The organism is Mycobacterium toneyamaense, from assembly GCF_055384815.1.
The window spans coordinates 2,937,457-3,049,395 of sequence record NZ_AP040333.1; the positions used below are offsets into that span (position 1 = coordinate 2,937,457).

Annotated in this window: 110 protein-coding genes (2 of these 110 cut by a window edge); 68 read left to right on the forward strand and 42 right to left on the reverse strand. The window is 68.5% G+C overall.

Annotated elements, in window-relative coordinates:
* Positions 1 to 1,018: the 3' portion of a fumarate reductase/succinate dehydrogenase flavoprotein subunit gene (locus ACZ5IQ_RS14255; RefSeq protein WP_212811562.1), read on the forward strand. It extends 1,694 nt beyond the left edge of the window; the window shows 1,018 of its 2,712 coding nt (coding positions 1,695-2,712); its start codon lies beyond the left edge, outside the window; the stop codon is at positions 1,016 to 1,018.
* Here ACZ5IQ_RS14255 and ACZ5IQ_RS14260 read toward each other — a convergent pair.
* Genes ACZ5IQ_RS14260 through ACZ5IQ_RS14270 form a run of 3 tightly spaced genes read right to left on the reverse strand, consistent with a single transcriptional unit; the run spans position 964 to position 4,960 of the window.
* Positions 964 to 2,400, reverse strand: coding sequence for an amidase (locus ACZ5IQ_RS14260; protein WP_212811561.1), 1,437 nt, complete (start codon positions 2,398 to 2,400; stop codon positions 964 to 966). The two genes, ACZ5IQ_RS14255 and ACZ5IQ_RS14260, sit on opposite strands and share 55 nt — an antisense overlap.
* Positions 2,401 to 2,408: 8 nt before the next feature.
* The gene (locus ACZ5IQ_RS14265) at positions 2,409 to 3,707 is read right to left on the reverse strand and encodes a D-arabinono-1,4-lactone oxidase (protein WP_212811560.1); all 1,299 of its coding nucleotides are present in this window, start codon (positions 3,705 to 3,707) and stop codon (positions 2,409 to 2,411) included.
* Complete coding sequence (locus ACZ5IQ_RS14270) at positions 3,704 to 4,960, reverse strand: alanine racemase (protein ID WP_212811559.1); 1,257 nt, start codon at positions 4,958 to 4,960, stop codon at positions 3,704 to 3,706. Before ACZ5IQ_RS14270 ends, ACZ5IQ_RS14265 begins: the two co-directional genes overlap by 4 nt.
* A 101-nt stretch (positions 4,961 to 5,061) precedes the next feature.
* Between ACZ5IQ_RS14270 and ACZ5IQ_RS14275 the strand changes: the two genes are divergently transcribed.
* Entirely contained in the window at positions 5,062 to 6,066 is a 1,005-nt protein-coding gene (locus ACZ5IQ_RS14275) for an AraC family transcriptional regulator (RefSeq protein ID WP_244872563.1), read from the forward strand.
* On the opposite strand, the gene ACZ5IQ_RS14280 is transcribed toward ACZ5IQ_RS14275, so the two are convergent.
* Positions 6,054 to 7,262, reverse strand: a complete 1,209-nt coding sequence (locus ACZ5IQ_RS14280) for an FAD-dependent monooxygenase (RefSeq protein ID WP_212811558.1) — start codon at positions 7,260 to 7,262, stop codon at positions 6,054 to 6,056. The two genes, ACZ5IQ_RS14275 and ACZ5IQ_RS14280, sit on opposite strands and share 13 nt — an antisense overlap.
* A 47-nt stretch (positions 7,263 to 7,309) precedes the next feature.
* Between ACZ5IQ_RS14280 and ACZ5IQ_RS14285 the strand changes: the two genes are divergently transcribed.
* A complete protein-coding gene (locus ACZ5IQ_RS14285; protein ID WP_212811557.1) occupies positions 7,310 to 8,980 on the forward strand; it encodes a sulfatase-like hydrolase/transferase in 1,671 nt (556 codons plus the stop codon).
* Here ACZ5IQ_RS14285 and ACZ5IQ_RS14290 read toward each other — a convergent pair whose 3' ends face one another.
* Positions 8,981 to 10,195 (reverse strand): serine hydrolase domain-containing protein, encoded by a 1,215-nt coding sequence (locus ACZ5IQ_RS14290; protein ID WP_212811556.1) that lies wholly within the window; start codon positions 10,193 to 10,195, stop codon positions 8,981 to 8,983. It abuts the gene before it with no gap.
* Positions 10,196 to 10,306: 111 nt separating this feature from the next.
* On the opposite strand from ACZ5IQ_RS14290, the gene ACZ5IQ_RS14295 reads away from it, so the two are divergent.
* From ACZ5IQ_RS14295 to pyrF, 8 genes are all read left to right on the forward strand, one after another.
* Positions 10,307 to 11,611: an MFS transporter gene (locus tag ACZ5IQ_RS14295; RefSeq protein ID WP_212814826.1), complete on the forward strand. Its 1,305-nt coding sequence runs from the start codon at positions 10,307 to 10,309 to the stop codon at positions 11,609 to 11,611.
* 68 nt (positions 11,612 to 11,679) lie between these two features.
* Positions 11,680 to 12,252, forward strand: coding sequence for a bifunctional pyr operon transcriptional regulator/uracil phosphoribosyltransferase PyrR (gene pyrR, locus ACZ5IQ_RS14300; protein ID WP_020101634.1), 573 nt, complete (start codon positions 11,680 to 11,682; stop codon positions 12,250 to 12,252).
* Positions 12,249 to 13,202 carry an aspartate carbamoyltransferase catalytic subunit gene (locus ACZ5IQ_RS14305; protein ID WP_212811555.1) on the forward strand — a complete coding sequence of 318 codons (954 nt, stop codon included), beginning with the start codon at positions 12,249 to 12,251 and terminating at the stop codon, positions 13,200 to 13,202. The genes pyrR and ACZ5IQ_RS14305 overlap by 4 nt, the downstream gene beginning before the upstream one ends.
* On the forward strand, positions 13,199 to 14,482 hold the full coding sequence (locus ACZ5IQ_RS14310) for a dihydroorotase (protein ID WP_212811554.1): 1,284 nt from the start codon (positions 13,199 to 13,201) through the stop codon (positions 14,480 to 14,482). The genes ACZ5IQ_RS14305 and ACZ5IQ_RS14310 overlap by 4 nt, the downstream gene beginning before the upstream one ends.
* Positions 14,479 to 14,982 carry a PH-like domain-containing protein gene (locus ACZ5IQ_RS14315; RefSeq protein ID WP_212811553.1) on the forward strand — a complete coding sequence of 168 codons (504 nt, stop codon included), beginning with the start codon at positions 14,479 to 14,481 and terminating at the stop codon, positions 14,980 to 14,982. The genes ACZ5IQ_RS14310 and ACZ5IQ_RS14315 overlap by 4 nt, the downstream gene beginning before the upstream one ends.
* Positions 14,979 to 16,106, forward strand: coding sequence for a glutamine-hydrolyzing carbamoyl-phosphate synthase small subunit (gene carA / locus ACZ5IQ_RS14320; protein WP_212811552.1), 1,128 nt, complete (start codon positions 14,979 to 14,981; stop codon positions 16,104 to 16,106). Before ACZ5IQ_RS14315 ends, carA begins: the two co-directional genes overlap by 4 nt.
* Positions 16,106 to 19,447 (forward strand): carbamoyl-phosphate synthase large subunit, encoded by a 3,342-nt coding sequence (gene carB, locus ACZ5IQ_RS14325; protein WP_212811551.1) that lies wholly within the window; start codon positions 16,106 to 16,108, stop codon positions 19,445 to 19,447. Before carA ends, carB begins: the two co-directional genes overlap by 1 nt.
* The gene (gene pyrF, locus ACZ5IQ_RS14330; protein ID WP_212811550.1) at positions 19,444 to 20,250 is read left to right on the forward strand and encodes an orotidine-5'-phosphate decarboxylase; all 807 of its coding nucleotides are present in this window, start codon (positions 19,444 to 19,446) and stop codon (positions 20,248 to 20,250) included. Before carB ends, pyrF begins: the two co-directional genes overlap by 4 nt.
* On the opposite strand, the gene ACZ5IQ_RS14335 is transcribed toward pyrF, so the two are convergent.
* From ACZ5IQ_RS14335 to ACZ5IQ_RS14345, 3 genes are all read right to left on the reverse strand, one after another.
* Positions 20,238 to 21,275, reverse strand: coding sequence for a DUF2330 domain-containing protein (locus ACZ5IQ_RS14335; protein WP_244872562.1), 1,038 nt, complete (start codon positions 21,273 to 21,275; stop codon positions 20,238 to 20,240). The genes pyrF and ACZ5IQ_RS14335 overlap by 13 nt on opposite strands.
* Before the next feature lie 31 nt (positions 21,276 to 21,306).
* A complete protein-coding gene (locus tag ACZ5IQ_RS14340) occupies positions 21,307 to 21,666 on the reverse strand; it encodes a hypothetical protein (protein ID WP_212811548.1) in 360 nt (119 codons plus the stop codon).
* A gap of 164 nt (positions 21,667 to 21,830) precedes the next feature.
* Entirely contained in the window at positions 21,831 to 22,202 is a 372-nt protein-coding gene (locus ACZ5IQ_RS14345) for a hypothetical protein (protein WP_212811547.1), read from the reverse strand.
* Between the two features lie 757 nt (positions 22,203 to 22,959).
* Here ACZ5IQ_RS14345 and mihF point away from each other — a divergent pair.
* From mihF to metK, 5 genes are all read left to right on the forward strand, one after another.
* A complete protein-coding gene (gene mihF / locus ACZ5IQ_RS14350) occupies positions 22,960 to 23,277 on the forward strand; it encodes an integration host factor, actinobacterial type (RefSeq protein WP_011894593.1) in 318 nt (105 codons plus the stop codon).
* A 39-nt stretch (positions 23,278 to 23,316) separates the two neighbouring features.
* Positions 23,317 to 23,871, forward strand: coding sequence for a guanylate kinase (gmk, locus tag ACZ5IQ_RS14355; protein WP_212811546.1), 555 nt, complete (start codon positions 23,317 to 23,319; stop codon positions 23,869 to 23,871).
* A 75-nt stretch (positions 23,872 to 23,946) separates the two neighbouring features.
* Positions 23,947 to 24,240, forward strand: a complete 294-nt coding sequence (gene rpoZ, locus ACZ5IQ_RS14360; protein ID WP_020101623.1) for a DNA-directed RNA polymerase subunit omega — start codon at positions 23,947 to 23,949, stop codon at positions 24,238 to 24,240.
* 19 nt (positions 24,241 to 24,259) lie between these two features.
* Positions 24,260 to 25,519 carry a bifunctional phosphopantothenoylcysteine decarboxylase/phosphopantothenate--cysteine ligase CoaBC gene (coaBC, locus tag ACZ5IQ_RS14365; RefSeq protein ID WP_212811545.1) on the forward strand — a complete coding sequence of 420 codons (1,260 nt, stop codon included), beginning with the start codon at positions 24,260 to 24,262 and terminating at the stop codon, positions 25,517 to 25,519.
* Between the two features lie 110 nt (positions 25,520 to 25,629).
* On the forward strand, positions 25,630 to 26,838 hold the full coding sequence (metK, locus tag ACZ5IQ_RS14370) for a methionine adenosyltransferase (RefSeq protein WP_212811544.1): 1,209 nt from the start codon (positions 25,630 to 25,632) through the stop codon (positions 26,836 to 26,838).
* Between the two features lie 52 nt (positions 26,839 to 26,890).
* Here metK and ACZ5IQ_RS14375 read toward each other — a convergent pair whose 3' ends face one another.
* From ACZ5IQ_RS14375 to ACZ5IQ_RS14400, 6 genes are all read right to left on the reverse strand, one after another.
* Positions 26,891 to 28,123 carry an MFS transporter gene (locus ACZ5IQ_RS14375; protein WP_212811542.1) on the reverse strand — a complete coding sequence of 411 codons (1,233 nt, stop codon included), beginning with the start codon at positions 28,121 to 28,123 and terminating at the stop codon, positions 26,891 to 26,893.
* Positions 28,123 to 29,148: a PLP-dependent cysteine synthase family protein gene (locus ACZ5IQ_RS14380; protein ID WP_244872944.1), complete on the reverse strand. Its 1,026-nt coding sequence runs from the start codon at positions 29,146 to 29,148 to the stop codon at positions 28,123 to 28,125. The genes ACZ5IQ_RS14375 and ACZ5IQ_RS14380 overlap by 1 nt, the downstream gene beginning before the upstream one ends.
* Positions 29,149 to 29,337: 189 nt before the next feature.
* Positions 29,338 to 29,733 carry a putative copper homeostasis (lipo)protein LpqS gene (gene lpqS, locus ACZ5IQ_RS14385; RefSeq protein WP_212811541.1) on the reverse strand — a complete coding sequence of 132 codons (396 nt, stop codon included), beginning with the start codon at positions 29,731 to 29,733 and terminating at the stop codon, positions 29,338 to 29,340.
* Positions 29,734 to 29,839: 106 nt separating this feature from the next.
* On the reverse strand, positions 29,840 to 31,318 hold the full coding sequence (locus ACZ5IQ_RS14390; RefSeq protein ID WP_212811540.1) for a flavin-containing monooxygenase: 1,479 nt from the start codon (positions 31,316 to 31,318) through the stop codon (positions 29,840 to 29,842).
* Positions 31,319 to 31,338: 20 nt separating this feature from the next.
* On the reverse strand, positions 31,339 to 32,325 hold the full coding sequence (locus ACZ5IQ_RS14395) for an alpha/beta hydrolase (RefSeq protein WP_212811538.1): 987 nt from the start codon (positions 32,323 to 32,325) through the stop codon (positions 31,339 to 31,341).
* 3 nt (positions 32,326 to 32,328) lie between these two features.
* Complete coding sequence (locus ACZ5IQ_RS14400) at positions 32,329 to 33,252, reverse strand: alpha/beta hydrolase (RefSeq protein ID WP_212811537.1); 924 nt, start codon at positions 33,250 to 33,252, stop codon at positions 32,329 to 32,331.
* Between ACZ5IQ_RS14400 and ACZ5IQ_RS14405 the strand changes: the two genes are divergently transcribed.
* The 7 genes from ACZ5IQ_RS14405 to ACZ5IQ_RS14435 all read left to right on the forward strand — a co-directional run bounded on the left by ACZ5IQ_RS14405 (position 33,251) and on the right by ACZ5IQ_RS14435 (position 40,647).
* Positions 33,251 to 33,970 (forward strand): lysoplasmalogenase, encoded by a 720-nt coding sequence (locus ACZ5IQ_RS14405; protein WP_406802626.1) that lies wholly within the window; start codon positions 33,251 to 33,253, stop codon positions 33,968 to 33,970. The genes ACZ5IQ_RS14400 and ACZ5IQ_RS14405 overlap by 2 nt on opposite strands.
* Entirely contained in the window at positions 33,967 to 35,967 is a 2,001-nt protein-coding gene (locus tag ACZ5IQ_RS14410) for a primosomal protein N' (RefSeq protein WP_212811535.1), read from the forward strand. The genes ACZ5IQ_RS14405 and ACZ5IQ_RS14410 overlap by 4 nt, the downstream gene beginning before the upstream one ends.
* Before the next feature lie 36 nt (positions 35,968 to 36,003).
* The gene (fmt, locus tag ACZ5IQ_RS14415) at positions 36,004 to 36,930 is read left to right on the forward strand and encodes a methionyl-tRNA formyltransferase (protein WP_212811534.1); all 927 of its coding nucleotides are present in this window, start codon (positions 36,004 to 36,006) and stop codon (positions 36,928 to 36,930) included.
* Complete coding sequence (locus ACZ5IQ_RS14420; protein WP_212811533.1) at positions 36,927 to 38,384, forward strand: RsmB/NOP family class I SAM-dependent RNA methyltransferase; 1,458 nt, start codon at positions 36,927 to 36,929, stop codon at positions 38,382 to 38,384. Before fmt ends, ACZ5IQ_RS14420 begins: the two co-directional genes overlap by 4 nt.
* A gap of 5 nt (positions 38,385 to 38,389) precedes the next feature.
* A complete protein-coding gene (gene rpe / locus ACZ5IQ_RS14425; protein WP_212811532.1) occupies positions 38,390 to 39,067 on the forward strand; it encodes a ribulose-phosphate 3-epimerase in 678 nt (225 codons plus the stop codon).
* Complete coding sequence (gene ribD, locus ACZ5IQ_RS14430) at positions 39,064 to 40,074, forward strand: bifunctional diaminohydroxyphosphoribosylaminopyrimidine deaminase/5-amino-6-(5-phosphoribosylamino)uracil reductase RibD (protein ID WP_371824543.1); 1,011 nt, start codon at positions 39,064 to 39,066, stop codon at positions 40,072 to 40,074. Before rpe ends, ribD begins: the two co-directional genes overlap by 4 nt.
* Before the next feature lie 327 nt (positions 40,075 to 40,401).
* On the forward strand, positions 40,402 to 40,647 hold the full coding sequence (locus tag ACZ5IQ_RS14435; protein ID WP_212811531.1) for a hypothetical protein: 246 nt from the start codon (positions 40,402 to 40,404) through the stop codon (positions 40,645 to 40,647).
* A gap of 84 nt (positions 40,648 to 40,731) precedes the next feature.
* On the opposite strand, the gene ACZ5IQ_RS14440 is transcribed toward ACZ5IQ_RS14435, so the two are convergent.
* Both ACZ5IQ_RS14440 and ACZ5IQ_RS14445 read right to left on the reverse strand, forming a co-directional pair.
* Positions 40,732 to 42,309, reverse strand: a complete 1,578-nt coding sequence (locus ACZ5IQ_RS14440; RefSeq protein ID WP_212811530.1) for an MFS transporter — start codon at positions 42,307 to 42,309, stop codon at positions 40,732 to 40,734.
* On the reverse strand, positions 42,309 to 43,025 hold the full coding sequence (locus tag ACZ5IQ_RS14445) for an LppX_LprAFG lipoprotein (protein WP_212811529.1): 717 nt from the start codon (positions 43,023 to 43,025) through the stop codon (positions 42,309 to 42,311). The genes ACZ5IQ_RS14440 and ACZ5IQ_RS14445 overlap by 1 nt, the downstream gene beginning before the upstream one ends.
* 80 nt (positions 43,026 to 43,105) lie before the next feature.
* On the opposite strand from ACZ5IQ_RS14445, the gene ACZ5IQ_RS14450 reads away from it, so the two are divergent.
* From ACZ5IQ_RS14450 to ACZ5IQ_RS14465, 4 genes are all read left to right on the forward strand, one after another.
* Entirely contained in the window at positions 43,106 to 43,714 is a 609-nt protein-coding gene (locus tag ACZ5IQ_RS14450) for a riboflavin synthase (protein WP_464481389.1), read from the forward strand.
* A 118-nt stretch (positions 43,715 to 43,832) separates the two neighbouring features.
* Entirely contained in the window at positions 43,833 to 45,092 is a 1,260-nt protein-coding gene (locus tag ACZ5IQ_RS14455) for a bifunctional 3,4-dihydroxy-2-butanone-4-phosphate synthase/GTP cyclohydrolase II (RefSeq protein WP_212811527.1), read from the forward strand.
* A complete protein-coding gene (gene ribH / locus ACZ5IQ_RS14460) occupies positions 45,089 to 45,562 on the forward strand; it encodes a 6,7-dimethyl-8-ribityllumazine synthase (protein ID WP_029120839.1) in 474 nt (157 codons plus the stop codon). The genes ACZ5IQ_RS14455 and ribH overlap by 4 nt, the downstream gene beginning before the upstream one ends.
* Positions 45,559 to 46,035 (forward strand): PH domain-containing protein, encoded by a 477-nt coding sequence (locus ACZ5IQ_RS14465; RefSeq protein ID WP_029120840.1) that lies wholly within the window; start codon positions 45,559 to 45,561, stop codon positions 46,033 to 46,035. Before ribH ends, ACZ5IQ_RS14465 begins: the two co-directional genes overlap by 4 nt.
* On the opposite strand, the gene ACZ5IQ_RS14470 is transcribed toward ACZ5IQ_RS14465, so the two are convergent.
* The gene (locus tag ACZ5IQ_RS14470; RefSeq protein ID WP_244872561.1) at positions 46,010 to 46,504 is read right to left on the reverse strand and encodes a GNAT family N-acetyltransferase; all 495 of its coding nucleotides are present in this window, start codon (positions 46,502 to 46,504) and stop codon (positions 46,010 to 46,012) included. The two genes, ACZ5IQ_RS14465 and ACZ5IQ_RS14470, sit on opposite strands and share 26 nt — an antisense overlap.
* 34 nt (positions 46,505 to 46,538) lie before the next feature.
* On the opposite strand from ACZ5IQ_RS14470, the gene ACZ5IQ_RS14475 reads away from it, so the two are divergent.
* The 10 genes from ACZ5IQ_RS14475 (at position 46,539) to tpiA (ending at position 58,079) form a co-directional block, all read left to right on the forward strand.
* Entirely contained in the window at positions 46,539 to 47,270 is a 732-nt protein-coding gene (locus tag ACZ5IQ_RS14475) for a hypothetical protein (RefSeq protein ID WP_212811525.1), read from the forward strand.
* Positions 47,267 to 48,598 carry a MurL-like N-terminal domain-containing gene (locus tag ACZ5IQ_RS14480; RefSeq protein ID WP_212811524.1) on the forward strand — a complete coding sequence of 444 codons (1,332 nt, stop codon included), beginning with the start codon at positions 47,267 to 47,269 and terminating at the stop codon, positions 48,596 to 48,598. Before ACZ5IQ_RS14475 ends, ACZ5IQ_RS14480 begins: the two co-directional genes overlap by 4 nt.
* Positions 48,595 to 49,908, forward strand: a complete 1,314-nt coding sequence (gene murD / locus ACZ5IQ_RS14485; RefSeq protein ID WP_406802631.1) for a UDP-N-acetylmuramoyl-L-alanine--D-glutamate ligase — start codon at positions 48,595 to 48,597, stop codon at positions 49,906 to 49,908. The genes ACZ5IQ_RS14480 and murD overlap by 4 nt, the downstream gene beginning before the upstream one ends.
* A 9-nt stretch (positions 49,909 to 49,917) precedes the next feature.
* Positions 49,918 to 51,939 (forward strand): excinuclease ABC subunit UvrC, encoded by a 2,022-nt coding sequence (uvrC, locus tag ACZ5IQ_RS14490; protein WP_135356417.1) that lies wholly within the window; start codon positions 49,918 to 49,920, stop codon positions 51,937 to 51,939.
* Between the two features lie 58 nt (positions 51,940 to 51,997).
* Positions 51,998 to 52,876, forward strand: coding sequence for an RNase adapter RapZ (gene rapZ / locus ACZ5IQ_RS14495; protein WP_135356433.1), 879 nt, complete (start codon positions 51,998 to 52,000; stop codon positions 52,874 to 52,876).
* Complete coding sequence (locus tag ACZ5IQ_RS14500; protein WP_135356418.1) at positions 52,873 to 53,946, forward strand: gluconeogenesis factor YvcK family protein; 1,074 nt, start codon at positions 52,873 to 52,875, stop codon at positions 53,944 to 53,946. The genes rapZ and ACZ5IQ_RS14500 overlap by 4 nt, the downstream gene beginning before the upstream one ends.
* Positions 53,943 to 54,920 carry a DNA-binding protein WhiA gene (gene whiA, locus ACZ5IQ_RS14505; RefSeq protein ID WP_029105256.1) on the forward strand — a complete coding sequence of 326 codons (978 nt, stop codon included), beginning with the start codon at positions 53,943 to 53,945 and terminating at the stop codon, positions 54,918 to 54,920. Before ACZ5IQ_RS14500 ends, whiA begins: the two co-directional genes overlap by 4 nt.
* A gap of 100 nt (positions 54,921 to 55,020) precedes the next feature.
* A complete protein-coding gene (gap, locus tag ACZ5IQ_RS14510) occupies positions 55,021 to 56,040 on the forward strand; it encodes a type I glyceraldehyde-3-phosphate dehydrogenase (RefSeq protein WP_406803814.1) in 1,020 nt (339 codons plus the stop codon).
* Between the two features lie 23 nt (positions 56,041 to 56,063).
* The gene (locus ACZ5IQ_RS14515) at positions 56,064 to 57,290 is read left to right on the forward strand and encodes a phosphoglycerate kinase (protein ID WP_318984555.1); all 1,227 of its coding nucleotides are present in this window, start codon (positions 56,064 to 56,066) and stop codon (positions 57,288 to 57,290) included.
* Between the two features lie 3 nt (positions 57,291 to 57,293).
* Entirely contained in the window at positions 57,294 to 58,079 is a 786-nt protein-coding gene (gene tpiA, locus ACZ5IQ_RS14520) for a triose-phosphate isomerase (RefSeq protein ID WP_213020316.1), read from the forward strand.
* Positions 58,080 to 58,109: 30 nt separating this feature from the next.
* On the opposite strand, the gene ACZ5IQ_RS14525 is transcribed toward tpiA, so the two are convergent.
* Positions 58,110 to 58,427: a hypothetical protein gene (locus ACZ5IQ_RS14525; protein WP_406803815.1), complete on the reverse strand. Its 318-nt coding sequence runs from the start codon at positions 58,425 to 58,427 to the stop codon at positions 58,110 to 58,112.
* Between the two features lie 182 nt (positions 58,428 to 58,609).
* On the opposite strand from ACZ5IQ_RS14525, the gene secG reads away from it, so the two are divergent.
* From secG to ppc, 4 genes are all read left to right on the forward strand, one after another.
* Positions 58,610 to 58,846 carry a preprotein translocase subunit SecG gene (gene secG / locus ACZ5IQ_RS14530; RefSeq protein ID WP_029105032.1) on the forward strand — a complete coding sequence of 79 codons (237 nt, stop codon included), beginning with the start codon at positions 58,610 to 58,612 and terminating at the stop codon, positions 58,844 to 58,846.
* 179 nt (positions 58,847 to 59,025) lie between these two features.
* The gene (locus tag ACZ5IQ_RS14535) at positions 59,026 to 59,631 is read left to right on the forward strand and encodes an MspA family porin (RefSeq protein ID WP_406803834.1); all 606 of its coding nucleotides are present in this window, start codon (positions 59,026 to 59,028) and stop codon (positions 59,629 to 59,631) included.
* On the forward strand, positions 59,628 to 59,969 hold the full coding sequence (locus ACZ5IQ_RS14540) for a hypothetical protein (RefSeq protein ID WP_406803816.1): 342 nt from the start codon (positions 59,628 to 59,630) through the stop codon (positions 59,967 to 59,969). Before ACZ5IQ_RS14535 ends, ACZ5IQ_RS14540 begins: the two co-directional genes overlap by 4 nt.
* A gap of 54 nt (positions 59,970 to 60,023) precedes the next feature.
* Positions 60,024 to 62,831 carry a phosphoenolpyruvate carboxylase gene (gene ppc / locus ACZ5IQ_RS14545; protein WP_212811518.1) on the forward strand — a complete coding sequence of 936 codons (2,808 nt, stop codon included), beginning with the start codon at positions 60,024 to 60,026 and terminating at the stop codon, positions 62,829 to 62,831.
* A 5-nt stretch (positions 62,832 to 62,836) separates the two neighbouring features.
* On the opposite strand, the gene ACZ5IQ_RS14550 is transcribed toward ppc, so the two are convergent.
* The 3 genes from ACZ5IQ_RS14550 to ACZ5IQ_RS14560 form a co-directional block, all read right to left on the reverse strand.
* Complete coding sequence (locus ACZ5IQ_RS14550; RefSeq protein ID WP_212811517.1) at positions 62,837 to 63,889, reverse strand: AAA family ATPase; 1,053 nt, start codon at positions 63,887 to 63,889, stop codon at positions 62,837 to 62,839.
* 9 nt (positions 63,890 to 63,898) lie between these two features.
* Complete coding sequence (locus ACZ5IQ_RS14555) at positions 63,899 to 64,936, reverse strand: aliphatic amidase (RefSeq protein WP_212811516.1); 1,038 nt, start codon at positions 64,934 to 64,936, stop codon at positions 63,899 to 63,901.
* A gap of 185 nt (positions 64,937 to 65,121) precedes the next feature.
* Positions 65,122 to 66,195 (reverse strand): substrate-binding domain-containing protein, encoded by a 1,074-nt coding sequence (locus ACZ5IQ_RS14560; protein ID WP_244872559.1) that lies wholly within the window; start codon positions 66,193 to 66,195, stop codon positions 65,122 to 65,124.
* A gap of 103 nt (positions 66,196 to 66,298) precedes the next feature.
* On the opposite strand from ACZ5IQ_RS14560, the gene ACZ5IQ_RS14565 reads away from it, so the two are divergent.
* Entirely contained in the window at positions 66,299 to 66,712 is a 414-nt protein-coding gene (locus tag ACZ5IQ_RS14565) for a MarR family winged helix-turn-helix transcriptional regulator (protein ID WP_244872558.1), read from the forward strand.
* A gap of 2 nt (positions 66,713 to 66,714) precedes the next feature.
* Here ACZ5IQ_RS14565 and ACZ5IQ_RS14570 read toward each other — a convergent pair whose 3' ends face one another.
* From ACZ5IQ_RS14570 to tkt, 6 genes are read right to left on the reverse strand one after another with little or no spacing between them, the layout of a single operon-like run.
* Complete coding sequence (locus tag ACZ5IQ_RS14570; RefSeq protein ID WP_212811515.1) at positions 66,715 to 67,083, reverse strand: ATPase; 369 nt, start codon at positions 67,081 to 67,083, stop codon at positions 66,715 to 66,717.
* 2 nt (positions 67,084 to 67,085) lie between these two features.
* Positions 67,086 to 67,820, reverse strand: coding sequence for a 6-phosphogluconolactonase (gene pgl / locus ACZ5IQ_RS14575; protein ID WP_406774683.1), 735 nt, complete (start codon positions 67,818 to 67,820; stop codon positions 67,086 to 67,088).
* A complete protein-coding gene (gene opcA, locus ACZ5IQ_RS14580) occupies positions 67,813 to 68,724 on the reverse strand; it encodes a glucose-6-phosphate dehydrogenase assembly protein OpcA (RefSeq protein ID WP_406774682.1) in 912 nt (303 codons plus the stop codon). Before opcA ends, pgl begins: the two co-directional genes overlap by 8 nt.
* Positions 68,721 to 70,280, reverse strand: coding sequence for a glucose-6-phosphate dehydrogenase (gene zwf / locus ACZ5IQ_RS14585; RefSeq protein ID WP_406774681.1), 1,560 nt, complete (start codon positions 70,278 to 70,280; stop codon positions 68,721 to 68,723). The genes opcA and zwf overlap by 4 nt, the downstream gene beginning before the upstream one ends.
* Complete coding sequence (gene tal / locus ACZ5IQ_RS14590; protein ID WP_406774680.1) at positions 70,277 to 71,386, reverse strand: transaldolase; 1,110 nt, start codon at positions 71,384 to 71,386, stop codon at positions 70,277 to 70,279. The genes zwf and tal overlap by 4 nt, the downstream gene beginning before the upstream one ends.
* Before the next feature lie 26 nt (positions 71,387 to 71,412).
* A complete protein-coding gene (gene tkt / locus ACZ5IQ_RS14595; protein ID WP_406774679.1) occupies positions 71,413 to 73,506 on the reverse strand; it encodes a transketolase in 2,094 nt (697 codons plus the stop codon).
* Positions 73,507 to 73,734: 228 nt separating this feature from the next.
* Here tkt and ACZ5IQ_RS14600 point away from each other — a divergent pair, with 228 nt between their 5' ends.
* Both ACZ5IQ_RS14600 and ACZ5IQ_RS14605 read left to right on the forward strand, forming a co-directional pair.
* On the forward strand, positions 73,735 to 74,748 hold the full coding sequence (locus ACZ5IQ_RS14600) for a heme o synthase (RefSeq protein WP_346415678.1): 1,014 nt from the start codon (positions 73,735 to 73,737) through the stop codon (positions 74,746 to 74,748).
* Between the two features lie 29 nt (positions 74,749 to 74,777).
* The gene (locus tag ACZ5IQ_RS14605) at positions 74,778 to 75,707 is read left to right on the forward strand and encodes a DUF1214 domain-containing protein (RefSeq protein ID WP_464481471.1); all 930 of its coding nucleotides are present in this window, start codon (positions 74,778 to 74,780) and stop codon (positions 75,705 to 75,707) included.
* Here ACZ5IQ_RS14605 and ACZ5IQ_RS14610 read toward each other — a convergent pair.
* Entirely contained in the window at positions 75,704 to 76,678 is a 975-nt protein-coding gene (locus ACZ5IQ_RS14610; protein ID WP_133427668.1) for a quinone oxidoreductase family protein, read from the reverse strand. The genes ACZ5IQ_RS14605 and ACZ5IQ_RS14610 overlap by 4 nt on opposite strands.
* Positions 76,679 to 76,696: 18 nt before the next feature.
* Here ACZ5IQ_RS14610 and ACZ5IQ_RS14615 point away from each other — a divergent pair, with 18 nt between their 5' ends.
* The gene (locus ACZ5IQ_RS14615; protein WP_464481390.1) at positions 76,697 to 77,626 is read left to right on the forward strand and encodes an ATP-grasp domain-containing protein; all 930 of its coding nucleotides are present in this window, start codon (positions 76,697 to 76,699) and stop codon (positions 77,624 to 77,626) included.
* On the opposite strand, the gene ACZ5IQ_RS14620 is transcribed toward ACZ5IQ_RS14615, so the two are convergent.
* Both ACZ5IQ_RS14620 and ACZ5IQ_RS14625 read right to left on the reverse strand, forming a co-directional pair.
* Positions 77,627 to 78,019, reverse strand: a complete 393-nt coding sequence (locus tag ACZ5IQ_RS14620) for a type II toxin-antitoxin system VapC family toxin (RefSeq protein WP_064858093.1) — start codon at positions 78,017 to 78,019, stop codon at positions 77,627 to 77,629.
* Positions 78,016 to 78,267: a type II toxin-antitoxin system Phd/YefM family antitoxin gene (locus ACZ5IQ_RS14625; protein ID WP_064858092.1), complete on the reverse strand. Its 252-nt coding sequence runs from the start codon at positions 78,265 to 78,267 to the stop codon at positions 78,016 to 78,018. The genes ACZ5IQ_RS14620 and ACZ5IQ_RS14625 overlap by 4 nt, the downstream gene beginning before the upstream one ends.
* 88 nt (positions 78,268 to 78,355) lie before the next feature.
* Here ACZ5IQ_RS14625 and ACZ5IQ_RS14630 point away from each other — a divergent pair, with 88 nt between their 5' ends.
* The 4 genes from ACZ5IQ_RS14630 to ACZ5IQ_RS14645 all read left to right on the forward strand — a co-directional run bounded on the left by ACZ5IQ_RS14630 (position 78,356) and on the right by ACZ5IQ_RS14645 (position 81,030).
* Complete coding sequence (locus ACZ5IQ_RS14630) at positions 78,356 to 78,838, forward strand: hypothetical protein (protein WP_234789583.1); 483 nt, start codon at positions 78,356 to 78,358, stop codon at positions 78,836 to 78,838.
* Positions 78,835 to 79,548 carry a hypothetical protein gene (locus tag ACZ5IQ_RS14635; protein ID WP_064858090.1) on the forward strand — a complete coding sequence of 238 codons (714 nt, stop codon included), beginning with the start codon at positions 78,835 to 78,837 and terminating at the stop codon, positions 79,546 to 79,548. Before ACZ5IQ_RS14630 ends, ACZ5IQ_RS14635 begins: the two co-directional genes overlap by 4 nt.
* Positions 79,549 to 79,709: 161 nt before the next feature.
* Complete coding sequence (locus ACZ5IQ_RS14640) at positions 79,710 to 80,345, forward strand: hypothetical protein (RefSeq protein WP_234789582.1); 636 nt, start codon at positions 79,710 to 79,712, stop codon at positions 80,343 to 80,345.
* A 142-nt stretch (positions 80,346 to 80,487) separates the two neighbouring features.
* Complete coding sequence (locus ACZ5IQ_RS14645) at positions 80,488 to 81,030, forward strand: Uma2 family endonuclease (RefSeq protein ID WP_064858089.1); 543 nt, start codon at positions 80,488 to 80,490, stop codon at positions 81,028 to 81,030.
* Here ACZ5IQ_RS14645 and ACZ5IQ_RS14650 read toward each other — a convergent pair.
* Positions 81,020 to 81,949 (reverse strand): COX15/CtaA family protein, encoded by a 930-nt coding sequence (locus ACZ5IQ_RS14650; protein ID WP_209840990.1) that lies wholly within the window; start codon positions 81,947 to 81,949, stop codon positions 81,020 to 81,022. The two genes, ACZ5IQ_RS14645 and ACZ5IQ_RS14650, sit on opposite strands and share 11 nt — an antisense overlap.
* A 20-nt stretch (positions 81,950 to 81,969) precedes the next feature.
* Positions 81,970 to 82,551 carry a TetR/AcrR family transcriptional regulator gene (locus tag ACZ5IQ_RS14655; RefSeq protein ID WP_064858087.1) on the reverse strand — a complete coding sequence of 194 codons (582 nt, stop codon included), beginning with the start codon at positions 82,549 to 82,551 and terminating at the stop codon, positions 81,970 to 81,972.
* A gap of 83 nt (positions 82,552 to 82,634) precedes the next feature.
* On the opposite strand from ACZ5IQ_RS14655, the gene ACZ5IQ_RS14660 reads away from it, so the two are divergent.
* Positions 82,635 to 83,243 carry a hypothetical protein gene (locus ACZ5IQ_RS14660; RefSeq protein ID WP_064858086.1) on the forward strand — a complete coding sequence of 203 codons (609 nt, stop codon included), beginning with the start codon at positions 82,635 to 82,637 and terminating at the stop codon, positions 83,241 to 83,243.
* 7 nt (positions 83,244 to 83,250) lie between these two features.
* Here the strand turns inward: ACZ5IQ_RS14660 and ACZ5IQ_RS14665 are convergent, their stop codons facing one another.
* Genes ACZ5IQ_RS14665 through mptB form a run of 3 tightly spaced genes read right to left on the reverse strand, consistent with a single transcriptional unit; the run spans position 83,251 to position 86,670 of the window.
* Positions 83,251 to 84,033: an ABC transporter permease gene (locus ACZ5IQ_RS14665; protein WP_064858085.1), complete on the reverse strand. Its 783-nt coding sequence runs from the start codon at positions 84,031 to 84,033 to the stop codon at positions 83,251 to 83,253.
* Between the two features lie 31 nt (positions 84,034 to 84,064).
* Positions 84,065 to 84,994 (reverse strand): ABC transporter ATP-binding protein, encoded by a 930-nt coding sequence (locus ACZ5IQ_RS14670; protein ID WP_267325415.1) that lies wholly within the window; start codon positions 84,992 to 84,994, stop codon positions 84,065 to 84,067.
* Entirely contained in the window at positions 84,991 to 86,670 is a 1,680-nt protein-coding gene (gene mptB, locus ACZ5IQ_RS14675; protein WP_464481391.1) for a polyprenol phosphomannose-dependent alpha 1,6 mannosyltransferase MptB, read from the reverse strand. Before mptB ends, ACZ5IQ_RS14670 begins: the two co-directional genes overlap by 4 nt.
* Before the next feature lie 103 nt (positions 86,671 to 86,773).
* Here mptB and ACZ5IQ_RS14680 point away from each other — a divergent pair, with 103 nt between their 5' ends.
* Genes ACZ5IQ_RS14680 through ACZ5IQ_RS14710 form a run of 7 tightly spaced genes read left to right on the forward strand, consistent with a single transcriptional unit; the run spans position 86,774 to position 93,018 of the window.
* Positions 86,774 to 87,517 carry a helix-turn-helix transcriptional regulator gene (locus tag ACZ5IQ_RS14680; RefSeq protein ID WP_110767058.1) on the forward strand — a complete coding sequence of 248 codons (744 nt, stop codon included), beginning with the start codon at positions 86,774 to 86,776 and terminating at the stop codon, positions 87,515 to 87,517.
* Positions 87,514 to 88,941: a Fe-S cluster assembly protein SufB gene (sufB, locus tag ACZ5IQ_RS14685; RefSeq protein ID WP_061000900.1), complete on the forward strand. Its 1,428-nt coding sequence runs from the start codon at positions 87,514 to 87,516 to the stop codon at positions 88,939 to 88,941. The genes ACZ5IQ_RS14680 and sufB overlap by 4 nt, the downstream gene beginning before the upstream one ends.
* The gene (gene sufD / locus ACZ5IQ_RS14690) at positions 88,941 to 90,119 is read left to right on the forward strand and encodes a Fe-S cluster assembly protein SufD (protein WP_061000898.1); all 1,179 of its coding nucleotides are present in this window, start codon (positions 88,941 to 88,943) and stop codon (positions 90,117 to 90,119) included. Before sufB ends, sufD begins: the two co-directional genes overlap by 1 nt.
* A complete protein-coding gene (gene sufC, locus ACZ5IQ_RS14695) occupies positions 90,116 to 90,886 on the forward strand; it encodes a Fe-S cluster assembly ATPase SufC (RefSeq protein ID WP_061000896.1) in 771 nt (256 codons plus the stop codon). Before sufD ends, sufC begins: the two co-directional genes overlap by 4 nt.
* A gap of 1 nt (position 90,887) precedes the next feature.
* Positions 90,888 to 92,132 carry a cysteine desulfurase gene (locus ACZ5IQ_RS14700; protein ID WP_464481392.1) on the forward strand — a complete coding sequence of 415 codons (1,245 nt, stop codon included), beginning with the start codon at positions 90,888 to 90,890 and terminating at the stop codon, positions 92,130 to 92,132.
* Positions 92,129 to 92,647, forward strand: coding sequence for a Fe-S cluster assembly sulfur transfer protein SufU (gene sufU, locus ACZ5IQ_RS14705; RefSeq protein ID WP_464481393.1), 519 nt, complete (start codon positions 92,129 to 92,131; stop codon positions 92,645 to 92,647). Before ACZ5IQ_RS14700 ends, sufU begins: the two co-directional genes overlap by 4 nt.
* Positions 92,644 to 93,018 (forward strand): metal-sulfur cluster assembly factor, encoded by a 375-nt coding sequence (locus ACZ5IQ_RS14710; RefSeq protein ID WP_061000889.1) that lies wholly within the window; start codon positions 92,644 to 92,646, stop codon positions 93,016 to 93,018. Before sufU ends, ACZ5IQ_RS14710 begins: the two co-directional genes overlap by 4 nt.
* Positions 93,019 to 93,024: 6 nt before the next feature.
* Here the strand turns inward: ACZ5IQ_RS14710 and ACZ5IQ_RS14715 are convergent, their stop codons facing one another.
* Positions 93,025 to 93,480 (reverse strand): hypothetical protein, encoded by a 456-nt coding sequence (locus ACZ5IQ_RS14715; protein WP_064858081.1) that lies wholly within the window; start codon positions 93,478 to 93,480, stop codon positions 93,025 to 93,027.
* 206 nt (positions 93,481 to 93,686) lie between these two features.
* Here ACZ5IQ_RS14715 and ACZ5IQ_RS14720 point away from each other — a divergent pair, with 206 nt between their 5' ends.
* The 6 genes from ACZ5IQ_RS14720 (at position 93,687) to ACZ5IQ_RS14745 (ending at position 98,766) form a co-directional block, all read left to right on the forward strand.
* Positions 93,687 to 94,373: a heme peroxidase gene (locus tag ACZ5IQ_RS14720; protein ID WP_135355950.1), complete on the forward strand. Its 687-nt coding sequence runs from the start codon at positions 93,687 to 93,689 to the stop codon at positions 94,371 to 94,373.
* A gap of 69 nt (positions 94,374 to 94,442) precedes the next feature.
* On the forward strand, positions 94,443 to 95,543 hold the full coding sequence (locus tag ACZ5IQ_RS14725; protein WP_135355951.1) for an NADH:flavin oxidoreductase: 1,101 nt from the start codon (positions 94,443 to 94,445) through the stop codon (positions 95,541 to 95,543).
* Positions 95,544 to 95,588: 45 nt separating this feature from the next.
* Positions 95,589 to 95,954 carry a thioredoxin gene (trxA, locus tag ACZ5IQ_RS14730; protein ID WP_061000880.1) on the forward strand — a complete coding sequence of 122 codons (366 nt, stop codon included), beginning with the start codon at positions 95,589 to 95,591 and terminating at the stop codon, positions 95,952 to 95,954.
* A gap of 47 nt (positions 95,955 to 96,001) precedes the next feature.
* Positions 96,002 to 96,832 carry an enoyl-CoA hydratase gene (locus ACZ5IQ_RS14735; protein ID WP_061000878.1) on the forward strand — a complete coding sequence of 277 codons (831 nt, stop codon included), beginning with the start codon at positions 96,002 to 96,004 and terminating at the stop codon, positions 96,830 to 96,832.
* A 16-nt stretch (positions 96,833 to 96,848) separates the two neighbouring features.
* Positions 96,849 to 98,474 carry an ABC-F family ATP-binding cassette domain-containing protein gene (locus tag ACZ5IQ_RS14740; RefSeq protein ID WP_464481394.1) on the forward strand — a complete coding sequence of 542 codons (1,626 nt, stop codon included), beginning with the start codon at positions 96,849 to 96,851 and terminating at the stop codon, positions 98,472 to 98,474.
* A 97-nt stretch (positions 98,475 to 98,571) separates the two neighbouring features.
* Entirely contained in the window at positions 98,572 to 98,766 is a 195-nt protein-coding gene (locus ACZ5IQ_RS14745; protein WP_029105025.1) for a helix-turn-helix domain-containing protein, read from the forward strand.
* Between the two features lie 65 nt (positions 98,767 to 98,831).
* Here the strand turns inward: ACZ5IQ_RS14745 and ACZ5IQ_RS14750 are convergent, their stop codons facing one another.
* The 3 genes from ACZ5IQ_RS14750 to ACZ5IQ_RS14760 are packed head-to-tail and all read right to left on the reverse strand — an operon-like array spanning position 98,832 to position 102,742.
* Positions 98,832 to 100,553: a flavin monoamine oxidase family protein gene (locus tag ACZ5IQ_RS14750; protein ID WP_464481395.1), complete on the reverse strand. Its 1,722-nt coding sequence runs from the start codon at positions 100,551 to 100,553 to the stop codon at positions 98,832 to 98,834.
* Entirely contained in the window at positions 100,550 to 101,344 is a 795-nt protein-coding gene (locus tag ACZ5IQ_RS14755; RefSeq protein WP_464481396.1) for a carbon-nitrogen hydrolase family protein, read from the reverse strand. The genes ACZ5IQ_RS14750 and ACZ5IQ_RS14755 overlap by 4 nt, the downstream gene beginning before the upstream one ends.
* Positions 101,345 to 102,742 (reverse strand): amino acid permease, encoded by a 1,398-nt coding sequence (locus ACZ5IQ_RS14760; protein ID WP_371824571.1) that lies wholly within the window; start codon positions 102,740 to 102,742, stop codon positions 101,345 to 101,347.
* Positions 102,743 to 102,957: 215 nt separating this feature from the next.
* Here ACZ5IQ_RS14760 and ACZ5IQ_RS14765 point away from each other — a divergent pair, with 215 nt between their 5' ends.
* A complete protein-coding gene (locus tag ACZ5IQ_RS14765; protein ID WP_464481397.1) occupies positions 102,958 to 104,268 on the forward strand; it encodes a purine-cytosine permease family protein in 1,311 nt (436 codons plus the stop codon).
* On the opposite strand, the gene ACZ5IQ_RS14770 is transcribed toward ACZ5IQ_RS14765, so the two are convergent.
* The gene (locus ACZ5IQ_RS14770) at positions 104,269 to 104,868 is read right to left on the reverse strand and encodes a helix-turn-helix domain-containing protein (RefSeq protein ID WP_064858075.1); all 600 of its coding nucleotides are present in this window, start codon (positions 104,866 to 104,868) and stop codon (positions 104,269 to 104,271) included.
* Between the two features lie 88 nt (positions 104,869 to 104,956).
* Here ACZ5IQ_RS14770 and speB point away from each other — a divergent pair, with 88 nt between their 5' ends.
* On the forward strand, positions 104,957 to 105,946 hold the full coding sequence (gene speB, locus ACZ5IQ_RS14775; RefSeq protein WP_464481398.1) for an agmatinase: 990 nt from the start codon (positions 104,957 to 104,959) through the stop codon (positions 105,944 to 105,946).
* A gap of 4 nt (positions 105,947 to 105,950) precedes the next feature.
* Here the strand turns inward: speB and ACZ5IQ_RS14780 are convergent, their stop codons facing one another.
* Together ACZ5IQ_RS14780 and acnA are read right to left on the reverse strand one after the other, a co-directional pair.
* Positions 105,951 to 106,517 carry a TetR/AcrR family transcriptional regulator gene (locus ACZ5IQ_RS14780; RefSeq protein WP_061000866.1) on the reverse strand — a complete coding sequence of 189 codons (567 nt, stop codon included), beginning with the start codon at positions 106,515 to 106,517 and terminating at the stop codon, positions 105,951 to 105,953.
* A gap of 62 nt (positions 106,518 to 106,579) precedes the next feature.
* On the reverse strand, positions 106,580 to 109,402 hold the full coding sequence (gene acnA, locus ACZ5IQ_RS14785; RefSeq protein ID WP_061000864.1) for an aconitate hydratase AcnA: 2,823 nt from the start codon (positions 109,400 to 109,402) through the stop codon (positions 106,580 to 106,582).
* 161 nt (positions 109,403 to 109,563) lie between these two features.
* On the opposite strand from acnA, the gene ACZ5IQ_RS14790 reads away from it, so the two are divergent.
* The 3 genes from ACZ5IQ_RS14790 to ripB all read left to right on the forward strand — a co-directional run.
* Positions 109,564 to 110,193 carry an Rv1476 family membrane protein gene (locus ACZ5IQ_RS14790; protein WP_464481399.1) on the forward strand — a complete coding sequence of 210 codons (630 nt, stop codon included), beginning with the start codon at positions 109,564 to 109,566 and terminating at the stop codon, positions 110,191 to 110,193.
* Between the two features lie 237 nt (positions 110,194 to 110,430).
* Positions 110,431 to 111,864 carry an NlpC/P60 family peptidoglycan endopeptidase RipA gene (gene ripA / locus ACZ5IQ_RS14795; RefSeq protein ID WP_464481400.1) on the forward strand — a complete coding sequence of 478 codons (1,434 nt, stop codon included), beginning with the start codon at positions 110,431 to 110,433 and terminating at the stop codon, positions 111,862 to 111,864.
* A 16-nt stretch (positions 111,865 to 111,880) separates the two neighbouring features.
* Positions 111,881 to 111,939, forward strand: partial view of an NlpC/P60 family peptidoglycan endopeptidase RipB gene (gene ripB, locus ACZ5IQ_RS14800; protein WP_064981214.1) — the 5' portion only. It continues 664 nt past the right edge of the window; 59 of the gene's 723 nt are visible here — the first part of the coding sequence; it begins with the start codon at positions 111,881 to 111,883; its stop codon lies off the right edge, out of view.

Genomic DNA, 111,939 nt, shown 5'->3' on the forward strand with positions numbered 1-111,939 from the left:
GCCGGTGCCCGACCTGGACCACCTGCCGTCGGACCATGCAGTGCAGCATGTGCACCAGCCGGATCTGGTCGGCGGCAAGGCACCGGCGACCGCAGGCTCGCGGCTGCGCCCGGCCGACCCGGCGACGCCGCCGTCCCCGCGCATCGCTGCCGTGGTGGCGCTGGAAGAGCCGGTGCTCTCCGACCTCACCGAATACCTGCAGGACGCCGACGCGGGTGTCCGGCGAGCTGCCGTCGCCGTGCTGGTGGAGAACCTGCCGGACGGCTACCAGCCGGACCTGGTCGCCGCGCTCGGTGACGCCGACGGCGCGGTGCGCGCGGAGAGTGCCCACGCCTTGCGCGAACTCGTCGAGGTGCTGCCCGACCCCGCGGCGGTCGCGCCGTACCTGACCTCCGCCGACCCGGTGGTGCGGGCTGTGACGCTGTACGTGCTGAGCTCGCGCCGGGTCGGGGCGGCCCCGGATTACCGTGCCGCCGTGACAGATTCGGATCACCGCGTGCGGATCGAGGCCGTGCGTGCGCTGGTCTCCGTCGATGACGTCGACGGGGTGGCCGCGGCCGCCGCCGACGACAACCGCGAGGTGCGGATCGCCGCCGGGAACGGCCTGGCCACGCTCCGGTCGGGTGCCGACACCGTGCGGCAGCTGGTGGCCGACCGTGACCCGCTGGTGCGGGCGGCGGCGCTCGCCGCGCTGGCCGCCGTCGGCTGTGCCGAGCAGGACGTGCCGGAAGTGCAACGCGCCCTTCGGGAGCCAGCGTGGCAGATTCGTCAGGGTGCGGTGCGGGCACTGTCGGGCGCGGCACCGGAGGTTGCCGTCGAACCCTTGTCGCAGGCGCTGCACGACCCGCACCTGGACGTGCGCAAGGCCGCGGTGCTGAGCCTGACGCGGTGGGCCGACTCCGAGGAGGCCGCGCGGACCGCGCTCGGTATCGCGCTGGAAGACGGCGACGCCGACGTGCGGGCCTACGCCCGCCACGCGCTCGGTGACGCCGCGCGGCACGTGCTGGCGGGTTCCTGAATCCGCGCGAACGGCCGCTCGGCTTCCAGGAGGAAGGCCAGTTCGAGCAGCGTGCGCTCGTCGCCGTAGGCGCCGGACAGTTGCACGCCGACCGGTAGGCCGTCGGGAGACTGGTGCAACGGCAACGAGATCGCCGGTGTACCCGCGATGTTGTTGAGCGGCGTGTAGGCGACATACCGGCGCAGGCGGTCGATCAGCTCGGGGAAGTCGACGGTCGGTGCGATGTAGCCGAGCCGCGGCGTGGTGTGCGAAAGCACCGGCGACAGCACGACTTCGTGCCGAGCGAACATCTGCGCGTACTGGTGGGCGACGCGCCGTAGGCGCAGCAGCGCGCCTGGGGTGCGGTGCAGGTGGCGCCGGTGGTGCGCGCGCAGCCCCAGGCTCAGGCCGTCGGCCTTGGCCGCATCGAACGACCGGTCGAGGATCAAGCGGCCGGTACCGACCGCGAGATCGGCCAGCAGCGCCCAGTACTGGACGAAGTCGTCGGCGAACTGGGCGGTGACCGGCAGCGTGATCGGCTCGACGATATGACCGGCGGCCTCCAGCACCGCCGCGGTATCTTCGACGGCCGCGCGGGTGGCGTCGTCGACCGGCTCGCCGGTGACGCTGTCGAACAGCACACCGACGCGCAGGGTCCGTTGCGCCGGCCCGCTCACCCGGCCGATTGGTGCGAGTTTCGGATTACGCCAATGGTTCTCGCACGCGGCGACGAACGCGGCGGTGTCGCGGACGCTGCGGGTCAGGACGCCCTCGGAGATCATGTTGATCGGCAGATGCCGGGCCTGCTCGCCGTCGCGGTGCCGGCCCCGGCTCGGCTTGAGCCCGACCAGGCCCGCGCAGGCGGCGGGAATGCGGATGGAGCCGCCGCCGTCGTTGGCGTGGGCGATGGGCACGACGCCCGCGGCGACCAGGGCGGCCGATCCGCCCGACGAGGCGCCGACGGAGTATTCGGTGTTCCAGGGGTTCCGGACCGGCGGCTCCGTCATGTACTCCGTGGTGGCGTTGAAACCGAATTCGGGCATCCGCGTCTTGCCCAGCAGCGTCAGCCCGGTACTGAGCAACTGCGCCGCGTATGCGCCGTCCCGCTTCGCAGGCCGGGCCGTGAACGCCTCCGAACCGTGCGTGGTCGGCAGCCCGGCGACGTCGGTGTTGTCCTTGATGAAGGTTGGCACACCGAAGAACTCGGCACCCGGGTCGGTGCCGTGCCGCGGCGGCAGCTCGCATGCCACCGCCCGCAGCTCGGGGTCGGCCAGCTGCGCCCGGGCGTGCGCGGCGGCAGCCAGTTCGTCCGGGCTGACCTGCCGGTCCCGCACCAACCGGGCCAGGCCGACGGCGTCGTGGTCACCGAGCGCGTCATCGCCGAAGGCGTGGATCGTCGTCATGCGTGCCCTCATTCTCCGAGTACCCGGTGCAGGTAGTCATTTGTGAATGTTCTTCTGGGGTCGAGCTTTTCGCGCACCGCGAGGAAGTCGTCGAACCGCGGGTAGGTGTCGCGCAGGTCCGCCGCGGTGCGGCCATGCATCTTGCCCCAGTGCGGACGCCCGTCGTAGCGGCGCATGATCTGCTCGACCGCGCGGAAGTACTCGGTCGGGTCGTCGCGCACATAGCGGTGCACCGCGATGTACGCGCTGCGGCGGCCGTACGCGGTGGACAGCCAGTTCTCGTCGTCGGCGGCGGCACGGACCTCGATGGGAAAGCCGATGCGCCAACCCCGTTGGGCGATCAGGCTGCGCACCTCGTCGAATGCGGCGCCCACCGACTCGTAAGGGACGGCGTACTCCATCTCGCGGAACCGCACCCTTCGTGGTGAGGTGAACACGCGGTCGGAGCGCTGGGTGTGCTCACGGTCGGACAGGAACCGGGTGACGGTGCGGTTCAGTGTGGGCACGGTGGACGGCAGCGCGCTGCCGACGGCGCAGATCGCTCCCAGCACGCCGTTCTCGATCAGTTCCTCCTCGACCCATTGCGACACCCGGTTGGTGGACTCCAGCGGGGTGTAGGCGGGCAGCCGGATATTGGCCTTGGTGAACGCGGTATCGGTGTGCGGAAACCAGAAGAACTCGAAATGGTCTGTGTGCGTGCAGCGTTCATCGAATGTCGCGACGACGTCGTCGATCGGTTCGACGCGTTCGATGGCGTGGATCGCGAAGCTCGGGACGCACTGCAGCGTCACCTCGACGATGATGCCCAGTGCGCCCAGGCCGACGCGCGCCGCCGGCAGCAACTCGCTGCTCTGCTCCTCGTCGATGCGGACCAGTTCGCCGGTGCCCGACACCAGGGTCAGCCCGACGACCTGCGTCGCCAGGCCGCCGAAGGCCAGGCCGGTGCCATGCGTGCCGGTCGAGATGGCGCCGGAGATGGTCTGGCGGTCGATGTCGCCCATGTTCTCGAGCGCGAGCCCGTGCCGCGCCAGTAGCTGCGTCAGCTGCCACAGCGGAGTGCCGCCGCCGACGGTGACCTGCCTGCGCTCCCGGTCGACGCTGATCACGCCGGCCAGGGCGCCCAGGTCCACCTGGATGTCGGGAGCGACGGCGATGCCGGTGAAGCTGTGCCCGGACCCGACGACCTTGATCAGCCGGCCGGTCGCCGTCGCGCGGGTGACGGCGTCACACACCGCCTCGATCGTGCTGGGCCGCAGGACTTCCGTCGGGTTGGCGGTCTCGCAGCGTCCCCAGTTGGTCCAGCTCACAGGAACGTCTTCCCTTCGCCTCGATAGGTGAGTGCCGTGCCGACGGTCGTGCCGGCATCGACCATGGCGAACGCGTCGACGTGCTCGCTGAGCTCGCCGGCCTTGCAGTGCCGGAACCACACGCGGTCACCGACGTTCAGTGCGGCAGCGGATTTTCCGGCCACGGGCGTCTGCACTTCGCCGGCCATCTCGGCGGACAGCAGACTCAGCCCCGGTGGCCAGACCGGCAGCGGCACGCGGTCCCGGGCCGGTGGTCCGGAGGCGATCCAGCCGCCGCCCAGCACTGTCGCGATCTGCGGCGTGGGCTTGCGCACCACGGACAGCGCGAATGCCGCGGCCGGGGCCGGGGTGAAGCCCTGGTAGGTGTCGAACAGGTGCGGGCCGAAAAGCCCACTGCCCGCTGCGATCTCGGTGACCGCCGGATCCGAGGCGGTGAATTCGATGGACCCGGTCCCGCCGCCGTTGACGAATTCGAGCTCGGCCACCTGCCGGACTGCGGCCACCGCGAGGCCGCGGCGCTCGAGCAGTTCGTCCTTGGAGCGGCGCTGCATCCACCGGATGAGCTGGGACCGCGCGGCCTGGCCGCGGACATCGTCACCGACCCCGGCGATCTGGGCCTCGTAGGACATCAGGCCCACCAGCGTGAAGCCGGGGCGGCCGGTGATCGCAGCGGCCAGGGCGCGGGCCTGCGCCGCGGTGTGCACGGGGGAGCGGCGCACCCCGAGGTGGCCGAGTACCGGTGCCTGCCACGAGGCGTCGAGGTCCAGGCAGACGCGCAGTGCCGGACGCGTCGACGGCGCGGCGACGCTGTCCACCAGGTCGAGCTGGGCGAGGGAGTCCACCATGAGCGTCACGCGCGCCGCCAGCTCCGGTGCCGACGCCAGCCGGGCGATCGCGGTGCGGTCGGCCGTCGGGTAGCCGACGACGACGTCGTCGTGCGGTGGGTGCTCGGCGTCGCCTGCGGCCAGCCACAGGGCTTCGGGCAATGTGAACGCCAGTACCCCCGCGTAGCCATCGAGGGCCGTGACGGCGTCCAGGATCGTCCGTGACCGGACCGATTTGGACGCCACTCGGATCGGCGTTCCTGCCGCGCGGCGGCGCAGGTCGTGCGCGTTGTGGTGCAGCGCAGCGAGATCGACGGCGGCGAGCGGCGTCTCCAGGTGCGCGGTGGCGGCGGTCAATGCCGGCCAGTAGATCTCCGGACGTGCCCACGACCCCTCGACGGAAGGCGGCTTCGACAGATCGACCGGCATTGACCACACCATGGATCGGGAGCTAACCGCATGTCGATGGGTGCGCACGAGGGCATCGGTGACCACAATGGGGGGAAATCCGGACACGTGTTGGAGGTGGGGTGGACAGGCACAGCGCGGCGTTGATCCCGACGTCGGTGCTCGTCAACGTCGTCGACGTCGCCGATCGCGCGGGTCTGCCCACGGAGCGGTGGCTGGCCGCGGCCGGCCTGACGGCCGCGACGCTCAATTCGCCCGAAACGCGGGTGTCGTTCCGGCAGGCGGCGCTCGTGCTGCGGCATGCGGTACGCGCCATGCCGGACCGGGGCCTCGGCATCGACGTCGGGGCCCGCGACATGTTCGTGTCCTTCGGCGTGCTCGGGCTGGCCATCCGATCGGCCGAAAACCTCGGCGCGGCAATGCAAGTGGGCCTGGAACTGCACCAGAGCGCGGGTAGCTTGATGGACGTCGGCGCCGAGCTGATCGGCGACACCTTCGCCCTGCGCGCCTACGAGCGTTCCCCGGAACCCGAGCTGCTGCCGTTCCTGTGTGAAGAGCTGTTCTGCAGCGTGCTCGTCACCGTCCGGACCGTGCTCGAGCTGCCGCAGCAGACACCGGAGTACGTCCAGGTCAATTACCCGCCGCCGGTGTACGCGCAGCGGTACCGCGAGTTCTTCGGCTGCCCGGTCCTGTTCAATGCCGACGCCAACCGGCTGGCGTTCCCGGATCCGCTGTGGTCGCAGCGGCTACCGCGCGCCGATCCGACGACGCACGCCGTCGCCGTCGCCGCCTGCCGTGACATGGTGACCCAGGGCGACCAGCCGACCGACGTGGTGCAGACCGTCGAGACGATGCTGCGCGAGAGCGTGCGCGATCCACTGACCATGGCCCAGGTCGCCAAGCGGCTCAACATCACCGAACGCACCCTGCGGCGGCGCCTCAGCGCCGATGGGCAGCAGTTCATCGCGTTGCGCGACAAGGTGCGCAGTGAACGCGCGCGATACTTGGTCCGTGAGACCGCGATGCCCATCCACGCCATCGCCGCCGAGGTCGGGTTCACCGACCCGCGGGAGTTCCGTCGCGCCTACATCAAATGGACCGGGCACGCCCCGACTCACGACCGATAGTCCGGCAGGTCGATCGACTCGGCGGTAGAGAACCATTTGCGCGCGGCCCAGGGCCGCAGCGGCCACCGCTGCACCCACTTCATGACCGCCGCCCCGATGGCGATGTCACGTTCGGACTGCGGCGCGTAGCCGTCGAGGCCGGCCGGCAGGTCCTGACACCGGTCGACGTACGGCCGCATGACGGTCTCGTAGCGGCGCAGTGCCGCCGCGATCCCTGTGGCGTCGAATGCCGCGGCCGGCCCGAGCTCACCGGCCAGCACGTACGCCCCGACCAGCGCCAGGCTGGTGCCCATGCCGGACAGCGGCGACGCGCAGTACCCGGCATCCCCACACAGGGTGACGCGGCCGGCCGACCAGGTGTCCATGTGAACCTGCACAAAATCGTCGAAATAGAAATCGTCGGATTGTGCTGCGGCACTCAGCAATTCATCGCAGTACCAGCCGGCGTCGCGGAACCGCTCGGCCAGCAGCGTCAGCTGCGCATCCATGTCGCGGCGGTCGTAGTCGATCGGCCCGGAACGGAAGGCCAGCCCGGCCTTGGCGGTCGACTCATCGTGCGACGGCCGCAGCGAGGCGTTGAGCCCGCCGGCGGCCTGGAACATCAGGAACCAGCCGTCCAGGCCGATCATGTCCGGTGCGGTGAACCAGGCGTTGTATCCGCCGAGTCGGCGGATGAACCGCTCCTCCGGGCCGAAAGCCAACTGCCGGACCGCGGAATGCGGACCGTCGGCACCGACGACCAGGTCGACCTCGACCACGGAGCCGTCGGTCAGCGTGGCCCGCACCCCCGACTCGTCTTCCTCGAGCACGGAAACCCGCGTGCCGAAGCGGTATTCGGCCACGTCGCGGGTCGCCTGGTAGAGCACATCGGTCAGGTCACCGCGCAGAATCTCGAGCGCGGAGACAATCCCGTTGCCGCCGAACGCCTCGACCGGCATCTCGGCACGGCGGGTGCCGTCGGCGCGCACCCAGGCGATGCCGCGCTGAAACAGGCACCGCTCGGTCATCGCAGGCAGCAGGCCCATTCGCGTGACCACCTCGCGGCCCGCGCCACGCAGGTCGACCGTCTGCCCGCCCGGGCGGATGCTCGGCGCCGCCTCGACGATCACCACCCGGTAGCCGTTACGTGCCAGCCAATGCGTCAAGGCGGGTCCGGCGACCCCGGCGCCGCTGATCAACACGGTCGGTTGCACCATGGCGAAAGCCTATGCGCACTGACAGCATTCACTCCTAGGCTGGCCCCATGGCAGACATCGACCGGCGCACAGTTCTCAAAGGCACGGCGGCGGTAGCGGGGGCGGCCGCGGCGGGGGTCGGTGGCTACCAGCTACTGTCGCGGGGCGGCCGCGAGCACTCGGCAAGCAGGCCCAACATTCTGGTGATCATCGTCGACCAGATGCGGGCGCCCCAATGGTTTCCCGCTGCCAGACAACTCGGCGAACTGCTACCCAACCTGGATCGGCTGCGACAGCGCAGCGTGTCCTTCGAGTCCCACTACTCGGCATCCAACATGTGCACGCCGTCGCGCGGCGTCCTGACCACCGGGCTCTACTCGCATCAAACGGGTTGCCTGTACACCGGGGAAGGCCCCACCGAATCCACCCTGGCGCCGCGCTTCCCGACGTGGGGCACCATGCTCCGCGACCAGGGCTACCGGACCTGGTGGTGGGGGAAGTGGCACCTGGGCCACATCTCCGACACCACCCCCGACGGCCTTGACGCTCACGGTTTCTCCGGCGGCACGTACCCGTCGCCCAACGGTGGCCCGAACCAGGGGCTCCAGGTCGACCACACCATCGCCGACCAGTTCGACGGCTGGTTCGCCGACCACGCGGGCAGTGGCCCGTGGTGCACCACGGTGTCGCTGGTGAACCCGCACGACATCTGCTGGTGGCCGAGAAACCCACTGCCGGACGATGTTCCGCGGGTGTTCTCCGGCACACCCGTCAACTTCGAGAACGCCGACGACCTGCGGCGGCGGGGCAAGCCGCAGCTGCAGATCGACTACATGAACTTCATGTCGCCGCTGATGACCGGCCCGGTGCCGTACTCGGGTCCCGACATGGCAGCGCAGTGGGCCCGGTGCCTCGACAACTACCTGTGGCTGCATCAGCAGGTGGACGTCCAGATCGGCCGCGTCCTGAACACTCTCGCGTCCCGCCCCGACGTCGAGCGCGACACCGTCGTGGTGTTCACCTCCGACCACGGCGAGTACGCCGGCTCGCACGGCCTGCGCGGCAAGGGCGCGGCCATCTATGAGGAGTCGATCCGGGTGCCGCTGTACATCCACGACCCGGCCGGTCACCTGACCCCCAAACCCGGCGAGCGCCGGCGGCAGCTCACCTCCAGCGTCGACATCGCACCGCTGCTGCTCACCATCGCGGCCGGCGGCAACGGCTGGCGCTCCGACAGCCGTTACGCCTACCTGCAGGCGCGCGGCGACATCGCCGCCATCGCGGCCGACCCGGGTGCAGCGGGCCGTCGGTGGGTAGCCCACGCGACCGACGACATGTCGGTCGAGGAAATGGCGACGCTGATGAAATCGCCTGCGGTGCAGAAGATGTTCGGCGGCGGCGCGGTGCCCACCGAGATTCCGACGTCGGCGCCCAGCCACATCGTCGCCGTGCGGACGCCCGACGCGAAGCTCGGCCGCTACGCGTACTGGCAGCCCGGCGGCATGGAAGCCGACCACAGCCGCAAGATCGACTACGAGCTCTACGACTACGAATCGCCCTCGGGCGCACACGAACTCGACAACCAGGCGGGCCGCAGCAGCAAGCAGGCCACGCTGCAGGGGTTGCTCGAAAACGAGGTGGTGCCCGAGCTGCGGGCCCCGCTGCCGGCCTGGATGCACGACGCCCAGGAACAGGGCATGGCAGACATGCAGCGGCTCACCGCAGCGCGGGCCGGCTAGTTACAGCCCCAGCGCCTGGTACGTCCGCTTCACGAATTTCGGTCGCGCCGAACGGAGTTTGGCCTGCGAGGCATTGCCGGCGACAGCTGCCGCGGCATCCACGCTGAGCTCCGGCTGATTCTGGATCAGGTAGATCAGGATCAGGTTCGCGTTCGGGTCGGCCTGCCACCACGTGCCGAAGGCGCCCGGCCAACTGAACGTGCCGGGGCCGCCGGGACCGAAGAACGGCGTCGCCTTGGCCTCGTCGGTGACCAGCGACAGGTTCAGCCCGAAGCCGCGGCCGATCCAGAACGGCGCACCCAGGAAGTTCTGCGACTTCTGCTCGGCGGTCAACCGGTCGGTCCGCATGGACCGCACGGATTCCTCCGACAGCACCCTTACTCCGTCGACCTCGCCGCCGGCCAGCAGCATCCGCGCGAACGTCAGGTAGTCGTCGACGGTCGACCAGAGTCCGCCGCCACCGGCGCAGAACGTCGGCGGCATCACCTGCGGTGGCCCCATCTTCCCGGGCTGCAGGCGCAGGGCGTCCCCGTCGGCGGCCAGCTGGTACATGGTCGCCGCGCGCCGCCGGCCCGAATGCGTCACCGCAAAACCGGTGTCGACCATGTTCAGCGGTTTGAAGATGCGCTCCGCCAACACATCTGGCAGCGGCTTGCCCTCGACGCGCGACAGCAGGAAGCCCAGCACGTCGGTCGACTGGCTGTAGGTCAGCGCGTCGCCGGGCTGGTGCGCCAGCGGCAGCTGTCCCAGCTCGGCCAGCCAGCGGTCGGGATCCTGCAGCGACTGCAGCTTGTTGTAGGCCCGGCCGAGTGGCGGCGGCACGGTGAATCCGTAGGCCAGACCGCCACGGTGGGTCATCAGATCCTCGACGGTGATGGGCCGCCGGGCGGGCACGGACCGGTCCAAGGGTCCGTCGAGGCTCGTCATCACGCGCGGGTTGGCGAGTTCGGGAATCCAGTTCGCGATGGGATCGGTCAGGGCGAGCCGGCCCTCGTCGACCAGCGTCATGGCCGCCGCGACCGTGATCGGCTTGGACATCGACGCGATACGGAAGACGGTGTCGCGCTCCATCGGCAGCTTGGCTTCCACGTCGCGGTGGCCGAGCGTGTTGACCTGCCGCACCGCGCCGTCCTGCCACACCAGCGTGACCGCGCCGGCCAGCAGGCCGGTGTCGATCGCCGCGCTGACCGATTCGGTGTTCGCGTCGAGATTCACCCCGTCACGTTAACCGGTGGGGGTGGGATGGTCGCGGTACCGTCCGAACCATCGGGAAGGTAGGCGATACTGCCTGACGTGGCTGCAGACGTGTCGACCCCGAGCACACCGATGAACAAGGTGGCGTTCGCCAGTTTCATCGGCACCGCGATCGAGTTCTACGACTTCTACATCTACGGGACGGCCGCGGCGCTGATCTTCCCGCAGGTGTTCTTCCCGAACCTGCCGCCCGCCATGGCGACCATCTCGTCGCTGGCCACGTTCGCGGTCGCGTTCCTGGCCCGCCCGATCGGCGCGGCGGTCTTCGGCCATTTCGGAGATCGGCTGGGCCGCAAGAAGACTCTGGTCGCGACGTTGCTGATCATGGGATTGTCGACCGTCGGCGTCGGCCTGGTGCCCAGCTCGGCGTCGATCGGTCTGGCGGCGCCCATCATCCTGCTGACGCTGCGGGTGTTCCAGGGCTTCGCCGTCGGCGGGGAGTGGGCCGGTTCGGCACTGCTGAGCGCGGAGTACGCCCCGGTCGGAAAGCGCGGCATGTACGGCATGTTCACGCAGCTGGGCGCCGGCGCCGGGTTGGCCGTCAGCAATCTGGTGGTGCTGATCGCCAACGTGACGATCGGGGAGAAGAGCCCGGTGTTCCTGGACTGGGGCTGGCGGCTGCCGTTCCTGTTCAGCGCCGTGCTGCTGGCCGTGGCGCTGTACGTGCGGCTGACCATCGACGAGACGCCGGTGTTCGTCGCCGAGCAGAAGCGGGGCACCGTGCCCCGCGCCCCGTTCGGGGAGCTGGTGCGCCGGCAGAGCAAGCAGGTGCTGCTCGGTGCCGGCTGCATGGTCGGCATCTTCACCATGAGCTTCCTCGGCGGCACCTACCTGATGAGTTACGCCAGCACCCGCATCCACCATCCGCGGACGCTGATCCTGTCGGTCGGGGTCCTGGCCGGGGTGTCGCTCATGGTGTTCTCGGCGATCTCGGCGGTGCTGTGCGACCGGTACGGGCGGCGCCGCGTCATCCTGGTCGGCTTCGGGCTGGCACTGCCGTGGGCATTCCTCGTGATGCCGCTCATCGACTCCGGGTCGCCGGTGGCCTTCGCGGTGGCGATCGCCGGCATCTTCTGCATCTTCGGGCTCGCCTACGGGCCCATCGGGGCGTTCCTGCCTGAGACGTTCGCCACCCGATACCGCTACACCGGCGCGGGCATGGCCTTCAATCTCGCCGGGATCGTCGGCGGCGCGCTGCCGCCGCTGGTCGCCGGGCCGCTCGTCGCCGCCCTCGGGAGCTGGGCCGTTGGGCTGCTGATCGCCGTCTTCGTGCTGGTCAGCATCGTCTGCACGCTGGTGTTGCCGGAAACTCGGGGCACCGAGCTCGACGATGCGCAGGATGACATGCGTGACGGTGACGCCGTGGCGGCCTGCTAAGCTACGCGGCTAGTTAGACGTCCTTTAACGATCCGTCCAGAGAGGCGGAGAAGGAGGTCCGGTGTCTCGTGGGTGACTCCACCGACCGGGAATTGCTGTCCGCTGCCGACGTCGGCCGGACCATCTCGCGCATCGCGCACCAGATCATCGAAAAGACCGCGCTCGACGCGCCCGACGCCCCGCGCGTGGTGTTGCTCGGCATCCCGACGCGCGGCGTCACCCTGGCCGCCCGCATCGCCGAGAAGGTCAAGGAATTCTCCGGTGTCGAGCTGCCGGCCGGTGCGCTCGACATCACGCTCTACCGCGACGACCTGAACTTCAAACCGCCGCGGGCACTGGCCTCGACCTCGATTCCGGAGGGCGGCATCGACGACGCGACGGTGATCCTCGTCGACGACGTGCTGTACTCCGGCCGCTCGGTGCGCTCGGCTCTGGACGCGCTGCGCGACATCGGCCGCCCCCGCATGGTGCAGCTGGCGGTCCTCGTCGACCGCGGCCACCGCGAGCTGCCCATCCGCGCCGACTACGTCGGCAAGAACGTCCCGACGTCGCGCAGTGAGAACGTCAAGGTGCGGCTGTCGGAGACCGACGGCGGAGACGACCACGTCTCCATTGCCCCCTACGGAGGACCCACCAGGTGAAGCATCTGCTGTCCGCCTCGGACCTGAGCCGCGATGCGGCGACGGCCATCCTCGATGACGCCGACAAGTTCCGCGAAGCGCTGCTGGGCCGCGACGTCAAGAAACTCCCGACGTTGCGCGGCCGCACCGTCATCACGATGTTCTACGAGAACTCCACCCGTACCCGGGTGTCGTTCGAGGTGGCCGGCAAGTGGATGAGCGCCGACGTCATCAACGTCAGCGCCTCCGGCTCGTCGGTCGCCAAGGGGGAGTCGCTGCGCGACACCGCGCTGACCCTGCGCGCCGCGGGCGCCGATGCGCTGATCATCCGGCACCCGGCTTCCGGTGCGGCACAACAGCTTGCGGCGTGGACCCGTGAAGAGCACGGCGGGCCGTCGGTGATCAACGCGGGCGACGGCACGCATGAACACCCGACGCAGGCGCTGCTCGACGCGCTGACCATCCGCCAGCGCCTCGGCGGTCTCGAGGGCCGGCGCGTGGTGATCGTCGGCGACATCCTGCACAGCCGGGTGGCGCGCTCCAACGTCTCGCTGCTGTCGACGCTGGGCGCCGAGGTGGTGCTGGTGGCGCCGCCGACGCTGCTGCCGGTCGGGGTCACGGACTGGCCGGTGACCGTTTCGCACGACCTGGACGCCGAACTGCCGGCCGCCGACGCGGTCCTGATGCTGCGGGTGCAGGCCGAGCGGATGAACGGCGCGTTCTTCCCGTCGGCGCGCGAGTACTCGGTGCGCTACGGGCTGTCCGAGAAGCGCCTGGCCGGGTTGAGCGAGGACACGGTGGTGCTGCACCCCGGTCCGATGCTGCGCGGCATGGAGATCGCCTCTTCGGTCGCCGACTCTTCGCAATCAGCTGTACTGCAACAGGTTTCGAATGGGGTGCATGTTCGCATGGCAGTGCTGTTCCAGCTTCTCGTGGGTGCTGGGCCTGAAGGGGTGGGGGTGATCTCATGACGGTTTTGATTCGCGGGGTCCGGCTGTACGGCGAGGGTGATCCGGTCGACGTGTTGATCGCGGACGGCCAGATTGCCGAGATCGGTACCGGCCTGACCGCTGACGAGGTCATCGACGCCGCCGGCCAGATCATGCTGCCCGGCTTCGTCGACCTGCACACCCACCTGCGCGAGCCCGGCCGCGAGTACGCCGAGGACATCGAAACCGGTTCGGCGGCAGCCGCACTCGGCGGTTACACCGCGGTGTTCGCCATGGCCAACACCGATCCGGTCGCCGACACCGTCGTGGTCACCGACCACGTCTGGCACCGGGGACAGCAGGTCGGCCTGGTCGACGTGCACCCGGTCGGCGCCGTCACCGTCGGGCTCGAGGGCAAGCAGCTCACCGAGATGGGCCTCATGGCCGCCGGTGCCGGGCAGGTCCGGATGTTCTCCGACGACGGCATCTGCGTCGATGACCCGCTGGTGATGCGCCGGGCATTGGAATACGCTGCGGGACTTGGGGTTCTGATCGCGCAGCACGCCGAGGAGCCGCGCCTGACCGTGGGCGCCGTCGCCCACGAGGGCCCGAACGCCGCCCGGCTGGGACTGGCCGGCTGGCCGCGCTCGGCCGAGGAGTCCATCGTGGCCCGCGACGCGATCCTGGCCCGCGATGCCGGTGCCCGGGTGCACATCTGCCACGCCTCCACCGCGGGCACCGTCGAGCTGATCAAATGGGCCAAGGCGCAGGGTATTTCGATCACCGCCGAGGTCACCCCGCACCACCTGCTGCTCGACGACAGCCGGCTCGCGGACTACGACGGCCGTAACCGCGTCAACCCGCCGCTGCGCGAGGCCAGTGACGCCGAGGCGCTGCGGCAGGCGCTGGTCGATGGCGTGATCGACTGCGTCGCAACCGATCACGCGCCGCATGCGGAGCACGAGAAGATGTGCGAGTTCGCCCACGCCCGTCCCGGCATGCTCGGCCTGCAGACCGCGCTGTCGGTGGTGGTCGAGACCATGGTGGCGCCCGGACTGCTCAGCTGGCGCGACGTCGCCCGCGTGATGAGCGAGGCCCCGGCCGCCATCGTCGGCCTGCCCGACCAGGGTCGCCCGCTGGCGGTCGGCGAACCCGCCAACCTGACCGTGGTGGACCCCGACGCGACCTGGACGGTGCAGGGCACCGGCCTGGCCAGCCGCTCGGACAACACGCCGTACGAGTCGATGACGCTGCCCGCCACCGTCACGCTGACGATGCTGCGCGGCAAGGTGACCGCGCGGGATGGGGTCAGTCCGGCGTGAATACAGGGACTCTGATCACCTACCTGGTGCTGGCCGCCGTCGTGGTGGTGCTGCTGGGCTTCGCGATCCGGCAGATGCTCAAGGGCTGGGTGCACCGGGTGCAGCGGCAGGCCGGCGCCGTTGGCCTGCTGCCCGCGCTGCCCGACACCGTGGGACCGGCGATCGTGCCGGCCACCAAGGGCATGTACATCGGCAGCACCTTCGCGCCGAGCTGGCAGGACCGAATTGCGGTGGGCTCACTCGGGTTTCGCAGCAAGGCTGTGCTGACGCGCTACCCCGAGGGCATCATGCTGCAGCTCACGGGCGGCAGCCCGATCTGGATTCCCGACGAATCCATCACAGCGATCCGCACCGAGCGGGCCATCGCCGGCAAGGTGCTCACGTACGACGGGATTCTCGCCATCCGGTGGCGGCTGCCGTCGGGTACCGAAATCGATACCGGATTCCGCAGCGACGACCGTCGCGAACTGGCCAAATGGGTTGAGGAGGACAGTAAGTGACGAGTGACCAGACCGCCGTACTGGTGCTGGAGGACGGCCGGGTGTTCACCGGGACACCGTTCGGCGCCGTGGGCCAGACGTTGGGTGAGGCGGTGTTCTCCACCGGCATGTCCGGCTACCAGGAGACGCTGACCGACCCGAGCTACCACCGGCAGATCGTGGTGGCCACCGCGCCGCAGATCGGCAACACCGGCTGGAACGGCGAGGACAACGAGAGCCGCGACGACAAGATCTGGGTCGCCGGCTACGTCGTCCGCGACCCGTCGCCGCGGGCGTCCAACTGGCGCGCCACCGGCACCCTCGACGACGAACTGGTGCGCCAGGGCATCGTCGGTGTGGCGGGCGTCGACACCCGCGCCATCGTGCGGCACCTGCGCAACTTCGGGTCGATGAAGGCCGGTGTCTTCTCCGGCCCGGCCCTGGCCGACATCGACACCCTGGTGGACCGCGTCCGCAACCAGCCGTCGATGCTGGGTGCCGACCTGGCCGGCGAGGTCAGTACTGGCGACCGCTACGTCGTCGAACCCGTTGGTGCGGAGCGCTTCTCGATCGCGGCCATCGACCTCGGGATCAAGACCAACACCCCGCGCAACTTCGCGGCCCGCGGCATCCGCAGCCACGTGCTGCCGTCGTCGGTGACGTTCGACGAGGTCGCCGCCCTCAAGGTCGACGGGGTGTTCCTGTCCAACGGCCCGGGTGACCCGGCCACCGCCGACCACATGGTCGAGTTCACCCAGCAGGTGCTCTCGGCCGGAATCCCGTTGTTCGGCATCTGCTTCGGCAACCAGATTCTGGGCCGTGCGCTCGGTCGCTCGACCTACAAGATGACCTTCGGCCACCGCGGTATCAACATCCCGGTGGTGGAGCAGGCCACCGGACGCATCGCGATCACCGCGCAGAACCACGGCTTCGCGCTGGAAGGCGAGGCCGGGGAAGAGTTCGACACCCCGTTCGGCCGCGCCGTGGTCAGTCACACCTGCGCCAACGACGGTGTGGTGGAAGGTGTTTCGCTGCTCGACGGGCGCGCCTTCTCGGTGCAGTACCACCCGGAGGCAGCGGCCGGTCCGCACGATGCCGAGTACCTGTTCGACAAGTTCGCCGATCTCATGGCAGGGGAGAAGTAATGCCACGCCGCTCAGACCTCAACCACGTCCTGGTGATCGGGTCCGGCCCGATCGTCATCGGCCAGGCCTGCGAGTTCGACTACTCGGGCACCCAGGCCTGTCGCGTGCTGCGCGCCGAAGGACTGCAGGTCAGCCTGATCAACTCCAACCCGGCGACGATCATGACCGACCCGGAGTACGCCGACAACACCTACGTCGAGCCCATCACCCCGGCATTCGTCGAGAAGATTTTTGCGCAGCAGGCTGAGCGTGGAAACAAGATCGACGCGGTGCTCGCCACCCTCGGCGGGCAGACCGCGCTCAACACCGCGGTCGCGTTGCACGAGAACGGCGTCCTCGAGAAGTACGGCGTCGAGATGATCGGCGCGGACTTCGATGCCATCCAGCGCGGCGAGGACCGGCAGAAGTTCAAGGACATCGTCGCCAAGGTCGGTGGCGAATCCGCCCGCAGCCGCGTCTGTTTCACCATGGACGAGGTCCGCGAGACCGTCGCCGACCTCGGCCTGCCGGTCGTGGTCCGGCCGTCCTTCACCATGGGCGGCCTGGGTTCGGGGATGGCCTACACCAACGAGGACGTCGAGCGGATGGCCGGCGACGGCCTGGCCGCATCGCCTTCCGCCAATGTGCTGATCGAGGAATCGATCTACGGCTGGAAGGAATACGAGCTCGAGCTGATGCGCGATCACCACGACAACGTCGTGATCGTCTGCTCGATCGAGAACTTCGATCCGATGGGCGTGCACACCGGTGACTCGGTGACCGTCGCGCCGGCCATGACCCTGACCGACCGCGAGTACCAGATCATGCGTGACCTCGGCATCGCGATCCTGCGCGAGGTCGGCGTCGACACCGGTGGCTGCAACATCCAGTTCGCCATCAACCCGGCCGACGGCCGCCTCATCGTCATCGAGATGAACCCGCGTGTATCGCGCTCGAGCGCATTGGCTTCCAAGGCAACGGGTTTCCCGATCGCCAAGATCGCCGCGAAGCTGGCCATCGGCTACACGCTGGATGAGATCGTCAACGACATCACCAAGGAAACCCCGGCCTGTTTCGAGCCGACCCTGGACTACGTCGTCGTCAAGGCACCGCGGTTCGCCTTCGAGAAGTTCCCCGGCGCCGACCAGACGCTGACCACCACCATGAAGTCGGTGGGCGAGGCGATGTCCTTGGGCCGCAACTTCATCGAGGCGCTCGGCAAGGTGATGCGGTCGCTGGAGACCAAGCGCGCCGGGTTCTGGACCGGAACCGATCCCGACAAGACGCTCGACGAACTGCTCACCGGACTGCGCACCGCGACCGACGGCCGGCTGTACGACATCGAACAGGCGCTGCGCCTTGGTGGTTCGGTCGAGGTCGTCGCCGAGGCCTCGGGTGTGGACCCGTGGTTCGTCGACCAGATCGCCACCCTGGTGGCGCTGCGCGGCGAACTCGTCGACGCGCCCGTGCTCAACGAGCGTCTGCTGCGCCGCGCCAAGCACAGCGGCCTGTCCGACCGCCAGATCGCCGCGCTGCGACCGGAATTGGCGGGCGAGGCCGGTGTGCGCGCGCTGCGTGAGCGGCTCGGCATCCGGCCGGTGTACAAGACCGTCGACACCTGCGCGGCCGAGTTCGACGCCAAGACGCCGTACCACTACAGCAGCTACGAGCTGGACCCGGCGGCCGAGACGGAGGTGGCGCCGCAGACCGAGAAGCCCAAGGTGCTGATCCTGGGCTCGGGCCCCAACCGCATCGGGCAGGGCATCGAGTTCGACTACAGCTGCGTGCACGCGGCAACCACGTTGAGCCAGGCCGGTTTCGAGACCGTCATGGTGAACTGCAACCCGGAGACGGTCTCGACCGACTACGACACCGCGGACCGGCTGTACTTCGAGCCGCTCACCTTCGAGGATGTGCTCGAGGTCTACCACGCCGAGCAGGCCTCCGGCGCCGGTGGCCCGGGTGTGGTCGGCGTGATCGTGCAGCTCGGTGGCCAGACCCCGCTGGGCCTGGCCGACCGGCTGGAGAAGGCCGGGGTGCCCGTCGTCGGCACCAGCCCCAAGGCCATCGACCTGGCCGAGGACCGCGGCGAGTTCGGTGAGGTGCTGCGCGCGGCCGGGTTGCCGGCTCCGCGCTTCGGCACCGCAACGAGTTTCGAGCAGGCCCGCCGGATCGCCTCCGACATCGGCTACCCGGTGCTGGTGCGCCCGTCGTACGTGCTGGGCGGCCGCGGCATGGAGATCGTCTACGACGAGCAGACCCTGCAGGGCTACATCGAGCGGGCCACCGAACTCTCGCCCGAGCACCCCGTGCTGGTCGACCGGTTCCTGGAAGACGCCATCGAGATCGACGTCGACGCGCTGTGCGACGGCACCGAGGTCTACATCGGCGGCGTGATGGAGCACATCGAGGAAGCCGGCATCCACTCCGGCGACTCGGCCTGTGCGCTGCCGCCGGTCACGTTGGGCCGCACCGACATCGCGGCCGTGCGCAAGGCCACCGAGGCCATCGCCCACGGCATCGGCGTGGTCGGTCTGCTGAACGTGCAGTACGCGCTCAAGGACGACGTGCTCTACGTCCTGGAGGCCAACCCGCGCGCCAGCCGCACGGTGCCCTTCGTGTCGAAGGCCACCGCGGTGCCGCTGGCCAAGGCCTGCGCCCGGGTCATGCTGGGCGCCACCATCGCCGAGCTGCGGGCCGAGGGCATCCTGGCCGCCGAGGGCGACGGCGCCAGCGTCGCGCCCAACGCGCCGATCGCGGTGAAGGAAGCCGTCCTGCCGTTCCACCGGTTCCGCAAAGCCGATGGCTCGCAGGTGGATTCGCTGCTCGGGCCGGAGATGAAGTCGACCGGCGAGGTCATGGGTATCGACAGCGATTTCGGTACCGCGTTCGCCAAGAGCCAGACCGCAGCCTACGGCTCGCTGCCTTCGGGCGGCACGGTGTTCGTGTCGGTGGCCAACCGCGACAAGCGCTCGCTGGTGTTCCCGGTCAAGCGTCTGGCCGACCTCGGCTTCCGGGTGCTGGCCACCGAGGGCACCGCGGAGATGCTGCGCCGCAACGGCATTCCGTGCGAGGTTGTGCGCAAGAACTTCGAAGAGCCCAGCCCGGACCGTCCGGCGATGTCGGCGGTCGACGCCATCAAGGCCGGCGAGGTCGACATGGTGATCAACACGCCGTACGGCAACTCGGGTCCGCGCATCGACGGCTACGAGATTCGCTCGGCCGCGGTGTCGGCCAGCATCCCGTGTGTGACGACGGTGCAGGGCGCGTCGGCCGCGGTGCAGGGCATCGAGGCCGGTATCCGCGGGGACATCGGCGTGCGGTCGCTGCAGGAGCTGCACAGCCAGTTGGGCGCGAAGTGAGCTTCGGCTCGCGGTTGCGGGCCGCCATGGCACAGCGGGGTCCGCTGTGCCTGGGCATCGACCCGCACCCCGAGCTCCTGAGCGCCTGGGGTCTGCCGGTGTCGGCCGACGGTGTCGCGGCGTTCAGTGACATCTGCGTCGAGGCGTTCGCGGGCTTCGCGATCGTCAAGCCGCAGGTCGCGTTCTTCGAGGCCTACGGTTCGGCGGGCTTCGTCGTGCTGGAACGGACCATCGCCCGGCTGCGGGAGGCCGGTGTCCTGGTACTGGCCGACGCCAAGCGCGGTGACATCGGCTCGACCATGGCCGCCTACGCGCAGGCGTGGGCAGGCGATTCGCCGCTGGCTGCCGACGCGGTGACGGCGTCGCCGTACCTCGGCTTCGGCTCGCTGCAGCCGCTGCTCGATGTCGCGGCCGCCCACGGCCGCGGGGTGTTCGTGCTGGCCGCCACGTCCAATCCGGAGGGTGCGTCGGTGCAGCGCGCGGTGGCGGGCGAGCGCACCGTGGCGCAGACGATCGTCGACGACGTCGCCGCGGTGAATGCCGCGGGCGACGGCTCGGTCGGTGTCGTCGTCGGCGCCACGCTGTCCGAGGTCCCCGATCTGTCGCAGCTCGGCGGACCGGTGCTGATGCCCGGCGTCGGCGCGCAGGGCGGTCGCCCGGACGCGCTGGCCGGTCTCGGCGGCGCTCAGCCGGGAACCCTGCTCCCGGCGGTGTCGCGTGAGGTGCTGCGGGCCGGGCCGGACGTCGCGGCCGTGCGGGCCGCGGGGGAGAAGCTCCGCGACGCTGTGGCCTATCTGGCCTGACGCCGGCGGCGCCACCAGAGCACCGCGACCAGCGCCGCGGCGCCGAGTGCGGCGGCGATCAGCGCCATGCCCGTGACGTCGCCGTGGTTGCGGGTCCGGTAGATGACCTGTGCGTAGTCGGCATCGGTCGTCGCACGCGTGAACGTGTAGTCGCCGTCGATGCGCTTCGGCTCATCGAGGTAGTCGGTCCACCTGGTCAGATAGCGACCCCGATACTCGGCGAGCGCCGGTGTGTCGACGCGTCCGGCGTACTGCAGCGTCGGCGCGTTGCCGGGCACGGGCACCGCGCGGGGATCCATCCGGTGGTCGGCCAGCACGTACAGATCGACCCGCTGCGGCGCCGTCGCCGACCGGGACAGCCGCATCGGGTAGACGGCGGTGTCCGAGGCGAACGACAGCCGCAGGGGCTGCAAGTTCCCCGACAATGTCGCGCCGGCGGCATCGGGGGCGAGCTGGACCGCGACGATCTCCCAGCGGTCCGCGACGTACGGGGCCAGGTTGGCATCGAGGCCGTCGGGGTGAGGGAAGCCCTTGGCTGTCAGCCACCCGGCCAGGGCCGCGGGGTCGTCGCCGGCCAGGCGCGTGACGTCGAACGGGCCGATCCGCTGATTGCCCAGCACGCTGACGCTGCCGGGACGCGCACCCGCGCTCTCGAGCGCGCCCCGTGAACCCCCGGTGAGCCAGTCGAAGGTGGGCCACCAGCTGTCCCGGTATTCGGTCCGCGGCGCGGTGATACGCGCCAGCTCGGTGAACACTCCCGCATCGCCCAACGTGACACGCGCGGCCGTCGGCACGGGCATCACCCACGCGGCCCGATCCGAGGCGCCGCGCACCCCGAACGACATCAGGATGTCCTCGGTGCTGCCATCCCAGGCGATCAGGGCCCGCTCGTCGACGACGGCGGCGCCGGCGCGGTCCGGAATGTAGGCACCGCAACCGCAGGCCCATGCCGGCGCCGCGATGTTCGCCGTCAGGGTGGCGAACATCAGGATCAGGACGCACAGGAACCGGTACGCGACAGCCATCGGCATGAACGTACCGGCCGTGCACCTCAGGTCACAGCGGAATCCAGATCGGGCCGAGCCAGAAGCCCCACGCACTGAATCGCGGCTCGAACACCGGGTTCACCCATTGACCGTTGTAGCTGAACGGCTGGTGGTCGAACCGGCCGTCATCGATGCCGCGGCCACGCCAGTCCCGGCCGCGATCGTCGCGCCAGCCGTCCCGGTCCTGGTGCCAGTCGACGCCGCGCTGCCAGCCGCCACGGTCGTCGCGGTGGTCATCGTGGCCCCAGCATGGTGCGCCCGGCCCGCACCACGGGTCGGCACTCGCTGTCGCCAGCCCGATGCCGAACAGTCCGGCGGCGCCGATGCCGGCTGCCAGGGTGGATGCGGTAACTGCCTGCTTGATCTTCATACCGCTGACGCTATGGCGGTTCGATGGGCGTGCAATTAGCTGTACTTAGGTGTTTGCTGTGCGTGCGTGGGAGCCGGTTTCGCGCGCTGCCTGGAAGACGACGAGACGGCCCACCACGGGACGTGGCGGGCCGTCTCGTGGTGGGCACGATCAGCGGGTGGCGATCACAGCGGAATCCAGATCGGGCCGAGCCAGAAGCCCCACGCGTTGTGGCCGTTGTCCCACACCGGGTTCACCCACTGGCCGTTGTAGTCGAACGGCTGGTGGTCGAAGCGGGCGTCGTCGATGCCGCGGTGCTGCCAGTCGCGGCCCTGGTTGTCGTGCCAGTTGTCGTCACGGCCGACCGGCGCCGCCGGGCCACGGTTGTCACCCGGGCCCCGGTTGTCACCCGGTCCGCGGTTGTCGTGCTGGCCGCACGGCGCGTTCGGCGGGCAGCCCGGGTCGGCGTTCGCGCCGGCCAGGCCGACGCCGAACAGCCCGGCGACGCCGATGCCGGCTGCCAGGGTGGATGCGGTCAACGCTCGTTTGAGGTTCATCGTTGCTCAGTCCTCCTCGTGATGGGTTCGCCATTGAAGTTAGGACCGCCTAATGTGCGCTCACTTTGGCGTCGTTAGGTGTGTGCTGTGTATGCCGCAACGGTTCGGTCACCCGGCGCTGATCGTTGGCTGTGGGGAAGGCGTCCATCTGGGAAGACGTTGGGCGGGAAACGGTTTCGTCGCAAACCGACCGTCGGGGCGTTGTGTGGCGGGCCGGTCGAGTCGGTTGTCCGCGCCGCGCCTGAGTTTGCGGAGGTTGCGTGGTGGCGCTCATCCGTGTTTCACCGGCCGCGCCGGAGGGTGCTGAAGCGGCCGTCCAACCGGCAAAAAGCCCTCGATTTGGGCGGTTCAACCGCCCAAATCGGCCTCCGGGCGCGCGGGCGGTGCACCGACCGGTTCGGCCCGCCACCGACACGCCCGACACGCCGTGACCTGCGAAAATTTTCCTGACAAACCCCGGATGGCGGCCCGAAAATCGGCCGGGCGCGGTACCGGCCGCGCGGCGGTCATCCCACTGAGTGCTCAAAACCCTTGATACGCAGGCAGATCTGTGGCGAAGATGCCCCGAAACGGGTCTTGCCGAGCTTGCACTTCGCGGCCACCCGGAGCCGCCGTTCGCACTACACGCTGGGGTTTTAGCTTCGTTACCCGGGGGGTGGGGTTAGCGCTTGTCGGGAAGCGTGGGTACGGTCGTCGTCGCTGGCTGGTTCACCCCAGCCGTGACAGAAATTATTTGACGGAGAATCGGAGGAACCCCGTGGCCCTTCCCCAGTTGACCGACGAACAGCGCGCGGCAGCGTTGGAGAAGGCTGCTGCCGCACGTCGAGCACGTGCCGAGTTGAAAGACCGGCTCAAGCGCGGCGGCACCAACCTCAAGCAGGTCCTGACGGACGCCGAGACCGACGAGGTCCTCGGCAAGATGAAGGTTTCCGCTCTGCTGGAAGCTCTGCCCAAGGTCGGCAAGGTCAAGGCTCAGGAGATCATGACCGAGCTGGAGATCGCTCCGACACGCCGTCTGCGCGGCCTGGGCGACCGTCAGCGCAAGGCCCTGCTGGAAAAGTTCGACTTTTCCTGATCTGACGCAAGACTGACGAGCAGTAGGGGCCGGACGGCGATGAACCGTGTTGTTGTGCTGTCCGGCCCCTCTGCCGTGGGCAAATCCACGGTCGTGCGCTGCCTGCGTGAGCGGGTGCCCGACCTGCATTTCAGTGTCTCCGCCACGACGCGTGCACCGCGTCGGGGCGAGGTCGACGGTGTCGACTACACATTCGTCTCGGCCGACGAGTTCCAGCGCCTCATCGATGACGGCGAGCTGCTCGAATGGGCCGAAATCCACGGGGGACTGCAGCGCTCCGGCACCCCCGCCCGTCCGGTCCGGGAAGCCATCGCCGCAGGTCGGCCCGTCCTCATCGAGGTCGATCTGGCCGGTGCCCGGGCCGTCAAAGAAGCCATGCCCGAGGTGCTGACGGTGTTCCTCGCGCCACCCAGTTGGGAGGCGCTGGAGAGCCGGCTCATCGGCCGCGGCACCGAGAGTGCCGAGGTGCAGGCCCGTCGCCTGGATACCGCGCGGGCCGAACTGGCCGCTCAGGACAGTTTCGATGTGACTGTTGTGAACAGTCAGTTGGAATCCGCCTGTGCAGAATTGGTATCCTTGCTGGTGGGCCGCTGAGCGGTCTGCGCCTTACCGCACAGATATCGCTGATAGCGACACCAATCTTCACACCGAACGCCGGGAGAATCCTTCGTGAGCACCACTGTCGAGAGCATCGACTCCGACGCCGCCATCGCCTACGACACGCCGCTGGGTATCACCAACCCGCCGATCGACGAGCTGCTGGATCGGGTGTCGAGCAAGTACGCGCTGGTCATCTACGCCGCGAAGCGGGCGCGCCAGATCAACGACTACTACAACCAGCTCGGTGACGGCATCCTCGAGTACGTCGGCCCGCTGGTCGAGCCGGGCCTGCAGGAGAAGCCGCTGTCGATCGCCATGCGCGAGATCCACGGCGACCTGCTCGAGCACACCGAGGGCGAGTAAGGCCGCGTAGGCGCCGGACATGGCCGACCGCAAACGCATCGTCGTCGGAGTCGCCGGAGGTATCGCCGCCTACAAGGCGTGCACCCTGGTTCGTCAGCTGAGCGAGGCCGGGCATTCGGTCCGTGTCGTGCCGACCGAGTCGGCGCTCAAGTTCGTCGGCGCCGCCACGTTTGAAGCACTGTCCGGCAATCCCGTGCACACGGGAGTGTTCGAGGACGTCTCCGAGGTGCCGCACGTCCGGTTCGGCCAGCAGGCCGACCTGGTCGTGGTCGCACCGGCGACCGCTGACCTGATGGCGCGCGCGGTGGCGGGGCGCGGCGACGATCTGCTCACGGCCACGCTGCTCACCGCGCGCTGTCCGGTGCTGTTCGCCCCGGCGATGCACACCGAGATGTGGATGCACCCGGCCACCGTCGACAACGTCGCGACATTGCGGCGTCGGGGCGTCGTCGTGCTGGACCCGGCCTCAGGGCGTCTCACCGGCGCCGACAGCGGTGCCGGACGGCTGCCTGAGGCCGAAGAAATCACCACGTTCGCGCAGCTCCTCCTCGAGCGCGGCGACGCGCTGCCCCGCGACCTGGCCGGCGTCAAGGTCGTCGTCACCGCGGGCGGAACCCGCGAGGCCATCGATCCGGTGCGCTTCATCGGCAACCGCAGCTCCGGCAAGCAGGGCTACGCCGTCGCACGCGTGATGGCCCAGCGCGGCGCCGAGGTCACCTTGATCGCAGGCAACACCGTCGGCCTGGCCGACCCGGCGGGCGTCGACGTCGTGCACATCAGCTCGGCGGCCCAGCTGCGGGACGCGGTGTTCAAGTATGTGTCCGACGCGCACGTCCTCGTGATGGCCGCCGCGGTCGCGGACTTCCGTCCCACCGAGGTAGCGACCACCAAGATCAAAAAGACGCACGGCCCCGGTGAAACCGACGGCGCCCCCGTCATCGAACTGACCCGGACCGACGACATCCTCGCCGGCGCGGTGCGCGCCCGCACCGACGGTCAGCTGCCGAACCTGCGCGCCATCGTCGGATTCGCCGCCGAGACCGGCGACGCCAACGGCGACGTGCTGTTCCACGCCCGGGCGAAGCTGCAGCGCAAGGGCTGTGACCTGCTGGTTGTCAACGCGGTGGGGAACGGCAGGGCCTTCGAGGTCGACGTCAACGACGGTTGGTTGCTGGCGGCGGACGGAGCCGAGTCGGCGCTGGAGCACGGGTCCAAGACCTTGATGGCCAGTCGCATCGCCGATGCGATCACGGCTTTCCTGCGCGGCAAGGACGAATGAACATCGCCTGACCGCGCCGCGGGACGGGTTTGCTGTGCAGGGGTACCCGACAGTTGTTGGCCGGGCGTGGATATTATGCGCCGGACTAAGTTTTGGAAGGGATTTGCGACGTGAGTGAAGGTCGGCTGTTTACCAGCGAGTCAGTGACCGAAGGACATCCGGACAAGATCTGCGACGCCATCAGCGATTCGGTGCTGGACGCGCTGCTCGCGCAGGATCCCAAGTCGCGGGTTGCGGTGGAGACCCTGGTGACCACGGGTCAGGTGCATGTCGTGGGCGAGGTGACCACCAGCGCCAAGGAGGCGTTTGCCGACATCCCGCTGATCGTCCGGGACCGGATCCGCCAGATCGGTTACGACCACTCCGACAAGGGCTTCGACTACGCCACCTGTGGCGTGAACATCGGCATCGGCGCGCAGTCCCCGGACATCGCCGCGGGCGTCGATACTGCCCACGAGGCGCGCGTCGAGGGTGCCGGCGACCCGCTGGACGCCCAGGGCGCCGGCGACCAGGGCCTGATGTTCGGTTACGCCATCAACGACACCCCCGAGCTGATGCCGCTGCCGATCGCGCTGGCGCACCGGCTGTCGCGGCGCCTCACCGAGGTCCGCAAGAACAACACCGTCGACTACCTGCGGCCCGACGGCAAGACCCAGGTCACCATCGAGTACCGCGACAACGTCCCGGTCCGCCTGGACACCGTGGTGCTGTCGACCCAGCACGCCGAGGGCGTCGACCTGGACAAGACCCTGGCGCCGGACATCCGCCGCCACGTCGTCGAGACCGTGCTGGCCGACCTGGCCCACGACACCATGGACACCTCCGACTTCCGGCTGCTGGTCAACCCGACCGGCAACTTCGTCGTCGGCGGCCCGATGGGTGACGCCGGTCTGACCGGCCGCAAGATCATCGTCGACACCTACGGCGGCTGGGCCCGCCACGGCGGCGGCGCCTTCTCGGGCAAGGACCCGTCAAAGGTGGACCGCAGCGCGGCGTACGCGATGCGCTGGGTGGCCAAGAACGTCGTCGCCGCCGGCCTGGCCGACCGCGTCGAGGTCCAGGTTGCCTACGCCATCGGCAAGGCCGCCCCGGTGGGCCTGTTCGTCGAGACCTTCGGCACCGAGCACTTCGACCCGGCCCGCATCGAGAAGGCCATCACCTCGGTCTTCGACCTGCGTCCCGGGGCGATCATCCGCGATCTGGACCTGCTGCGCCCGATCTACGCGCCGACCGCCGCGTACGGCCACTTCGGCCGCACCGACATCGAACTGCCGTGGGAGCAGCTCGACAAGGTCGACGACCTGAAGGCCTCGGTCTAGTCTTTCCGAGCAACACAAATGCCCCCGCACCCGCGGGGGCATTCGTGTTTGGTCAGGCGACCGGCTGTGGCTCCAGTCGACGGCTCCGGTACAGCGCCAGGGCGACCAGCAGGCTGATCGCCGTGAGCGACAGCCAGATCAGCTCCGGCCGGCCGGCATGACGCGCCGTCTCCATCAGCGCGCCCGTGGCGAGATTGCCCACCAGAATGCCGATGCCGACGATGGTGTTGTAGAAGCCGTAGTACGTCGCCACCAGCCGGTCGCCGGCCAGTGACACCACGGTGTCCATCTCGAACGGATACACCGCGGCCGAGCCGACGGCCAGCAGCGCGGCCGTCAGCAACAGCGCCGCCACCGCGGCCGGCAGACCCCACCGGTCATCGGGCACCACGATCAGCGGGACGAACGCCGCCGCGAGCACCAGCACGCCGATGGTCAGCGACTGGACGCGGCCGTAGCGTGCCGTGAACCAGGCCGTGATGCGGATCTGGCCGCCGATGGCCACCAGCCCCGACACCGCGAAAACTGCCGCAACGATGGCCGATTCGGTGTGCGGCGACAGCACGGCGGCGTGCAGCGGCAACGCCAGGTACACCTGGAACGTCACCACGTAGGTGCCCACCATCGACGCCGCGAACAACAGGAAGGGGCGGTTGGCCAGCACGGTGCGCCAGTCGTGCAGGACCGAGACCCGTTCGGCGACAGCGTGATCGGCGTGGTCCTTCGGCAGCGCGAACAGCTGCGCGATGGTCAGCACCGCGAACACCACGGCCGCCATGCCCGCCGTCACCCGGAAGTCCAGCGCCATCAGGGCCAGGCCCACCAGCGGGCCGGCGAGGATGCCGCCCTGATAGAAGACGTTGAACACCGTGAACGCCGCCACCCGCCGGTCGCCGGAGTCCGCGGCCAGGTAGGCCCGCACCGCCGGGTTGAACAGTGCCCCCGCGAAACCGGTTGCCGCCGAGGCGATCAGCAGCACCGGGAGGGACTGTGCCACCGCCAGCAAGCCGAATGCGGCTGTCCGCAACAGGCAGCCCGCCACGATCAGCGGCTTGTAGCCCAGCCGGTCGGCCAGCGTCCCGCCGACGATGAACATGCCCTGCTGCGAGAAGTTCCGTACCCCGAGCACCAGCCCGACGGCCCAGCCGGCCAGGCCGAGCGGGCCGGCCAGGTACCCGGCCAGATACGGCATCAGCATGTAGAAGCCGAGATTGATGCCGAACTGGTTGAGCATCAGCACCCGGCTGGGCCAGCCGAAGCTGCGGAACTGGGTGAGCACCTGCATCACAGTGCCGCCGCGTCGGGCCTACGCACCGTGGTGCACCGGGTCCAGGAATCCACCACGCGCTCGGTGTGGTCGGCGATCGCCGCGGGCTCGGCGGGCGGCTCGATGCCGAGCAGGCCGTGCTGGCGGCAGTAGTCGTCGTTGTAGACGGTGTCGAAATACCGTTGCGGCCCATCGGGAAAGATGGCGGCGATGGTGGCGTCCGCGTCGTGGTGGCGCGCCGCCCAACCGGCGACCAGTGCCACCGCGCCGCCGCTCCAGCCGCTGCTGGCGTAGCTGGTCGAGGCCAGCGCCCGGCACGCCCACACGGCTTCGGCGGGTGCCACCCAGTGCACTTCGGAGAACGCGTCGTAGTCGACGTTGTCCGGATAGATGCTCGACCCCAGGCCGCGCATCAGCCGGCTCTGCGCGGGCTGGCCGAAGATCGTCGACCCGATGGTGTCGACGCCGATCAGCTTCAAGCCTGGATTGAACTCGCGCAACACTTTTGCCACCCCGGCCGAATGCCCGCCGGTGCCGACCGAGCACACCAGGACGTCGACGGTGCCCAGCTGCGACTGCAATTCGAGCGCGAGGTCGCGGTACGCGTCGACGTTGTCGGGGTTGTTGTACTGGTCGGGGTACCAGGCGGTGGGGTCGCCGGCCAGGATCTGGGCAACCCGGTCGCGCCGGGCCTGCTGCCAGCCGCCGGTCGGGTGCGGCTCGGTGACCAGGTCGATGTCGGCGCCATATGCGGCCAGCATGCGCAGCATCATCGGTTCCATGCCCGGATCGGTCACCAGCGTGACCGGGTGCCCGTACACGGTGCCGGCCAGGGCGAGGCCGAGTCCGAGTGTGCCGCTGGTGGATTCGACGATCCGGGCGCCGGGCAGCAGGTCGCCGCGGGCCCGGCCGCGTTCGACCATGTACATGGCGGGCCGGTCTTTCATGCCGCCGGGGTTGACGCCTTCGAGCTTGGCCCAGAAGCCGCGGTCATCGGTGGTGAACGGGGCGGTGATCCGCAGCACCGGAGTGCCGCCGACCATGGTGCCGGGCCGGTCGTAGCGGGCCAGCCGGCATGGCCCCGAAGCCGGCCGAGCGGATTTTCTGAGCAGGGTGAGATTGGTCGAATTGTTCATGGGTGCATCACTTTTCGCGTCATGCCGCGATGCGGCAGCGGGATCGGGCAGCAGACACCGACCAGCCACGAAACGCGGCCGATCTGCGCTGACCGATCAGCGTCGGGAGATGCAGAGCCGGGTCAGGACCGCCCGGCCGGTGTGGATCGCCGCCGCCTGACGGGGCGGTCCGCGGCTGGTCACCGGCGTCAGTGCGCACCAGCACACCATCGCGACGCAGACGGCCAGCGCGAGGCCGAGAGCCAGGAGGGTGGAGGTGGTCCGGGGGAGGCCGATCATCAGATCCGGGGCCGACGGGATCGAATTGTCGCGCAGGTGTGGATGTTCGGCGGTCACGGACGGCAGGGTGTGGCCCGGTGCCACGAGGACGGGGGCCGCATGGGGATGCGTCGCGGCAGCGGGCTTGATGCCCAGCTGCGTGCCGATCCCGAGGCCCAGCAGCGCGACGAGCAGCAGGATCGCCGCCCGCCATCGCATCGGCCTGGTCGTCACCTTCGCGACTGTACCGACGTTTCAGCGCCTATAGCCGTGCCGATGCCGGCGCATGCGGAAAAGTTACCGGGTTCAAATCACTTTCATATCCGCATCGGCCGGAGGCTCAGGCGCTGAACTCGTAGTCGTCGAGGTCGAAGCGGCGGCTGCGGACGTAGGCCTCCACGGTGGTGGCGGGCCGTAGCGGCACGTCGCCGTTCTTGTCGAAGTAGTAGCTGTTGGCCGACTGGCAGCTGTCCTGCCAGAACACCTGGCGGTGGCGCTTGCGCATCATCTCGTCGAAGTAGCGGTCGTTGGCCTCCTGCGAGACCTCCACCCGGTGGGCGCCAAGCTTTTCCGCGCGCTGCAGGCACCGCACGATGTGGTGGGTCTGGGCTTCGATCAGCGCGAAATACGACGAACCCACGTAGCCGTACGGCCCCATGACGGTGAAGAAGTTCGGGAAACCGGGGATGCTGACGCCCTCATAGGCCTGCAGCCGCTGCGTCTCCCAGAACTCGCCGAGGGTGTGGCCGCCCGCACCGGTGACGGGGAACGTCGGCACGCTGTCGACGTCCATCACCTTGAACCCGGTGGCCAGGATCAGCACGTCCACCTCGTGTTCCCGGCCGTCGGCGGTACGTACCCCGGTCGGCGTGATGCGCTCGATGGATTCGGTTACCAGACTGACGTTTTCGCGGTTGTACGTCGCGAGGTAGCTGTTGTGGAAACCCGGTCGTTTACAGCCGACCGCGTAGCGCGGCGTCAGCTTGTCCCGCACCACCGGGTCGTGGACCTCGCGTCGCAGGAACGACCGTCCCATCCGGGCGGCGCCGTCCGCCAACGGAAAGACGCTGTAGTACTGCGCCGACAGCGGGAAGGTCAGCTCGACGTAGGCCTGACTGGCCAGCCGCTGCAGCGTCTTGCCGCCGGGAATGCGCATGGCCCAGCGGGCCGGGGCCGGCAAGGGGAGGTCCAGTTTCGGGAAGCACCAGATCGGCGTGCGCTGAAACACCGTGAGGTGCGCCACGATCGGGGCGATCTCGGGGATCACCTGCACTGCCGAGGCACCGGTGCCGATGATCGCGACCCGCTTGCCACGCAGGTCGATGCTGCTGTCCCAGCGTGCGGTGTGCAGCGTGATGCCGGCGAAGTCCTCGACGCCGTCGATGTCCGGTGGCTTGGGCACCGTCAGGACGCCGCTGCCGTTGATCAGGAACCGTGCGGTGACGGTGCCGCTGCTGGTGTGCACGCGCCACAGGGCGGCGTCGTCGTCGTACTCGGCGCCGGTGACCTCGGTGCCGAACCGGATGCGGTCCCGCAGCCCGTACTTGTCGACGCAGTGCTCGGCGTAGGCCTTGAGTTCGTGGCCTTTGGCGTAGGTGCGCGACCAGTCGGCGCTCTGCTCGAACGAGAACTGGTAGGAGAACGACGGAATATCCACGGCGACACCGGGATAGGTGTTCCAGAACCAGGTGCCGCCGGGGCCGGAGCCGGCTTCGAGGATTCGGTAGTCACCGAGCCCGGCCCGGTCGAGCAGGATGCCGGCCCCGATCCCGGAGAACCCGGCGCCGACGATCACCGTTTGGACATCAGGCGTTGTCATGGGTCCATACTTGCGGAAATTCAGGCGTAGAGGGCGGCTTTCAGGGCCGCGAGTCCACGGTTGGTGGCCTCGGTCGCCACCGGAGAAGCCAGGGCCAGGCTGACGAACCCGTGCACCATGGTCGGCTCGTTGCTCAGCTCGACCGGAACACCGGCTGCGGCAAGCAATTTGGCGTATTCGGCGCCGTCGTCGCGCAGCGGGTCGTGCTCGGCGGTTCCGATGTACGCCGGCGGCAGACCTGCCAGCGACTCGGCGTTCGCCGGGGCCAGGTCGGTCGGCAGGGCCGACGCGTCGCTGAGGTCCATGCCCGGCAGGTACCAGGTCAGGAAGGCCGCCGTCACATTGCTGTTGAGCATGGGGGCGTCGGCGTTCTCGGTGAACGACGGCAGCGTGACGTCACCCGTCACCACGGGGTACCAGAGCAGCTGGAACGCCAGCTTCGGGCCACCGGCGTCACGCGCCCGCAGCGCCATCACCGCGGAGATGTTGCCGCCGGCCGAGTCGCCGGCCACCGCGAGGCGCGCCGGGTCGCCACCCAGTTCGGCGGCATGCGCGCCGACCCACTGCAGCGCGGCCCAGGAATCCTCGATGGCGGCCGGGAACGGGTGCTCGGGCGCCAACCGGTACTCGACCGACACGACGATGGCGCGGGCGCCGACGGCGTGGGCGCGCGCCACATGGTCATGGGTATCCAGGTCGCCGATGGCCCAACCGCCGCCGTGATAGAAGACCACGACGGGCAGCGGCCGGGTCTCGCCGTCGATGGGCGGCCAGTAGATACGGACCGGAATCTGGCCTGCCGCACCGCAATCGAGCGTACGGTTCTCGATCCGCAGGTCCGGCAGCATCGCCGCCGGCGGCCGCATCGCGGCGATCTTGGCGCGCGCCACCTCGACACCGTCGTCGATGGTGAACTCCAGTGGCACGGCGTCCAGGAGGGCTTTGAGGATCGGGTCGATACCAGGGCGGTCAGCGGACGTCACAGCGTCGCTCTCATCCAGGGTCATGCCTCAGGCTAACGCTGCCTTCAGCGCGGCGATTCCGCGGTCGGTCGCCTCGGTCGTCGCCGGCACCACGCCGTGGTACCCGAGGTAGCCGTGCACCAGGGTCTCGGCGTTGTGCACCTCGACGGAAACCCCGGCCGCGGTGAGCATCTCGCCGTACCGGATGCCGTCGTCGCGCAGTGGGTCGTATCCGGCGACGGCGATGTAGGCCGGGGCCAGCCCGGCCAGCGACTCGGCACGCGCCGGGACCAGGGCGGCCGGTGGGTTCCGCAGGTCGACGCCCGTGGCATACAGCAACGAGAAACCGCCGACGGCGTCGCGGCCCAGGACCGGGGCGTCGGCGTTCTCGGTGAACGACGGCAGCGACGTGTCCCAGGTGGTCGCGGGGTACCACAGCAGCTGGGCGCGCAGCGTGATGCCGGCATCGCGGGCCAGCTGCGCGACCACGGCGGCGAGGTTGCCGCCGGCCGAATCACCGGCCACTGCAAGACGATTCGGGTCACCGCCGATCTCGTCGGCGTGGGCGGCCACCCACTGCGTCACGGCCCAGACGTCGTCGACCGCGGCGGGGAAGGGGTGCTCGGGAGCGAGCCGGTAGTCCACCGACACCACCACGGCGCCGGCCCCGGCGGCGTGCAGGCGGGCGGTGCCGTCATAGGTGTCCAGATCGCCGACCACCCAGCCGCCGCCGTGGAAGAACAGCACCACCGGCGCCGACGGTTCGATGTCCGCGGGCCAGTAGACGCGCACCGGCACGCCGTCGATGACGCGGTCCTCGGCGCGGACCTCCGGGAACACTGCCTTGCGGGGCAGCTCGCGGAACCGGGCCCGGGCGGCTTCGACGCCACCGTCCATGGTCAATTGGAACGGAACCGCTTCCAGTACCTTTTGCAGAATGGGATCGAGCGGGGGACGCGCAGTGTCCGACATGAGTTCACCGTACGCACCGCGCCGGCGGCTGTGGCTGGCGGCCGCCGTGATCGCCGCCGGCTATGGCATCTTCCTCATCGCAACGGCGCTGCGGTTGCCGTCGGGAGCCGACCTGATCGGCCAATTCGCCCTGCAGCCCATGGTCAAGGCACTGCCCGCGCTGCTGCTGGCGGCGGCCGCGGCGAGCCATCCGATCGTCCGCGAACGCAACTGGCTGGTCGCCGCACTGGTGTTCTCGGCCGGTGGTGACTTCCTGCTGGCCGTGCCGGGCTGGCCCATGGGCTTCGTGTTCGGGCTCGGCTCGTTCCTGATCGCGCACCTGTGCTTCCTGGCCGCCCTGCTGCCGTTGGCCCGCCGCACCCCGGCGGCCACCGCCGGCGCCGCGGTCCTGGTCGTCATCTGCCTCGGGCTCATCGTCTGGTTCTGGCCGAGCCTGGTCGCGCAGCAGATGACCATCCCCGTGACCGTGTACATGGCGGTACTGGTGGCCATGGTGTGCACGGCGCTGTTCGCCGACCTGCCGACCCGCTGGACCGCCCTCGGCGCGCTGTGCTTCGCGGTGAGCGACGGCATGATCGGCATCAGTAAGTTCGTGCTCGGTGACGAGACGCTGGCGGTCCCGATCTGGTGGGCCTACGCCGCGTCGTTGCTCCTGATCACCGCTGGATTCTTCGCCGGCAGGACGGTGTCGGCCGCGTCTGCTACACCGGCTGCGTGACCGTCACCAGACAGCAGGCCGAGCACGAGCCCGTGGCTCGGGTGCTGCCGATGCTGTCGGTGCCGCATCTGGACCGCGAGTTCGACTACCTGGTGCCGGCCGACCTGTCCGACGACGCCCAGCCGGGCGTGCGGGCCAAGGTCCGGTTCAATGGCCGCCTCGTCGACGCGTTCATCCTCGAAAGGCGTTCGGACACCGATCATTCGGGCAAGCTGGGCTGGCTGGACCGGGTGGTCTCGGCCGAACGGGTGCTGACCCCGGACGTGCAGCGCCTCGCCGAGGCGGTGGCCGCCCGGTACGCCGGCAGCCGGCCCGATGTGCTGCGCCTGGCCATCCCGCCGCGGCATGCCACCGTGGAGAAGCAACCGCCGCCGGAGCTTCCGCCGTTCGTTGCACGCGACGTCGACGCCGGCGCCTGGCAGCAGTACGGCCGCGGCGAGCAGTTCCTCGAAGCGCTTGCCGAGGGCCGGGCCGCGCGCGCGGTGTGGCAGGCGCTGCCGGGGGAGGACTGGGCCCGGCGGCTGTGCGAGGCGGCGGCTGTCGTCGTCAACGCCGGCCGCGCGGCACTGCTGATCGTGCCGGACCAGCGCGACGTCGACGCCGTCCACGCCGCGGCGCTGACGCTCGTCGACGAGTCCCGGGTCGTGGCATTGTCCGCCGGCCTCGGCCCGTCGCAGCGCTACCGGCGCTGGCTGTCGGTGCTGCGCGGTCAGGCCCGGCTCGTCATCGGCACCCGCAGCGCGGTGTTCGCCCCCGTCGCCGACCTCGGGCTCGTCGTCGTATGGGACGACGGCGACGACTCGCTCGCCGAACCGCGTGCGCCGTATCCGCACGCCCGCGAGGTCGCCATGCTGCGGGCGCACCAATTGCGTTGCGGCGCAGTCATCGGCGGCTTCGCGCGCACTGCCGAGGCGCAGGCCCTGGTCCGCAGCAAGTGGGCGCACGACCTGGTGGCGGGCCGCAGCGTGGTGCGCGCCCGAGCGCCACGCGTCGTCGCGCTCGACGACGATGCCCACACCCACGAACGCGACGCCGCCGCCCGCACCGCGCGGTTGCCGTCGATGGCCCTCGGCGCGGCCCGGGCGGCGCTGAGTGCCGGCCGGCCCGTGCTGGTCCAGGTGCCGCGCCGCGGCTACGTGCCCGCGCTGGCCTGCGGTAAATGCCGGACCATCGCGCGGTGCCGCCACTGCACCGGTCCGCTGTCGCTGCCGGACCGCGACACCGTCGGCGCGGTGTGCCGCTGGTGTGGCCGTCAGGACGTCGCGCTGCGCTGCGGCCGGTGCGGTTCGGACGCGGTACGCGCGGTTGTGGTCGGGGCCCGGCGCACCGCCGAGGAGCTGGGCCGGGCCTTCCCGGGCGTTCCCGTCGTCACCTCCGGCGGTGACGCCGTCGTGACCGAGGTGCCCGCGCGCGCCGCCGTCGTGGTGGCGACCCCGGGCGCCGAACCGCGGGCCGACGGCGGTTACGGCGCGGCGCTGTTGCTGGACGGCTGGGCGCTACTGGGCCGTCAGGATCTGCGCGCGGCCGAGGACACGCTGCGCCGGTGGATGTCGGCAGCGGCCATGGTGCTCGACCGCGCGGCCGGGGGCACCGTCGCGGTGGTGGCCGAATCGTCGATCCCGACGGTGCAGGCGCTGGTGCGCTGGGACCCCGTCGGGCACGCGGAGTCCGAGCTCGACGGCCGTACCGAGGTCGGGCTGCCCCCCGCGGTGCATCTCGCTGCCGTCGACGGTGTCCCGGAGGCGGCCGACGCGCTGCTGGAGGCCGCCGCCCTGCCGCCCGATGCCGAGGTGCTGGGTCCGGTCGACCTGCCGTTCGGCGCCCGTCGTCCACCCGGAGTGGACCCGGACGCTCCCGTGCACCGCATGCTGGTGCGGGTCTCGCGTGATCGCGGGCTGGTGCTCGCGGCGGCCCTGCGCCGGGCGACCGGCGTGCTCAGCGCCCGCCACGATCAGACGCCGGTGCGGGTGCAGATCGATCCGCTGCACATCGGATGAGTAGGTTCGGCCGCCGCACAAGTAGCCTGGTGGATCGTGCGTATCGTCTTCGCCGGAACCCCGGAACCCGCGCTGCCGTCGTTGCGTCGGCTCATCGCGTCGCCCCGCCACGAGGTGGTCGCGGTGCTGACCCGTCCTGACGCGGCCTCCGGTCGCCGTGGCAAGCCCGCGCCGTCCCCGGTCGCGGAACTTGCTCTGGCCGAAGGCATTCCGGTGCTGCGTCCGGCCAAGCCCAACGAGCCCGAGTTCGTCGCCGAACTCGCCGCGCTGGCCCCCGACTGCTGCGCCGTCGTCGCCTACGGTGCGCTGCTGCGCGACGAGCTGCTGGCGGTGCCCCGGCTGGGCTGGATCAACCTGCACTTCTCGGTGCTGCCGGCGTGGCGCGGCGCCGCCCCGGTCCAGGCCGCCATCGCCGCGGGCGACGAGGTGACCGGCGCCACCACGTTCCAGATCGAACGGGCCCTGGACTCCGGGCCCGTGTACGGCGTGCTGACCGAGGCGGTGCGGCCCATCGACACCGCGGGCGACCTGCTGGCCCGTCTGGCCGACGCCGGCGCCGGTCTGCTGGAGACGACGCTCGACGGTGTCGAGGACGGCGAGCTGACCGCGGTGCCGCAGCCCGCCGAGGGCGTGACTATCGCACCCAAGGTGACCGTCGAGGACGCGCGCGTGCGCTGGGACCTGCCCGCGCACGTCGTCGACCGCCGCATCCGCGCGGTCACGCCGAACCCGGGTGCCTGGACCGAGATCGGCGACCTGCGGGTGAAACTCGGGCCGGTGGTCCCGGTCGAAGCAGAACCGTTGGCGCCCGGGGTAATTCGCGTGCAGAAATCCGGCGTGCTGGTCGGCACCGGCAGCACTCCGGTGCGCCTGGGCATGGTGCAACCGCCGGGGAAGAAACTGATGAATGCGGCGGACTGGGCGCGCGGTGCCCGGCTGGACGAAGGTGTGGTGGCCCGGTGACCGAACGGAGCGGACGAGGCGGACGGCAGGGCCGGCCGAACAACCAGGGGCGTACCGGCGGCGGCCACCGGCAGCCGGCGGCCCGGGCACAGGCCCCCCGCGGCCCGCGCCGCAAGCCGCTCGATCCGGCCCGCCGCGCCGCGTTCGACGTGCTGCGCGCGGTGTCGCAGCGCGACGCCTACGCCAACCTCGCGCTGCCGGCCATCCTGCGCGAGCGCGACATCACCGGCCGCGACGCGGCCTTCGCCACCGAACTGACCTACGGCACCTGCCGCTGCGTCGGGCTGCTGGACACGGTGATCGAGAGTGCCGCCGGGCGCCCCACCGACCGGATCGACCCGGTTCTGCTGGATCTGCTGCGGCTCGGCGCCTATCAGCTGCTCCGCACCCGCGTCGACGCCCACGCCGCGGTGGACACGACCGTCGAGCAGGCCGGCATCGAATTCGATTCGGTGCGTGCGGGTTTCGTCAACGGCGTGCTGCGCGCCATCGCGAGCAAGGACGAGGCCGCCTGGGTCGCCGAGCTCGCGCCGTCGGCCGCCGCCGACCCGATCGGCCACACCGCGTTCACCCATGCGCACCCGCGCTGGGTGGCGCAGTCCTTCGCCGACGCCCTCGGCGCCGACGCGGGGGAGCTCGACGCGATGCTCACCAGCGACGACGAACGCCCCGTCGTGCACCTCGCGGCCCGTCCGGGAGAGATCAGTGCCGAGGAGCTGGCCGCGGCGATCGGCGGCGACGTCGGCCGCTTCTCGCCGTACGCGGTGTATCTGCCCGGCGGCGACCCCGGCCAGCTGGACCCGATCCGCGACGGCCTGGCGCAGGTGCAGGACGAGGGCAGCCAACTGGTGGCCCGCGCACTGACCGAGGTGCCGGTGGAGGGCAACGACAGCCGGTGGCTGGACCTGTGTTCGGGTCCCGGCGGCAAGACCGCGATGCTGGCGGCCATCGCCGCGCAGTGCGGCGCCACGGTGACCGCCGTCGAGCCGACGGAACACCGTGCCGATCTGGTGGAGCGCAACACCGCCGGCATGGGGGTCGAGGTCCTCCGGGTCGACGGCCGTGAGTCGGGCCTGGCGCCCGGATCCTTCGACCGGGTCCTGGTCGACGCCCCGTGCACCGGTCTGGGTGCGCTGCGCCGCCGGCCCGAGGCGCGGTGGCGCCGGCAGCCGTCGGACGTGCCCGGCCTCGCCCGGCTGCAGCGTGAATTGCTCGCTGCGGCAATCAAACTCACCCGCCCGGGCGGTGTGGTGCTGTACGCGACCTGTTCGCCGCACCTGGCCGAGACTGTCGGGGTGATCGCCGACGCGGTGCGCCGTCAGCCGGTCGAACAGATCGACACCCGCCCGCTGTTCGCGCCGGCGGACCGGCTGGGACCCGGACCACATGTGCAGTTATGGCCACATCGGCATGGCACCGATGCGATGTTCGCGGCCGCGCTCAAAGTAGTCTGACCGCCATGGCAGGACCACTGATCGCCCCGTCCATCCTTTCGGCCGACTTCGCCCGGCTCGCCGACGAGACCGCGGCGGTCGAGGGCGCCGACTGGCTGCACGTCGACGTCATGGACAACCATTTCGTCCCCAACCTGACGCTGGGTCTGCCGGTCGTCGAGAGCCTGCTGAAAGTCACCGACATCCCGATGGACTGCCATCTGATGATCGAGGACCCCAAGCGCTGGGCTCCGTCGTACGCCGAGGCCGGCGCCTACAACGTGACGTTCCACGCCGAGGCCACCGACGACCCGATCTCCGTCGCCCGCGACATCCGCGCGGCCGGCGCCAAGGCGGGCCTGAGCGTCAAGCCCGGCACCCCGATCGAGCCCTACCTGGAAATCCTGCGTGACTTCGACACCCTGCTGGTGATGTCGGTCGAGCCGGGCTTCGGTGGCCAGAAGTTCATCGCCGAGGTGCTGCCGAAGGTGGCGCTGGTCCGCAACCTCGTCGACTCCGGTGAGCTCACCCTGGTCGTCGAGATCGACGGCGGCATCAATGACGACACCATCGAAGCCGCCGCCGCGGCCGGCGTGGACTGCTTCGTCGCCGGCTCCGCGGTGTACAACGCGGCGGATCCGGGTGCCGCGGTGGAATCCCTGCGGCGTCAGGCCGCGGCCGCGTCACCGCATCTGGTGCTGTGACGCCGGAGGCCATCGAAGCGGCCATGCGGCTGGCCATCGGCCAGGCCGACGCGGTCAAAGGCACGACGTACCCGAACCCGCCGGTCGGCGCGGTGATCCTGGACCGTGACGGCGAAGTGGCCGGTGTCGGCGGGACCCAGCCGCCGGGGGAGGCGCACGCCGAGGTCATGGCGCTGCGGCGGGCCGGTACCCGCGCCGCGGGCGGCACCGCCGTGGTGACGCTCGAGCCGTGCAACCACCAGGGCCGCACCGGCCCGTGCGTGGACGCGCTGCTGGACGCCGGGGTGGCGGCCGTGGTGTTCGCCGTGGCCGACCCCAATCCGGTGGCCGCGGGCGGCGCCCAGCGGCTGACCGATGCCGGCGTGACGGTGACTTCGGGTGTTCTCGCCGACGAGGTCAGCGGCGGGCCGCTGCGCGAATGGCTGCACCGTCAGCGCACCGGCCGACCCCATGTGACGTGGAAGTTCGCGGCCAGCCTCGACGGGCGCAGCGCCGCCGCCGACGGCACCAGCCAGTGGATCACGGGCCCCGCCGCCCGGGCCGACGTGCACCGGCACCGCGCGGCGGCCGACGCCATCGTCGTCGGCACGGGGACGGTGCTGGCCGACGACCCGACATTGACCGCCCGGCTGTCCGACGGCACCCCGGCGCCCCGTCAGCCGCTGCGGGTGGTGGTCGGGGAACGCGAAATCTCGTCGGAGGCCAACGTCCTGAACGATGATTCCCGGACCATGGTGATCAGGACGCACGATCCGCTCGAGGTGCTGCGGGCGCTGTCGGACCGCACCGATGTGATCCTGGAAGGCGGGCCGACGCTGGCCGGGGCATTCGTCCGGGCGGGACTCGTGGACCGGATTCTGGCGTATCTGGCGCCGACGCTGCTGGGCGGACCCATCACGGCGATCGACGACGCCGGGGTGTCGACCATGTCGCAGGCCCGCCGCTGGCGTTTCGACGGCGTCGAGACCGTCGGGGCCGACGTGCGGCTCAGTCTCGTGCCGAACTGATTGCTCGGGCGCTTCCAGCGAACTTTTCGCGCCGTGCGCGGCGGTTCGGCGCAGGCGTACGGCGGGTCTGAAGGCCCGAACTGATTCCCGATTGTGGCTGAGATGTGCGATTCACCGTGACGCTCAATGTGAGTGGGCTCACCGCGGCCCATCTTTAGTTTTGCTAATCGTTACCACTTCGAGATCAACGCCGCGACATTCGCGCAGGAGGCCGCGATTTCGCATCCGTAAAATTGAGGGCAGACACCGGATCATCTGGATCCGGCTGAAATATCGCGCTCACCGATGTCGTTAGAGCGAAGGTGATCACGAGCAAAGGATAAGAGCATGACTGCACTGCAGGACTGGCTCAGCTTCCGTCCGAGTGAAGATGGCATCCGGGACATGATGTTCCGCCGGCCCCTACGGGCGGTGCTGAGTGTCGTCGAAGAGTTCGACGAAGCCGTGGACGTCGCGCTGGAACGCCTCGCGGCCCACGCGAACGGATCCCACCCGGATCCGGCGCCCGCGCCGACCCCGGCGTACATCCCGGACAACGTGGTGCTGATGCGCCCGGGCGTAGAGCGGTGCTAGTGCGCTGCCGCTGACGGCCGATACAACGCCGAGACAACGGAGCCGCAGAGTCGATCGACTCTGCGGCTCCGTTGTCGTTACGGCCTACGCCACCGGCGCGGGATCGACCTCGGGAGCGGTCTCGGGCTCCTCGGCCTGCTCGTGGCGACCGGCGATCAGCAGACCGGCCAGCGCACCCACCACACACACGATCGCGGTGATCAGGAAGATCGAGCTGTACTGCATGGTGTAGGCGGTCTTCACGTTCTTGGCGATCTGCTCCGCGGCGTCGGCAAGACTGCCGCCCTTGGCCGGCGGCAGGGCGGCCAGGTTCTGGTTGAACTTGTACAGACCCCATGCGGACAGCGCCGCCATACCGATCAGCATGCCGATCATGCGGGACACCACGACCGCCGCCGAGGCGATGCCGTGCTGCGCCGTCGGGACCACGCGCAGCGTCGCCGACGTCAGCGGTCCGATGACCAGACCCAAGCCCAGGCCGGCGATGATCAGATCGGTCGGCAGTGTCGGGAGCTTCACGATCGCGAGGTCGTGGGTGGCTTCCAGCACGTTCATGTCCCAGTGCGAGACCAGCAGATACGCGGCGGCTGCGATGAGCAGACCGACGAACGCGACGATCCGGTCGCCGATCCGGGTGGCGATCCACCCGCCGACCAGCGCGCCGACAGGCAGCGCACCCAGGAACCACGCGAGCTTGAAGATCGCATGCGCCTGGTCGATGCCGAGCACACCGCGGCTGAACAACTCGACGTTCACCAGCGTGACCATGAGCGCCGCGCCCGCGCACAGCGACGACGCCAGGCCCGCCAGGAACGGCCGGAAGTGCACGCCCACCGGATCGATCAGCTTGGTGCGGGCCATCTTCTCCCACACGAAGAACGCGACCGCGACGACCGCGGCGGCGATCAGCAACGGCGGGCCGTTTTCCGGGAGCACCTGCTTGCCGTCGGGGTTGGGGTTGTACAGGCCCCACGTCGCCAATCCCAGGGCGACGGCGAGCAGCACGCCGCCCAGGACGTCGATCTTCTCGGGCTTCTCGGTCTCGATGCGTGACGGCAGGCTGAAGTGGATCATCACGATGGCCGCGAGGGTCAGCGGCACGTTGATCCAGAAGACATCCCGCCAGTCGTGCAGCAGCCACACCACGGCGACGCCGTACAGCGGGCCGAGCACGCTGCCCAGCTCCTGCGCGGCACCGATGCCACCGAGCACGCCGGCGCGGTTGCGCGCGGCCCACAGGTCGGCCGCCAGCGCCAGCGTCACCGGCAGCAGCGCGCCGCTCGCCACACCCTGGATGGTGCGGCCGACGATCAGCTGATTGAGCGGCTCGATCAGCTCGTTCGCCGGGATGAACATGCCGGCCATCGCCGTGACGATCGAGCCGACCGCGAACAGCGCGAGGCTCGCCTGGAGCACCAGCTTGCGGCCGAACCGGTCGGACGCCCGGCCCAGCAGCGGCATCGCCGCGATGTAGCCCAGCAGGTACCACGTGACGACGGGCGTGACCTGCTGGATCTTGTTGATCGGGATGCCGATCCCGTCCGGCGGGTCCTTCATCATGTCGGTCATGATCGTCACGACGACGTAGGTGTCGAGCGCGCCGAGCAGGACCGCGAGACTGCCCGCGGCTATGGCGACGTGGCGGTTGCTACCCCCGGCCATTACTGAACGTCGGGCTTGTTGACGGTGACCGGCTTACCCCAGTCCGTCAGCGTCATCTGCAGGTTGTTGCCCGGGCTCGTCTCCAGCTGCGCCTGCGCGAGCTGGTGGTTGCCGCCCTCTTCGATCCAGGCGGTGCCCGGCAGCGCGGTGGTGACCTTCAGCTGCGGGGCGATCTTGTTGACGGCCTCGGCGCTGACGGTGCCGGTGACCTTGACGGTCTTCACGCCGTTGATGTCCTCGCGGCCCACGGCCTTGGCGTCGGTGAAGTTGTCCAGGATGTTGGCCAGGCCGGTCTCCGGGCGCAGGATCGCCGAGATGTCGTAGATGGCGTCGGCGGGGCCGAAGTCGGACAGCGGGCCACCGGACGACAGCGAGGCGTACAGGTGGTTGTCGTAGACGACGAACGGCGCGTCCTGGACGCCCATGCCGCCCACCGAGAGGTTGGCCTTGCCCTGGCCGGCGACGGCGGGGGTGAGCGTCATGTCACCGGTCAGCTTGGTGACCGTCAGCTTGGCGATCTTGCCGTTGACCGTCAGGACCAGGTGCACGCTCTGCTGGCCGCGGGTGGTGTCCGCGGACTGCTTGAGCAGCGCTGCGGCGTCGGGCAGCGGCGTCGAGGGGGCCTCGGACTTCGAACATCCGGAGACCAGGAGCACCCCGGCCATCACGGTGGAGAGTAGGGAAACAAGCATGGCGGAGCGTTTGCGCGTCTGCATGTCCTGCATCGTAATAGGTGCGCCCGACCAACAAGTTGCCTCGATCGGCCGGCCCGGCGCCAATAGCTAGGCTGAGGCCCATGTTCACCGGCATTGTCGAAGAGCTCGGCGAGATCGTCAGCAAGGACCAACTGGCCGACGCGGCGCGGTTCGTCATCCGCGGCCCCTTGGTCACCACCGATGCCGGGCATGGTGACTCGATCGCGGTGAACGGCGTCTGCCTGACGGTCGTGGACGTGCTGCCCGACGGCGCGTTCTCCGCCGACGTGATGGCCGAGACCCTGAACCGGTCGAGCCTCGCCGGCGTCGAAGTCGGCGGCCGGGTGAACCTGGAGCGCGCCGCGGCGATCAACAGCCGCCTGGGCGGGCACATCGTGCAGGGTCATGTGGACGGCACCGGCACTGTGTTGTCGCGCACACCGTCCGAGCACTGGGAGGTCGTGCGCATCGCGCTGCCGCCGCAGCTGGCCCGGTACGTGGTCGAGAAGGGCTCCATCACCGTCGACGGGGTTTCGCTGACGGTGTCCGGCCTGGGCCGAGACGAGCAGGGCGACTGGTTCGAAATCTCTCTGATTCCAACGACGTTGCAGCTGACGACGCTCGGCCGCGCCCCGGCCGGGACCACCGTGAACCTGGAAGTGGACGTCATCGCCAAATACGTCGAACGGCTGCTCGGCCCGGCGCAGTAGCGCCCGGTTCTACCGTGTCCGCTGAGCGGACCGGCGGGAGTAAGTCGGCCCGTACCAGTGGTTCATACTGGTAGGTGATCAACATGGCCCTGATGTGGCCACGGCAAGGGTGGTGGAGATGACGAGGCTTGATTCCGTCGAGCGGGCGATAGCCGATATCGCGGCGGGCAAGGCTGTCGTCGTCATTGACGACGAAGATCGCGAGAACGAAGGCGATCTGATCTTCGCCGCGGAGAAGGCGACGCCGGAACTGGTGGCCTTCATGGTCCGCTACACCTCGGGCTACCTGTGTGTGCCGCTCGACGGCGCCATCTGCGACAAGCTGGGCCTGCTGCCGATGTACGCGGTGAACCAGGACAAGCACGGCACTGCCTACACCGTCACGGTGGACGCGAAAAAGGGTGTGGGAACCGGCATTTCGGCTTCCGACCGCGCCAAGACCATGCAGCTGCTGGCCGATCCGGACGCCGTCGCGGACGACTTCACCAAACCCGGACACGTAGTCCCGTTGCGCGCCAAGGACGGTGGCGTGCTGCGCCGCCCCGGCCACACCGAGGCCGCCGTCGACCTGGCCCGGCTGGCCGGTCTGCAGCCCGCCGGCGCGATCTGCGAGATCGTCAGCCAGAAGGACGAGGGCTCCATGGCCCAGACCGACGAGCTGCGCGTCTTCGCCGACGACCACGACCTGGCGCTGATCTCCATCGCCGACCTCATCGAATGGCGCCGCAAGCACGAGAAGCACATCGAGCGCGTCGCCGAGGCCCGGATCCCGACCCGGCACGGCGAATTCCGGGCCGTCGGCTACACCAGCATGTACGAGGACGTCGAGCACGTGGCGCTGGTGCGCGGCGAGGTTTCCCCGGAGAACGGTGACGACGTGCTGGTGCGCGTGCACTCCGAGTGTCTGACCGGTGACGTGTTCGGCTCGCGGCGCTGCGACTGCGGCCCCCAGCTCGACGCCGCCATGGAGATGGTGGCCAACGAAGGCCGCGGCGTGGTGCTGTACATGCGCGGACACGAGGGCCGCGGCATCGGCCTGCTGCACAAGCTGCAGGCCTACCAGTTGCAGGACGCCGGCGCCGACACCGTCGACGCCAACCTCGAGCTGGGCCTGCCCGCCGACGCCCGCGACTACGGCATCGGCGCGCAGATCCTGGTCGACCTCGGCATCCGCTCCATGCGGCTGCTGACCAACAACCCGGCCAAGCGCGTCGGCCTGGACGGCTACGGGCTGCACATCATCGAACGCGTGCCGCTGCCCATCGGCCCCAACGCCGACAACATCCGGTACCTGATGACCAAGCGGGACCGGATGGGCCACGACCTCATCGGCCTCGACGATTTCGCCGGTGACGCAACAGACGGAGAAGGTAAATGAGTGGTGTCGGTGTGCCGGACATGCCGGCGCTCGACGCGTCCGGGATCAAGCTGGCCATCGTCGCCAGCACGTGGCACACCAAGATCTGTGACGCGCTGCTCGACGGCGCCCTCCGGGTCGCCACCGCATCGGGTATCGCCGAACCGACCGTGGTCCGCGTGCTCGGTGCCATCGAAATCCCGGTTGTGGCACAGGAATTGGCCAAGAACCACGACGCGGTGATCGCGCTGGGTGTGGTGATCCGCGGTGGCACACCGCATTTCGACTACGTGTGCGACGCCGTCACGCAGGGCCTCACGCGGGTGTCGCTCGACGAGTCGACACCGGTCGCCAACGGTGTGCTGACGGTCAACACCGAAGAGCAGGCCATCGACCGTGCGGGCCTGCCCGGCTCGGCCGAGGACAAGGGTGAGCAGGCCGCGTCGGCGGCCCTCGCCACCGCGATCACGCTGCGCGACCTGCGTCGATGACGAAGGAAACCGGCAGCTGGGACCTGGAGGTCCGGCCGCAGCGCGTGAAGTACGTCGCGTACGCGGCGGCCGCCGTCATCATCGCCGTGCACGTCACGGTGGGGGCGCTGCTCAAAATCGGTGCCACCGGGGTGATCTTCCAGACCGCCGACCAGGTGTCCATGGCGCTGCTCGGTGTCATCCTCGCCGGTGCGGTGCTGTTGCCGACACGGTCCCGGCTGCGGGTCGGCCCGGCCGGCATCGTCGTCCGTAACGTCTTGAGCGACAAGACGATTGCCTGGTCCGACATCGTCGGGGTGTCGTTCCCGCTGGGCGCCCGCTGGGCGCGGGTGGATCTGCCCGACGACGAGTACGTCCCGATCATGGCCATCCAGACCGTCGACAAGGCGCGGGCCGTCGACGCGATGGACCGGCTTCGGGAGCTGGTCGCGAAATACCGCCCGGACCTCAGCTCAGCGTCAAAGACATCGTGAGTTCGTCTGCCGGGCCCGGGCTTCGGGAACCCTCCGCCGGGTCGGCCGTGGCGACGAATCCGAAGGCGCGATAGACCCCGAGCGCGGCGGTGTTGTCGCGGTGCACCCGCAGCGTCACGGTGCGCGCTCCCAGACCGCGACCCCAGTCGATGGCCGCGGTCAACAGAGTGCGCGCCACCCCGCGGCCGCGGGCGACCGGATCGGTCCACAGCGAGTACAGGTACACCGAGCTCGGGCTGGCCCGATGTGCCGCGATCAGGCCCACCAGCTGGTCCTCCTGAGCCACGGCGAACTGCGCGTGCGCCCGCAGGCGACGGCGCCACTGCGTCCCGGTGAAGCTCATCTCGGCGCGGTACTCGGCATCGTCGGTGCCCGCGGAATCGGCCAGCGCGCGCAGCCGCAGCGCCGCGAACACCCGCCAGTCGGCTTCGGTGAGCCGGATCACCCCCACCTGGGTGCTCCCTCCCATGGGATAGAATTTGCTGATAGTGACCGATTTTCGCATGCCTTCGCCGCCCGACGCCGTGGCGATCGCACCCGATGAACTGGTCGGCCGCCTCGGTGCGTACCCGACGGTGACCGTGCCGATCTACCAGGGCCGGACCGTCGACACCCCGTCGCTGTGGCAGCACCTCGCCGAACCCGCGGACTACTTCGGGCTGACCATGCCTGCCCGCGCCGATCTGGACGCCGCGCTGGCTTCCTTCTCGACCCTGCCGGGACTGGTCGCCGCCACGGTCACGATCACCGACGGCGGCCGGTGCGCGGTGACGGGCCTGCCCTCGCAGGTCTGCACGCCGAAGCCGGTACGCATCGGATGGCGCGACAGCGGCTGGACCCCGCCGGCGGCGACGGACGAGCCGTGGCTGCGGATGGCGGCCCGGACGACCAGCCTGGGCACCGTGGACCTGCTGCTGCGCCGGCTGGCCGAACAGGGCTGCGTGGACGGCATCGCACCCGGTCCCGAGATCACGCCGGCCGTGGTCGGCGCGTTGCTCCTCGACATCGGCGCCGAACTGGTCGGCGTCGAGAATCCGGAGCCGGTCTCGTTGGTGGACCAGCTGCAGACGTGTGGCGTCGTGCGCGGTGTCGAGCGCCGTGCTTCGGTGCCCGCCGACCAGGTACTGCGCGCCTGGTGGATCTCGCCGCAGTACCGCACCCACCCGGTCGCACAACTCGGCGACCATGCCGTCCCCGTTGATCCCGCCCACCCGCCGTTCCTGGAGCAGCTGTGACCGAACCTTTTGTCCCACAGTCCTACAAGTCGTTCCGCATCGACGGCTACGACATCGAGGGCGGTGTGTTCCACGGGCGCTACACCATGTGCGGGGCCGACTCCGCCGACGATGTCAGCTTCGCCGAGACCGTCGATTTCGGCGACACCCTGGGCGGTGGCCGGCCCGACGACCGGCTGCTGCGCCTCCTGACGCTGACCTGCTCGTTGAGCTACTACAAGGCGGCAGCGCCGCCGCAGATCGAAATCGCCTTCCCGACTTACGATTTCGAACGCGAATATCTGCGGCAGGTGTTGGCAGGTGGCCTGGGTGAGTACGCGTACCGCAACAACCTCCCGGGCGCACTGAGCCCGGAGATCACCGGCGACCGTGCCGAGATCGGCGAGCCGCGGGCGGATACCTGGAATCCCGACGCGGCGCCGCTGGTGCCGGTCGGCGGCGGCAAGGACTCGGTGGTGACCATCGAAGCGCTCGCGCCGCTGCGGCCGGTGTTGTTCAACGTCAACAAGTTCGACCCGATCGACCGGTGTGTCGAGATCAGCGGGCTGCCGCACGTGCGCGTCATGCGGACCATCGACCGCACGCTCATCGACGTCAACGCCGCCGGCGCCTACAACGGGCACATCCCGGTCACCGCGATCAACAGCATCATCGGCCTCATCGTGGCCGACGCCAACGGCCTGGGGCCGGTCGTGCTGTCCAACGAACGCTCGTCCAACGTCGGCAATGTCGAATGGATGGGCCAGGACATCAACCACCAGTGGTCCAAGAGCGTCACCTACGAGACGCTGTTACGCGACACCCTCGCCGCGTACGGACTGAACCCGGACCGGTACTTCTCGCTGCTGCGTGGCCTGTCGGAGTCGCAGATCGCCGACCGGTTCGCCGCCAGCCCGCAGTATTTCCGCGCGTTCATCAGCTGCAACCGGCCGTTCGCGCTCGACGCCGGCCGCCGCGGCGCCACCTGGTGCGGGCACTGCCCGAAGTGCCAGTTCGTCTTCGTGCTGATGGCGCCGCGGCTGGGCCGCGCCGAGGTCGAGGCGATCTTCGGCCGAAACCTGTTCGAGGGCACCGACAGCCGTGCCGAGTTCGAGGACATCCTCGGGGTGGGCGCGCACAAGCCGTTCGAGTGCGTCGGTGAGTACTACGAGGCCGCCGAGTCGATGCTGACGATCCTCGACGACGAGGCCTGGGCCGGCCTGCCGCTGGTCGAGCAGTTCCGCAGTGCGCGAGCCGATCTGGAGCGCGTCGCCGCCGACCACGACGACAGCCCGGCGGTGCAGTACGTGCCCGAGCGTTACCGAGCCGCCCTGGACGCGCGGCCATGACGGCACAGCGCCCGCAACTTTCGGGTGCCACCGTCGGCATCTGGGGTTTCGGCAAGGAGGGCCAGTCGCTGGCCCGGACCGCGGCTGCCGCGGGAGCGGCGCGGATCGACGCCGTCGACGACGCCGGCCGCGGCACCCTGGACGCACCGACCGACATCGCCAACCTCAACCTGTGGCGCGGCGCCGAACACCTGACCCGCCTTGCGGACTCCGACGTCGTCTTCCTCAGCCCCGGAATACCTTGGCACCAGCCATTTTTCGCCGAGTTACGCGCCGCCGGCGCCACGCTGTCGAGTGCCGCCGACTGGTATCTGCGCCGGTACGCCGCGCAGACCGTCGGCGTCACCGGGACCAAGGGCAAGAGCACCACCGCATCGTTCCTGTCGCACCTGCTGTGCCGGCTCGACGCCGATGCCGTCGTCGCGGGCAACATCGGCACCCCGCTGTCGGACCTGGATCCGGGACCGGACGCCGTCGTGGTCGCCGAGCTGTCCAGCCAGCAGTTGGCACTGGTGACGGCGTCACCGCGGATCTCGGTGATCACCAACCTCTTCGAGGACCACCTCGACTGGCACGGCGACATCGACGCCTACCACGGCGCGAAAGCCAACATCTTCGCCCACGGCGGTGAGGTCCTGGTCACCACGCCACAGGTGCTGGCCGCCCTCGAGCGGCTGGGCATCGCGTTGCCGCCGGTGGTGCGCACCGTCGACCCGGCGGACGTGACGCGTCCCGAAGGTGACTACGTCATGGCCTACGAGCACAACGTCGTCAACGGCGCCCTGGCTGCCGCCGCGGCGGCAGAAGTGCTCGGCCGGGCTGTGACCGAGGACGAATTCCTCGGCGCGGTAACGACATTCGAGGCCCTCCCGCACCGGCTGCAGGTCGTGCGCCGCACCGGGGACGTGCGCTGGATCGACGACACCCTGGCCACCACGGGGGAGAGCGTGGTCGCGGCCCTGCGCTCCATGCGGCCCGACGACCGGGTGGCGCTCATCGTCGGCGGCATGGACCGTCAGCTCGACTACGACCAGATCGACGACTATCTGCTCTCGGGCGCACGTGACGTTCACCTCATCCAGGGACCGACCAACGGGACCGCGATCGGCCGCCGCTTCGCCGCGGCGCGGCCCGCGTCGGTGCACCCCGTGGACAGTCTGCAGGCGGCGGTGCAGGTCGCGGCCGCCGTGCCGGGGGTGACGGCCGTGCTGCTGTCGCCGGGCGCGGCGAGCTACGACCTGTACGCGAACTACGTGGCCAAGGCCGCGGCGTTCTGCGAGCTCATCGATGCTGTCAGCCGGCCGAACTAACCTGTAACGGTGCCTGATCCATCGACGTACCGGCCTGCGCCGGGGACCATCCCGTTGGAGCCGGGGGTGTACCGGTTCCGGGATCCGCACGGTCGGGTCATCTACGTCGGCAAGGCCAAGAGCCTGCGCAGTCGGCTGAACTCGTACTTCGCCGACCTGTCGGCGCTCGCGCCGCGGACCCGGCAGATGGTGACGACGGCCGGCAGTGTCGAGTGGACGGTCGTCACGACCGAAGTCGAAGCGCTGCAGCTGGAATACAACTGGATCAAGGAATTCGATCCGCGCTTCAACATCCGGTACCGCGACGACAAGTCGTACCCCGTGCTGGCGGTGACCCTCAATGAGGAGTACCCGCGGCTGTTCGTCTACCGCGGTCCGCGCCGCAAGGGCGTCCGGTACTTCGGTCCGTACTCGCACGCCTGGGCCATCCGCGAGACGCTGGATCTGCTCACCCGGGTGTTCCCGGCGCGCACCTGCTCGAACGGAGTGTTCAAGCGGCACAACCAGATCGGGCGGCCCTGCCTGTTGGGCTACATCGACAAGTGCTCGGCACCGTGCGTCGGCCGGGTGACCGCCGCCGAGCACCGCAAGATCGTCGAGGACTTCTGCGACTTCCTGGCCGGCAAGACCGACCGGCTGGCGCGGGACATGGAACAGCAGATGGCCGAGGCCGCCGAGGAATTGGAGTTCGAGCGCGCCGCGCGGCTGCGCGACAACATCTCGGCGCTCAAGCGGGCACTGGAGAAGCAGGCCGTCGTGCTCGGTGACGGCACCGACGCCGACGTGGTGGCCTTCGCCGACGACGACCTGGAAGCCGCCGTGCAGGTCTTCCACGTCCGGGGCGGCCGGGTCCGCGGTCAGCGCGGCTGGGTCATCGAGAAGTCGGGCGAGCCGGGGGAGTCCGGTGAGGACTATCTGGTGAGCCAGTTCCTCACGCAGTTCTACGGCGATCAGGCCGAGCTGCGCGGCGCCGGACCGACCGACGAGACCACCAACCCGGTACCGAAAGAGGTTCTGGTGCCGGTACTTCCGGACAACGCCGGCGAACTCGCCGACTGGTTGTCGGGCCTGCGGGGGTCGCGGGTGCAGTTGCGCGTGGCGCAACGTGGCGACAAGCGCGCCCTGGCCGACACCGTGCAGCGCAACGCGCAGGACGCGCTGGCGCAGCACAAGCTCAAGCGGGCCGGTGACTTCAACGCCAGATCGGAAGCATTGCAGAGCATTCAGGACTCGCTGGAGTTGGACGACGCGCCGCTGCGCATCGAGTGCGTCGACATCAGCCACGTGCAGGGCACCGACGTGGTGGCCTCGCTGGTGGTGTTCGAGGACGGGTTGCCGCGCAAGTCCGACTACCGGCACTACGCGATCCGGGAGGCCGCCGGCGACGGCCGGTCCGACGACGTCGCGTCCATCGCCGAGGTCACCCGCCGGCGCTTCGCGCGCCATGTCGCCGATACCCAGGTGCTGGAGAACGCCGACGTGACCGACGCCACCGAAACCCCGGTGCGGCCAAAGCGTTTCGCCTATCCGCCGAACCTGTTCGTGGTCGACGGCGGCGCGCCCCAGGTGAACGCGGCGGCCGCGGTGCTCGACGAACTGGGCGTCACCGACGTGGCGGTCATCGGGCTGGCCAAGCGTCTGGAAGAGGTGTGGGTCCCCGAGCAGCCGGACCCGCTGATCATGCCGCGCAACAGCGAGGGCCTGTATCTGTTGCAGCGGGTGCGTGACGAAGCCCACCGGTTCGCCATCACCTATCACCGCAGCAAACGGTCGAAGCGGATGACGGCGTCGGTGCTCGACGCGATCCCGGGTCTCGGTGAGCACCGGCGCAAGGCGTTGGTCACCCACTTCGGTTCGGTGGCACGGTTGAAGGAGGCCGGCGTCGACGAGCTGACGGCGGTGCCGGGCATCGGGGCGGCGACGGCGCAGGCGGTCGTGGATGCGCTGCGCTCGGATTCCCCGGGGCCCGATTCCCCGCCGGAACCGGGGGCGGCGCCGACGGTTATCGGCAATGATCGGACAGAGCAGTGAGCGCGCAGCACCAGCGGATGAGCAACGGGGGACGGACGAAGTCGTGACGGACGATCAGATGGACGGTGCTGCCGGCGAGATCGACGTGGTTCTGGTCACGGGTCTGTCCGGTGCCGGCCGCGGCACCGCCGCCAAGGTGCTCGAGGATCTCGGCTGGTACGTCGCCGACAATCTGCCCCCGGAGTTGATCACCCGGATGGTCGAGCTGGGTCTGGCCGCCGGTTCGCGCATCACCAAGCTGGCCGTGGTGATGGACGTCCGTTCGCGCGGCTTCACGGGCGACCTCGATTTCGTGCGCCGGGAATTGGCGACCCGCAGTGTGTTCCCCCGGGTGCTGTTCCTGGAGGCCTCCGATGACATCCTGGTGCGCCGCTACGAGCAGAACCGGCGCAGTCACCCGCTGCAGGGCAACCAGACGCTCGCGGAAGGCATTGCCGCCGAACGGAGATTGCTGGAGTCGGTGCGCGCCACGGCCGATCTGATCATCGACACGTCGACGCTGCCGGTGCCGGCGTTGCGCGCCAGCATCGAGCGCGCCTTCAGCGGGGAGGCTGTCGCCGGCACGAGCGTGACCGTCGAGAGTTTCGGCTATAAATATGGTCTGCCGATGGACGCCGACACCGTGATGGATGTCCGGTTCCTGCCGAATCCGCATTGGGTCGACGAGTTGCGGCCCCATACCGGGCAGCATCCGGCGGTTCGGGACTACGTGCTGGGACAAGAGGGCGCCGCCGAGTTCCTGGACACCTACCATCGGCTGCTGGGGGTTGTGATCGACGGCTATCGCAGGGAGGGGAAGCGCTACATGACCGTGGCCATCGGCTGCACCGGCGGCAAGCATCGCAGTGTCGCGATCGCCGAAGCGCTGGCGGGCCGGCTGCGTGGCGGTGACCACCTGACCGTGCGCGTGCTGCACCGGGATCTGGGGCGCGAATGACGGAAGATCGGGCTCCCGCACGCATCGTGGCGCTCGGCGGCGGGCACGGCTTGTACGCGACGCTGTCCGCGGCGCGCCGGCTGACGCCGCATGTCACCGCTGTCGTCACCGTCGCCGATGACGGCGGTTCCTCGGGCCGGCTGCGCTCCGAACTGGACATCGTGCCCCCGGGTGATCTGCGAATGGCGTTGGCGGCCTTGGCATCCGACAGTCCACACGGGCAGTTGTGGGCCACCATCATCCAGCACCGGTTCAACGGCAGCGGCGCGCTGGCCGGTCATCCGATCGGCAATCTCCTGCTCGCCGGCCTCAATGAGGTCCTGGCCGACCCGGTCGCCGCGCTCGACGAGCTGGGCCGGATCCTCGGGGTCAAGGGCCGCGTGCTGCCGATGTGTCCCATCGCATTGCAGATCGAGGCCGACGTGTCGGGGCTCGAGGCCGATCCGCGGATGAGCCGCGTGATCCGCGGTCAGGTCGCGGTCGCCACCACACCGGGCAAGGTGCGCAGGGTCCGGCTGCTGCCGGGCGATCCGCCGGCGACCCGGCAGGCCGTCGACGCCATCATGTCGGCAGACCTCGTGGTGCTCGGTCCGGGTTCCTGGTTCAGCAGTGTCATCCCGCATGTGCTGGTGCCCCAGCTGCTGGCCGCGCTGCAGGCGACCGAGGCACGCCGGGCCCTGGTGCTCAACCTCGCCGCCGAGCCGGGGGAGACCGCCGGGTTCTCCGCGGAGCGTCATGTACACGTGCTCTCGCAGCACGCCCCGGGCCTGACGGTCCACGACATCATCGTCGACGCCGCGAGCGTCCCCAGCGAACGGGAACGCGACCAACTGCGCCGGGCGGCGTCGTTTCTCGAGGCTCAGGTCGAGTTTGCTGACGTATCCCGACCTGGTACACCTTTACATGACCCGGCACGGCTTGCGGCTGCGCTGGAGCGGGTGCGTCGTGGTGGCAGCGCACCGGCCCGGCCCGCATACGAGCCATCTACTCCCGCCGCTCGGTCGGCCGACGGATTACTCCGTCAGCAGCCGGCCCCTGAAGGACCAAGAGGTGACGATTCGTGGCGATGACTTCGGAAGTGAAGGACGAGCTGAGCCGGCTGGTCGTCAACTCGGTGACCGCACGCCGGGCCGAGGTGGCGTCGCTGCTGCGGTTCGCCGGCGGCCTGCACATCGTGGCCGGACGCGTCGTCGTCGAGGCCGAGGTCGACCTGGGCAGCATCGCCCGGCGGCTGCGCAAGGACATCTACGACCTGTACGGCTACAACGCCGTCGTACACGTGCTGTCGGCCAGCGGCATCCGCAAGAGCACCCGGTATGTGGTGCGCGTCGCGCAGGACGGTGAGGCGCTGGCGCGTCAGACCGGGCTGCTCGATCTGCGTGGCCGGCCCGTGCGTGGCCTGCCCGCCCAGGTGGTCGGTGGCAGCGTCGGCGACGCCGAGGCGGCGTGGCGAGGTGCGTTCCTGGCGCACGGTTCGCTGACCGAGCCCGGGCGGTCGTCGGCGCTCGAAGTCAGTTGCCCCGGACCGGAGGCGGCACTGGCGCTCGTCGGTGCGGCCCGCCGGCTCGGGGTCAGTGCCAAGGCCCGCGAGGTCCGCGGCAGCGACCGCGTGGTGGTGCGCGACGGCGAGGCCATCGGCGCGTTGCTGACCCGCATGGGCGCCCAGGACACCCGGCTCAATTGGGAAGAGCGGCGCATGCGCCGCGAGGTGCGTGCCACCGCCAACCGGCTGGCCAACTTCGACGACGCGAACCTGCGCCGGTCCGCACGGGCGGCCGTCGCGGCCGCGGCGCGGGTCGAACGGGCGCTCGACATCCTCGGCGACACGGTGCCCGACCACCTGTCGGCCGCGGGCCGGTTGCGCGTCGAACACCGGCAGGCCTCGCTCGAGGAACTGGGCCGGTTGGCCGACCCGCCGATGACGAAAGATGCTGTGGCAGGCCGGATTCGGCGCCTGCTGTCGATGGCCGACCGCAAGGCCAAGCTGGAGGGCATTCCGGACACCGAGTCGGCCGTCACCCCGGACCTGCTCGACGACGCCTAGCGCGAGTCTCCGGTACCGCACGTGAGGTCCCTCACCGCACTAGGCTGGCTGAGGATTCACCGCATGACCTGTCCAGGAATACCGGCGAGGGAGCACAGCAGTGACTATTCGGATCGGCGTCAATGGTTTCGGGCGTATCGGGCGTAACTTCTTCCGGGCCCTGGATGCGCAAAAAGCGGGGGGGAAGAACGCCGATCTGGAGATCGTCGCGGTCAATGACCTGACCTCGACGGATGCGTTGGCGCATCTGTTGAAGTTCGATTCGATCCTGGGCCGGCTGCCGTACGACGTCCGCGCTGATGGCGACACGCTGATCGTGGGTGAGACCAAGATCAAGGCCCTGGCGGTCAAGGAAGGCCCGGCGGCGCTGCCGTGGGGCGATCTGGGCGTGGACATCGTGGTCGAGTCCACCGGTATCTTCACCGACGCCGCCAAGGCCCGCGGCCACCTGGAAGCGGGTGCCAAGAAGGTGATCATCTCCGCGCCGGCGACCGGTGAGGACATCACCATCGTGATGGGCGTCAACGACGACAAGTACGACGGCAGCCAGGACATCATCTCCAATGCCTCGTGCACCACGAACTGTCTGGGCCCGATCGCCAAGGTCCTCAACGACGAGTTCGGGATCGAGCGCGGCCTGATGACCACGATCCACGCCTACACCCAGGATCAGAACCTGCAGGACGGGCCGCACAAGGATCTGCGCCGGGCCCGGGCGGCGGCGATCAACATCGTGCCGACCTCCACCGGCGCGGCCAAGGCCATCGGCCTGGTGCTGCCCGAACTCAAGGGCAAGTTGGACGGGTACGCGCTGCGGGTGCCGGTGCCCACCGGGTCGGTGACCGATCTGACCGCCGAGCTGGGCAAGTCGGCGTCGGCGGCGGAGATCAACGCCGCGATGCAGGCCGCGGCTGAGGGGCCGCTCAAGGGGATTTTGAAGTACTACGACGCGCCGATCGTGTCGTCCGATATCGTCACCGACCCGCACAGTTCGCTGTTCGATGCGGGACTGACCAAGGTCATCGACAACCAAGCCAAGGTCGTGTCCTGGTATGACAACGAATGGGGCTACTCCAACCGCATCGCTGATTTGGCTGCGCTGGTCGGCAAGTCGCTGTAGACGCACGTGAGAGAAAGACAGGTATGAGCATCAAGACCCTCGATGAGCTGTTGGCCGAAGGCGTAGAGGGGCGGGGCGTCCTGGTCCGCTCCGACCTGAACGTCCCGCTCGACGAGAACGGCAACATCACCGATCCCGGCCGGATCATCGCCTCGGTCCCGACGCTGGCCGCGCTGGCCGACGCCGGTGCGAAGGTCGTCATCACCGCGCACCTGGGCCGGCCCAAGGGCGGACCGGACCCCAAGTTCTCGCTCGCGCCGGTGGCCGCCGCGCTCGGAGAGAAGCTGGGCCGGCACGTGCAGCTCGCCGGTGACGTCGTCGGCACCGACGCGCTGGCGCGTGCCGAGGGTCTGACCGACGGCGACGTGCTGCTGCTGGAGAACATCCGCTTCGACCCGCGCGAGACCAGCAAGGACGACGCCGAGCGCGCGGCCCTGGCCCGCGAGCTGGCGGCTCTGGTCGAGGGTCCCGACGGCTCGCCCGGCGCGTTCGTCTCCGACGGCTTCGGTGTGGTGCACCGTAAGCAGGCCTCGGTGTACGACGTCGCGAACATCCTGCCGCACTACGCCGGCACGCTGGTCGACGCCGAGGTCAAGGTGCTCGAGCAGCTGACCAGCTCGACCGAGCGGCCCTACGCCGTCGTGCTCGGCGGCTCGAAGGTGTCCGACAAGCTCGCCGTCATCGAGAACCTCGCCACCAAAGCCGACAGCCTCATCATCGGCGGCGGCATGTGCTTCACCTTCCTTGCCGCGCAAGGCCTTTCGGTCGGTACCTCGCTGCTGCAGGAGGAGATGATCGACACCTGTAAGCGGCTGCTGGACACCTACGCCGACGTCATCCACCTTCCCGTCGACATCGTGGTGGCCGACAAGTTCGCCGCCGACGCCGCGCCGGAGACCGTGGCCTCCGACCGCATCCCGGACGGCAAGATGGGCCTGGACATCGGCCCCGAGTCGGTCAAGCGCTTCACCGCGCTGTTGTCCAACGCCAAGACCGTGTTCTGGAACGGGCCGATGGGCGTTTTCGAGTTCCCGGCCTTCGCCGACGGCACCAGGGGCGTCGCCGAGGCCATCATCACCGCCACGTCCAAGGGCGCGTTCAGCGTCGTCGGTGGCGGCGACTCGGCTGCCGCGGTGCGCCAGCTCGAACTCGCCGAGGACGGCTTCTCCCACATCTCGACCGGCGGCGGTGCGTCGCTGGAGTACCTCGAGGGCAAGACCCTCCCGGGCATCGAAGTGCTGGGGTCGTAAACCATGGCGCGTAAGCCGCTCATCGCCGGCAACTGGAAGATGAACCTCAACCACTTCGAGGCCATCGCCCTGGTGCAGAAGATCGCATTCGCCTTGCCGGACAAGTACTTCGCCAAGGTCGACGTCACCGTCCTGCCGCCGTTCACGGACCTGCGCAGCGTGCAGACCCTGGTCGACGGCGACAAGCTGCTGCTCACCTACGGCGCCCAGGACGTGTCCCAGCACGACTCCGGCGCCTACACCGGTGAGATCAGCGGCGCGTTCCTGGCCAAGCTGGGCTGCACGTTCGTCGTCGTCGGGCATTCCGAGCGCCGGACCTACCACCACGAGGACGATGCCCTGGTCGCCGCCAAGGCCAAGGCCGCGCTCAAGCACGGCCTGACGCCGATCGTGTGCATCGGCGAGGGACTCGACATCCGCGAGGCCGGCAACCACGTCGAGCACTGCACCGGCCAGCTGACGGGCTCGCTGGCGGGGCTGTCCGCGGACGAGATCAGCCGCGTCGTCATCGCCTACGAGCCCGTCTGGGCCATCGGCACCGGCCGCGTGGCCAGTGCCGGCGACGCGCAGGAGGTGTGCGCCGCGATCCGCTCGACCCTGGGCGAGCTGGCGTCACCCGAGATCGCCGCGACCGTGCGCGTGCTCTACGGCGGCTCGGTCAATGCCAAGAACGTCGGCGAGCTCGTGGCGAAGCCCGACATCGACGGTGCGCTGGTCGGCGGCGCATCACTCGACGGTGAGCAGTTCGCGACGCTGTCGGCGATCGCCGCCGGCGGGCCACTGCCGTGAAACGGCGAATTAGACCCCTGCCCTGACGGGCTAGTTCGCGGGCTCCAACACCATCGTGGGCAGGTTGCCCCTGTTGATCCCTCCGGGCAGTGGTCTGCTCGTGGTGGTCAACGGGGCGTCCGCCGCCTTGGCCGGTGGCGCGTGGCACCCGGTCTCCGGATCCATGCCGGGGATGCCGCCGGACTCGATGCAGCACAGATCGGCATTCCGGACGGTCTTCTTCATGCAGTTGTCGTACGCCTCGACATCCCAGGTGTCGTCGCTGGGAGCGGCGAGCGATATTGCCGGTGTCGTCAGCGCGGATGCGGCAGACAGCAAAGCGGCAGAAGCGATCTTGAGCGCTTTCACGGTGGCCTCCAATCAGGCCCGATGAGCAGTGGTTGACCAGTCCATGGTGCGCCGATGCCGGGCGTTGTGGACGGGAACTGCGAACTTCCTGAGCGAATCTGGCAAACCGGCGGTGGCACGGGCTGCGACGCGACGGCGGACCGTGGCCGGACCACGGCACTCCACCCGGTAAGCTGTGGCTCATGATTTTGGCCCTGCAGATCACTTTGATCATCACCAGCGTGTTGGTTGTGTTGCTGGTGCTGCTCCACCGGGCCAAGGGTGGCGGTCTGTCGACGCTGTTCGGTGGCGGTGTGCAGTCCAGCCTGTCCGGCTCCACGGTGGTCGAGAAGAACCTCGACCGGCTGACCTACTTCATCACCGGCATCTGGTTGGTGTCGATCATCGGCATCGCGCTGCAGATCAAGTACGGCGCCTGACCTCAGACTTCCGAACCGGCCACGCCCCTCGGGCGTGGCCGGTTCTGTTTGCCCAGCTACTGACAGGAATCGTCCAGCTGGTGCTGTGCCGGCGCTTATCCCGATGACAGGGCGCGCATAGCGCCGGCCCTTAATCTCGCCTCGTGGTGCATGTTCTTCGTATCGGCTCCGGCGCGCTGGTGTTGCTCTGCGTGGCCGGTGGTGCGGCTCCTGGTGTGGCCGGCGCCGATCCGCTCCCGGTGGCCGACGTCCGCCAGGCCGTCAACACCGAAGACGGTTGGCGCCTGGGGGTTTCGCTCACCCAGATGACCGTCAACTCGGTGCCCAACATGGCCGCGACGGCTTTCACGCGAGAAGGTTTCGTCACCGGCCGGGCCGAGGCCACCATCGATGGCAGCGGCTCGTCGGCGGTCAACAACGGGACGTTGGTCGTGGGTCTGCAGCTCGGCTGCCAGGTGGATCTCAGCGAGGGTGCCAGCGTCGGCGGCGACGCCGACATCGGCATCAACCCCGGCTTCAGCGGAAACGTACTGAATGCCATCGGCCCCTATGCGGATCTGGAAGGCAACGTCTCGGTGAACCTGCTGCCGGGCACGATCACCAATGTGGTGCTGGGCAAGAAATCGCTCAAGGGCCGCTCCGGCGGCATCACCGTGCACGACGCCCACGTCAAGGTCGACGCCTGCGGCGGGGCGGTGGCGATCCGGTTCTTCTCCACGGTGACCATCGATACCGACAAGAACGACGACAGTGTGAACGCCTACGGGGACATCCTGCAGCTATGAGCGTCGTACGAATGGTCGGCGTCGCGGCATCGGCCTGGTTCTTGGTTCTGGCACCGGTCGCTCGGGCCGACTGCACCGGCGCGGGAGACTTCGGCGCCGGATCGGGCTGCGCGCCACCGGGTGGCGGCAGCTCGTCGGCGAAGGCCTGGCCGCCGACATCGGTGGACTGGCCACCGAACGTGGATGCAGACAACTCAGGCGGGGACGGCGACGGCGGCGATTCGCACCCAATTGTGTTGCCCGACGGGCAGAAACCATCGGCCACGACGCCGCGTACGAGCGCCCCGGCCACGCCCACCACGTCGTCGACGCCGATCGTCCCCGTCGGTGCCCCGTGACCGGGTCGGTCGCCGTGCTCTGCGCCAACCGCGTGTGGCGTCGATACTGAAGTGATGGCCGAGGTTCCCAACGCTCCCGACACCACACTGCTGCCGATCGGATCGGTTCAGCGCACCGAACTGGGCCGCGAGGCCACCGAACCGATGCGCGAAGACATCCGCCTGCTCGGCGCCATTCTCGGTGACACGGTGCGCGAGCAGAACGGTGAAGCCGTCTTCGATCTGGTGGAACGGGCGCGCGTCGAATCGTTCCGGGTGCGTCGTTCCGAGATCGACAGGGCGGAGCTCGCAGCGCTGTTCTCCGGCATCGACGTTCATCAGGCGATCCCGGTTATCCGGGCATTCACCCATTTCGCGCTGCTGGCCAACGTCGCCGAGGACATCCACCGGGAACGGCGGCGTGCTCTGCACGTGGCAGCCGGCGAGCCGCCGCAGGACAGCAGCCTGGCCGCGACGTACCGCAAGCTGGACGAGGCCGGGGGACTGGACGCGGCGGAGGTCGCCGATGCGCTGCGCGGTGCGCTGGTCTCGCCGGTGATCACCGCCCACCCCACCGAAACCCGCCGGCGCACCATCTTCGACACCCAGAACCGGATCACCGACCTGATGCGGCTGCGGTTGCACGGGCACAGCGTGACGCGTGACGACCGCGACATCGAGACCGAGCTGCGCCGCCACATCCTCACGCTGTGGCAGACCGCGCTGATCCGCTTGTCGCGGTTGAAGATTCAAGACGAGATCGCCACGGGGCTGCGTTACTACCCGGCCGCGTTCTTCGATGTCATCCCACGCGTCAACGCGGAGGTGCGCGGCGCCCTGCAGGCCCGCTGGCCGGGTGAGCCGCTGCTGGAGACACCGATCCTGCGGCCCGGTTCGTGGATCGGCGGTGACCGCGACGGCAACCCCAACGTCACCGCAGACGTGGTGAGGCTGGCCACCGGCAGTGCGGCCTTCACCGCGTTCGACCGCTACTTCGCCGAACTCCTTGCGCTGGAACACGAATTGTCGATGTCGGCGCGGCTGGTCCGGGTCACCGATGCGCTGCAGGCGCTGGCCGACCAGCATCCCGAACCGGCCCACGCCGACGAACCGTACCGCCAGGCGCTGCACGTGCTCCGCGGGCGCCTGACGGCCACGGCCGCCGAAATCCTCGACCGGCAGCCCGAGCACGAGCTGGACCTCGGCCTGCCGCCGTACACCACGCCGGCCGAGCTGCTGGCCGATCTCGACGTCATCGACGCGTCGTTGCGCGCCGGCGGCACCAGCGTGCTGGCCGACGACCGGCTGGCCCGGTTGCGAGAGTCCGTGCGCGTCTTCGGTTTCCACCTCTGTGGCCTGGACCTGCGGCAGAACTCCGAAGTGCACGAGCAGGTGGTGGCCGAGCTGCTGGCCTGGGCCGGTGTGCACCCCGACTACGCGTCGCTGCCGGAAGATGAGCGGGTCGCCGTCCTGGTGGCGGAGCTGTCCACGCGCCGGCCGTTGGTGGGCCGCGACGCCCAACTGTCCGAACTGGCGCGCAAAGAACTGGACATCGTCGCGGCGGCGGCCCGGGCCGTCGAGGTCTTCGGGCCCGAGGCCGTCCCCAACTACATCATCTCGATGTGTCAATCGGTATCCGATCTCCTCGAGGCCGGGGTACTGCTCAAAGAGGCCGGCCTGCTCGATGCGGCGGGGCCCGAGCCGTACAGCCCGGTCGGCATCGTGCCCCTGTTCGAGACCATCGACGACCTGCAACGCGGGTCTTCCATTCTGGAAGCGGCCCTTGCCATTCCGCTGTACCGGTCGATCGTCACCGCCCGGGGCGACCATCAGGAGGTCATGCTCGGCTACTCCGACTCCAACAAGGACGGCGGTTACCTGGCGGCCAACTGGGCGCTGTACCGCGCCGAGCTCGATCTCGTGGAATCGGCCCGCAAGACCGGAATCCGGCTACGCCTGTTCCATGGCCGCGGCGGCACCGTCGGCCGCGGTGGCGGCCCGAGCTACGACGCGATCCTCGCCCAGCCGCCCGGCGCGGTCCGGGGCTCGCTGCGCATCACCGAGCAGGGTGAGGTGATCGCCGCCAAGTACGCCGAACCGCATGCCGCACATCGCAATCTGGAGACCCTGCTCGCGGCGACGCTGGAGTCGACGCTGCTCGACGTCGAAGGGCTCGGCGACGCCGCGGCACCCGCCTACGACGTGCTCGACGATCTCGCTGCCCGCGCGCAACGGGCCTACAGCGAATTGGTGCACGAGACACCGGGATTCGTCGAGTACTTCAAGGCCTCGACTCCCGTCAGCGAGATCGGTGCGCTCAACATCGGAAGCCGCCCGACGTCCCGCAAGCCGACCACCTCGATCGCCGATCTGCGGGCCATCCCGTGGGTGCTGGCCTGGAGCCAGTCGCGCGTCATGCTGCCCGGCTGGTACGGCACGGGGACCGCGTTCGAGGAGTTCGTCGACAACACCGACGGCGGCCTCGAGGTGCTGCAGGACCTGTACGCGAAGTGGCCGTTCTTCCGGACCGTGCTGTCCAACATGGCGCAGGTGCTCGCCAAGTCGGATCTCGGTCTGGCGGCGCGGTATTCGGAGCTCGTGGACGACGAGGCCCTGCGCCACCGGGTGTTCGACAAGATCGCCGCCGAACATGAGCGCACCATCCGGATGCACGCCCTGATCACCGGCCACGACGACCTGCTCGCGGACAACCCGGCCCTCGCCCGGTCGGTGTTCAACCGGTTCCCGTACCTGGAGCCGCTCAACCACCTCCAGGTCGAGCTGCTGCGCCGCTACCGCTCGGGCGACGACGCCGAACTCGTGCAGCGCGGCATCCTCCTGACCATGAGCGGGTTGGCCACCGCGCTGCGCAACAGCGGGTAGCCGACTCAGGCTGCGCGGTCGGCCAGTGTCACCGCGACGGATCCGTCGATCATCTTCGCCTCGATCACGATGCGCGCGGACGGTGTGGTGCGGCCGCGGAGTACACACTCGGCTGCCGGTGCGATGAGATGGGATCGGATGGTTCGGCGCAACCCACGGGCACCGTAGATCGGGTCGAACCCACAGTCTTGCAAGAACTGCACCACGGCTTCGTCGACACGGAGTTCGACCGATTCGCGGGCCAGCCGCGCGGTGAACAACTCCACTTCGCGCCGGGTCACCTGCCGGGCCGTCGAGGTGCTGAAGGGCTCCATGACGACGGTTTCGTCGATCCGGTTGAAGAACTCCGGGTCGAAGAACTCCTCGACCGCGGCGGTCACCAGACCGTGCATGTGGGTCACCGGATGTCGGCGCCACCGGGACGACCACCGGTGTGCGCGCTGGGCCGTGGCGACGGCCTTGGAACCCAGGTTCGACGTCATGAAGACGTAACTGTTGCGGAAGCTGATGCGTTCGCGCCCGTTCGCGAGCCTCAGCTGGCCGCTGTCGAGCACGTGCAGCAGCGCACGGATCACCGTGGGATCCGCTTTCTCGACCTCGTCGAAGAGCACGATGCCGGGTGTGTACGGATCGCCTTCGATCTTGTTCTTGTCGAACAGGGTGAAGGATTCCTTGCTTCCGGCGTATCCCGGTGGTGCCCCGGAGAACGACGCGGCGTAGTGCTCCTGGGCCAGGGCGGCCATGTCGATTCGGCAGAGGTCGTCGGGCCCGGTGCGGATCTCGGCGGCGACCTGGCGGACCAGTTCGGTCTTGCCGATCCCGGTCGGCCCGACCAGCAGCACGCTGGCCAGCGGGCGACCGGGATCTGCGATACCGGCATGCGCGATCGACAATGCCCGGGCGACGGCGCCGACGGCCTCCGGTTGACCGAGTATCCGCTGCCCGAGTCGGTCGGCGAAGGCATCGGGATCGAACCTGGTGACCGATTTCACGGCGACGTCGTTGATGCGCTGCGGCGTCGCGTTCTGATCGTGAAACATGTCGGTGAGGTAGGGCACGTCGCTCTCTTACGCCTCGACGGTCCGCTCGACGGGCAGGTTTCCCACGCGACAGTCCGCCACACCGACGGTGTCCCGGGTGATCGATTCGACGACTTCCTGAGCCTTCTGCGCGTCGGTCACCCACAGCTTGTAGAACTCGAACGGGCAATCGGCGACACCCTTGTCGCCGTCACCGGCCGCGTGCACGCCGGAGTAGCCGCGGTGCAGCAGTTTGAACAGGTGGTTCTGCGACTGGTCGTTCTGGCGGGCATCTCGAATCGCCGACAGCGACAGCTGCGCGTACTGGATTCCGTACTCTTCCTCGCCGGTTTCGCCCAGGGTGCGGCCGTCGAACCCGACGATGGCCGAGTGCCCGAAGTAGGAGTACACCCCGTCGAAGCCGGCCGCGTTGGCCACGGCGACGTAGGTGTTGTTCGCCCACGCCATCGCCTTGGCCATGAGCACCTGCTGCTCCTTGGCGGGATACATGTACCCCTGGCAGCGCACGATCAGCTCCGCACCCTTCATGGCGCAGTCCCGCCAGATTTCGGGGTAGTTGCCGTCGTCGCAGATGATCAGCGAGATCTTCATGCCCTTCGGCCCCCGGGAAACATAGGTGGTGTCTCCGGGGTACCAGCCCTCGATCGGACACCAGGGCAGGATCTTTCGGTACTTCTGCACGATCTCACCGGTGTCGTCGATGAGGACGAGGGTGTTGTACGGCGGCTTGTTCGGATGGTCTTCGTGGCGCTCACCGGTGATGGAGAAGACGCCCCACGTCTTGGCCTTCCGGCACGCCGCGGCGAAGATGTCGGTTTCGTCGCCGGGGATGGAAGCCGCGGTGGCGTACATCTCCTCGGGGTCGTACATGATGCCCTGAGTCGAGTACTCGGGGAACACCACGAGATCCATGCCCGGCAGCCCGGACTTCATTCCCACGACCATGTCCGCGATCTTGCGGGCGTTGTCGAGGACTTCTTCCCTGGTGTGCAGCCGGGGCATCTTGTAGTTGACGACGGCTACGCCGACGGTGTCCGGGCTCGACGAAATGTCACCATGGCGCATGGCGGTTCTCCTCAAAAGGTAAGGGCTCGAACGGAATACGGACGGAACACAACTGTGGCGATGCCGGGACCACGTCGACACCGGGCACGGTTGCCACCTCAAAAAAGATTCAGATGAAATATCTTCAATTGAAATTAAATGCCCGTTGGCACGGTGTCAACCCGAGCCGGCTGAACCATCGGCCGTCACAATGCGGTCAGGGTGGTGAGCACATCGAAGTCGTATCCGTCGGCCACAGCCAGGTGCACCGGTTGCACCGTCGCGTCCGCCCGGTAGTGCACGGTGCCCCTCGGACCGTCGTACGAGACCCGATCGCTCGTCGCTATGTCGGTCAACTGCCCTGAGCGATGAATGAGTCGGGACAGCAGTTGCAGTCCCTCGTAACAGGATTCGGCGATACCGCTCAGCGGTGGCGCGGTGGGGCCGTGCAGGTCGTGGTAGCGGCCTGTCAACTCCATTGCATTGGCGTCCACCAGCGAGGAAAAGAAGGAGGCGGCGACGAACAATCCTCGGGTGCCGTCCGCCCCGCTGCCCAGCAACATGCTCTCGTCCATCAACGGGCTGAACCGAAGGAACGAGTCGGCGGCACCGAGTGCGGCGCAGGCGCGGTTGAATTCGACCGCGTCCTGGCCCACCAGCAGCATCAACACCGCATCGCATTCCGACGCCATGGCCGCTCTCACGGCCTCCGACATGTCAGCGCGGCCCAGGTCCACGAACCGGTGCCCGACGAGGTCGAGACCGAGATCGCGGGCATACTCACGGACCGCGGCCACCGACGATCGCGGCCACACATAGTCGTCGCCGACGATGAACCAGCGCCGCACCCCGGCGTTCTCCCGCAACCAGCGCAACGCCGGCGCGATCTGGCGGTCCGGAGTCTCGCCGCAGCAATAGATGTCGCGGCGACGCTCGCCGCCTTCGTAGAGGGCGGGGTACACGTAGGGCACCCGGCCCGCGATCACCGGAGCGAGCGCATTGCGTACGGAGGAGATGTGCCATCCGCTGACTGCGTGGATCGTGCCCGTTGTGATGAGTTGATCGATGCGCCGGGCGACCAGGTGCGGGTCGGCCCCACCGTCGACCACCTCGATCTGCACTTCGCGGCCGAGGACTCCGCCGTCGACGTTGAGGTCGTGGGCCGCCAGCTCGCTGACGGCCTCACATGCCGGCCCGAAAACGCCGCCCGGACCCTGCAGGGGCACCACCATGGCCACCCGCCATGCCTCGCCGACAGTGCTGGTGGCCTGCGAGTTCATGACCATTACGTCCTTTGCCGCACCGTCCGCGGACCGGCTATCATCATTTTCAATTGAAAGTATTGCGCTACCCGGCCCAGCGGGCAACACGTAGGAGTTGGTCATGGCGAGCACGGTGTCCCAGCACGACATGACGACGTCGATCACCGCCACGCTGCTTCGCGCAGCCCGCAATCTGACCGCCTGCCTGGATGCCGAACTTCAGGACACCGGGCTCGGCGTCGACCACTGGCTGGCACTCGACGCCCTGGCCGCCGCCGCCGGACTCACGATGGCAGAACTGCAGGCGCTGACGCCGACCCCTGGACCCACCCTGACCCGGGTGGTCGACCGGCTGGTCGTCCAGGCACTCGCATACCGGGAGGTCGACCAATTCGACCGCCGTAAGGTTCGGGTCTTCCTCAGCGAACGCGGCACCCTGCTGCACGACAGCTTGCGTAGCCGGATCGAGCCCGTCGAAGCGCAATGGGCGGCGACCAATCGCCGGCAGCTGTCTGACCGACTCGCCTCGCCGTAGTCCTACGGGGCCCAGTCGCGAACCGACTTCAGGACGCCGCGCAGGACGTTCTCCGTGACCGTGATGGGCGACAGCACCGTCTCGGCGACCCCGACGATGGCCTCGACGCGCGTCACGATCGCCTCCATGCGGTCGACGACGCCGAAGATGCGCGGCGCGAGTTCGTCGATCTGAGTGATGGTCTCGTTGAACCGCGACATCGTGGTGTCGAGGTCGCCGGTCAGCGTGCTGAGGGTCGCCAGGGTGCCTTCCATGTCGACCAGCAGTGCGTCGACCTGGGACACCGTGACGTCGGCGTTGAGTGCCGCCTGCGTGAGCGTCCGGATGCGGCCGCCGACCGGACGCGCGCGGCCATCGCCTTTGTCGACCATGGCTACAGTTTCGCTGCCGCGGCCTCGTCGAGCAACCACACCGTCGCCTCGGTGCCGACGGCGCCGGCCGCTGGAATGTCTTCTGCCGCAGCGCCACCGACCGCGGCCGCGACCGCGTCGGCCTTCTCGGCGCCGGCCACGACGAGCCACACCTGACGGGCCCGCCGGACCGCGGGCAGCGTCAGGGTGATCCGCCGCGGCGGGGGCTTGGGGGAGTCGGTGACGGCGACGACGTACCGTGCCGTCTCGCGCACCGCGTCGGTGTGCGGGAACAGCGAGTTGACGTGCCCCTCGCCGCCCATGCCCAGCAGGTGGACGTCGAATTCCGGTGTCGGCGAACCATTCCCGGCGACCAGGGCCAACTCGTGTTCGTAGGCGGCGGCCGCGGCGTCGATGTCGTCGCCGAACTCGCCGTCGCTCGCGGCCATCGCGTGCACGTTCGCGGCCGGAATCGCGACGGAATCCAGCAGCGCCTCGCGCGCCTGCTTGATGTTCCGGTCGGCATCGTCGGCCGGGACGAAACGGTCGTCACCCCAGAACAGGTGCACCTTGGCCCAGTCGATCGGATGTCCGCCGACGTGCTTGAGCAGCTTGATGCCGGTGCCGCCGCCGGTCAGCACGATGTACGCGACACCGCGGGCCGCGATGGCACCGTTGATGGCCGACACCAGGCGGTCTCCCGCCGCGGTCACCAAAGCGTCTGCGTCGGCGTACTTTTCGATGATCTGCTCAGACATAAACAACCTTGTCCAGGCCCACCAGGGCGCGATGGTAGATCTCGTCGGCATCCAGCCGGCGCATCTCTTCGGCGAGGCAGTCGCGAGCTTCCCGGCGGGCCAGCGGAATGCGGGCCTCCGGCCGGCCGGTGCGGGTGAGCGACGCGGTGACACCAGTCTGCGGGCGGCTCAGGGTGATGGTCTCGGTCGGCCGGGTCAGCACGACTTTGAGTTCGCCGACCGCGCGCTTGACCGGCCCGTCGATGCAGGCCGCCAGCCAGCCGGCCAAGATGTCCAGTGCCGGTTCCTCTTTCAGCCCCGACACCAGTGCTTCGGTGATCGGTTCATACGGGGCCTGATCCAGTGCGGCGGCGAGCAGCGCCCGCCAGTACGTCACCCGGCTCCAGGCCAGATCGGTGTCCCCGGACGTGTAGCCGGCCAGCCGGCTCTTGATGCACGCCAGCGGGTCTTCGCCGTTGGTAGCATCGGTGATCCGCCGGATCGCCAGCTTGCCCAGCGGGTCGGCAGCCGGCACCGCCGGCGCCACATCGGGCCACCAGGTGACCACCGGGGTGTCCGGAAGCAGGAAGGGCGTCACGACGCTGCTGGCGTGGCCGGCCAGTGGACCCGAAAGACGCAGCACCACAACCTCGTTGGCGCCGGCGTCGCGGCCCACCCGGAGTTGGGCGTCCAGGCGCGCTTCGGTGGCCAGCCGGTCGCCCGGGATCACCACGATGACGCGGCACGGGTGTTCGCGGCTGGCGGTGTTGGCCGCGTCGATCGCCTCTTCCAGCATGGCTTCGGTGTCAGGTGCCACCACCAGGGTCAGCACCCGCCCGAGGGTGATGGCGCCGCCCTCTTCGCGCAGGGCGACGATCTTCTTGTTGATCGCACCGGTATCGGTGTCGGGCAGTTCGAGAATCACGGCCGCCTCCATTCGCGGCCGGTGCGCCGCAACATTTCGAACGCCGATTCCGGCCCCCAGGTGCCTGCTTCGTAGGCCTCGGGCCGGCCGCCGGCGCGGTCCTGCGCCGCCCAATGTTGGAGCACGGGATCCAATATCTTCCAGGACAATTCGACTTCGGCGTTGACTGGGAACAGCGACGGTTCGCCGAGCAGGACGTCGAGGATCAGTCGTTCGTAGGCTTCGGGGGAGTCCTCGGCGAACGCCGAACCGTACGAGAAGTCCATGCTGACGTCGCGGACCTCCATGAGATGACCCGGCACCTTCGAACCGAACCGCAGGGTGATGCCTTCGTCGGGCTGCACCCGGATCACCAGTGCGTTCTGCCCGAGCTCGTCGGTCATCGTCGCATCGAACGGCAGGTGCGGGGCCCGCTTGAACACCAGCGCGATCTCGGTGACCCGGCGCCCCAACCGTTTTCCGGTGCGCAGGTAGAACGGCACGCCGGCCCAGCGCCGCGTGTCGACTTCGACGGTGATGGCGGCGTATGTCTCGGTGGTGGACGTCTTCGAGAAGCCTTCCTCGTCGAGCAACCCGACCACCTTCTGTCCGCCCTGCCAGCCGGCGGCGTACTGACCGCGTGCCGTGGTCTCGTCCAGCGGCTCGGCCAGGTGCGTTGCCGACAGCACCTTGATCTTCTCGGCTTGCAGTTCATGCGGCGAGAAGTTGACCGGCTCCTCCAGCGCCGTCAGCGCGAGCAGCTGCAGCAGGTGGTTCTGGATGACGTCGCGGGCGGCGCCCACTCCGTCGTAGTAACCGCCGCGGCCACCGAGACCAATGTCTTCGGCCATGGTGATCTGCACACTGTCGACGTAATGGGCGTTCCACACCGGCTCGAACAACTCGTTGGCGAACCGCAGGGCCAGGATGTTCTGGACGGTCTCCTTGCCCAGGTAGTGGTCGATGCGGAACACCGATGACTCCGGGAACACACTGTTGACGACCCCGTTGAGCGCTTCGGCGCTGGCCAGGTCGTGACCGAACGGTTTCTCGATGACCACCCGGCTCCAGGACCCGTCCGACTTGTTGGCCAGGCCGGACGTCGACAGTTGCTCGCACACCTGCGGGAACGCGTTCGGCGGAATCGACAGGTAGAACGCGTGATTGCCGCCGGTGCCGCGTTCCTCGTCGAGCTTGTGCAACGTGTCACGCAGCCGTTGGAACGCTGCGTCGTCGTCGAACGTGCCCTGCACGAACCGGAATCCCTCGGCCAGTCGGTCCCAGACCTCCTGCCGGAACGGTGTCCGAGCATGTTGTTTGACGGCGTCGTACACGACCTTGCCGAAATCCTCGTCGGCCCAGTCACGCCGGGCGAACCCCACCAAGGCGAACGACGGCGGCAGCAGCCCGCGGTTCGCGAGGTCGTAGATCGCCGGCATGAGCTTCTTCCGGGCGAGATCGCCTGTGACACCGAAGATCACGACCGCGCACGGGCCGGCGATGCGGGGCATGCGCTTGTCACGCTTGTCCCGCAGCGGGTTCACCCAGTCCGTCGGCCGCCCGCTGCTGTCGCTCATTTCAGCGCGTCGAGCTGACCCTGAGTGGCCTCGAGCAGCTCGCCCCAGGACTTCTCGAACTTCTCCACGCCCTCGACCTCGAGGACGTTGAACACGTCAGCAAGGTCGATACCGACGGCCGAGAGCTCGTCGAACACGGCCTGTGCGGCCGCAGCCGTGCCGGTGATGGTGTCTCCGGTGATCTGACCGTGGTCGGCGACGGCCTCCAGCGTCTTCTCCGGCATGGTGTTGACCGTGTCGGCGGCGACCAGCTCGGTGACGTACAGCGTGTCCGGGTAGTCCGGGTTCTTCACGCCGGTCGACGCCCACAGCGGACGCTGCACGCGAGCGCCCTCGGCCTTGAGGTTCGCGAACTGCGGGCCGCCGAAGACCTGCTCATAGGCCGCGTAGGCCAGCCGGGCGTTGGCGACGCCGGCCTTGCCGCGCAGACCCAGCGCCGAGCCGCCGATCTTCTCCAGCCGCGCGTCGATCTCGGTGTCCACGCGGGACACGAAGAACGAAGCGACGGAATGGATCTTGGACAGGTCGTGGCCGGCTTCGCGGGCCTTCTCGAGCCCGGTCAGGTAGGCGTCCATCACGGCCCGGTGCCGCTCCACCGAGAAGATCAGGGTGACGTTGACCGAGATGCCCTCGGCGATCACCGCGGTGATCGCCGGCAGGCCCGCCAGCGTCGCCGGGATCTTGATCAGCAGGTTGGGCCGGTCGACGATCTTCCACAGCTCGATGGCCTGCAGGATCGTCTTGTCGGTGTCGTGCGCCAGGCGCGGGTCGACCTCGATCGACACCCGGCCGTCGACGCCGCCGGTGGCCTCGTACACCTTGGCCAGCACGTCGCACGCGTTGCGGACGTCGTCGGTGGTGACGGTGCGGATGGTGGCGTCGACATCGGCGCCGCGCGACGCCAGTTCGTGCACCTGCTCGTCGTAGGCCGTGCCCTTCGACAGCGCGGCCTGGAAGATCGAAGGGTTGGTGGTGACGCCCACAACGCTGCGGGTGTCGATCAGCTGCTGCAGGTTTCCGGTCTGCAGCCGCTCACGCGACAGGTCGTCGAGCCACACGGAGACACCGGCGGCGCTCAGCGCCGCGAGGTTCGGGTTCTGAGTCATGAGGGTGCTCTTTTCTGAATCGGTTGTCAGTTGTCCAACGAGCGTTCTGCGGCGGCGACGACGGCCTCAGCGGTGAAGCCGAACTCCCGGAACAGGGTCTTGTCGTCGGCCGATGCGCCGTAGTGCTCGATCGAGATGATCTCGCCGGTGTCACCGACCAGCTTGTGCCAAGGCTGCGCGATGCCGGCCTCGACCGCAACACGTGCCGAGACGTCGGGCGGAAGCACCGCGTCGCGGTACTCCTTCGGCTGCGCCTCGAACCATTCCAGGCACGGCATCGACACCACGTAGGCGACGATGTCCTTGTCCGCCAACAGCTTCTGTGCCTCGACGGCCAGCTGTACCTCGGAGCCCGTCGCGATGATGATGACGTCGGCGTCGTCGGCCGGGTTACCGCCGCCGAGCACGTAGCCACCCTTCGCCGCACCTTCCGACGACGTGCCCTCGAGGACGGGTACCCCCTGGCGGGTCAGGATGAAACCGGTCGGGTTGTTGCCGTGGGTGCGCTGCAGGATGGTGCGCCACGTGTAGGCGGTCTCGTTCGGGTCGGCGGGACGGACCACCGACAGGTTCGGGATCGCGCGCAGCGCGGCCAGGTGCTCGATCGGCTGGTGCGTCGGGCCGTCCTCACCCAGACCGATGGAGTCGTGGGTCCAGATGTAGATCGGGTCGATGTCCATCAGCGCGGCCAACCGCACCGCCGGGCGCATGTAGTCGGCGAACTGCAGGAAGGTGCCTGCGAACGGACGCGTCGGGCCGTGCAGCACGATGCCGTTGAGGATCGAACCCATGGCGTGCTCGCGGATGCCGAAGTGCAGCACGCGGCCGTACCAGTCGGCGGTGTAGTCCTCGGTCGAGATCGACGGCGGGCCGAACGACTTCACCCCGTTGATGGTGGTGTTGTTGCTGCCCGCGAGATCGGCTGAGCCACCCCACAATTCGGGCAGCTTGCCGGCCACGTCGTTGAGGACCTTGCCGAACGCGGCACGCGTCGCGACGGCCTTGCTGCCCGGCTCCCAGTACGTCAGGTCGGCGTCCCAGCCCTCGGGCAGTTCGCCGGCCTCCAGGCGGTCCAGCAGCTTTTTGCGCTCGGGCTCCTTGGCGGCCCAGGCGTCGAACGCGACCTGCCACTCGTCGTGCGCCTTCTTGCCGCGGGCGACCAGTTCACGGGTGTGTTCGATGACCTCGGGCTTCACCTCGAAGCTCTTGTCCGGGTCGAAGCCCAGCACCTTCTTGGTGGCGGCGACCTCGTCGGCGCCCAGCGCCGAACCGTGCACCCCGCCGGTGTTCATCTTGGTGGGCGCCGGGTAGCCGATGATGGTGCGCACCGAGATGAACGACGGGCGGTCCGTCACCGCGCGCGCCGCGGCCAGCGCCTCTTCGATCGCGACGACGTTCTCGCCGCCCTCGACCTCCTGCACGTGCCAGCCGTAGGCGCGGTAGCGGGCGCAGGTGTCCTCGGACAGCGCGATGTTGGTGTCGTGCTCGATGGAGATCTTGTTGTTGTCCCACAGCACGATCAGGTTGCCCAGCTGCTGGGTGCCGGCGAGCGACGACGCCTCGCTCGTCACGCCCTCTTCGATGTCGCCGTCCGAGGCGATCACGTAGATGAAGTGGTCGAACGGGCTCTCACCCGGAGCGGCGTCGGGGTCGAACAGACCGCGCTCGTAGCGGGCGGCCATCGCCATGCCGACCGACGACGCCAGACCCTGGCCCAGGGGACCGGTGGTGATCTCGACACCCTTGGTGTGGCCGTACTCGGGGTGGCCGGGGGTCAGCGAGCCCCAGGTGCGCAGCGCCTCGATGTCGGCCAGCTCGAGGCCGAAGCCGCCCAGGTACAGCTGCAGGTACAGCGTCAGGCTGGAATGTCCACACGACAGGACGAAGCGGTCACGGCCGATCCAGTGGGTGTCGGACGGGTCGTGGCGCATCTGGCGCTGGAACAGGGTGTAGGCCAGCGGGGCCAGGCTCATGGCGGTTCCGGGGTGGCCGTTTCCGACCTTCTGAACCGCATCCGCGGCCAGCACGCGCACGGTGTCGACGGCGGCCGAGTCCAGCTCGGTCCAGTCGTCCGGGTGGTGCGGGCGGGTGAGTTCGGAAATCTCTTCGACTGTGGTCACGGGCGCACTCCTACTGAGGGACGTCTCGGGCTCGGCAAATCGCAAGCGAGCTGCATGACTACCCTAGTGCGCGCCGCTGGTGTGGTGCAGACCGCTTCACCTTTGGCCTGTCCGTGATTGGGTTTCCGTTCACCTGAATGCACCCTGCGGTGTGGAGCACTCAGGTGCGCGGTCTACCATCGTCTGTAGTAGAGGCTGCGCGGCCGTGACTTCCGAGGAGATATCTGCGTGAGCATTCGCGAGCGCCGTTCCGTCCACGGGGCACACGGTTTCGGTCCCGGAGCTGCGGCGTCTGACGAGCACGACGCTGCTTCGGGGACCAAGTCGCCGAACCGCGTTCGGGACACGTTGCTGGCCTACATCGCGCTCACCAAGCCGCGTGTCATCGAGCTGCTGCTGGTTACGACGATCCCGGCGATGCTGCTGGCGCACCGCTTCGACGTGGTGGCCAGTCAGGGTCCGATCAAGCCGCTGTTGATCCTCAACACCCTGGTCGGCGGGCTGCTCGCGGCGGCCGGCGCCAACACGCTGAACTGTGTTGCCGACGCCGACATCGACAAGGTGATGAAGCGCACCGCCCGCCGGCCGTTGGCCCGCGCGACGGTGCCCACCCGCAACGCGCTGATCTTCGGCCTGGTGCTCACGGTCACGTCGTTCCTGTGGCTGTGGCGTAGCTCGAATCTGCTGTCGGGCCTGCTGGCGCTGGCGACCATCGCCTTCTACGTCTTCGTCTACACGCTGCTGCTGAAGCGCCGCACCTCGCAGAACGTGGTGTGGGGCGGCGCGGCCGGCTGCATGCCGGTGATGATCGGCTGGTCGGCGGTCACCGGCACCATCCAGTGGCCGGCGCTGGTGATGTTCCTGATCATCTTCTTCTGGACGCCGCCGCACACCTGGGCGCTGGCCATGCGTTACAAGGAGGACTACGAGGCGGCCGGCGTGCCGATGCTGCCCGTCGTCGCCACCGAGCGCGCGGTCACCAAGCAGATCCTGATCTACACCTGGGCCACGGTCCTCACGACGCTCGCGCTCGCGTTCGCCACCGGCTGGCTGTACGCGGCCGTCGCGCTCGTCGCCGGCGTCTGGTTCCTGGTGATGGCGCACCAGCTGTACTCGGGCGTGAAGCGCGGTGAGCCGGTGAAGCCACTGCGCCTGTTCCTGCAGTCGAACAACTACCTCGCCGTCGTGTTCTGCGCGCTGGCGGTCGACTCGGCACTCGCGCTGCCGATGCTGTTCCACTGACCCGCTAGCTTGGGGGCATGCCCCAACCGGTGAGCCCCGACAATTTCGCCCGCGCCGAATCGGACCTGTACTTCTCCGGCATCGTGAACGACGGCGGCGTCGGTGGCTTTCTTCATCATCGCGAACTGAGCTCGATCGATCACCAGGTCGTCATCCGGCAGAACCGCGACACCCTCTACTCGGCCGCGGTGTTCGACCTCGACGCCGGACCGGTCACCGTCACCCTGCCCGACAGCGCGGGCCGGTTCATGTCGCTCCAGGTCATCAACGAGGACCACTACACGACCCAGGTCGCCTACGCCCCGGCGACGGTCGACCTGACACGCGAGGCCGTCGGCACCCGGTACGTGGCGGTGGCCGTCCGCACGCTGGTCGATCCCAACGATGCCGCCGACCTGGCCGCCGTACACGCGCTGCAGGACGCCATCGCCGTCGGGCAGGATGCGCCGGGCACCTTCTCCGTTCCGGAGTGGGACGCTGCCGCCCAGAAGACCGTGCGCGATGCGCTCGTCACACTGGCTACCACACTGCCCGACACCGAGCGGATGTTCGGCACCGCCGCCGACACGGACCCGGTGCGGCACCTGATCGGATCGGCCAACGCGTGGGGTGGCAACCCGCAGCGAGACGCGCTGTACCTGACTGTCGTACCGCCGCGGAACGACGGCACCACAGTGCACCGGCTCACCGTCAAAGATGTTCCGGTGGACGGTTTCTGGTCGGTGACGGTCTACAACAAGGACGGCTACTTCACTGCCAACGAGCAGAACGCCTACTCGCTCAACAACATCACCGCCGTCAAGGACGCCGACGGCTCGACAACGATCCAGTTCGGCGGCTCGGGTGCGGCCAACGTGCTGCCGATCACCCCGGGCTGGAACTACACCGTGCGGCTGTACCGGCCGCGGGCCGAGATTCTCGACGGCGGCTGGACGTTCCCGGTGGCAGAGCCCGTTTAGGGCACCAGCACCACCGAGCCGACGGTCAGGCGGGCCTGCAGGTCGGCGTGTGCGCGGGCGGCGTCGGCCAGGGGGTAGCGCTGGCTGACCGTCACGTTGATGGTGCCGTCGGCGACGGCCTGCAGCAGTTCGCCTGCCCGCCAGGAGAATTCGTCGGCGGTGCGGGTGTAGTGGGCGAGCGTCGGCCGGGTGACGAACAACGAGCCCGCGCTGTTCAGTCGTTGCAGGTCGAACGGCGGCACGGGTCCGCTCGATGCGCCGAACAACGCCAGGGTGCCGCGGACCGCGAGGCTGGCCAGGCTGGCCTCGAACGTGGACGCGCCGACGCCGTCGTACACCGCGGCGACGCCGTTGCCGCCCGTCAGTTCGCGGATCTTCGCGCCGAACTCGGCGGGGTCGTCTGGGTAGTCCAGCACCTCGATGGCACCCGCCTTGCGGGACAACTCGGCCTTGTCCTGGTTGGAGACGGTCGTGATGACCCGAACGGCCATGCTGGTGGCCCATTGCGTGAGGATGAGTCCGACGCCGCCGGCGCCGGCGTGCAGCAGCACGGTGTCACCCTGCTGCACCGGGTAGGTCGACTTGATCAGGTAGTGGGCCGTCATGCCTTTGAGGAGTGCCGCGGCGGCCACCTCAGGCTCCACGCCCTCCGGGACGTAGGCCACGTAATCGGCTGGTGCGACGCAGTATTCGGAGTAGGTGGCGTCTGCCGCGGCGGTGACCACCCGGTCGCCGACCGCCAGCGCGGCGACATCGTCGCCGACCGCGGTGATGGTGCCGCAGACCTCCTGGCCCGGGATATAGGGGACCGGACGCGGGTACAACCCGGAGCGGAAGTACGTGTCGATGAAGTTGACGCCGATGGCCTCGGCCTTGATCAGGACCTCGCCCGGGCCGGGGGTGGGCTCGGGGCGTTCGACGAAGGACAGGACTTCCGGACCGCCGAGTTCGGCGACTTCGATGGCGTGCATGGCACCTATCATTCCAACGTGAAACTCGCGCGGCCCGATATCCGGCATCCCCGTGTCGTTTTGGCAGGTTGTCAGGCCCTCGTCGAAGGTGACGGGGACGACGACGGATTGGTCAAGGCACTGCGGGACCGCGGCTTGCACGCGCACTGGCTGGCGTGGGACGACCCGGCCACGCTGCAGGCCGATCTGGTGATCCTGCGGGCCACGTGGGACTACACCGAGCGGCACGACGAATTCCTGGCATGGACCAGGAAGGTGCGCAATCTGCTGAACGCGCCCGAGGTGGTCGCGTGGAACAGCGACAAGCGTTACCTGGCGGATCTGGCGGCGGCCGGGGTGCCAACGGTGCCCGGCAGCTTCTTCGCGCCGGGAGAGGCGGTGACGGTGCCCGCGGGCGAGGTGGTGGTCAAACCCGCGGTGGGCGCGGGTTCGGTTGGCGCGCAACGATTCGCCGACGCCGGCGCGGCCGCTGCGCATGCCGCCGCGCTTCAGGCCGACGGCCGCACCGCGCTGGTCCAGCCGTATGACGCGCGCATCGAGGCGGGGGAGACCGCGCTGGTGTTCCTGGGCGGCAAGCAGTCGCACGCCTTCGTCAAGGGGCCGATGTTGCCGCCGCCCGGCGGCAGTGTGGAGATGCACGAGTCCGGCACGTATGCCGAGGAACAGCTGCGGCCGGCCGACCCGGATTTCGAGTTGTGGGACGTCGGTTATGCGACGCTGGCCGCGGCGGCGCGGCATCTGGGCATCGCGCCTGCGGAGTTCCTGTACGCCCGCGTGGACGTCATCGGGGACCGTCGGGATCCGCGGCTACTGGAACTCGAACTCGTCGAACCGGGGCTGGGCTGGCGGCAACTGGCCGAGCCCGAACGTGCTCTGGCGCAACGGCAATTCGCTCTCGGTGTCGAGTCGGCTCTGGAGCGGCTGGGGCTCGGTCCGCTGTCGCCGTAGTTACGTCTCGGCGACGGGATCGACTGTGCGCAGTCCCAGGGCAGCAGCCACCCGCAGCACGCCGGCATCATGACTGACCATGACCGTGCCACTGCCCAGGCTCAGGGCGGTGGCCAGGTGAATCGCATCGAGGGTCTTGACGTGCTCAGTGATCGATTCGGCTGTCGTGAGGACGGACTCACTCAGCGGCGCGGTGGCGATCTTGTCCAACAGGTAGTCACGCTCGAGCACTGGGCGCTGCTGCCGACGCAGGACTCGCGTGAGCTCGGTTTGCAGGATGCGCGACGACACCACCTCGTGCTGTTCGGTGGCCGCGTCGAACCAAGCCACCGCACGTCGGTGACCTTCGATCGCGTAGACGGCGACGGACGTGTCGAGGTAGTAGCGCGTCAACGATCCGATGCCATTTCGGCAAGGAGCGCGTCGATCTGCTTGGCGGACTTTCGGGGCAGATGTCGCTCGGCGAGACGCGGAGCGGCCGGATTGCGCGGCGGAATGATTCCCGACGACTCCGAATCCACCGGAACCAGGCGGGCGACGGGGTGCCGGTGCCGAGTGACCACGTAGGTTTCGCCGGCGGCAACGTCTTCGAGCGCCGCGGTCGGGTTCTGCCGCAGCTCGGCGACGGTGATCGACTTCATGACGATGATTGTAGATATCATATCTACAATCATCTAGGTTAGCGTGTCATCGCTGTAGCACCATGCGGTATTCATTTAGATGTGGTCTGTGCCGTATGACGAGCCGCGTGACGACCATGACCGCGGCATTCCGGACTACCGAGGCCTGGCCTCCCACATTGGGCACAGACTTGCCGCCAACGGGCCGAACATCATCGCTCCCAACGGCCGCGCGTTCTGGAAGCTCACCGACGCCGACAGTGGTGCGCTCGCGTGGCTGGCGTTCACTCGGCCGAATGGCTCGGCGTTGGCCCGGCGCAAGGTGTGGACATTGATCCCGCGTCTGCAGGTTTTCATCGCCAACTGGTTCGTCAGCGTCGACCACCAGCTCACCGAGGTTCGGTGGGTACACACGAACATCGACATTTATGAGGCGCGCGAAACAGCGCTGTTGGTGCCGGAGCCGTCAGCCGACGATTTGAAGCGAATCACTCGACCCGAGGCAGTGCTGACCCTGGATGACATCGACCGGCACAAGGTGACGACGGTGCTGGGCAAGGGAACGGATCATGCACTGAAAGGGCGACGATGACGCACCTGGACAAACAGGAATTTTACGCGTGGGCTTACCACGACCTGCTGGCAAACACGACCCGCGGCGTCCTGGCCGAGTACATCGTTGCGAGAGCGCTCGGCATCGACACCAAGAAAATCACGCGTGTCGAATGGGATAAGCACGACCTCGAAGTCGACGGTATTGGCGTGGAGGTGAAATCGGCTGCCTACGTCCAATCGTGGCATCAAGATCAAGACCTGTCTTCGATGATCTCGTTCAACATCGGCCCCGCGAAGTGGTGGGACGCCCGTACCAACACCTATGCCGCTAACGCGGAGCGAAGCGCCGACGTGTATGTCTTCTGCTTGCTCAACGGCACGAAGCGCGACGACATCAATCCGCTCGATGTCACACAATGGGCGTTCCATGTCCTGGCGACGAGCATCCTCAATCAAAAAGCAGTGACACAGAAGACGATTCGGCTCGGACCGCTCATCGCCCTCGGTGCACAACAGTGCGCGTGGGACACGCTGGGGGATGTCATTCGTGAGAAGGCTTTGGCCAACCGCGAGCACTCATTGCCAGAACGTCGACCCGCCCGTCCCGGGTTCGACACCTACACTGCGACGACGACCGCCGCCGGCACCGCCGCGATCTGCGACGCCGAACCCGCGGACGGAACTGTCACCCCCGGGCATTCGAATCCTCGGAAGAGTTCTGCGAATGACGGAGCTGCAGGTCCGTAACTACGCGTCCGAAGAACTCGCAGCGTGGTTTGATGGGTATGCCCGGTACACCCGCGACTGTGTGAAGCGAGCGAGACTGGAGGGCCGCAGCATCCGACCGGACTGCACCCACGAGGACTGCCTGCGATGTTCCTCCCCACCCCTTGGAGAACGGAGGCACGATGGCCTACAAGTACTTGGCTGACGGTGATTACGCGGTGTGGCGATTGGGTGATGGCCCTGTCGCCCCGTGGATCGAGACGTTCAACCCGATCAGAGGCTGGATCGCCGCGGACCTTCCTCGGCAGGCCGGTGATGCACAGCCTGTTTCCGAGGCTGAGGCAATGCAGGTGTGCGACGCGCTGAGGCGACGCGTAGCTGCGAACCGCATCCGCATGACCGCACTCGAAGCGGCGAAAGCGATCGCTCACCGCGAACACTCCCACCAATCTGACAAGGCCGGGCAGCCGTACATCGGGCACGTGTCCCGTGTCGCCGCACAAGTGTCCGACGACCACGACGCTGAGACAGTGGCATGGCTGCACGACGTCGTCGAGGACACCAGCATCGAACTGTCCGATCTAGGCGACGAATTCGCGCCGCACATCGTCGCAGCTGTCGATGCGATCACCCGCCGCGTAGGCGAAGCCCCAGCCGACTACTACCGACGGGTCCGCGGTAATGACCTGGCACGCCGTGTAAAGCTCGCCGACATCGCCGACAACTCTGACCCTGTCCGTCTAGCTGGCTTGGATTCGGCGACTCGTGAACGCCTTGAACGCAAGTACCGACAGGCGCTGGAAGCTGTATCGGCCTAGCCCACTGTTCTGAATCGGGGCACACCGGTGATGCACTGTCGTTGCCTACTGTCCGGAGTTGCCAGTGCTAGCGCCTGCAAGTCGGGGCTACGCCTAAAGTTGTCAGTGGTCAGGTTTACCGTCGCGATCGAAAGGGGGTGCCATGGCGCAGCCGATTCTGAAGTTCCCCGACTACTGGTCCGAATCCGATCTCAACGATCTACCTGCGGACGGGCACCGCTACGAGATCGTCGATGGGAGCCTGCTCGTGACGCCGCCGCCGTTGGACAGTCACCAGGGGATAGGTGGCAATTTGTACTTCATCCTGCGGAGTGCGGCTCCGGTCGGCTGGCGGGTGCTGTACGAAGTCGGTGTCCGCGTCCCGGGTGGAAATTTCATCCCAGATCTGGTTGTCCTCAAGCCTGATGCCGCCCGCGGAGTCGAATGGCGCGAGTCGTCCGACGTTGCACTGGTGGTCGAGATTGCTTCGCGCTCAACTGAACTCGTCGACCGGAGTCTGAAGGTCATCAAGTACGCCGAAGCGGGAATCCCAAACTACTGGCGGATTGAGGGCGACGGAACGGTCGAAGTTCGCGCGCTCACCGACGGTCAGTACGTCATGAAGGGCACGATTGCGCCCGGGGAACCGGCACACCTTGCCGAGCCCTTCAGTGTGGAATTCGACCCCGCGAATCTCACTGATTAGCGGAGCTTGGGGCGCAACGCGACCGCATCGACGCCCATAGCGCCGCAGTAGCCGCGGTGCAGGCGCCGGCGCCCGCGACGTGGATGGCGACGAGAACCGCGGGTACGCCGGTGTAGAACTGGACCGCGCCGACCGCGCCCTGCGCGAGCACCAGCCCGGCCAGGACCGCCAGCCGCAGCAGGACGGGTTTGGGGGCGCGCACCGCCAGCAGGGCGAAGCCCAGCCCGATGACGAAGCTCAGGTAGGCCACCAGCAGCGACGAGTGAAGGTGCGCCAGATCGGTGATCTCGACCTGCAGGCGCTTGACCGGTTGAAGGGCGCTCTTGTCGCCGGCATGGGGTCCGGCGCCGGTCACCAGCGTGCCGGTCACCAACACCGCGGACAACGTGACGGCGGTCAGGGCCGTGAACCAGCGCAGCGGCCGCGGTACGACGAGTTGGTCGGTGCCCGAATCGGGTTCGCCGATCTTGACGTAGAGCAGCACCGCCAGCCAGACCATCACCATGGACACCAGGAGGTGGACGGCGACGGTCCACCACAGCAGCCCGGTACGGACCGTGATGCCGCCGATGATTGCCTGCACCACCGTCGATGCGGGCATCAGCCAGGCGTAGAACTTGACCTCGCGGCGGCGGCCGGCGCGGATGACGGCCAGCACCGCCAGCGCGGCGGTCAACACCACACCGAACGTGAACATCCGATTGGTGAACTCGACCGCCTGGTGCACGACGGGTACCTCGGCGTGGGGCACCGGCACGAAGCTGCCGGGGAAGCACTGTGGCCAGGTCGGGCAGCCCAGTCCGGATGCCGTCACGCGGACGATGGCCCCGGTGACGGCGATGCCGCCCTGGGTCAGGATGACCAGGAACGCGATGAGCCGCTGGACCCGAAGCGAGGGGATGGGCAGCTTGTCGAGCACAGGCTGATGGTAGATCAGCGTTAACTACGTGGCGTAGTAGGGGCGACGAACGGCACCAGCACCTGATCGACGAGGTCGACGACGAGGTCGTCGGTGATGGGGTCGCCGGTGATCAGGAGTCGGTGCCACAGGACGCTCTGGCCGAGTTCGCGGGCGATCTCCACGGGTACGTCGGCCCGGACGTCGCCGCGGGCGACTCCGCGCGCCAGGAGATCGGCCATCTCTTCCTTGCGCCAGCCAATCACGTCGGCCCGGAACGCGGCGGCGAGTTCGTCGTCCCGTGTCATGGCCGCGACCACCGCGCGCATGGTGGCGGCCTGAGGTCCGGTGAACACCGCGGCCCAGCCGCGCAGTACCGCCAGCATGTCACCGCGGTAGCTGCCGGTGTCGGTGTGCGGTATCGCAGCTTTTGCGTTGCGCAGCAAGGTGTCTCGCAGCAGTGCGGCGCCGTCGGGCCAGCGCCGGTACAGCACGGGCTTGCTGGTCCGGGCCGCGGTGGCGACAGCCTCCATCGTCACGCCGGCCGGTCCCTGCTCGGTGAGCAGTGTCATGACCGCGGCGCGGATCGCCGCATCGAGCTCGTCGCCGCGTCGTCGCATCAGACCTCCTCGAAGAAACGCTTGCGTATCTTAACTGGCCAGTTTAGCGTAGTGATCAAGAAACGGAACCGTATCTTGGAGGAGCTATGAGCCGACCGATCCTATATCCGCTGCGGTCCGTCGACACCGCGACCGTCCGCTACTTCGGCGCACCCCACGGCCGGCGGCGGGTGACCATCGAACATCGGCCGCTACCTGGGGTGACGCCGCCGATGCTCCTCGATTGGTTCACGCACCTCGGCGGCACCATGCGCTACGGCGACCAGATCATCGACCGGTACCTGGCGTGGCATCCCGTCGACCACATCCGGTGGGAACTGGCCCGCCCGGCCAGAACTGGTGGCGCGGCCGAAGGTGCCCGGTTTCGCATCGTCGAGGCGTTCGGCGGCCGGCCGGAGTACCGCGTCGACGTGGTGGACACGGTGGAAAAGCTCGACGAGACCGGCATCCGGTTGGTACAGCGGGTGGCCGGCGTCATCGTGTTCAGCCTTGAACACACCTGGTCAGCGGGCACCGAAGGGGCGCACTATGTCAGCGTTCTCGACGTCGGTGCGCGGTCGGCGCTCATGGCGCCGGTCAACCGGCTGCTGCTCCGGCGGTTCCCCGACGACATGGTGCGTGCCTGGGTGAAGCACAACATCGAAGAGGTCGGTCAGCTGGAATTCCTGCTGCCGGAGTTGGCCGCGGTGGTCTGAACAGCGGTCAGCTGAACCGGAACCAGCGCAGCGCGGCCAGTCCGGCGAGCACGCCCCACGCGGCCAGCACCGCAATGCCGAACCAGTCGACCGACAGCGTCATCGCCTGGGTCAGTGATTCGGTGAGCGCGCCCGACGGCGTCAGTCGCGCCACCCAGCGCAGCGCTTCGGGGACGACGCGGTGCTCGATGGTCAGGGCGCCGAGCCCGGCCAGGATGAACCACAGCAGGTTCGCCAGGGCCAGCACGATCTCGGCCTTCAGCGTTCCGCCAAGCAGCAGGCCCAGGGCTGCGAACGAGGCGGTGCCGAGCGCGATGACCACCGCGCCCAGCAGCAGGCTCAGCGGGCTCGGCCGCCAGCCCAGCGCAATGCCGATGCCGCCCAACAGGATTGACTGCAGGAACACCGTCGTGACCACGGCGAGCGACTTACCGGCGATGATGCCCCACACCGGCAACGCGGTGGCGCCGAGGCGTTTGAGCGCGCCGTAACGCCGGTCGAAGGCGACGGCGATGGCCTGCCCGGTGAAGGCTGTCGAGATCACCGCCAGCGCCATGATCGGCGGGGTGAACGTCCCCGGGCGGTGGTCGCCCAGCGAGCCCAGCGGCAGCAGGGTGAGCCCGACCAACAGGGTGATCGGGATGAACATGGTCAACAGCAGTTGCTCGCCGTTGCGCAGCAGCAGCTTGAGCTCCAGGCTGTACTGCGCCGCGAGCATCGCGGGGATGGCTGCGGGCCGCGGGTCCGGGGTGAACGTTCCCGGGGCGAACCGATTTGTCGCTGTACTCATGCGCGATCCGCCTTCGCTACTCGCTGGCCACTCATGACCGCAGCTCCCGTCCGGTCAGGTCGAGGAACACGTCCTCGAGGCTGCGCTGCTCGACGCGCATGTCGGTGGCCAGCACGTTCAGGCGGGCGGCCCACGCGGTGACGGTGGCCAGCACCTGCGGGTCGATGTGGCCTTCCACCAGGTACTCGCCGGCGGCGGCTTCCGTGGCGCGGTAGTCCTCCGGCAGCGCGGAGATCAACAGCGACAGGTCCAGTTTGGGCGGGGCCGAGAAACGCAACTGGTTCTCGGCGCCGCCCCGCATCAGGTCGGCGGGTGTACCGGCGGCGACCGCGGCGCCGTGGTCGATGATCACGATGCGGTCGGCCAGTTCCTCGGCCTCGGTGAGCTGATGTGTGGTGAGCACGACGGTGACACCGTCGCGGCGCAGGCCTTCGATCAACTCCCACACCACGATTCGGGCGTGGGCGTCCATACCGGCGGTGGGCTCGTCGAGGAACACCAGCTCAGGGCGTCCGACGATGGCGCACGCCAGCGCCAGGCGCTGCTGCTGCCCGCCGGACAGCCGGCGGTAGGTGGTGCGCGCGGCTTCGGTCAGGCCGAGGGTGTCCATCAGCCACTGCGGGTCGAGCGGATTGGCCGAATACGCCGCGACGAGGTTCAGCATCTCGCCGGCTTTGGCGGCCGGGTAGCCGCCGCCGCCCTGCAGCATCACGCCGATGCGGGCGCGCAGCTTGGCGTTGTCGGCCGTCGGGTCCAGGCCCAGGATCGAGATGCTGCCCGAGTCGGGTTTGTTGAAGCCCTCGCACATCTCGACGGTGGTGGTCTTACCGGCCCCGTTGGGTCCGAGCAGGGCCAGCACCTCGGCGCGCTGCACCTCCAGATCCAGATTGTTCACGGCCTGGATATCGCCGTAGCGCTTGCTGACGCCGCGCAGCAATACGGGCGTCTCACCGGAACTCACGGGGATTCAGCGTAAGCGTCGGACCTGGCAGCGGCGCTACCAGGGGCGTCACCGTTGTCGGATTCCGGCAATCCGCGCCAGGGCAGGCGACCCCGCGTCGCGGCGATCAGCAGCAGCACGATGACGGTACTGGCCAGGGTGGCGTCGAGGATCTGGAAGAGCGCGAACCGGTCGCCGTTGGCCGTCGGGCCGAAGACGCCGACGACGAACGTCACCACGATGGTCGTGCCGCGGAAGCCCGGCCGGGTGGCCCAGCAGGCCAGCGGGATGATCGCCCACAGCAGGTACCAGGGCTGCACGACGGGGAACAGCAGCACCGTCGCGCCCATGGCGACGCCGAGGCCGCCCAGTGGGTGGAGCCGCCCCCGCAGCACCGACAGCAACAGCCAGCTCACCAGCACGCCGATGACGAAGACGCCGATCCCACGGGTCAGCCCGAGGACCGCGGTCGTGTGATCGCCCAGGCCGAGCAGGATGCCGACCTGTCCGGTACCGAGCGCGACCAGTGTCGGCGGCGACATCCACGACCGCACCACGTTGGCGGTGCCGAGTGTGAACAGCCAGCCGAAGCCCAGGCCGCTGGCCCAGCCGATGAGCGCCATGACCGCGAGTGCGACGGTGCCCAGCGGCACACAGGCCTGGAAGAAGGCCTTGACCGTCCCGCCCAGCCGGCGCGCGAGGGCCATCGCCACGAAACCCAGAGCGAGCAGCGACGGCAGCTTGATCTGCGACGACATGGCGATGAGCACCGTGCCGGTGAGCAGCATCGCCAGCGGATACCACGCGGCCCAGTCGGCGCGGTGCCGCGGCCAGCCCAAGGGCCGCGGGAGGAAGGGGTGGGCGGAATCGATGCCGCGCATGGCGAATTCGGTGCCGGCGAGCATCAGTCCGAGCATCGGCGCTTCGTTGTGGATGCCCGCGATGAGGTGCATGAAGAGCAGGGGATTACACGGTCCCAGCCAGAGTGCGCTGACTTCGGCGACACCGCAGCGGCGCGCCAGCCGTGGCGTTGCCCACACCGTGGCCGCGACCCCGAGCAGCACGACCAGCCGGTGCGAGAGCACACCGGCGACGATGTTGTCGCCGGTGAGCTCCGAGATCCCGCGCCCGATCCACAGGAACAGCGGTCCGTAGGGCGCCGGTGTTTCCCGCCACAGGCTCGGCACCGTCAGGGTGAAGACGTGGCCGAGCCCGAGCCCGGTCGCCGGGCCGACGCGGTAGGGGTCGAGACCGATGCTCGCGATCTGGCTCTGCGCCAGATAGGAATAGACGTCCTTGCTGTACATCGGCGGCGCGATCAGCAGCGGCAGCGCCCACAGCAGCAGCGTCTGGTCCAGCTGACTGCGCGACATGCGCCGTTTGCCCAGCGTGTAGCGGCCCAGCAGTAGCCACGCCAGCGCCATCATGACGGCGCCGGTGGTGGTCATGGTCAGCGAGACGGTCTGGATGCGGGACGGCAGGTTCAGCAGGCGCACCCCGAACGTCGGGTCCTGCACGACGGGCCGGGCGCCGGCGCCGAGCGCGCCGATGGCCATCAGTACCGTTCCGGTTGCCCCGAACCGGCGGGTCCGGCGCAGGGAGGCGATCTCGGACGCGTTGAGCGGGGAGCCGACGGACGGCTCGTCGGCATGCCAGTGCGCGACGGCCGTGCTCAGGTGCTGAAGGCGGTCGGGCATCAGAGCAGATTAGCCGTAGGCCTGTTTGGCCCCCGCCAACTCGGTGATAAGGGTTACCTTCCTAGATTCGGTTTCTGAATTCCGTCACAATGGTGTTGTGAAATTGCCGTCCGGAGCTCCCGAAGCTGTCGGCACCGCGACCGCGGTGGCGTCGGCAACGGCTGTTTCTGATGGTCACACCCGCTCGGCGATCGTGCAGTTGCTGCTGGAAGGCGCCGTGACCGCGAGCCAGATCGGCGAGCAGCTCGGCATCTCCGCGGCCGGCGTGCGGCGTCATCTCGACGCGCTCATCGAGGCCGGCGACGCCGAATCCAGTGCCGCCGCCGCGTGGCAGCACAACGGCCGTGGCCGCCCCGCCAAGCGCTACCGCCTCACCGCCGCCGGGCGCGCCAAGCTCGGCCACACCTACGACGACCTCGCCGCGGCCGCCATGCGTCAGCTGCGCGAGATCGGCGGTGACGACGCCATCCGGACGTTCGCGCGTCGTCGCATCGACTCGATCCTGTCCGGCGTCACCGCCACCGACGACATCACCGATACCGCGGATCAGGTGGCAACGGCGCTGACGAAGGCCGGCTACGCCACCACGACGACGCCGGTGACGGGCCCCATCGGCGGGGTGCAGATCTGCCAGCACCACTGTCCGGTCTCGCACGTCGCCGAAGAGTTCCCCGAGCTGTGCGACGCCGAGCGCGAAGCGTTCGCCGAGGTGCTCGGTACGCACGTGCAGCGCCTGGCCACCATCGTCAACGGGGATTGCGCCTGTACGACGCACGTTCCCGTCATCCCCGAGCACGCAGTCCACTCGATCCACCCCGCGACCCAAGAAGAAGGAGTGTCGCAATGACGACCACCCCGGAACAGTTGACCCAGGAGGAGACCATTGCCTCCCTGGGCACGTACGGCTACGGCTGGGCTGACAGCGATGTCGCAGGAGCCGCGGCGACCCGTGGGTTGAACGAGGCTGTCGTGCGCGACATCTCGTCGAAGAAGAACGAACCCGAGTGGATGCTCGACTTCCGGCTCAAGGCGCTGCGCATCTTCGACAAGAAGCCCATGCCGCGGTGGGGCAGCGACCTCGAGGGCATCGACTTCGACAACATCAAGTACTTCGTGCGGTCCACCGAGAAGCAGGCCACGTCCTGGGAGGAACTGCCCGAGGACATCAAGAACACCTACGACCGCCTGGGTATCCCGGAGGCCGAGAAGCAGCGCCTGGTCGCCGGTGTCGCCGCGCAGTACGAGTCCGAGGTCGTGTACCACCAGATCCGCGAGGACCTCGAGGCGCTGGGCGTCATCTTCCTGGACACCGACTCGGGCCTGCGCGAGCACCCGGAGCTGTTCAAGCAGTACTTCGGCACCGTGATCCCGTCCGGTGACAACAAGTTTTCCGCGCTGAACTCCGCGGTGTGGTCGGGCGGCTCGTTCATCTACGTGCCGCCGGGCGTGCACGTCGACATCCCGCTGCAGGCCTACTTCCGGATCAACACCGAGAACATGGGCCAGTTCGAGCGGACGCTGATCATCGCCGACGAGGGCTCCTACGTGCACTACGTGGAGGGTTGTACCGCGCCGATCTACAAGTCGGACTCACTGCACTCGGCCGTCGTCGAGATCGTGGTGAAACCCGGTGCGCGCGTTCGGTACACGACCATCCAGAACTGGTCGAACAACGTCTACAACCTGGTCACCAAGCGGGCCCGCGCCGAGGCCGGCGCGACCATGGAGTGGATCGACGGCAACATCGGTTCCAAGGTCACCATGAAGTACCCGGCGGTCTGGATGACCGGCGAGCACGCCAAGGGTGAGGTGCTCTCGGTGGCGTTCGCGGGCGAAGGCCAGCACCAGGACACCGGTGCCAAGATGGTGCACCTGGCGCCGAACACGTCGAGCAACATCGTCTCGAAGTCGGTGGCGCGCGGTGGTGGCCGGTCGTCGTACCGCGGTCTGATCCAGGTCAACAAGGGCGCGCACGGCTCCAAGTCGAGCGTGAAATGCGATGCGCTGCTTGTCGACAACGTGAGCCGCTCCGACACCTACCCGTACGTCGACATTCGTGAGGACGACGTCACGATGGGTCACGAGGCCACGGTCTCGAAGGTCAGCGAGGATCAGATGTTCTATCTGATGAGCCGCGGCCTGACCGAGGACGAGGCCATGGCGATGGTGGTGCGCGGCTTCGTCGAGCCCATCGCCAAGGAACTGCCAATGGAATACGCGCTCGAGCTGAACCGGCTGATCGAGCTGCAGATGGAAGGCGCTGTCGGTTAGTGAGTAATTTGACTGAGGCGACGGAAGGCATCGTCGCCAACAAGGGTGAGCTGTTCACGTCCTACGACGTCAACGCTTTCGAGGTTCCCGGCGGCCGTGACGAGCTGTGGCGGTTCACCCCGCTGAAGCGTCTGCACGGGCTGCACGACGGGTCGGCCGAGGCCACCGGCGCCGCGCGCGTCGAGGTTTCCGAGCGTGACGGCGTCACGGTCGAGACCGTCGGCCGCGACGACGAGCGGCTCGGTCAGGGCGGCGTGCCCGCGGACCGCGTTGCCGCACAGGCGTATTCGTCGTTCGACGAAGCCACGATCGTGTCGGTCGGTCGCGACGTCCAGGTCGCCGAGCCCATCGAGATCGCCATCGCCGGACCGGGTGAGGGCAAGACCGCGTACGGCCATCTGCAGCTGCGGGTCGCCGAGCTGGGCGAGGCCGTCGTGGTCATCGACCAGAGCGGCAGCGGAACCTACGCCGACAACATCGAATTCGTCGTCGGTGACGCGGCCCGGTTGACCGTCGTGTCGATCGCCGACTGGGCCGACGACGCGGTGAACATCAGCACCCACCACGCCACGCTGGGCAAGGACGCCGTGCTGCGGCACGTCGCGGTCACTCTCGGCGGCGACGTCGTGCGGCTGACCTCGCGGACCCGCTACCTGGGTCCCGGCGGCGACGCCGAGATGCTGGGTCTGTACTTCGCCGACGAGGGGCAGCACTTCGAGTCGCGCCTGCTGGTCGACCACGCGGTGCCCAACTGCCGCTCCAACGTGCTGTACAAGGGTGCGCTGCAAGGGGATCCGGATTCGAAGAAGGCCGACGCCCACACCGTGTGGATCGGCGACGTGCTGATCCGCGCCGCCGCCACCGGTACCGACACCTTCGAGGTGAACCGCAACCTGGTGCTCACCGACGGCGCCCGCGCCGACTCGGTGCCCAACCTGGAGATCGAGACCGGCGAGATCGTCGGCGCCGGACACGCCAGTGCCACCGGACGTTTCGACGACGAGCAGCTGTTCTACCTGCAGGCCCGCGGCATCCCCGAGGACCAGGCCCGCCGCCTGGTTGTCCGCGGCTTCTTCGGCGAGATCATCCAGAAGATCGCCGTGCCGGAAGTCCGCGAACGCCTCACCGCCGCCATCGAACACGAACTTGAACTGACTGAAGGACGCAACAACTCATGACCACACTGGAAATCAAGGACCTGCACGTCTCGGTCACCGCGCCCGACGGCGCCGACGTCCCGATCCTCAAGGGCGTCAACCTGACCGTGAAGTCGGGCGAGACCCACGCGGTCATGGGCCCCAACGGTTCTGGCAAGTCGACGCTGTCGTACGCCATCGCCGGCCACCCCAAGTACACCGTCACCTCCGGCTCCATCACCCTGGACGGCGAGGACGTGCTGGAGATGAGCGTCGACGAGCGCGCCCGCGCGGGCCTCTTCCTGGCCATGCAATACCCCGTCGAGGTGCCCGGCGTCTCGATGTCGAACTTCCTGCGTACCGCGGCGACCGCGGTCCGCGGCGAGGCACCGAAGCTGCGCCACTGGGTCAAAGAGGTCAAGACCGCGATGTCGGAGCTGGACATCGACCCGGCGTTCGGCGAGCGCAGCGTCAACGAAGGTTTCTCCGGTGGTGAGAAGAAGCGCCACGAAATCCTGCAGCTGGGTCTGCTGAAGCCGAAGATCGCCATCCTCGACGAGACCGACTCGGGCCTCGACGTCGACGCGCTGCGCGTCGTGTCCGAGGGCGTCAACCGGTACGCCGAGGCCGAGCACGGCGGCGTCCTGCTGATCACGCACTACACCCGCATCCTGCGCTACATCCGTCCGCAGTTCGTGCACGTCTTCTTCGACGGCCGCATCATCACCTCCGGTGGTCCGGAGCTGGCCGACGAGCTCGAAGAGAACGGCTACGAGCGCTACACCACCGCGGCTGCTGCCGAGGCGTGAGATGACGGCGTCAGTTGATCTCGACCTGACGCGAATCAGGGCCGACTTCCCGATTCTCGGCCGCGTCATGCGCGGCGGGAATCAGTTGGCGTACCTGGATTCCGGGGCCACGTCGCAGAAGCCGCTGCAGGTTCTCGATGCCGAGCGGGAGTTCCTGACGACGTCCAACGGCGCCGTGCACCGTGGTGCGCACCAGCTGATGGAGGAGTCGACCGACGCCTACGAGCAGGGCCGTGCCGACATCGCGGCGTTCGTCGGTGCCGACGACGACGAGCTGGTGTTCACCAAGAACGCCACCGAGGCGCTGAACCTGGTGTCGTATGCGGTGGGGGACAACCGGTTCGACCGCGCCATCGGTCCCGGCGACGTCATCGTCACAACGGAGCTGGAGCATCACGCAAACCTGATCCCGTGGCAGGAACTGGCCCGCCGCACCGGTGCCAAACTGCGCTGGTACTCCGTGACCGACGACGGCCGAATCGACCTGGATTCGCTGCAGCTCGACGACCGGGTGCAAGTGGTTGCTTTCACCCATCATTCGAACGTCACGGGTGCGATCGCGCCGGTCGCGGAGATCGTGCGTCGGGCCAAGGCTGTCGGCGCGCTGACCGTGCTGGACGCCTGCCAGTCGGTGCCGCACCAGCCCATCGACTTCCACGCTCTCGACGTCGATTTCGCGGCGTTCTCGGGCCACAAGATGCTGGGCCCCACCGGCATCAGTGTGTTGTACGGACGCCGGGCACTGCTCAACGCGCTGCCGCCGTTCCTCACCGGCGGGTCCATGATCGAGACCGTCACCATGGAGTCGGCGACCTACGCGGCCGCGCCGCAGCGCTTCGAGGCCGGCACCCCGATGACCTCCCAGGTTGTCGGATTGGCCGCTGCCGCACGGTATCTCGACGCCATCGGGATGGCTGCCGTCGAGGCGCACGAGGCCGAGTTGGTGGCCGCGACGCTGGCCGGGCTGACCCAGATTCCGCAGGTGCGGATCATCGGGCCGACCACGACCGAGCACCGCGGCTCGCCCGTGAGCTTCGTGTTGGACGGCGTGCATGCGCACGATGTCGGCCAGATCCTCGACGACGAAGGCATCGCGGTCCGGGTCGGGCATCACTGCGCGGCGCCGTTGCACCGGCGGTTCGGCATCGCCGCGACGGCGCGCGCGTCGTTCGCGGTCTACAACACGCTCGACGAAGTGGACCGATTGGTCGCGGGCGTCAAACGCGCTGTGGAGTTCTTCTCATGAGAATGGAACAGATGTACCAGGAAGTGATCCTGGACCACTACAAGCACCCGCATCACCGCGGGCTGCGTGAACCGTTCGGCGCGCAGGTGCACCACGTCAACCCGACGTGCGGTGACGAGGTGACGTTGCGGGTGACGCTGTCCGACGACGGCGAGACCATCGCCGACATCTCGTACGACGGGCAGGGCTGCTCGATCAGCCAGGCGTCGACGTCGGTGCTCACCGACCAGGTGATCGGCCAGAGCGTCGACGAGGCGCTCAAGACCGTCGGCGCGTTCACCGAGATGATTTCCTCCCGCGGCAACGTCGAGGGGGACGAAGATGTGTTGGGTGACGGCATCGCGTTCGCCGGTGTCGCCAAGTACCCGGCACGGGTGAAATGCGCGCTGCTGGGCTGGACTGCATTCAAGGCCGCGCTCGCCGAGGCGAGCGCCAAAGACACGGCGCTCGCGTTGGCGAGTGCATCGGACACGGCGCTGGCAACGGCCGGCACCAATGCGGAGGACAAGCGATGACTGAAGGCACCCCCGAAGCCACCACCGCGGCCAATGTGGTCGACGACCCCGAACTGCTCGACGCCGTCGAGGAGGCCATGCGCGACGTCGTCGACCCCGAGCTCGGCATCAACGTCGTCGACCTCGGGCTCGTCTACGGCATGACCCTCGAAGAGGGCGACGAAGGCACCGTCGTGAAGCTGGACATGACGCTGACGTCGGCCGCCTGTCCGCTGACCGACGTGATCGAGGACCAGTCCCGGACCGCCCTGGTCGGTGCCGGCCTCGTCAGCGACCTCAAGCTGAACTGGGTGTGGAACCCGCCGTGGGGCCCGGACAAGATCACCGACGACGGCCGCGAGCAGCTGCGGGCGCTCGGCTTCACCGTCTGATTCCCGCTACTGACGTAGTTCGATCACGTTGGCAGACAAGGTGCCGCCGAACGCTTCGAGCGTGCCGACGTTGCAGCCGCCCTTCACCCCGGTGGCTCCGACGCTCAAGTCGTGGCCGCCCGCTGTCTTGGTGTAGGCCGGCGGGGCGGTGACTGTGCTGCCGGGTCGCGCGATCGCGGGTGCGGCGATCTGGCGGCCATCGAGGTAGAAGCGCACGACGATGTCCGAGCACCCGTTGGCGTCATTGGTGAACGATGCCAGCACCTTCTCGGCGATGTGGGCATCGAAGTGGATCGACGGCCTGGCGTTGCAGTCCTGACCGTTCGGCGGCGAACAGTAGCCCCGGACGTATTCCTCGACCACGTCGGCCGCCGCAGCTGGTGCCAGCGCGATGCCCGCGGTGCCGATGCTGCCGATCAACGCCATGGCGACGCCGCCGCAGCGCCGGGTGGATACGAACATGTCGGTCCCTCTCTGCCGGCTGATGAACTCGACGCTAAGGCGGCGAGACCGCCGGGCATATAAGGGAATTCCCTACATTTCGGAAACCGGCGGCTGTGGATAACTCCGGGTTCCGGACCCGCGCCAGGCGTTTCTTGTCGGATGCCTTCTCTAGCTTCCAGCGCAACAGGACCAATCAGGTCCGCTGCGACCGGAAGGCAAACACCATGAACGCTGACATCGAACGGCTGCGGGCCGCGTGCGAACGTGACCTCGACGATCCGGCCGGCTGGCCGGCGCCCGTCGGCTATCCGAATTCCCTGGCGCTCTGCATCATTGATGCCATCTACGCCGCAGGCGCCCGGCACCTCACCGTCGACAAGATCGTCGAGCGGTACCGCAGCTACCGGGCCGGGCAAGGCGGTGACGCCGACACCGACGGCGCACCCGAACTGCTCGCGAACGTCGAGGCACTGGGTGGTTCGGAGCAGTGGGCCGCCCAGATCGGTAATCGGCGGCCGACATCCACCAGGAAAGACGCACCGCTGCGCTCGGTGGCGCTGACGGAGGTCGCGCAAGCCTTTGTCGCACTGGGGATCAGCACCACCGAAGACCTGCGGGTGATCGCCGCGGACCCCGAGTTGGCGAAGGAGGCCAAGCGGGCGTGGTGCGCGATACCCGGTCAGCGCTCGGGCTTCACCTGGCGCTTCCTGCTGATGCTGGCGGAACTGCCCGGCACGGATCCGAGCGTCGCGGGATACGTCGCGCGCGAAATCGGTCGCGACGGCCCGATCGACACCGCGGGCCTGCTCGCCGCCGTTGCCAATGCGGCCGGCTGGCACGCCGATGCGCTGCACCAGGCGATCTGGCGGTTCGAAGCACGCCGCGCACACGAGCTGCCGTCATCGGCATGACAGCAGACAACTGACCGGCAGCCGGGCACCGGCGGAATCGGTTGAGCCGTCACGGTGTTGCATAGGCTCATGACCGTCGATGCATCTGGACTCTTCGCCCCACTGGCCCTGCGGAACCTGACCGTACCCAACCGGTTCGCGATGGCGCCCATGACCAGGCAGGCGTCGCCCGGAGGCGTGCCGGGGCCCGACGTGGCGGAGTACTACGCGCGTCGGGCTGCCGGCGGCGTCGGCCTGATCATCACCGAAGGCGTGCGGGTGGGTGACCCGTCGGCCGCCGGCTCGCCGGACATCCCGACGCTCGTGGGCGCGGCGGCGCTCGACGGCTGGCGCAACGTCACCAGCGCGGTGCACCGCCACGGTGCGACCATCGCCGCCCAATTGTGGCACCAGGGCGCCGAGCGTGGTGACCGCGACGGGGTGGCGCCGGTCAGTCCGTCGGGAGTGAACGGACTGGGCGAGCAGATCGGCCGTGCCCTGGCGGCCGACGAGCTGCCCGCCGTCGCGCAGTGGTACGCCGAGGCGGCACGCAACGCCAAGGAGGTCGGCTTCGACGCCGTCGAACTGCACGGCGCCCACGGCTACCTGCTCGACCAATTCCTGTGGACGAGAACGAATCTGCGTACCGACGAATACGGGGGTTCGGTGCAGAATCGCACCCGCTTCCCGGCCGAGGTCGTCGCGGCGGTGCGTGCGGCGGTCGGCCCGGACTACCCGATCATCTACCGCTTCTCGCAGTGGAAGGGCACCGACTACAACGCCACGCTGGTCGACGACCCGATGCAGCTGCAGGAACTGCTGGCGCCGTTGGTCGACGCCGGTGTCGATGCGCTGCATCCCTCGACCCGTCGCCACTATGTGCCGGCGTTCCCCGACGCCGACCCGGCCCTGACGCTGGCCGGCTGGACCAAGAAGGTCACCGGGACGCCCGTCATCGCCGTCGGTTCGGTGGGCCTGCAGACCGCGTTCCGGTCCGAGAAGCCCGGCCAGGTCATCGAGCCGGGACCGGTGGACCAGTTGGTGGAGCAGTTCGACGCCGGCGAGTTCGACATGGTCGCGATCGGGCGGGCGCTGCTGGCCGATCCCGGTTGGGTGAACCGCCTGCGCAGCGGCACCCTGGACGGGTTCAATGGCTACGACGCGGCCAGTGCGCTGGCACGATTGAGCTGACCAGATACTGGGAACAAGCAGGTACACCGCAATGTTGGGAGAAGCGTGAGCACCAAGGACATCACCGCCGCCGAATTCAACGGCATCATCAGCGACAACGACATCGTGCTGGTGGACTTCTGGGCGTCATGGTGCGGGCCGTGCCGGGCGTTCGCTCCGACGTTCACCGCATCGTCCGAGAAGCACCCCGACGTCTTCCACGCCAAGGTCGACACCGAGGCCGAGCAGGCGCTGGCCTCCGCGGCCGAGATCCAGGCCATCCCGACCCTGATGGCGTTCAAGAAGGGCCAGCTGGTGTTCCGGCACTCGGGCATGCTGGCGGCCAATCAGCTCGACGAGGTCATCAGCCAGATCAAGGAATTCGACATCGACGCCGCGATGGCCGAAAAGGGCGACGGCACCGACGTCTGAGCGCGGCCGAGCACTGCCGGCGGGTGTGACATTGCGCACCCGCTAGCGTGCAGGGCGTGACCGAACAGAACCCACTGGTACTCGTCGACCGCCCGCGCCCTGGCGTGGCCCTGGTCACCCTGAACCGCCCCGAGCGGATGAACTCGATGGCGTTCGACGTCATGGTTCCGCTCAAGGCGGCGCTCGATGACATCACCAACGACAACGATGTCCGCGCGGTCGTCCTGACCGGCGCGGGGCGCGGGTTCTCCTCGGGCGCCGACCACAAGTCGGCCGGTTCGGTGCCGCACGTCGCGGGACTGACCCGGCCGACGTTCGCGTTGCGGTCCATGGAAGTGCTCGACGACGTCATCCTCGCCCTGCGCAAGCTGCACCAACCGGTGATCGCGGCGGTCAACGGAGCGGCGATCGGCGGTGGCCTGTGCCTCGCGCTGGCGTGCGACATCCGCGTCGCCGGCGAGGGCGCCTACTTCCGGGCCGCGGGCATCAACAACGGTCTGACGGCCAGCGAATTGGGCCTGTCCTATCTGCTGCCGCGGGCCATCGGCACATCGCGGGCGTTCGAGGTGATGCTCACCGGCCGGGACATCGACTCGGCCGAGGCCGAGCGGATCGGTCTCGTGTCGCGGACCGTCGCCGACGATCAGCTCCTGCAAACCTGCTTCGACATGGCCGAGCGCATCGGCTCGTTCTCCCGCCCGGGAATTGAATTGACCAAGCGGACTCTCTGGAGTGGACTGGACGCCGGTAGTCTGGAGAGCCATATGCAGGCCGAAGGCCTGGGTCAGCTCTTCATCCGACTGCTCACCGCCAACTTCGAAGAGGCGGTTGCCGCGCGCGCCGAGAAACGACCCGCGGTCTTCACGGACGACAAATGAGCTAGGAGGCAGCTGCGTGATCACCGCAACGGACCTGGAGGTCCGCGCCGGAGCGCGCACGCTGCTGGCCTTCGAGGGCTCCGCGCTGCGGATCCAGCCGGGCGACCGGATCGGTCTGGTCGGCCGCAACGGAGCCGGCAAGACCACGACGCTGCGCATCCTGGCCGGTGAAGGCCAGCCGTATGCCGGGACGGTCGAGCGCATCGGCGAGGTCGGTTACCTGCCGCAGGATCCGAAGGAAGGCGATCTGGACGTCCTGGCCCGCGACCGGGTGCTCTCGGCCCGCGGCCTGGACACCCTGTTGGCCGACCTGGAGAAGCAGCAGGCCATCATGGCCGAGGTGGTCGACCAGGCCGCCCGCGACAAGGCGGTGCGCCGGTACGGCGTTCTGGAGGAACGGTTTTCGGCCCTCGGTGGATACGCCGCCGAGAGCGACGCCGGCCGCATCTGCGCCAGCCTGGGCCTGCCGGACCGGGTGCTTACGCAGCCGCTGCGGACCCTGTCGGGTGGTCAGCGTCGTCGTATCGAACTGGCCCGCATCCTGTTCGCGGCCTCGGAGGGCTCCGGCTCCAACACCACGCTGCTGCTGGACGAGCCGACCAACCACCTCGACGCCGACTCCATCGGTTGGCTGCGCACGTTCCTGCAGAGCCATACCGGCGGTCTCGTGGTGATCAGTCACGACGTCGAACTGCTCGCCGATGTGGTGAACCGGGTGTGGTTCCTCGACGCCGTGCGCGGCGAGGCCGACGTCTACAACATGGGCTGGCAGAAGTACCTCGACGCCCGCGCCACCGACGAGCAGCGCCGCCGCCGTGAGCGCGCGAACGCTGAGAAGAAGGCGGGTGCGCTGCGGGCGCAGGCCGCGAAGATGGGCGCCAAGGCCACCAAAGCTGTTGCCGCGCAGAACATGCTGCGCCGTGCCGAGCGCATGATCGCCGAACTCGATGCTGAGCGGGTGGCCGACAAGGTCGCCAAGATCAAGTTCCCGACGCCGGCGCCGTGCGGCAAGACCCCGCTGATCGTCAAGGGCCTGACCAAGACGTACGGCTCGCTGGAGATCTTCACCGGCGTGGACCTCGCGATCGACCGGGGTTCGCGGGTCGTCGTCCTTGGCCTCAACGGCGCCGGTAAGACGACGCTGTTGCGCCTGCTGGCGGGCGTGGAGACCGCCGACGCCGGCGGCATCGAACCGGGCTACGGCCTCAAGATCGGTTACTTCGCGCAGGAGCACGACACCCTCGACAACGCCGCGACCGTGTGGGAGAACATCCGGCACGCCGCCCCCGACACCGGGGAACAGGATCTGCGTGGCCTGCTGGGTGCGTTCATGTTCACGGGCCCGCAGCTGGATCAGCCCGCCGGCACGCTGTCCGGCGGTGAGAAGACCCGGTTGGCGCTGGCCGGCCTGGTCGCCTCGACCGCCAATGTGCTGCTGCTCGACGAGCCGACCAACAACCTGGACCCGGCGTCGCGCGAGCAGGTGCTCGACGCGCTGCGCAGTTACGCGGGTTCGGTGGTGCTCGTGACGCACGATCCGGGCGCGGCCGAGGCGCTCAATCCGCAGCGGGTGCTGTTGCTGCCGGACGCCACCGAGGACTTCTGGTCGGACACCTACCGCGATCTCATCGAATTGGCGTGACCTGATTCACCGAATCGCCCGCGCCGAGCGAGCGCTGTTCTTACGCTGATTTCCGTCAGCCCGGCATACCGCCGGGGGGAGAGTCAGGGGACCGGCGATGAGGCAATCCAAGGCATCTCGCGACCAGATGATGACCCAGCTGCGTAACGCCTACGAGAGCGGCGCCAGTATCAGGTCATTGGTGGCCACGTCCGGAAAATCCTATGGGTCGGTGCACAGCATGCTGGTGCAGTCCGGCGCGGTGATGCGCAGCCGCGGCGGTCCGAATCACCGCAGCCGCAAGATCGCCTGAACGACCCTGCGGCCCAGCCGCTTTCGCCGTGAACGGATAGTCGCGGCGTAACCCGTTGGTGCGCCTTAGATCTCGTCGGTCAGCCGGACCGGGGCGATCATGTCGAAGAGGTCGCCCGGGCCGGGGTTGGTGGGCGAGGTCGACCCGCCGAACTGGTCCATCACGGCCCACACCGCGTTGAGTGCGGTGGTGATCGCACCCTCCGCCCAGCCCGCCGTCCACGAGATGTCGTCGCCCGCCAGGTAGATGCCACGATGCCGCGCGTCGAGGTCACGCTGCATGAAGTGCGTGTACAACAGCTCCTGGTAGCGGTAGTGGCCCGGAAGGTTCGCCTTGAACGCGCCCATGAAGTTGCGCTCGGTCTCCCATGAGACCGTCTTGGGCGTCTCGATGATGTGGCTGCGGATGTCCACGTTCGGGTAGATCGCCTGCAGTGACTTGAGCATCAGATCCATGCGCTCGGTGGCGCCCAGCGGCACGATCTTCCGGGAGTCGTCCTCCCAGGTGTACGACAGGCAGATGACGCCGGGCTTCTCGTTGCCGTCGGCGTCGAGCCCCTGGTCGAGCAGATAGGTGCCGCGGCTCATCCGGTCGGTCAGCGTCATCGACATGACGTCGCGGCCCTGGGCGTCCTTGTCCTTCCAGAACGGCCGGTCGACCAACACGAAAACCTTCGACGAACCCATGTAGTGCGTCTGCTCGATGGCCGACCACACGTTGGACGGGAACAGGTCGTCGTCGCAGCGAATGTTGTTGAGCAGCATCCACGATTGGGCGGTGACGATGACGGCGTCGTAGGTGCGCGTCTCGCCGTCGGCGTCGGTGATGGTGTAGCGGTTGGGGTGCGTGCGCCGGATGTCGGTGACGGCGCCGCGGGTCCGGCCGCCGTGCAGCGATTCGAGCGAGGTACCGGCGGGCCAGTGGGCGAGGCGCTGCGGGGAGCGCTTCCACAACCGCAGCGGCAGCTGCTGCGATCCGCCGACCACGCCGCGGTGGTTGTCGTCGGCCTCGGTGAGCACCACGCGCAGGATTTCGAGCATCGAGCTCGGGTAGTCGGTGTCCCAGCCGCCCGTGCCGAAGCCGACCTTGCCGAAGATCTCACGCAGCTCGAACGACTTGAAGTGGTGCGACTTGGTCAGAAAGCCCCAGAACGTCTCGTCGTCGAGTTCGCGAACGAGCTTGCCCCAGGCGGACTTCAGGGCCTGGGTGTCGCGTTCGCGGATGGCGTTCTGGATCGCGTGCAGGTCGGCGCCGTCCTCGAGCGTCTTGCGCCAGGCGTCGGCGACGTCGGTGAAGGCCTGCGGCAGGTCGGCGAGTTTCTCGGCGTAGTACGTCTGGCCCTTGAGGTCGACGACGGTGCTGGGGGTCGCGGGGCCCAGCGGGTTCGGGAATTCGATGGTCTCGATGCCGACCTTGTCGAAGTACCGGTACAGCGTCGTGGACGTGGGTGGGAAGCGCATGGCGCCCATTTCGGCGACCGCGTCCGGGGCGTGCTCGAACGGGATGGACCGCATCCGGCCGCCGATCTGATCCGCCTCGTACACAACGGGTTTCAGGCCCATCTTCATGAGTTCGTAGGCGGCGGTGAGGCCCGCGCAACCGGCGCCGACGATCGCGATCTCGGTGCCGTGGCGGTCGGCAGGGATCGCGCCGAGGCCGTCGGCTGAGGACACGTAGTCGTCGTACGCGAACGGGAAGTCGGGACCGAACATCGTGATCGGCTTGTCGGACGACCGTGGTCCGGTCTCCGACAGCTGCGTCTCTTCGGTGGGCTGGGGGACGGTCATCGGGTCTGGTTCTCCTGGTAGAGATCTCGGCGGCGATCGCCGAGATGGGTGTTGACGGCGCGGGACACGGCCACCGCGTCGGGATCGATGTGGGTGACGAGGAGGTCCTCGGTCCGGCCGGCGCGACACAGTTCGGTCGTGTCGGGCGCGATGGTGCAGCTCAGTCCGCAGTACTCGAGGCCGTTCTCGAAGCCCGTGCGGTTGACGTACGACAGGAACAGCTGGCTCTCGTAGGCGCGCGCCGGAACGATGTGCGTCGCAACGAAACTCCACGGCTCCATGAGCCCGGTGGGGACGACGAGCCACTGGGTGCCGGCGTCGGCGTGCGCGCGGGCGTTCTCCGGGAATTCGATGTCATAGCAGATCAGCAGTCCGCAGGTGACGCCGTCGAGTTCGAACTGCGCGACCCAGTCGGCGCCCGGGGTGAAGAACTCGCGGTCGAAGCCATACAGGTGGGTCTTGCGGTAGTTGGCCAGGGCTGCACCGTCCCGGTCGACGACCTGGACGCTGTTGTACGGCTTGCCTTCTGCGACCTCGGGATACCCGTAGACGAGGGCGATCCCGTTGTCGCGCGCGATGTTCCGGACAGCCTGGAAGATCGGGCCGTCTGCGGACTCGGCGCGGGCGGCGATCTCGGTGCTGATGTTGTAACCGGTCGCCGACATCTCGGGCGTGACGAGAATCCGGCAGCCCGCATCGGCGGCCCGCCGCGCCGCCGCGGCGATGGCCTTGAGGTTCTCGGCGACGGTCCCCGATTCCTGCGGGCCTTGGAACATGCCGACGGTGATCATCTACGCGACGTCCACGCGCAGCTTGGACTTGCGGATGCTGTAGCCGAAGTACACCGCCAGGCCGAGGGCACCCCAGATGCCGAACGCGATCCACGTCGCGACGGGCAGGGCCCACATCAGGTAACAGCAGAACAGGAAACCCAGCACCGGTGCGACGGGGAACAGCCGCAGGCGGAACGTGCGATGCAGGTCGGGGCGCGTGCGCCGCAGGATGATGACGGCGACATTGACCAGCGCGAAGGCGAAGAGGCAGCCGATCGAGGTGGCGTTGGCCAGCTCACCCAGCGACACGAAACCGGCGAGCAGTGACACGACGACGCCGCAGATGACGATGTTCCAGGTCGGCACGAAGGTCCGCGGGTTGATCTTGGCGAACAGCGCGGGCACCAGGCCGTCGACGGCCATGGTGTACAGGATGCGGGTCTGACCGTACTGGACGGCGAGGACGACGCTTGCGATGGCGATGACGGCGCCGATCGACAGGATGATGGCCGGCACATTGCTGCTGGTGATGCCGCTGAGGGCGACGGCCAGGGTGGCGCCTTCGTCGGCGCTGAACTTGGTCCAGCTCATCGCGCCGAGGGCGGCCAGCGCCACGGCGAGGTACAGCACCGTGACGATCAGCAGCGAGGCCATGATGGCGCGCGGCAGGTCCCGCTTCGGGTCCTTGGCCTCGTTGCCCGCGGTGGATGCAGCGTCGAACCCGATGTACGAGAAGAAGACCTGCGAGGCGGCGGCGGAGACGCCGAGGAAGCCCAGCGGCATGAACGGCGTGAGGTTGCCGGCCTTGAACGCCGTGAACGCGACGGCGCAGAAGAACACCAGCACGACGCATTTGAGGATGACCATCGCGGTATTGACGACGGCCGACTCGGACGCGCCCCGCAGCAGCAGTATCGAGGCGAGGACCACGATCGTGATGGCCGGCAGGTTGATGACGCCGCCTTCGCCGGGTGCGCCGGTGACGGCGGCGGGCAGCTCGATGCCGAACAGCTGGTGGAGCAGCGTGTTGATGTAGCCGCCCCAGCCGACGGCGACGGCGGCGACCGAGACTCCGTATTCGAGCATGAGGCACCAGCCGCACACCCAGGCCCAGAACTCGCCCAGGGTGGCGTACGCGTAGGAGTAGGAGCTGCCGGAGACGGGGATGGTGCCCGCCAGTTCGGCGTAGGACAGCGCCGAGAACAGCGCGGTGACGGCGGCGAGGATGAACGACAGCAGGACTGCCGGACCGGCTTTCGGCACGGCGGCGCCGAGGATGACGAAGATTCCGGTGCCGAGCGTCGCGCCGATGGACAGGGCGGTCAGATGGATGAAGCCCATCGAGCGCTTGAGGTGGGGGCCGTCCGGGGTTTCGTTGGCGGCGACGATGTCGTCGACGGATTTTTGTGCGCTCATGGCGCGCAGGATGCCCGGCCGTGGGGCCTCGGTGATGGCCAAGTGGAGCTCCGTGGAGAGGAGGGCGCCACGAGATTTGTGACTCGCGCAACAGAGTGCGGTACGTCACTCCCATCTGTCAACATGTGGAGTGAGCTAAGAAACAATTGTTGCCTTTGGCGACAGTGAATGCCTACTCTGAGGCCAGTGATCTGAGCCACATCAAAGGGGATGCCATGGCAGGTGCAATCGAGACCCGGTCCATCGACTGGATCCCGACCGGGGAACGCAGGGGCAAGGTGCACCACCAGGCGCCGTTCTGGTTCACCGGGAACTTCGTGCTGACCACGATGGTCACGGGCTTCCTCGGGCCGGCCAACGGCCTGTCCGCGGGATGGTCGGTGCTGGCCGCGGTCGCCGGCGCCTGCTTCGGGACGCTCTTCATGTGCTTCCACGCCAACCAGGGCCCCTCGATGGGTCTGCCGCAGATGATCCAGTCGCGTGCGCAGTTCGGCTCGCGTGGTGCGCTCGTCCCGTTCGTCGCCGTGATCTTCGTGTACATCGGCTTCAACGTCTTCAACACCATCCTCGCCACGTCGGGCTTCAAGACGGTTTTCGCGGGCCCGAACTGGCTCTGGTACCTCGGGCTGATGGTGGCGGCCATCGTCATCGCCGTCGTCGGCTTCGACCTGATGATGGTCGTGCAGCGGTGGCTGACATACCTGCTGATCGTCGTGTTCGGCGTGCTCACCGTCTACGCGTTGTCGACCCTGCACCTGAATGCGGCGGTCCCCGACGGCGGCAAGTTCTCGCTGACGGTGTTCCTGATGCAGTTCGCGGCGGCGGCCGGATACCAGATCTCGTATGCGGTGTACGTGTCCGACTACTCGCGCTACCTGCCGGAGAACACCTCGGCCAAGCACGTCATCTGGTGGACGTATCTGGGTGCCGCGGGTTCGTCGGTATGGCTGATGTCTCTGGGTGCGGTGCTGGCGTCGATCGCGCTGGTGACCATCATGTCCGTCAACGCCTACGGCGCGAGCCTGACGAGCATGAGCGCACTGGACGCCTTCCGGCCGATCACGCCCACCGTGCGCCTGCGGGTGCTCGGCATCGCGCTGACGTCGTTGGTCGCGTTCGTCGTCGCGCTGTCGCTGCCCGAGGGTTACCTCGAGTCGTTCAACACGTTCGTGCTGCTGATGCTGTACTTCCTGATCCCGTGGACGGCCGTCAATCTGGTCGACTTCTATTTCGTTCGGCGCGGCCACTATTCGATAGTCGACATCTTCCGGCCGGACGGGATCTACGGCCGGTGGTCGTGGCGCGGACTGGCGGCGTACCTCATCGGCATGGTGTCGATGGTGCCCTTTGTCTCACTGCACTTCCACGAAGGTCCGATCGCCAAGCTGCTTGGGGGAGTGGACATCTCGTTCATCGTCGGCCTCGCGGTGTCCGGGCTGGTGTACTACGTCCTGACCCGTGGCGTGGACCTGGCGCCCGAGCATGCCGCCGTCGAGCGCAGCCGCCAGGAGCTGACTGCCGCCTAGCTATTCGGCGGCCTCGGCCAGCCGCCGCTGCGTCAGCGCCGGGGTCAGCACCCATAACACCTTCGCGCCGGACTGCGCGTCGGCGTGGAAGGCGTGCGGACGGTCGGCTTCGAAGGTCAGGGCGTCGCCCGCATCGAGGGTGATGCGGCTGCCGTTGCCCTCGACGAAGTCGATGTGCAGCCGGCCTTCGGTGACCATGGCGAACTCCACCTCGGCCGGCAGCGAATAGGTGTCGCTCCCGCTGCCGCCGCCGGGCGCGATGTCGCTCAGCAGGACCTGGAATCGGCGCTCGCCCGTCGGTGTCAGCTGGAATTCGGTCATCCGGGTGCCGCCGAACTCGATGGGCGGGTATTCGCCGGCGCGGACCACCTCGCCGACGGGGGTCTCGTCGAACAGGGAACCGACCTGGAGTTCGAGTGCGTCGCAGATGCGGATGAGTGCGGCGACGGACGCGTTGGACTGGCCGCGTTCGACCTTTGACAGGTAGCCCTTGGTCACGCCGCTGGCGGCGGCGAGCTCGTCGAGGGTCATGCGCTTGGCGCTGCGGGCGGCCTTCAACCGGGCAGCGATCGTTAGTTGCGTTGCCGGCGAACCGCCCACGATTTCCTCCTAGGAAACAAAGGTTGACAATAATTCTACTGCCGGAAACAATGAGACCCAAGCCACACGCCACGACTTTGGAGAACTGATGAGCTTCGACCGGTACATCACGACCACCGCGCCCGACGGCCGCGAGATCATCGGCCAGGTCGATGCGAGCCGGTTCCCGCGCTACGCCGAGCCGGCCACGTTCGCCCGGGTGCCGCGCCTGGACCAGGTGTCCGCGCCCGACGTCACGATCCTCGGCGTCCCGTTCGACACCGGCGTGTCCTACCGCCCGGGCGCGCGCTTCGGCCCGGGCCACATCCGCGCCGCGTCCAAGCTGCTGCGGCCCTACAACCAGGCGCTCGACGTGTCACCGTTCGCCAATCAGCAGGTCGCCGACGCCGGCGACATCGGCGTCAACCCGTTCAACATCAACGAGGCCATCGAGACCATCGACACCGAGGTGACCGCGCTGCGCAAGGACGGCAGCGCCGTGCTCACACTCGGCGGTGACCACACCATCGCGCTGCCGATCCTGCGGTCACTGCACCGCGACCACGGCCCCATCGCCGTGCTGCATTTCGACGCCCACCTCGACACCTGGGACACCTACTTCGGCGCCGCCTACACCCACGGCACGCCGTTCCGCCGGGCCAGCGAAGAGGGCCTCATCGACATGGAGCGGTCGCTGCACATGGGTATCCGCGGGCCGCTGTACAGCAAGAAGGACCTCGAGGACGACGCGATCCTGGGCTTCCAGGTGATCCGCTCCGACGACTACCAGGTCGACGGCGTCGCGAGCGTGCGGGAGCGCATGGTCAAGCGGCTGGCGGGCGGTCCGGTCTACGTCTCGGTGGACATCGACGTGCTGGACCCGGCGCACGCGCCCGGCACCGGGACGCCGGAGGCCGGGGGACTGACGTCGCGCGAACTGCTGCATTCGCTGCGTTCGCTGACCGGTCTGAACGTGGTGGGCGCCGACATCGTCGAGGTGTCCCCGGCGTACGACCACGCCGAGCTGACGGGCATCGCCGCCGCACACGTCGGCTACGAGCTGCTGTCGGTGATGAGCGCGAACCGCGGAAAGGGTTGAGCCGCTAGGGCTTTCGGCGGACCGATGCCTCGACGATGTCGAGGACGGCCGCCAGATCCTCGCCGGTCTGCCCTGAGGCCAGCCGCGCGATGAGGCCGTCGAGCACCAGGTCGAGATAGATGTGCAGCACTTCGGTGGGCACGTCGTCACGCAGCGTGCCGGCGGCCTTCTTGCGCTCCAGGCGCGCGATGGTGGCCTGGTTGAGTTCCTCGTAGCGCTGCTGCCACTCGGCGCGGAACTCGGCGTCGGTGCGCAGCCGGCGGGCGATCTCCAGCCGGGTGCCCAGCCACTGGTAGTTCTCCGGCTTGGCCAGCATGTTCCGCATGACCTGCACGAGGCCGTCCTTCTCGACGGTCTCGGCCATCCGCTCGCCGTCTTCCTCGGCGAGCGCGAAGAACAGCGCGTCCTTGTCGCGGAAATGGTGGAAGATCGCGCCGCGCGACATCGCGGTGGCTTCTTCGAGAAGCCGCACCGTCGCACCTTCGTACCCGAACTCGGAGAAACAGCGTCGGGCGCCGTCGAGGATCTGCGCTCGACGGGCGGCGAGATGATCGTCGCTGACTTTGGGCACCAGGACTCCTACCGGCGTTCGGTTGGGCAGCCCGGGGGCTGCCCAACCGAATCAGCCAGTTGTCAGGCCTCGCTACCCGACCGCAGCATGTTGCGCAGCACGTACTGCAGGATGCCGCCGTTGCGGTAGTAGTCGGCCTCACCGGGGGTGTCGATGCGGACCACGGCCTCGAACTCGACCTTGGTGCCGTCCTCCTTGGTGGCGCTGACGTGCACGGTCTTCGGCGTCTTGCCGGCGTTGAGCTCCTCGATGCCGGTGATGTCGAAGGTCTCGGTGCCGTCCAGGCCCAGCGACTTGGCGCTCTCGCCGGCCGGGAACTGCAGCGGGATGACGCCCATGCCGATCAGGTTCGACCGGTGGATGCGCTCGAACGACTCGGTGATGACGGCCTTGACGCCGAGCAGCGTCGTGCCCTTGGCGGCCCAGTCACGCGAGGAGCCCGAACCGTATTCCTTGCCGCCCAGCACGACCAGCGGGATGCCGGCCTTCTGGTAGTTCATGCACGCGTTGTAGATGAACTCCTGCGGGCCACCCTCCTGGGTGAAGTCGCGGGTGTAGCCACCCTGCGTGCCCTCGAGGCCGATGGTGTCCAGGATGCGGTTCTGCAGGCGGATGTTGGCGAAGGTGCCGCGGACCATGACCTCGTGGTTGCCACGACGGCTGCCCAGCGAGTTGTAGTCCTTGCGGGCCACACCGTGCGCGTCCAGGTAGTCCGCGGCCGGGGTACCCGGCTTGATCGGGCCGGCCGGGCTGATGTGGTCGGTGGTCACCGAGTCGCCCAGCAGCGCCATGACGCGCGCGCCCTTGATGTCCGTGACGGGCGCGGGCTCCATCTCCATGCCGTCGAAGTACGGCGCCTTGCGGACGTAGGTCGAGGCGTCGTCCCACGCGAAGGTGTCGCCGTCCGGGGTCGGCAGGTTGCGCCAGTTGTCGTCGCCCTTGAACACGTCGGCGTAGGACTTGCGGAACATGTCCTGGCTGATCGCGCTCTTGATGGTGTCGTCGATCTCCTGGGCCGACGGCCAGATGTCACGCAGGAAGACGTCGTTGCCGTCGGTGTCCTTGCCGAGGGAATCCGTCTCGAAGTCGAAGTCCATGGTGCCGGCGAGGGCGTACGCGATGACCAGCGGCGGCGAGGCCAGGTAGTTCATCTTGACGTCGGGGGAGATGCGGCCCTCGAAGTTGCGGTTACCCGACAGCACCGCGGTGACGGTCAGGTCCTCTTCGTTGACGGCCTTGGAAATCTCCTCCGGCAGCGGGCCGGTGTTACCGATGCACGTGGTGCAGCCGTAGCCGCCCAGGTAGAAGCCCAGCTTCTCCAGGTAGGGCCACAGGCCGGCCTTCTCGTAGTAGTCGGTGACGACCTGCGAGCCCGGGGCCATGTTGGTCTTGACCCACGGCTTGCTCGACAGGCCCTTCTCGACGGCGTTGCGGGCCAGCAGGGCGGCACCGATCATGACCGACGGGTTGGAGGTGTTGGTGCAGGAGGTGATACCCGCGACCGCGACGGCGCCGTGGTCGAGGATGAACTCGCCGCGCTCGCCCTTGACCCGGATGGGCTTGCTCGGGCGGCCCTCGGAGCCGTTGGCGGCGGACTGGACGTCGACGGCACCGTCGTCCGCGAAGGACAGGGCGGCCGGGTCGGAAGCCGGGAACGACTCCTCGACGGCCTCGTCGAGCTTGGTGTGGTCGGCCGGGTGCTGCTCCTCCACGTAGTTGTGGATGTCCTTGCGGAAGGCGATCTTGCTCTCCGACAACAGGATTCGGTCCTGCGGGCGCTTCGGGCCGGCGATGGACGGCACGACCGTCGACAGGTCCAGCTCGAGGTACTCCGAGAAGGCCGGCTCGCGGTCGGCGTCGTGCCACATGCCCTGGGTCTTGGCGTAGGCCTCGACCAGCGCCAGCTGCTCGTCGGTGCGGCCGGTCAGGCGCAGGTAGTTGATGGTCTCTTCGTCGATCGGGAAGATCGCACAGGTCGAGCCGAACTCGGGGCTCATGTTGCCCAGGGTGGCGCGGTTGGCCAGCGGCACCTCGGCGACGCCCTTGCCGTAGAACTCGACGAACTTACCGACGACGCCGTGCTTGCGCAGCATGTCGGTGACGGTCAGCACCACGTCGGTGGCGGTCACGCCCGGCTGGATTTCGCCGGTCAGCTTGAAGCCGACGACGCGCGGGATCAGCATCGAGACGGGCTGGCCCAGCATGGCGGCCTCGGCCTCGATACCGCCGACGCCCCAGCCCAGCACGCCCAGGCCGTTCTCCATGGTGGTGTGGCTGTCGGTACCCACACAGGTGTCGGGGTAGGCCTGGCCGTTACGGACCATCACGGTGCGGGCCAGGTACTCGATGTTGACCTGGTGGACGATGCCGGTGCCCGGCGGGACGACCTTGAAGTCGTCGAAGGCGCCCTGGCCCCAGCGCAGGAACTGGTAACGCTCGGCGTTGCGCTCGTACTCGAGGGCGACGTTCTTCTCGTAGGCGTCGGCGGTGCCGAACACGTCGAGGATGACGGAGTGGTCGATGACCATCTCGGCGGGCGAGAGCGGGTTGACCTTGTTCGGGTCGCCGCCGAGGGCGGTGACGGCCTCACGCATGGTGGCCAGGTCGACGACGCAGGGCACGCCGGTGAAGTCCTGCATGATCACACGGGCCGGGGTGAACTGGATTTCGATGCTCGGCTCGGCCGACGGATCCCAGTTGGCCAGCGCCAGGATGTGATCCTTGGTGATGTTGGCGCCGTCTTCGGTGCGCAGCAGGTTCTCCGCAAGCACCTTGAGGCTGTAGGGAAGCTTCTCGGTACCCGGAACCGCGTCGAGGCGGAAAATCTCGTAGCTGTTTTCCCCGACAACGAGCGTGTCACGGGCTCCAAATGAATTGCTGCTCACATCAACTCCCGGCTAGATCTCGCCGCGACGGGCTGTGTCAGCGGCGCGTTGCTACCCTAACAGTACGCTTGTCCTATGAGCGCCCAGGGGGTGGCTACAGTCTTGTCGGGTTCCGGGTGCGCCGTCAGGGAGTTCGGCGAAATTCCAGTACCGTTTGCCGCGTGACAACTTTCGCGGCATTCATTCCGCCGGACGTCTGCGCCACGGTCGGGCAGGACCCGGCCAAGACCCCTGTCGACGTGTGCATGGCGACTGTGATCACGCAGGTGCGTGACGGTGGGGTCAGCGCGCCGGGCATCGCGCCCTCCAAGACGCCGGCCACGCCGCAGGAAGCGAAGCAGGCCGCCGAGGCCGCGCAGGAGGCCGCCGCCCTGCGTCAGGTCGTCGCCGACGCCCACGCCAAGGGCATCGACCTCAAGATCGTGGTGCTGCCGACCAGTCCGGGCATCGACACCCCGCTGCGTGACATCGCCGCGGACGTCGGCCGGGTGTATCCCGAGTCGACCGTGCTGACCCTCAGTCCCGGCTTCGCCGGCTCGGTCAGCCCGACTTATGACCGGTCGCTGTTGGAGGCCGGTCAGGACCTCGCGAAGACGCCGAGCGTTGTGCAGAACTCGAAGAATTTTGTGAGCCAGCTGGAAACGCCGATATTTCCCTGGACGTCGTTCACTGTGGTGGTCATCCTCGGCGTGGTAGCGGCTGCCGTCGGCACCCGGTTTCTGCAGGTCCGGGCCCGGAAAGCGGCCGCAGCTGCGGCGCCGCAGGACGCCGTCGCGCCGGCATCTCGGTAGCTGCGCGCGGGGCGCCGCGAATTCGAATATCACTATTCGGTCACACCTTTTTCAATTACAACGGTGTGGTTTGTTACTAACGTTTCATTTGTGCAACCTGTGACGTACGGTGCAGTTGGTACCGCATGTTGCAGTTGTGATGATTTGTGATTTCTGCGACTTACGGGACCAACGGATCGAGCCCGCTTCTGCCTTAGGCGGGCACCAGCGCGCTGGAGCCTTAGGAGACCTGAGTCAATGGGACGCAGCATTCGCCCCTTTAGCGGTGGGCTGGCCACCCGGCTGGGCAGTCGCGTCGGCACCGGGTCGCTCGTGTTCGGTGTCATGACCGCGTCCGTGTTCGCCTCCGGTATCGCGTCGGCGCAACCCGGCAGCAGCGAGATCGCCGCCCTCGTCACCGATCTCGCCAATGCCAACCAGAAACTGCAGGACCTCGGCGCCGCCATCCAGACCCGGCAGGAATCGGTCAACAAGGCCATCGCCGACGTGCAGACCGCCCGGGACGACGCCGCGACCGCCCAGCAGGACATCGACACCAGCCAGACCGGTCTGAAGGACGCCAACGCGGCCATCGCCGCCGCCCAGGCGCACTTCGACAAGTACGCCGAGGCGGCGTACATCAACGGGCCGTCCGCGTCCTACCTGACCGCGACCGATCCCGGCGAGATGATCAACACTGCCGCCACCGGCCAGGCGCTGACCATCAGCTCGCAGGAGGCCATCGCCGATCTGCAGCGCAGCCGCACCGAACTGGCCAACCGCGAATCCGCTGCCCGCCTGGCCAAGCAGAAGGCCGACCAGGCCGTCAAAGATGCCCAGGCCAGGCAGGACGACGCCGTCAGGGCCCTGACCGACGCCCGGACCACGTTCGCCGACCAGCAGACGCAGCTGGACCAGCTGGTCAGCCAGCGCGACGCGGCGCAGGCCAAGCTCAGCGCGGCGCGCACGCAATGGGCGGCGAGCGCCCCCGCGTCCGGAACTCCCGCGGCCGACCCCGGCCGGTATGCCGCCAACTGGGACGGCGCGCCCGCCGCGGCCGGCCCCCGCAAGTGGGACGACGGCGGCTGGGACCCCACCCTGCCCAAGATCCCGAGCGCCAACATCCCCGGTGACCCGATCGCCGTCATCAACAACGTGCTCGGCATGACCGCGACGTCGGCGCAGGTCACCCAGCAGATGGGCCACAGCTTCCTGCAGAAACTCGGCCTGGTGCCCGCCACCGTCACCAAGTCGGGCTACACCAACGGCGCCATCCCGCGCGTCTACGGCAAGCAGGCCTCGGAATACGTGATCAAGCGCGCCATGTCGCAGATCGGCGTCCCGTACTCCTGGGGCGGCGGCACCGCCGCCGGTCCCAGCACGGGCATCGACTCGGGTGCTGGCACCGTCGGCTTCGACTGCTCGGGTCTGATCCTCTACGCCTTCGCCGGAGTCGGCATCAAACTGCCGCACTACTCCGGCAACCAATATGAGGCGGGCCGCAAGATCCCGACCTCGCAGGCCCGCCGCGGGGACGTCATCTTCTACGGCCCGGGTGGGAGCCAGCACGTGACCCTGTACCTCGGCAACGGGCAGATGCTCGAAGCGCCCTACACCGGTTCCAACGTCAAGGTGTCGCCGGTGCGAACCAGCGGCATGACGCCGTACGTGATCCGCTACATCGAATACTGATACAGGGGTTATTGCATTGCAGGGCAAGGAATTTCACCGGAGAGACCTCCTCGCGGGCGTGGGCGCGCTGGCGCT

What these genes read in the sequence shown, in the direction of transcription:
- ACZ5IQ_RS14645 (WP_064858089.1), top strand. Translation starts at nt 80,488, where the DNA reads ATGGCGCAGCCGATTCTGAAGTTCCCCGACTACTGGTCCGAATCCGAT.
- ACZ5IQ_RS14570 (WP_212811515.1), bottom strand. Translation starts at nt 67,083, where the DNA reads ATGGTCGACAAAGGCGATGGCCGCGCGCGTCCGGTCGGCGGCCGCATC.
- ACZ5IQ_RS14765 (WP_464481397.1), top strand. Translation starts at nt 102,958, where the DNA reads ATGGCAGGTGCAATCGAGACCCGGTCCATCGACTGGATCCCGACCGGG.
- ACZ5IQ_RS14710 (WP_061000889.1), top strand. Translation starts at nt 92,644, where the DNA reads ATGACTGAAGGCACCCCCGAAGCCACCACCGCGGCCAATGTGGTCGAC.
- ACZ5IQ_RS14465 (WP_029120840.1), top strand. Translation starts at nt 45,559, where the DNA reads ATGACGAAGGAAACCGGCAGCTGGGACCTGGAGGTCCGGCCGCAGCGC.
- ACZ5IQ_RS14760 (WP_371824571.1), bottom strand. Translation starts at nt 102,742, where the DNA reads ATGAGCGCACAAAAATCCGTCGACGACATCGTCGCCGCCAACGAAACC.
- ACZ5IQ_RS14390 (WP_212811540.1), bottom strand. Translation starts at nt 31,318, where the DNA reads ATGACAACGCCTGATGTCCAAACGGTGATCGTCGGCGCCGGGTTCTCC.
- ACZ5IQ_RS14345 (WP_212811547.1), bottom strand. Translation starts at nt 22,202, where the DNA reads ATGAACCTCAAACGAGCGTTGACCGCATCCACCCTGGCAGCCGGCATC.
- gmk (WP_212811546.1), top strand. Translation starts at nt 23,317, where the DNA reads ATGAACCGTGTTGTTGTGCTGTCCGGCCCCTCTGCCGTGGGCAAATCC.
- ACZ5IQ_RS14660 (WP_064858086.1), top strand. Translation starts at nt 82,635, where the DNA reads ATGAGCCGACCGATCCTATATCCGCTGCGGTCCGTCGACACCGCGACC.
- ACZ5IQ_RS14560 (WP_244872559.1), bottom strand. Translation starts at nt 66,195, where the DNA reads ATGAACTCGCAGGCCACCAGCACTGTCGGCGAGGCATGGCGGGTGGCC.
- pgl (WP_406774683.1), bottom strand. Translation starts at nt 67,820, where the DNA reads ATGTCTGAGCAGATCATCGAAAAGTACGCCGACGCAGACGCTTTGGTG.
- ribH (WP_029120839.1), top strand. Translation starts at nt 45,089, where the DNA reads ATGAGTGGTGTCGGTGTGCCGGACATGCCGGCGCTCGACGCGTCCGGG.
- ACZ5IQ_RS14400 (WP_212811537.1), bottom strand. Translation starts at nt 33,252, where the DNA reads ATGTCGGACACTGCGCGTCCCCCGCTCGATCCCATTCTGCAAAAGGTA.
- ACZ5IQ_RS14500 (WP_135356418.1), top strand. Translation starts at nt 52,873, where the DNA reads ATGACGGAAGATCGGGCTCCCGCACGCATCGTGGCGCTCGGCGGCGGG.
- zwf (WP_406774681.1), bottom strand. Translation starts at nt 70,280, where the DNA reads ATGAGCGACAGCAGCGGGCGGCCGACGGACTGGGTGAACCCGCTGCGG.
- ACZ5IQ_RS14700 (WP_464481392.1), top strand. Translation starts at nt 90,888, where the DNA reads ATGACGGCGTCAGTTGATCTCGACCTGACGCGAATCAGGGCCGACTTC.
- tpiA (WP_213020316.1), top strand. Translation starts at nt 57,294, where the DNA reads ATGGCGCGTAAGCCGCTCATCGCCGGCAACTGGAAGATGAACCTCAAC.
- sufB (WP_061000900.1), top strand. Translation starts at nt 87,514, where the DNA reads ATGACGACCACCCCGGAACAGTTGACCCAGGAGGAGACCATTGCCTCC.
- speB (WP_464481398.1), top strand. Translation starts at nt 104,957, where the DNA reads ATGAGCTTCGACCGGTACATCACGACCACCGCGCCCGACGGCCGCGAG.
- ACZ5IQ_RS14665 (WP_064858085.1), bottom strand. Translation starts at nt 84,033, where the DNA reads ATGAGTACAGCGACAAATCGGTTCGCCCCGGGAACGTTCACCCCGGAC.
- ACZ5IQ_RS14715 (WP_064858081.1), bottom strand. Translation starts at nt 93,480, where the DNA reads ATGTTCGTATCCACCCGGCGCTGCGGCGGCGTCGCCATGGCGTTGATC.
- ACZ5IQ_RS14295 (WP_212814826.1), top strand. Translation starts at nt 10,307, where the DNA reads ATGAACAAGGTGGCGTTCGCCAGTTTCATCGGCACCGCGATCGAGTTC.
- coaBC (WP_212811545.1), top strand. Translation starts at nt 24,260, where the DNA reads ATGGCCGACCGCAAACGCATCGTCGTCGGAGTCGCCGGAGGTATCGCC.
- murD (WP_406802631.1), top strand. Translation starts at nt 48,595, where the DNA reads ATGACGGCACAGCGCCCGCAACTTTCGGGTGCCACCGTCGGCATCTGG.
- ACZ5IQ_RS14395 (WP_212811538.1), bottom strand. Translation starts at nt 32,325, where the DNA reads ATGACCCTGGATGAGAGCGACGCTGTGACGTCCGCTGACCGCCCTGGT.
- ACZ5IQ_RS14745 (WP_029105025.1), top strand. Translation starts at nt 98,572, where the DNA reads ATGAGGCAATCCAAGGCATCTCGCGACCAGATGATGACCCAGCTGCGT.
- mptB (WP_464481391.1), bottom strand. Translation starts at nt 86,670, where the DNA reads ATGCCCGACCGCCTTCAGCACCTGAGCACGGCCGTCGCGCACTGGCAT.
- ACZ5IQ_RS14455 (WP_212811527.1), top strand. Translation starts at nt 43,833, where the DNA reads ATGACGAGGCTTGATTCCGTCGAGCGGGCGATAGCCGATATCGCGGCG.
- ACZ5IQ_RS14565 (WP_244872558.1), top strand. Translation starts at nt 66,299, where the DNA reads ATGGCGAGCACGGTGTCCCAGCACGACATGACGACGTCGATCACCGCC.
- ACZ5IQ_RS14375 (WP_212811542.1), bottom strand. Translation starts at nt 28,123, where the DNA reads ATGCAGGTGCTCACCCAGTTCCGCAGCTTCGGCTGGCCCAGCCGGGTG.
- ACZ5IQ_RS14555 (WP_212811516.1), bottom strand. Translation starts at nt 64,936, where the DNA reads ATGCGCCATGGTGACATTTCGTCGAGCCCGGACACCGTCGGCGTAGCC.
- ACZ5IQ_RS14750 (WP_464481395.1), bottom strand. Translation starts at nt 100,553, where the DNA reads ATGACCGTCCCCCAGCCCACCGAAGAGACGCAGCTGTCGGAGACCGGA.
- ACZ5IQ_RS14635 (WP_064858090.1), top strand. Translation starts at nt 78,835, where the DNA reads ATGACGCACCTGGACAAACAGGAATTTTACGCGTGGGCTTACCACGAC.
- ACZ5IQ_RS14310 (WP_212811554.1), top strand. Translation starts at nt 13,199, where the DNA reads ATGACGGTTTTGATTCGCGGGGTCCGGCTGTACGGCGAGGGTGATCCG.
- rapZ (WP_135356433.1), top strand. Translation starts at nt 51,998, where the DNA reads ATGGACGGTGCTGCCGGCGAGATCGACGTGGTTCTGGTCACGGGTCTG.
- whiA (WP_029105256.1), top strand. Translation starts at nt 53,943, where the DNA reads ATGACTTCGGAAGTGAAGGACGAGCTGAGCCGGCTGGTCGTCAACTCG.
- secG (WP_029105032.1), top strand. Translation starts at nt 58,610, where the DNA reads ATGATTTTGGCCCTGCAGATCACTTTGATCATCACCAGCGTGTTGGTT.
- sufC (WP_061000896.1), top strand. Translation starts at nt 90,116, where the DNA reads ATGACCACACTGGAAATCAAGGACCTGCACGTCTCGGTCACCGCGCCC.
- sufU (WP_464481393.1), top strand. Translation starts at nt 92,129, where the DNA reads ATGAGAATGGAACAGATGTACCAGGAAGTGATCCTGGACCACTACAAG.
- ACZ5IQ_RS14450 (WP_464481389.1), top strand. Translation starts at nt 43,106, where the DNA reads ATGTTCACCGGCATTGTCGAAGAGCTCGGCGAGATCGTCAGCAAGGAC.
- ACZ5IQ_RS14435 (WP_212811531.1), top strand. Translation starts at nt 40,402, where the DNA reads ATGACTGCACTGCAGGACTGGCTCAGCTTCCGTCCGAGTGAAGATGGC.
- ACZ5IQ_RS14260 (WP_212811561.1), bottom strand. Translation starts at nt 2,400, where the DNA reads ATGACGACGATCCACGCCTTCGGCGATGACGCGCTCGGTGACCACGAC.
- ACZ5IQ_RS14445 (WP_212811529.1), bottom strand. Translation starts at nt 43,025, where the DNA reads ATGCAGACGCGCAAACGCTCCGCCATGCTTGTTTCCCTACTCTCCACC.
- ppc (WP_212811518.1), top strand. Translation starts at nt 60,024, where the DNA reads ATGGCCGAGGTTCCCAACGCTCCCGACACCACACTGCTGCCGATCGGA.
- ACZ5IQ_RS14640 (WP_234789582.1), top strand. Translation starts at nt 79,710, where the DNA reads ATGGCCTACAAGTACTTGGCTGACGGTGATTACGCGGTGTGGCGATTG.
- ACZ5IQ_RS14515 (WP_318984555.1), top strand. Translation starts at nt 56,064, where the DNA reads ATGAGCATCAAGACCCTCGATGAGCTGTTGGCCGAAGGCGTAGAGGGG.
- ACZ5IQ_RS14475 (WP_212811525.1), top strand. Translation starts at nt 46,539, where the DNA reads ATGCCTTCGCCGCCCGACGCCGTGGCGATCGCACCCGATGAACTGGTC.
- ACZ5IQ_RS14270 (WP_212811559.1), bottom strand. Translation starts at nt 4,960, where the DNA reads ATGCCGGTCGATCTGTCGAAGCCGCCTTCCGTCGAGGGGTCGTGGGCA.
- ACZ5IQ_RS14340 (WP_212811548.1), bottom strand. Translation starts at nt 21,666, where the DNA reads ATGAAGATCAAGCAGGCAGTTACCGCATCCACCCTGGCAGCCGGCATC.
- tal (WP_406774680.1), bottom strand. Translation starts at nt 71,386, where the DNA reads ATGACTCAGAACCCGAACCTCGCGGCGCTGAGCGCCGCCGGTGTCTCC.
- ACZ5IQ_RS14755 (WP_464481396.1), bottom strand. Translation starts at nt 101,344, where the DNA reads ATGATCACCGTCGGCATGTTCCAAGGCCCGCAGGAATCGGGGACCGTC.
- ACZ5IQ_RS14720 (WP_135355950.1), top strand. Translation starts at nt 93,687, where the DNA reads ATGAACGCTGACATCGAACGGCTGCGGGCCGCGTGCGAACGTGACCTC.
- ACZ5IQ_RS14540 (WP_406803816.1), top strand. Translation starts at nt 59,628, where the DNA reads ATGAGCGTCGTACGAATGGTCGGCGTCGCGGCATCGGCCTGGTTCTTG.
- ACZ5IQ_RS14610 (WP_133427668.1), bottom strand. Translation starts at nt 76,678, where the DNA reads ATGCACGCCATCGAAGTCGCCGAACTCGGCGGTCCGGAAGTCCTGTCC.
- ripA (WP_464481400.1), top strand. Translation starts at nt 110,431, where the DNA reads ATGGGACGCAGCATTCGCCCCTTTAGCGGTGGGCTGGCCACCCGGCTG.
- ACZ5IQ_RS14470 (WP_244872561.1), bottom strand. Translation starts at nt 46,504, where the DNA reads ATGGGAGGGAGCACCCAGGTGGGGGTGATCCGGCTCACCGAAGCCGAC.
- ACZ5IQ_RS14335 (WP_244872562.1), bottom strand. Translation starts at nt 21,275, where the DNA reads ATGGCTGTCGCGTACCGGTTCCTGTGCGTCCTGATCCTGATGTTCGCC.
- ACZ5IQ_RS14725 (WP_135355951.1), top strand. Translation starts at nt 94,443, where the DNA reads ATGACCGTCGATGCATCTGGACTCTTCGCCCCACTGGCCCTGCGGAAC.
- ACZ5IQ_RS14625 (WP_064858092.1), bottom strand. Translation starts at nt 78,267, where the DNA reads ATGAAGTCGATCACCGTCGCCGAGCTGCGGCAGAACCCGACCGCGGCG.
- ACZ5IQ_RS14405 (WP_406802626.1), top strand. Translation starts at nt 33,251, where the DNA reads ATGAGTTCACCGTACGCACCGCGCCGGCGGCTGTGGCTGGCGGCCGCC.
- ACZ5IQ_RS14440 (WP_212811530.1), bottom strand. Translation starts at nt 42,309, where the DNA reads ATGGCCGGGGGTAGCAACCGCCACGTCGCCATAGCCGCGGGCAGTCTC.
- rpe (WP_212811532.1), top strand. Translation starts at nt 38,390, where the DNA reads ATGGCAGGACCACTGATCGCCCCGTCCATCCTTTCGGCCGACTTCGCC.
- ACZ5IQ_RS14280 (WP_212811558.1), bottom strand. Translation starts at nt 7,262, where the DNA reads ATGGTGCAACCGACCGTGTTGATCAGCGGCGCCGGGGTCGCCGGACCC.
- ACZ5IQ_RS14285 (WP_212811557.1), top strand. Translation starts at nt 7,310, where the DNA reads ATGGCAGACATCGACCGGCGCACAGTTCTCAAAGGCACGGCGGCGGTA.
- ACZ5IQ_RS14380 (WP_244872944.1), bottom strand. Translation starts at nt 29,148, where the DNA reads ATGGTCGGCGGCACTCCGGTGCTGCGGATCACCGCCCCGTTCACCACC.
- carB (WP_212811551.1), top strand. Translation starts at nt 16,106, where the DNA reads ATGCCACGCCGCTCAGACCTCAACCACGTCCTGGTGATCGGGTCCGGC.